We start from the raw sequence: 115,343 nt of genomic DNA, 5'->3' as shown, positions 1-115,343 counted from the left end.
TGTTTCAGGAAAAAGAACGGTTGCACATCACGCTTGACTCTATCGGAGAAGCGGTGGTGTGTATTGATGTCGCGATGAATATCACCTTTATGAACCCGATCGCCGAGAAGATGAGCGGCTGGCGGCAAGAGGATGCTTTAGGCGCGCCATTATTAACGGTTCTGCGCATTACGTCAGGTGATAAGGGGCCGCTGCTGGAGGATATTTATCGCGCCGACAGGTCGCGATCGGACATGGAACAGGAGATAGTGCTCCATTGTCATAACGGCGGTAGCTACGATATTCATTACAGTATCACGCCGCTCAGTACGCTTGACGGCGATAAGATTGGTTCGGTTCTGGTTATCCAGGACGTTACCGAATCACGAAAAATGTTACGCCAGCTCAGCTACAGCGCAACGCATGACGCCCTCACCCATCTTGCCAACCGCGCCAGTTTTGAAAAGCAGCTTCAACAGCGCCTGCAAACAATACAGGAATCGCCTCAACATCATGCGCTGGTGTTTATCGATCTGGACCGTTTTAAAGCGGTTAACGACAGCGCGGGACATGCCGCCGGCGACGCCTTATTGCGCGAGCTCGCGTCACTGATGCTCAGTATGCTTCGATCCGGCGATCTCCTGGCCCGTCTGGGTGGCGATGAGTTTGGCCTGTTGCTGCCGGATTGTAATAGTGACAGCGCGCGCTTTATCGTGACGCGGCTTATCAACGCCGTTAATGAGTATCACTTTATGTGGGAAGGACGCCTGCATCGGATCGGCGCCAGCGCCGGGATCACAATGATAAATGAACATAACTGCCAGCTCACAGAGGTCGTGTCTCAGGCCGATATTGCCTGCTACGCCGCGAAAAATAGCGGTCGAGGCCGTCTGACCGTGTACGAACCGCAGCACGCATTAACCTCCTCAAAGGGAATGATGCCGCTGGAAGAACAGTGGCATATGATTAAAAATAACCACCTGCTGATGCTTGCCAGAAACGTCGCGCCGCCGCGTACGCCGGAGGCCACCAGCTTTTGGCTGGTCTCACTCAGGCTGTGGACCAGCGAAGGGGAAGTGATGGAAGAGCGCGCGTTCCGGGCAGGGTTAGCCGACTCCGCGCTGCATCACGCGCTTGACCGACGGGTATTCCATGAGTTTTTCCACCATGCGGCGACCGCCGTCGCCAGCAAGGGATTAAGCGTTGCGCTGCCGTTGTCCGCCGCGGGATTATACAGCGCGACCCTTATTGATGAGCTGCTGGAACAACTGGAGCATAGCCCACTGCCGCCACGGTTATTACATCTGATTATCCCGGCTGACGTTATCGTTAAGCAGGCGCAGACCGCCGCTGCGACTCTGCGAAAACTGCGGCAACGCGGCTGCCAGGTGATTCTCAGCCATGTCGGGCGCGATTTACAGCTGTTTAATTTACTGCCCCCGCATATCGTCGATTATTTACTGCTGGATAGCGACCTTATCGCCAACGTTCATGAAAGTTTAATGGATGAAATGCTGACCTCGATCATCCAGGGACACGCCCAGCATTTGGACATCAAAACGCTCGCCGGGCCGGTACAAAACCCACAGGTGCTGGATACGCTCTCCCGTATTGGCGTGGATCTGATTTATGGCGACACTATCGCCGAAGCGCAACCGTTGGATTTGTTACTGAATACCAGCTATTTCGCTATCCATTGACGGTTGCCAGCCGTGGGTATACCAGATATGCAGTAGCGCGTAGGAACGCCACGGTTTCCAGCGCTCCGCGTAGCGACGGATCTGCGCGGGCGTCATCCCGGCGAAGCGCTGCTTAATTAAGTAATCATCGGGTAAAAAGATATCTTTTGCCTGCCAACCGCGCAGGGCGAAATAGTTCGCCGTCCAGCGGCCAATTCCCGGAAACGTTTGTAAATTTTTAACGCTCTGCTCAATATCCGGCGGCGCGGCGAGCGCCAGTTTTCCCGCCAGCGTCGCCTGCGCCAGATGAATCAGCGCTTCGGCGCGCCGCAGCGGCATCCCCAGAGCTTTAAGCGCCAGCGGATCGGCCAACGCCAGCGTTTCCGGACCGGGAAAACAGACATAATCGGGGGCATCCGGCAACGCCTCGCCATAGCGGCGCGCCACTTTCGCCGTCAACCTTGCCGCCATCGCGACACTCACCAGTTGCCCCAGTATCGCCCGCACGCCTTGTTCAAACGTATCAACCGATCCCGGTAAACGCAGCCCCGGTCTGTCCTCGCCCAGTGGCCCCAGCACGGCGGCAACCTGCGCGGGCTGGCAGTCAAGATCAAACAGACGCGAAACTTTCGCCAGACACGCCGGCGCGACGGGAAGTAATCCGGCGCTCACGCTAACCTGCACAGTGTGGGTGGGCAGATGGGGCCTCACGCTGACCAGTCCGCGATGCTCGCCCACCACCAGGCTGCGCGCATAAAAGCCCTCGCCTACTGTTTCCACGCCGTCCACCGCACGCGCGGCAAGAAAGCCCAACATCCACGACCAGTCGTAAGGCGGCTGCCAGCTCAGGGTAAACATACTTTTCTCCTTTATTTGACCTTTCAGCATAAACGCTAATCGCACGTAACGCCTTGCTTTCATATTCCAGTTGTCGCCGCGACGACATTTCGCTAAAGTCACGCCCCTTCTTCACTGGCATGGGGATTTTAAGGTGTTTATAGGATTTGATTACGGTACGGCAAACTGCTCGGTCGCCATTATGCGCGACGGGCATCCACAGTTGCTGACAATGGAGAATAACAGCGCATTACTGCCGTCTATGCTGTGCGCGCCGACGCGCGAAGCGGTGAGCGAGTGGCTGTATCGCCATCATGATGTGCCGGCAACGGACGAAGAAACCCAGGCGCTGCTACGCCGCGCGATACGCTACAACCGCGAGGAAGATATTGAGGTTGGCGCGCAAAGCGTACAGTTTGGTCTGGCGTCGCTGGCGCACTATATTGACGATCCCCAGGAGGTCTGGTTTGTCAAATCGCCGAAATCCTTTTTAGGCGCCAGCGGCCTGAAACCGCAGCAGGTCGCGCTGTTTGAAGATTTGGTCTGCGCCATGATGGTACATATTCGTCATACGGCGCACAGCCAATTGCCGGAGGCCATTACCCAGGCGGTGATCGGTCGCCCGATCAACTTTCAGGGACTCGGCGGCGATGACGCGAACCGCCAGGCGCAGGGTATTCTGGAGCGGGCGGCAAAACGCGCCGGTTTTCAGGAGGTGGTATTCCAGTACGAACCGGTTGCGGCGGGCCTGGACTACGAAGCTACGCTGCGGGAAGAGAAGCGTGTGCTGGTCGTGGATATTGGCGGCGGCACCACCGACTGCTCCATGCTGCTGATGGGGCCGCAGTGGCGTCAGCGCGCCGATCGTGAAAACAGCCTGTTGGGGCACAGCGGTTGCCGCGTGGGCGGAAACGATCTGGATATCGCGCTGGCCTTTAAAAATCTGATGCCTTTGCTGGGCATGGGCGGCGAAACCGAAAAAGGCATCGCCCTGCCGGTGCTGCCGTGGTGGAACGCCGTGGCGATTAACGACGTCCCGGCGCAAAGCGATTTTTACAGTAGCGCGAATGGTCGTCTGTTGAACGATTTGGTTCGCAACGCGCGTGAAGCAGACAAGGTCGCGTTGCTGCTCAAGGTCTGGCGCCAGCGACTTAGTTACCGCCTGGTACGCTGCGCGGAAGAGAGCAAAATCGCCCTTTCCGGCCAGGCGGATGTTACGGCGAGGCTGCCATTTATCAGCGACGACCTGGCGGTCGCTATCAGCCAGCAAGGACTGGAAGCGGCGCTGGATCAACCGCTGGCGCGTATTCTGGAACAGGTGCAACTGGCGCTGGACAGCGCGCAGGAAAAACCGGATGTCATCTATCTGACCGGCGGCAGCGCCCGTTCGCCATTGATTAAAAAAGCGCTTTCCGAACAGTTACCGGGCATACCCGTCGCTGGCGGCGATGATTTCGGCTCCGTCACCGCAGGACTGGCGCGCTGGGCGGAGGTCGTTTTCCGCTAAGCGCCTCGCAAGCCCAGCGCTGATGGATTGACATTATTCTTGATGTGGCTTAACGTCAGGAGTGAGGGTTAGGGAGGATTCCTCCTCCCCCTGGTGTCTTAGTAAGCCTGGAAGCTAATCACTAAGAGTATCACCAGTATGATGACTACCTTCATCATAACCCTTTCCTTATTTTGGCCCCTTCCTCGGGAGGGGCTTTCCCGTTTCAGCGTCCTGCTGAAATCGGTGGCTTACCTTTATTGCCGTGCCGCCACTTTACCGCACTCCGGCGCGTTAACGATTTTCACCGATGAGAGTTGCGTAGCGCCTCGCAAAGTGGGTCGCCATTCAGAATAATCCCGACCGTGTTCCATAATTCCTCCATTTTTCTCCCTTCCCTGCTGACTACAATAGAGGGAGCAACATTCCGCAAAACGTTTCAGGATGAGAAACTTATACCGATGAAAGGCAGTAATACTTTCCGCTGGGCAATAGCGATTGGGGTTGTAGTGGCCGCCGCCGCATTCTGGTTCTGGCATAGCCGTAGCGAAAGCCCGACCGCCGCGCCGGGCGTCGCCGCGCAAGCGCCGCATACCGCCGCCGCAGGTCGCCGCGGTATGCGCGACGGCCCTCTGGCGCCGGTACAGGCCGCGACCGCGACCACGCAGGCCGTACCGCGCTATCTGAGCGGGCTGGGTACCGTGACCGCAGCGAATACCGTTACGGTACGTAGCCGCGTGGATGGTCAACTCATCGCCCTGCACTTTCAGGAAGGTCAGCAGGTCAACGCAGGCGATCTGCTGGCGCAAATCGATCCCAGCCAGTTTAAGGTCGCCCTGGCGCAGGCTCAGGGACAGTTGGCGAAAGATAACGCTACGCTGGCGAATGCGCGTCGTGATCTGGCGCGCTATCAGCAACTGGCAAAAACCAATCTGGTTTCCCGTCAGGAACTGGATGCGCAACAGGCGCTGGTCAACGAAACCCAGGGAACCATTAAAGCGGATGAAGCCAATGTCGCCAGCGCGCAGTTACAGCTCGACTGGAGTCGTATCACGGCCCCGGTCTCGGGACGCGTGGGTTTGAAACAGGTGGATGTCGGCAACCAGATTTCCAGCAGCGATACCGCAGGTATTGTCGTCATTACGCAAACGCACCCGATTGATCTCATTTTTACTCTGCCGGAAAGCGATATCGCGACCGTAGTTCAGGCACAGAAAGCGGGGAAAGCGCTGGTCGTAGAAGCCTGGGATCGGACTAACTCGCACAAATTGAGCGAAGGTGTGTTGCTCAGTCTGGACAACCAGATTGATCCCACAACGGGAACGATCAAAATTAAAGCGCGCTTTACCAATCAGGACGATACGCTGTTCCCCAATCAATTTGTGAACGCCCGGATGCTGGTCGATACCGAACAAAATGCCGTTGTGGTGCCTGCCGCGGCGGTGCAAATGGGCAATGAGGGCCACTTTGTGTGGGTGCTGAACGACGAAAATAACGTCAGCAAGAAGCGGGTAAAAATCGGTATTCAGGATAACCAAAACGTGGTGATCAGCGCAGGCTTGTCGGCAGGCGATCGCGTCGTTACCGATGGTATTGATCGGCTGACGGAAGGCGCAAAAGTCGAGGTTGTTGAGCCGCAAACCACCGTGGCGGATGAAAAACCCCCTTCCCGCCATGAAGGTCAAAAAGGAGCGCGCGCCTGATGCAGGTATTACCTCCGGGCAGCACGGGCGGCCCTTCGCGTCTGTTTATTCTGCGCCCCGTGGCCACCACTCTGCTGATGGCGGCGATTTTACTCGCCGGGATTATTGGCTATCGCTTCCTGCCCGTCGCCGCTTTGCCGGAGGTCGACTACCCTACTATTCAGGTTGTTACGCTCTACCCTGGCGCCAGCCCGGATGTCATGACCTCCGCCGTCACCGCGCCGCTTGAGCGCCAGTTCGGCCAGATGTCAGGACTGAAGCAGATGTCGTCGCAAAGTTCCGGCGGCGCGTCGGTGGTGACGCTACAGTTTCAGTTGACGCTGCCGCTGGACGTTGCCGAGCAGGAAGTACAGGCGGCGATTAACGCAGCCACCAATTTATTGCCTTCCGACCTGCCGAATCCGCCGATTTATAGCAAAGTCAATCCGGCGGACCCGCCGATTATGACGCTTGCCGTCACCTCAAACGCGATGCCGATGACCCAGGTAGAGGACATGGTAGAAACCCGCGTGGCGCAGAAGATCTCGCAGGTCTCCGGCGTCGGACTGGTGACGCTTGCCGGCGGGCAGCGCCCTGCGGTGCGTGTAAAACTGAATGCTCAGCCTGTCGCCGCGCTCGGTCTGACCAGCGAAACGGTCCGTACCGCAATTACCGGCGCCAACGTCAACTCGGCGAAAGGCAGTCTGGATGGCCCCGAACGGGCGGTGACGCTTTCTGCTAACGATCAGATGCAGTCTGCCGACGAATACCGCAGGCTTATCATCGCGTATCAAAACGGCGCGCCGGTACGGTTGGGCGATGTCGCCACCGTCGAACAGGGGGCGGAAAATAGCTGGCTCGGCGCATGGGCGAATCAAGCGCCGGCTATCGTGATGAATGTTCAACGCCAGCCTGGCGCCAATATCATTGCGACAGCGGACAGCATTCGCCAGATGCTGCCCCAACTTACCGAAAGCCTGCCGAAATCGGTGAAGGTCACGGTCCTGTCCGATCGCACCACCAATATTCGCGCTTCCGTGCGCGATACCCAGTTTGAACTGATGCTGGCGATCGCGCTGGTCGTCATGATTATCTATCTGTTTTTACGTAACATTCCCGCCACAATTATTCCCGGCGTCGCCGTACCGCTGTCGCTTATCGGCACCTTTGCGGTGATGGTGTTTTTGGATTTTTCCATTAATAACCTGACGCTGATGGCGCTCACTATCGCCACGGGTTTCGTGGTGGACGATGCGATTGTGGTGATCGAGAACATCTCGCGCTACATCGAAAAAGGAGAAAAACCGCTGGCGGCGGCGCTCAAAGGCGCGGGCGAAATCGGCTTTACCATTATTTCCCTCACCTTTTCACTGATTGCGGTGCTGATCCCATTGCTCTTTATGGGCGATATTGTTGGTCGACTGTTCCGCGAATTTGCGGTGACGTTGGCGGTAGCGATTTTAATCTCCGCCGTCGTCTCTTTGACGCTCACGCCCATGATGTGCGCGCGTATGCTCAGCCAGCAGTCTCTGCGTAAACAAAACCGCTTTTCCCGCGCCTGCGAGCGGATGTTTGACCGCGTGATCGCCAGCTACGGACGCGGATTAGCGAAAGTGCTCAACCATCCGTGGCTTACATTGAGCGTGGCATTCGCCACGCTCCTGCTTAGCGTTATGCTGTGGATAGTCATCCCGAAAGGGTTCTTTCCGGTACAGGATAACGGCATTATCCAGGGGACGCTGCAGGCGCCGCAATCGTCATCGTATGCCAGTATGGCGCAACGTCAGCGCCAGGTGGCGGAGCGGATATTACAGGACCCGGCGGTGCAAAGCCTGACGACTTTTGTTGGCGTAGACGGCGCTAACCCCACGCTGAATAGCGCGCGCCTGCAAATTAACCTCAAGCCGCTGGATGCGCGTGATGACCGCGTGCAGCAGGTGATCTCCCGGCTGCAAACCGCCGTGGCGACGATTCCCGGCGTGGCGCTGTATCTCCAGCCGACGCAGGATTTAACCATCGACACGCAGGTCAGCCGCACGCAGTATCAGTTTACCCTGCAGGCCACGACGCTCGATGCGCTCAGCCACTGGGTGCCAAAACTGCAGAACGCGCTACAGTCGTTACCACAGCTTTCCGAGGTAAGCAGCGACTGGCAAGATCGGGGATTAGCGGCCTGGGTGAATGTCGACCGCGACAGCGCCAGCCGTCTGGGTATCAGCATGGCGGATGTGGATAACGCACTCTACAACGCGTTCGGACAACGCCTGATTTCAACGATTTATACCCAGGCGAACCAGTACCGCGTCGTGCTGGAACATAATACCGCCAGCACGCCGGGCCTGGCGGCGCTGGAGACGATTCGCCTGACGAGCCGCGACGGCGGCACCGTACCGCTCAGCGCGATTGCCCGCATTGAGCAGCGCTTCGCTCCGCTCTCCATCAATCATTTAGATCAGTTCCCGGTTACGACATTTTCGTTTAACGTGCCGGAGGGCTATTCGCTCGGCGATGCGGTGCAGGCGATTCTCGATACGGAAAAAACGCTCGCCCTGCCAGCGGATATTACAACGCAGTTTCAGGGCAGTACGCTCGCCTTCCAGGCGGCGCTGGGCAGCACCGTCTGGCTTATTGTCGCCGCCGTGGTGGCGATGTATATCGTGCTCGGCGTGCTGTATGAGAGTTTTATCCATCCGATCACGATTCTCTCAACGCTGCCTACGGCGGGCGTCGGCGCGCTGCTGGCGCTGATCATCGCCGGTAGCGAGCTCGATATTATCGCCATTATCGGCATTATTTTGCTGATCGGCATCGTGAAGAAAAACGCCATCATGATGATTGACTTCGCCCTCGCCGCTGAACGCGAACAGGGGATGAGTCCGCGCGACGCTATCTTCCAGGCCTGTCTGCTGCGTTTTCGACCGATTCTGATGACCACGCTGGCGGCGTTGCTCGGGGCATTGCCATTAATGTTGAGTACCGGCGTTGGCGCGGAATTACGTCGCCCGTTGGGGATCGCGATGGTGGGCGGCTTACTGGTCAGCCAGGTATTAACTCTGTTTACCACACCGGTGATTTATCTCCTGTTTGACCGCCTGTCGCTGTACGTGAAAAGTCGCTTTCCGCGCCATAAAGAGGAGGCGTAGATGCGCTTTTTCGCCCTTTTCATCTACCGCCCGGTCGCCACCATTTTGATTGCCGCCGCCATTACGCTGTGCGGCATTCTGGGCTTTCGTCTGCTGCCGGTCGCCCCGCTGCCGCAGGTCGATTTCCCGGTGATTATGGTTAGCGCCTCGCTGCCGGGCGCCTCGCCGGAAACCATGGCTTCGTCAGTGGCGACGCCGTTGGAACGCTCTTTGGGACGCATTGCAGGCGTCAATGAAATGACTTCCAGCAGCTCGCTCGGCAGTACGCGCATTATTCTCGAATTTAATTTCGATCGTGATATTAACGGTGCGGCGCGCGACGTGCAGGCCGCCATTAACGCCGCGCAAAGCTTGTTGCCAGGCGGAATGCCCAGCCGTCCGACTTATCGCAAGGCCAACCAGTCCGACGCGCCGATTATGATTTTAACGCTCACCTCGGAGAGCTGGTCACAGGGCAAACTGTATGATTTCGCCTCTACCCAACTGGCGCAAACCATCGCGCAAATTGACGGCGTCGGCGACGTTGACGTCGGCGGCAGCTCCCTGCCCGCAGTACGTGTAGGCTTAAACCCGCAGGAGCTCTTTAACCAGGGCGTCTCGCTGGATGAGGTCCGCGAAGCGATCGACAGCGCCAACGTACGCCGACCGCAAGGCGCAATTGAAGATAGCGTGCACCGCTGGCAAATCCAGACCAACGACGAACTGAAAACCGCCGCCGAATACCAGCCGCTGATTATTCACTATAACAACGGCGCGGCGGTACGCCTGGGCGACGTCGCCAGCGTCACCGACTCGGTGCAGGATGTCCGTAACGCCGGGATGACGAACGCTAAACCCGCTATTTTGTTGATGATCCGCAAGCTGCCGGAGGCCAACATTATTCAGACGGTCGACGGCATCCGGGCAAAACTGCCGGAACTGCGGGCAATGATCCCCGCCGCTATCGATTTACAAATCGCCCAGGATCGTTCGCCGACGATTCGCGCGTCGCTGCAAGAGGTAGAAGAGACGCTGGCTATCTCTGTCGCGCTGGTGATCCTGGTGGTATTTTTATTCCTGCGTTCCGGGCGCGCCACGCTAATCCCCGCCGTCGCCGTTCCCGTTTCGCTCATCGGCACCTTCGCCGCCATGTATCTGTGCGGCTTCAGCCTCAACAATCTGTCGCTGATGGCGCTGACTATCGCGACCGGATTTGTCGTTGATGATGCCATTGTGGTGCTGGAAAATATCGCCCGCCATCTGGAGGCGGGAATGAAACCTTTGCAGGCGGCATTACAGGGTACGCGGGAAGTCGGGTTTACGGTCATCTCCATGAGTCTGTCGCTGGTGGCGGTATTTCTGCCGCTGCTGTTAATGGGCGGTCTGCCAGGGCGATTATTACGGGAATTCGCCGTTACCCTCTCGGTGGCGATTGGCATTTCGCTGGTGGTCTCGCTCACGCTGACGCCGATGATGTGCGGCTGGATGCTTAAATCAAGCAAACCGCGCACCCAACCGCGTAAACGGGGCGTTGGCCGTTTGCTGGTCGCCTTGCAACAGGGTTACGGCACGTCGTTAAAATGGGTGCTTAACCATACGCGTCTTGTCGGTGTGGTTTTTCTTGGCACCATTGCGCTGAACATCTGGCTTTATATCGCCATCCCTAAAACATTCTTTCCGGAGCAGGACACCGGCGTGTTGATGGGCGGTATTCAGGCTGACCAGAGCATCTCTTTCCAGGCCATGCGCGGCAAGCTGCAGGATTTTATGGAAATTATTCGCGACGATCCGGCGGTGAATAATGTCACTGGTTTTACCGGCGGCTCGCGGGTGAATAGCGGCATGATGTTTATTACGCTGAAGCCGCGCGGCGAACGCAAAGAGACGGCGCAGCAGGTCATTGATCGACTGCGGGTCAAACTGGCAAAAGAACCCGGCGCCAGGCTGTTTCTGATGGCGGTACAGGATATTCGCGTCGGTGGGCGGCAGGCTAACGCCAGTTATCAATACACATTGCTGTCTGACTCCCTGGCGGCGCTGCGCGAATGGGAGCCGAAAATACGCAAAGCGCTCTCGGCCCTGCCGCAACTGGCGGACGTAAACTCCGACCAGCAGGATAACGGCGCGGAGATGAACCTTATCTACGACCGCGACACCATGTCACGGCTGGGCATTGATGTTCAGGCCGCAAACAGTCTGTTAAATAATGCTTTCGGCCAGCGGCAAATTTCCACCATTTATCAGCCGATGAACCAGTATAAAGTGGTGATGGAAGTCGATCCGCGCTATAGCCAGGATATCAGCGCGCTGGAGAAAATGTTTGTTATCAACCGTGACGGAAAAGCGATCCCCCTCTCTTATTTCGCCCAATGGCGGCCCGCCAATGCGCCGCTGTCGGTGAACCATCAGGGACTTTCCGCGGCGTCCACGATTGCCTTTAACCTGCCGACCGGCACATCGTTATCGCAGGCGACAGAGGCCATTAATCGCACCATGACGCAGCTTGGCGTCCCCCCGACGGTACGCGGCAGTTTTTCCGGAACGGCGCAAGTGTTCCAGCAGACCATGAATTCGCAGCTTATTTTGATAGTGGCGGCGATCGCTACCGTCTACATTGTGCTGGGGATACTGTACGAAAGTTACGTCCATCCGCTGACCATTCTTTCTACTCTGCCATCGGCGGGCGTTGGGGCGCTTCTGGCGCTGGAACTCTTCAATGCCCCTTTCAGCCTAATCGCCCTGATAGGGATCATGCTATTAATTGGCATTGTGAAGAAAAACGCCATTATGATGGTCGATTTTGCGCTTGAAGCGCAACGAAGCGGCGGCCTGACGCCGGAACAAGCCATTTTCCAGGCCTGCTTGTTACGCTTCCGTCCAATAATGATGACCACGCTGGCGGCGCTGTTCGGCGCACTGCCATTGGTGTTATCTGGCGGAGACGGTTCGGAATTACGGCAGCCGTTGGGGATAACCATTGTCGGCGGTTTGGTCATGAGCCAGCTCCTGACGCTCTATACCACGCCGGTGGTGTACCTCTTTTTCGACCGTCTGCGGCTGCGTTTTTCGCGTAAAAATAGCAAACCGGTAGTAGAGATATGACAGAACTTCCTGACAACACCCGCTGGCAACTCTGGATTGTGGCATTCGGCTTTTTTATGCAGTCGCTGGATACCACCATCGTCAACACTGCGCTGCCCTCCATGGCGAAAAGCCTGGGGGAAAGCCCGCTGCATATGCACATGGTAGTGGTGTCATATGTTCTTACCGTCGCCGTGATGCTCCCCGCCAGCGGCTGGCTGGCAGACAAAATCGGCGTGCGTAATATTTTCTTTGCCGCCATCGTGCTGTTCACGCTGGGTTCGCTGTTTTGCGCCCTTTCCGGCACGCTTAATCAACTGGTATTAGCGCGGGTTTTACAAGGCGTAGGCGGCGCGATGATGGTGCCAGTCGGACGCCTGACGGTCATGAAAATCGTGCCGCGCGCGCAATATATGGCGGCGATGACCTTCGTCACCCTGCCGGGTCAGATCGGGCCGTTACTCGGCCCCGCGCTGGGCGGGGTGCTGGTGGAATATGCTTCATGGCACTGGATCTTTCTGATCAATATCCCGGTGGGAATTGTCGGCGCTATGGCGACCTTTATGCTAATGCCAAACTACACCATAGAGACCCGGCGCTTTGATCTGCCGGGGTTCCTGCTGTTAGCTATCGGCATGGCGGTACTCACGCTGGCGCTGGACGGTAGTAAAAGCATGGGGATCTCGCCCTGGACATTAGCCGGACTTGCTGCGGGCGGCGCGGCAGCCATTCTGCTCTATCTCTTCCATGCCAAAAAAAACTCAGGCGCGTTATTCAGCCTGCGATTGTTCCGCACGCCCACGTTTTCACTGGGGTTGCTGGGCAGTTTTGCCGGGCGTATCGGCAGCGGTATGCTGCCGTTTATGACGCCGGTCTTTTTACAAATTGGTCTTGGTTTTTCACCGTTTCATGCCGGTTTGATGATGATCCCCATGGTGCTGGGCAGCATGGGAATGAAGCGGATTGTGGTGCAGATAGTTAACCGTTTTGGCTATCGTCGGGTTCTGGTAGCGACCACGCTCGGACTGGCATTGGTTAGCCTGTTGTTTATGTCGGTCGCGCTGCTCGGCTGGTATTATCTCCTGCCGCTGGTACTGCTTTTGCAGGGAATGGTGAACTCGGCGCGCTTTTCTTCCATGAACACCTTAACGCTAAAAGACCTTCCCGATACGCTGGCCAGCAGCGGCAATAGCTTATTATCGATGATTATGCAGCTCTCGATGAGTATTGGCGTCACTATTGCCGGAATGCTGCTGGGTATGTTTGGCCAACAGCATATCGGGATAGACAGTAGCGCCACACATCACGTCTTTATGTACACCTGGTTATGTATGGCGGTTATTATCGCGCTACCGGCGATAATTTTTGCCCGCGTGCCGAACGATACACAGCAAAACATGGTCATTTCACGGCGTAAAAGGAGCCTGTAATGAAAGTCTGGCGGCCCGGAATCACCGGCAAGCTGTTTCTGGCGATCTTCGCCACCTGCATCGTGCTGCTGATCAGTATGCATTGGGCCGTGCGCGTCAGTTTTGAACGCGGATTTATTGACTATATCAAACACGGCAACGAGCAGCGGCTACAAATGCTGGGCGATGCGCTGGGCGACCAGTACCAGCAACACGGCAACTGGCGTTTTTTACGCAACAACGATCGCTTCGTTTTCCAGATTCTGCGTTCATTTGAGCATGACAACGACCGGGATAAACCCGGCCCCGGTATGCCGCCGCACGGTTGGCGCACCCAGTTCTGGGTCGTCGATCAAAATGGCCGGGTGCTGGTCGGCCCACGCGGTCCGGTGCCGCATGACGGTACTCGCCGCCCCATTCTGGTCAATGGTGACGAAGTCGGCGCGATTATCGCCTCTCCTGTCGAGCGGCTGACGCGCAATACGGATATTAATTTTGATATGCAGCAGCGGCGCGCCAGTTGGATGATCGTGGCGTTATCAACCTTGCTGGCCGCGCTGGCGACGTTTTTGCTGGCGCGTGGCCTGCTCGCCCCGGTCAAACGGTTGGTCGAGGGTACGCACAGGCTGGCGGCGGGGGATTTTACCACGCGCGTGACCCCAACCAGCGCCGATGAGCTGGGAAAACTGGCGCAGGACTTTAACCAGCTTGCCAGCACGCTGGAAAAAAACCAGCAGATGCGCCGCGACTTTATGGCAGATATTTCCCACGAACTGCGCACGCCGCTGGCGGTATTGCGCGGCGAACTGGAAGCCATTCAGGATGGCGTTCGCCAGTTCACGCCAGAATCGGTTACCTCGCTACAGGCGGAAGTCGGTACGCTTACCAAACTGGTTGACGACCTGCATCAGCTGTCGTTGTCTGACGAGGGCGCGCTGGCTTATCAAAAAACGACCGTCGATCTTGTTCCCCTGTTGGAAGTCGCTGGCGGCGCGTTCAGAGAGCGCTTTACCAGCCGGGGGCTAACGCTACATTACGCGTTGCCGGATAGCATGACCGTCTTCGGCGACCCGGATCGCCTGATGCAACTGTTTAATAATCTGCTGGAAAACAGTCTGCGCTACACCGACAGCGGCGGCGGCCTGCATATTTCCGCCGAACAACGCGACAAATCATTATTCCTGACCTTTGCCGATTCTGCACCGGGCGTCAGCGATGAACAGTTACAAAAGCTTTTTGACCGTTTTTACCGCACGGAAGTGTCCCGTAACCGCGCCAGCGGCGGTTCTGGACTGGGGCTGGCAATATGCGTCAATATTGTACACGCGCATAACGGTCATCTTCACGCCGCTCATTCGCCTTTTGGCGGGGTTAGCATTACAGTAGAGTTACCGCTGGATCGCGATTTACAGAGAGAAGTATGACTGAATTACCCATTGATGAAAACACGCCGCGCATTTTGATTGTTGAAGATGAACCCAAGCTGGGACAGCTGCTTATTGACTACTTACGCGCGGCGAGTTACGCCCCCACGCTCATCAATCATGGCGACAAGGTACTGCCGTATGTGCGTCAAACGCCACCGGATCTGATCCTGCTGGATCTGATGCTGCCGGGTACCGATGGTCTGACGCTATGCCGGGAGATTCGCCGTTTTTCCGACATCCCCATTGTGATGGTCACGGCCAAAATTGAAGAGATCGACCGGCTGCTGGGGCTGGAAATCGGCGCCGATGATTATATCTGTAAGCCTTACAGCCCACGCGAAGTCGTGGCCCGCGTGAAAACCATTTTGCGCCGCTGTAAACCGCAGCGCGAACTCCAGCAGCAGGATGCCGAAAGCCCGTTAATGATTGATGAAAGCCGCTTTCAGGCCTCCTGGTGTGGTAAAGCGCTGGATTTAACCCCCGCTGAATTCCGCCTGCTAAAAACCTTATCGCTTGAACCGGGTAAAGTTTTTTCCCGCGAGCAGTTGTTAAACCACCTCTACGACGACTACCGTGTGGTGACCGATCGTACTATCGACAGCCACATTAAAAACCTGCGCCGTAAACTGGAATCGCTGGATGCCGAACAGTCATTTATACGCGCGGTCTACGGGGTGGGATATCGCTGGGAAGCAGATGCGTGTCGCCTGGTATAATGATTATTGGCATAACAATAACAAAGTCGTAAGACGATATTTTCCGCCAACGCTATTCTGGCGGAATTAACACACTGCCCTCTTTCCTTTGGCCGAGCGGTATCCCGAAAACCACGACGAACGCGATCGGAGACAATAAATTATTTGGCCGCTCTTTTTAGTTTACCGATATACTGTGAGTAGTTTTTTAAACTTATTGCGCATTAATTCATTAAGTGAATCTAAAAATACATAAACATAATACCAGCTTAATTATACATGGATTTTTATGACAGAAACGTCATCTCACCGCTATAAACCACGCAATATAATAAATGCGCCAAATGTAAAATCGTCTATTTTTTCCCGGAGCCAACAACGCGGCGACAGCGAAATTATCCAGCGCTGGTTAAGCAACCATTTTTATCGTTGGATCATTGGTGACTTTCCTCATGTTTACCCTGTGCGCTCCGTCGCCGATTATGCCGTTTATTTTAGCGCTGATGCAGAAATCCCCGCCTGGCTGGTGCCAAAGCTGGGTGGCGATGAGCGCTTTTACTACCTTAACGTTCAGCACCCGCAACTCGTGGCAATGGAAAGAGATTTAGTGGAATTTCTTTCGCGTCAGGAAGGAACGCGGCTGGAAACTAAACTACAGCGCATCAACTGCTTTACCGTGCTGGCAATGCGCGAAGCGGAGCATCAAAAAATGCAGCGCCTGCGTGAACAAGGTTGGTATCCCTCCAACAGCGAGGCGCTAAAACCGGTGATGGCGGTGAATAACGGTGTGCTGGTTGAGCTTGATGCAACAAACCCCGGCCTGCGCAGTGAGATGGCGTATGAATCCTGGCATATGCAACACTGCGTCGGAGATTTTGATAATAAAGGCGCGCTTTCCGGCGGCTACGGCGATTACTACGCCCGGCAAATTGAACAACAAAAACTTCGCCTGTTCAGCCTGCGCGACGGCAATAATATTCCCCATGTCACAATAAGCCTGGTGGTTGGTAATAACGGCCTGAGTATTGATCAGATTAAAGGTAAGCAAAATCGCCATCCTATTAAGAAATATGCTAACGATGTTTTATCTCTGTTACGCCATCTGCAACCACTTCCTGAGCGCCACGCTGATTGCGAAGGGATGGGAATAGTTTATGAATCGACGCCGGAATATTCAGGTTGGAAATTTATTACTCATATTCATGACCTCAATTTTCTGCTCAATGTGCTGCATGACAATTTTCATTTAATGGAACACTTCCCCACTCCCCCGGTAGCTTTACAGTGGCTGCTGCTGCACAGCGCCCCGGAGGCACTGCGCTACCTTCAGGTTGTTGATCCTAACGTGGCGACGGCTGCGGAAATGCTGTTTCCACGACATGAATGGCACCCTACGCTTGCCGGGAAAAACACCAGTAGCGAACCTTTCGAAATTGAAAGCCTGACGCTACAAACCACGCGCTATCTTTCTGCAACCAGGGAGGAGCGCTAATGTTCTGGGTTGTTCTTATTATTGCCGCCCTATTTTTTAGCTGGCGCAACTACAAAAAAAACAAACCGCTGATTGCGGCCCGTATCGCCGAGGAGAAAGAAAAAGATCGCCTGAAGGATCTGCGTCGCGATACCCGACGGCGGCAATGGGCGCTGGCGCTAGCCGATATCCTCGCCCGGCGCAACGGGCTACCGACCAAAGGCGTTGAGCTGGTCTTCAAACTTGACGATGACAAACGCCGCTATCTGGCACAGCAGGTAAAAAAAGAGCTGGGCTTGAGCGAAAACCTCGACGGCGCGGCGTTACGCCACAAGGTCGAGGATATCTTACGCCGCTGGCCTGCGGGCATCGGCAGCTCGCCGCGCACGTTTTATCATCATCTGGCGGCCCAGGGCCAGGTCCGCGACGCGCTGGCTTTCGACTGCATGCGCACCGCCTTTCTGACCCGCTGTATCGCCGGGCTCGGCTGGTGCGACGTACATCAGGCCTGGCTGGTGTTATTACTTAACGCCCAGCGCGCTCAGGACTGTTTTGATTCCTGGGAGGATTACGCCACCGCCTACGTTCGCGCCCGCCGAGTATGGCTCACGCTACGTGACACGCCAACAGCGCTTGCCGGACGGGATTTACAGGAAGCCACCCATTATCTGCAAGACCCTGTCAGCCGCTGGCGACAACTGCCGTGGAATGAATTCAAAATTTTCGAGCCGATTTAAAGGACGCTTTATGGAACAGGATGATCGTCTGCTCAACGCTATGTTTGAGATGTGCAACCACAAAAATCCCCTCAATGACGGGCAACGCGAGTGGCATATCGCCGATATTTCCGGCCTGCTGCGCGAAGAACGCTATGACGAACTGGACGAACGTTACAACCAGGCGCTGATGGAGAGCTTTACCAGCCGCGAAGCGGAAAAGCGCTATTTCTTCGCCTGGAATCAAATGGACAACCCTTTTTACGATATGGACACGCTGGTTGAGGCTGGGCCGCAAGGATTAGCGCTGATCAAAAACTGGCAGCGCGCTCGTCCCCGCTCCACTCACGCCTGGCTTGCCGAGGCGCAATACTGGAATCACCGTGCGTGGCTTTACCGCAGCTATGGCTGGGCGAGAGAAACCACCCGAGCGATGTGGATCTGCGCCGCCGCCTGCAACGAACGGATGGTCATCGCCGCGCTCAATGCTATCGACTGTGAACCGCGCCAGTGGATGGCGGCGGCCCTGACCAGCACCAACTCAAAAGTCTTCGGCCAGCCCGACTGGCTGGTTGAGTTCCTCGTGGGCGCGGATGTTGCCGGGCAGCCATTAATGGAAGATCTGGCTGAATATCATCGCCATTCACCGCAGGAGGTGGACGCGCTGATGGCCCATTCCGGGCTGTCGTTTGCCGACGCGGTTTGCCCAAATCTGCCACGCCCGTCCGTGCTGCCGGAGTGCAATGACTATGCCGGGCAAAAATACTGGCTCGCCGTCTGCCTGGCTATTTTCCCGACGGCATTTTACGTGCTGGATGAATATATCCCGTTTCGTATGCCACGCTGGAGAGGGTCTCACGAGGAAATCCGCGAATTTCTGGAATCAAGCGTATGCGATCACCTTTCTGCCGCAGAACGTGAACATCTGGAGCTATTGATCTGGTGGGACGATCACCGCGATCTGCGCATCAAAGAGGTTGACTCCCCGGCAGAACAGGAACGTATTATCGCCAAAGCCGAAGAGATTAGCCTGCGAGCGCATATCCAGGAATCTCGCCACAACGCGCTGGAGTGGCTGCGGGTCTGCTATAGCGATCTGGACGATAATGACGCGCTCTGGCGAACCCTTCAGCGTTCGATCGTGGAAAAAGTTAAGCTCAACAATTACTTCTCTGATGACACGATAAAGTTCGCCCTGCGCGATTTTCCTGACACCTGGTGGATGTATAATTTTCTCTGCCAGAATGCGCAGCAAACGGAATTCGCAGTGCCGAAAATCCGCCGTGGCTACTTTCAGTACGCCGGGTTATTGGGTTTCGAAAAGGATGAGGCGCAAGGCCTCGCCTGGCTCGATAGCGTCGCCGACATTCAATATAACCATAGCTGGCGGGCGGCGATTAAAAATTTCGACTGGTTCGGGCTCCCGGAACATTTCGTGCCGCTGGCAGAGCTGGGCGCACAAAGAAATATACCCGCCGCGCTAAACCTGCTGGGCCTTGAACACAATAATAAAGAGAACAACGGCCTACTACCTTACGATCCTGCCATCGCGTTAGGGTATTTTCAGCGCGCGGCGGAGATTTTGCACCGGCAGTTAGCGCTGCGCGAGAGCACCCCGTACAAATTAATAGATAACGGAGGCTATACCGACTATGAAAATGACCTGCAAAATATTCATTTCAGCATCGGCGTCTGCAACCAGCGTCTGAGTAAACAAGAACCTGATACCGAAAAACGTTCCGCTTATGAAAAAGAACTGCTCGATAATCTCTGGCTGGCGCATCAGTTCGGGCATAAAGAAGCCTGGGGCTTGTTCCTGCTGAATATTTTTGAAGTGAAGGATATTACGCTGGCGCATAAGCATCTGGAACTGGTGCAACAAGAGGCCAACAAAGGCACGCTACATGCTATGGTGACCCTATCGCGCCTGCACGGTAATAAACACGATCGAACGCTGTTTAATATGAAGATAAGCGCACGCTGGGCACATTTTGCCTTCACGCTTTACCCGGATAATGAAATCGTTATGGACTGCCTGGACCACCTGCATTTCGATTCTTTCTGGAAACGCTTTCGTTTCGCCTGGTATACCGTCCGCATCCCGAATTCAGAGCTGCCGGGACAGGTCAACTCAATGGTGTAAGGTGGTTTACTCCCCTCTCCCACGGCGCTACAATGCCCGCCCTTAAAGTGAGGACTCTCCTCAAGCCGCCTCATCAGGTGAGGCGGATCTGACCTGTCATCAGAACGAGAAAATGATGTTTAAACCAGAACTTCTTTCGCCGGCGGGAACGCTGAAAAATATGCGTTACGCTTTCGCTTACGGTGCCGATGCCGTCTATGCGGGCCAACCACGCTACTCTTTACGCGTGCGTAATAACGAATTCAATCACGAAAATTTGCAGCTTGGCATCAACGAAGCCCACGCGCTCGGAAAAAAATTCTACGTGGTGGTGAACATCGCCCCGCATAACGCCAAGCTCAAAACCTTTATCCGTGACCTGAAACCCGTCGTCGAGATGGGCCCGGATGCGCTGATCATGTCCGATCCAGGGTTGATTATGCTGGTACGCGAGCACTTCCCGGCAATGCCGATTCACCTGTCGGTACAGGCTAACGCCGTAAACTGGGCGACGGTAAAATTCTGGCAGCAGATGGGGCTGACCCGTGTGATTCTCTCCCGCGAGCTGTCGCTGGAAGAGATTGAGGAAATTCGCCAGCAGGTGCCGGATATGGAAATAGAAATTTTCGTCCACGGCGCGCTATGCATGGCCTATTCCGGCCGCTGCCTGCTTTCCGGCTACATCAATAAACGCGATCCGAATCAGGGCACCTGCACCAATGCCTGCCGTTGGGAATATAACGTGCAGGAAGGAAAAGAAGACGTTGTCGGCAACATCGTGCATAAGCACGAACCGATTCCGGTACAGAACGTTGAGCCGACGCTCGGTATCGGCGCGCCGACGGATAAAGTGTTTATGATAGAAGAGGCCCAAAGACCGGGCGAATACATGACCGCGTTCGAAGACGAGCATGGCACCTATATCATGAACTCAAAAGATTTGCGCGCTATCGCCCACGTGGAGCGCCTGACGAAAATGGGCGTCCACTCGCTGAAAATCGAAGGCCGCACCAAATCCTTTTATTACTGCGCCCGTACCGCGCAGGTCTACCGTAAGGCCATCGACGACGCCGCCGCGGGTAAACCCTTCGACCCTACGCTGCTGGAAACGCTGGAAGGTCTGGCTCATCGCGGCTATACCGAAGGTTTCCTGCGTCGCCATACGCACGACGATTACCAGAATTACGAGTACGGGTACTCCGTTTCCGAACGCCAGCAATTTGTCGGCGAGTTCACCGGCGAGCGTAAAGGCCAACTGGCGGCCGTGGCGGTGAAAAATAAATTCTCCGTTGGCGATAGTCTGGAGCTGATGACACCGCAGGGAAATATCAATTTCACCCTGGAACAGATGGAGAACGCCAAAGGCGACGCTATGCCGGTGGCGCCTGGCGATGGCTATACCGTCTGGATGCCCGTCCCGCAGGACGTTACGCTGGATTACGCACTATTGATGCGTAATTTCTCAGGCGAATCAACGCGTAACCCCCATGCTAAGTAGTTAATTGCGGTTATTTTTTCATGGCGGGAAGATTCTTAGAAATTGATCACATACCGCTTCGCTCAATGCGGGTATTATTCAACGCGCTGAAAAACATAACCCATAAATGCTAGCTGTACCAGGAACCACCTCCTTGGCCTGCGTAATCTCCCTTACGCAGGCTTATTTTTTGCGTATAATCCATAAAAAAGTGGTACTTCCCGCCATATCCAAAATTGACCACACTAACCAAAGCGCAAATGGGCGCTTAGGTTTAGAGACCTCCCCTATCCATTGCCAGCCAGCAAGTCACAATCCTCCCCGCATCCGGTCGGACTCAGGACTTAGCATTGTGACGTTAACGTTTAAAATCAGTGAATTAAATTAATAACTACTTTGTGAGCACTTACACAAAAAGTTTCCAGGTTATTAAATTAAGGTTAAAAACTGATAATTTAAGCGTGTAAAAATATGGCACGTTTTAATGCCGCTTTTACAAGGATTAAAATAATGTTTTCCCGGATTAGAGGTTTGATTTCATGTCAAAGTAATACTCAAACCATCGCACCTACGCTCAGTCCACCTTCATCAGGCCATGTAAGTTTTGCTGGGGTTGATTATCCTCTATTACCACTAGATCACCAAACGCCGCTCGTTTTTCAGTGGTTTGAACACAATCCAGATAGATTTGGTCAAAACGAAATTCCCATTATCAATACGCAGAAAAACCCTTATCTTAATAATATTATCAATGCTGCTATAATAGAAAAAGAAAGAATTATCGGTATTTTCGTTGATGGCGATTTGAGCAAGGGACAAAGAAAAGCATTGGCAAAATTGGAACAAAATTATAGAAACATAAAGGTTATTTATAATTCTGACCTTAATTATAGCATGTATGATAAAAAGTTAACGACGATTTATTTAGAAAACATCACCAAACTGGAAGCTCAGTCAGCAAGTGAACGAGATGAGGTCTTGCTTAACGGGGTAAAAAAAAGCCTGGAAGATGTCTTGAAAAACAATCCGGAGGAAACGCTTATTTCATCTCATAATAAAGACAAAGGTCACTTATGGTTTGACTTCTACAGAAATCTTTTCCTGCTAAAAGGAAGCGATGTTTTTCTGGAAGCTGGTAAACCTGGTTGTCATCATCTGCAACCAGGCGGCGGTTGCATATATCTTGATGCAGATATGTTACTTACTGATAAACTCGGCACGTTGTATTTACCTGATGGTATCGCTATCCATGTAAGTCGTAAAGATAATCATGTTAGCCTTGAAAATGGAATTATTGCTGTTAACCGCAGCGAGCATCCAGCATTAATAAAAGGACTCGAAATTATGCACAGTAAACCTTATGGCGATCCCTATAATGACTGGCTCAGTAAAGGGTTGAGGCATTATTTTGACGGTTCTCATATACAAGATTATGACGCATTTTGCGATTTCATTGAATTTAAACACGAAAATATCATTATGAACACAAGCAGTTTAACTGCCAGCTCGTGGAGATAATCATAATAGCCTTATTTTACTCGCCCTTCCCACCGTCACGTATAATCGGTATCCAGAGTTATTCCTTTATCCTGTAAAATGTGATACAGATTCTCCATTGATCTAATAACTACCTCAATTTCACATTCAAGTTTCTCTACAGAACTTTCATTGAGTGAGAAGTTGATAGCCAGTAATAATGATTGTGAGTTATTATCATAACACAAATGTGGTCCATTATTCTCTGCAAACCATAAATTAGCATTGAGAAATTCAAAAGCAAGATTATTATTATCCGGAGGTCTTCCGCAAAAACCGTATATCATTATATACTCGCTGTTAGTGCTTGTTAGTAAGATACGGTAACGGTTATCTATAATAAATGAGCATAATCTGTTTTCGTCAAAGACAATTGAATCGACATTTAATTTTAGTGAAAACTGTCTTAATAAGCGATCGGCTTTTGAATACATAACACCCCATACTCTATTTAAAGAGTTTCTATATAAGTCATAAGCCTCTTGTCTTGACGCGCAACACCCCGTGTCATCGTCAGAATTCGTCTTTTCCCTATGACTTGCTGTGTTTGCTCATTTATGGCCAGGCTGGCCGGGTTCTGACACCATTTGCGCTAAGGTATAGTCCGGCGCATATTCCCATCATACCAATCCCCCCTATGCCAAACGATGCGCCTAAAACCGTCAGGGCGGTAGTATATGTAGCACCACTACTGACACTGGCGACAGCCCCTGAGCATACCCCACTGAAAACACTTGTAAACAATGCAGAGGTTCCCAGACACATTAAACATCTGGGTTTATTGCCGTAAGCGTTAAACTCAACGATTTCAGCTACTGGTTTTTCGTCATTACCCCGTTCAGAAGGAGGGAGCAATGGCGTTTGCGCATTCACGCCTGAAGTGACATTCATATAAACCTCTTCATGCACATGCCTGTTTATGTTTATGTTTATGTTTATGTTTATGAGAAAAGTGATACCTCAGGCAACGGTACGACTATAAGACACCGCGCTAAGTCATCATCTAAATAGGTTTTATTTGATAACAAGAATAGTGTACTGCTAATAGTGCGTCTTGTTCCTGCCAAAGCAGTCTAAAGAACATTTCGATTTTATGCTATTAAAAAGTATGTTTGGTAATAAATATCAGGTTTTTATCTGATATTATGAAGTTTGAAATTAATACTGATAACTGACGTATGTTCGTCTTGTTAATTCTCCGTTTCGTTATTAAAGGCGCTATATCTGAAAGCGTCTGACTACCCCTTGTGGTTTCCTTGCACTCTTACAAGCGATACTCAATGCGCATACCGGCATCTCTCTTGTCGCCATTTGCCTTAAACCATGCTTCGCTTACCGCTGCGTACAGCAGGAAGAAAAACGGTAAAGCAATAAGTGCGCAACATTTCAATTTTCATCCTGTTCTGACCTCGCTTTTTCATTTCTGCTATACACTTTCTGGAGATTGTTGTTCAACCTATTAAGGCATAACGGATGGCTAACTTTCCCGCCAGCTTACTGATCCTCAATGGCAAAAGCGCTGATAACCAGCCGCTACGTGAGGCCATTACTCTACTTCGCGACGAAGGTATACAGATTCACGTTCGGGTAACCTGGGAAAAAGGCGACGCGCAGCGTTACGTTGATGAAGCCCGTAGACTGGGCGTTGAAACGGTGATTGCCGGCGGCGGAGACGGTACCATTAATGAAGTGTCGACCGCGCTCATCCAGATCCGCGACGGCGTAGCCCCTGCATTGGGCCTTTTGCCGCTCGGCACTGCCAACGATTTTGCTACCAGCGCCGGTATTCCTGAAGCGCTGGACAAAGCGCTGAAACTGGCGATTGCCGGAAACGCGATGGAAATTGATATGGCCAGGGTCAATGATAAAACCTGTTTTATCAATATGGCGACGGGCGGTTTTGGCACCCGCATTACCACCGAAACGCCGGAAAAACTTAAAGCCGCGTTGGGCGGCGTCTCCTATCTTATTCACGGTCTGATGAGAATGGATACGCTGACCCCTGACCGCTGCGAAATACGTGGCGAAAACTTTCACTGGCAGGGAGATGCGCTGGTGATCGGCATCGGCAACGGTCGTCAGGCCGGCGGCGGGCAGCAATTATGTCCCACCGCGCTGATTAACGACGGGCTGTTACAGCTACGGATTTTTACCGGCGAAGAACTGCTGCCGGCGCTGTTTTCCACACTCACGCAGTCAGATGACAATCCGAATATTATTGACGGCGCCTCAGCGTGGTTTGATATTCATGCACCGCATGAAATCACGTTTAATCTGGATGGCGAACCACTCAGCGGGCAAGAATTTCATATTGAGGTGCTGCCTGGCGCATTACGCTGTCGGCTGCCGCCAGACTGCCCGTTGCTACGTTAATAACACCAGTCGCTGGCCGGATGCGCTCACATCCGGCTTTTCTTCGCTGAACTCAGGCGATGGTGACTTTGCTATCCAGATAGACATCCTGTACGGCATTAATCAACTTCACGCCATCAGCCATCGATTTCTTAAATGCTTTACGTCCCAGAATTAGCCCCATTCCACCGGCTCGTTTGTTGATCACCGCGGTACGAACCGCGTCGCCGAGATCAGTGTCGCCGCCGTCCGCGCCGCCGGAGTTGATAAGCCCGGCGCGTCCCATATAGCAGTTCGCCAACTGGTAACGTACCAAATCAATCGGGTTATCGCTGGTCAGTTTGCTGTACACGCGATCGTCGGTATAGCCGAAGTTGACCGCTTTATAACCGCCATTATTCTCGGCCATTTTCTGTTTCACAATATCCGCGCCAATCGTAGCGGCCAGATGGTTGGCTTGCCCCGTCAGGTCAGCGGATACATGGTAATCAACGCCGTCTTTTTTAAAGGAAGAATTACGCAGGTAAGCCCACAATACGGTCACCATACCCAGCTCATGCGCACGCTCAAAAGCGGCGGAGATCTCTTCAATCTGGCGACGAGACTGTTCCGAACCGAAATAGATCGTCGCGCCTACCGCCACGGCGCCCATATTGAACGCCTGCTCAACGCTGGCGTACAGGGTCTGATCGTACTCTGTCGGATAGCTCAATGTTTCGTTGTGATTCAGTTTGACCAAAAACGGAATACGGTGCGCATAGCGCCGTGAAACCGAGGCCAGTACGCCGTAGGTAGAGGCCACGCAGTTACAGCCGGCCTCAATCGCCAATTCAACAATGTTTTTTGGGTCAAAGTAGCGCGGGTTGGCCGCAAAAGAAGCGCCGGCGGAGTGCTCCACTCCCTGATCGACGGGCAGTATCGAAAGGTATCCTGTTCCCGCCAGGCGTCCAGTATTATAGAGCGTCTGCATATTACGCAGAACGGCTGGTGGACGATTATTGTCAATCATCACCCGGTCAACGTAATCCTTGCCGGGTAGATAAAGCTGATCGGAAGGAATGGTCATACAACGATGCTGTAAAAGGCTGTCGGCGTCTTTGCCAAGCAACTGCGCAATATCAGTCATAGCTATGCTCCCGTAAGTTCCGATAGGGTATCGGAAGGTGAATAGTCCTGCCCCGCAGATTGCGGGTCGCAATAAGCCTGGTACTGACCGACCATTTTTGCCAACTTTAGCGCATTTTTTCGGCGCTATCTGCTGACTCGATTCACGTCCGAAAAAGTGTTAGATCGGTCAAAATTAATGCCCAATGGTATTTAAAAGGTATTATTAAATGGTATTGTCATGGCGTACCTTACCTGTCATGAAGGATTCAAAAATGAAAACGACCTTTAAACTGTCGTTCATGATGTTCGTGGAGTGGTTTATCTGGGGCGCCTGGTTCGTCCCCCTGTGGCTATGGCTAAATAAAAGCGGGTTTTCCGCCGGTGAAATAGGCTGGTCTTATGCCTGTACCGCCATTGCGGCGATCCTGTCGCCGATTCTGGTCGGCTCCGTTACCGACCGTTTTTTCTCAGCGCAAAAAGTCCTGGCGGTACTGATGTTTGCGGGTGCCGTACTGATGTATTTCGCGGCACAGCAAACCACCTTTGCCGGATTCTTTCCGCTGCTCCTGGCCTATTCATTGACCTATATGCCGACCATCGCGCTGACAAACAGCATTGCCTTCGCTAACGTACCGGACGTTGAACGCGATTTTCCACGCATTCGCGTTATGGGAACCATTGGGTGGATTGCCTCCGGCCTCGCCTGTGGATTCTTGCCGCAAATGTTAGGCTATAACGATATTTCCCCCACCAACATTCCACTGCTCATAACCGCCGCAAGTTCAGCGTTGCTGGGCGTATTTGCGTTCTGTCTGCCAGACACGCCGCCAAAAAGCACCGGCAAGATGGATATTAAAGTGATGCTGGGGCTGGATGCGCTGGTCCTGCTGCGCGATAAAAACTTTCTCGTTTTCTTCTTCTGTTCCTTCCTGTTTGCGATGCCGCTGGCCTTCTACTACATCTTCGCTAACGGCTATCTGACGGAAGTGGGAATGAAGAACGCCACCGGCTGGATGACGCTCGGCCAGTTCTCTGAAATCTTCTTTATGCTGGCTCTGCCCTTTTTCACTAAGCGCTTTGGCATTAAAAAGGTATTATTACTTGGTCTTATTACCGCCGCGATCCGCTACGGCTTTTTTGTCTATGGCGGCGCGGAAACGTACTTCACTTACGCCCTGCTGTTCCTCGGTATTTTGCTGCACGGCGTAAGTTACGATTTCTACTACGTCACCGCCTACATTTATGTCGATAAAAAAGCGCCGGTTCATATGCGTACCGCTGCGCAAGGGCTTATCACCCTCTGCTGTCAGGGATTCGGCAGCCTGCTGGGCTATCGTCTCGGCGGCGTGATGATGGAAAAAATGTTTGCTTATCCGCAACCGGTTAACGGTCTGACATTCAACTGGGCGGGCATGTGGACGTTTGGCGCAGTGATGATTGCCGTCATCGCGCTACTATTTATGATTTTCTTTCGCGAATCGGACAAAGAGATCACTGCTATTGACGATCGCGATATTGCGTTGACACAAGGGGAAGTAAAATGAAAGCAGAACGTATTCTCGGTGCTCTTTACGGGCAAGCGTTAGGGGATGCGATGGGAATGCCCTCTGAGCTGTGGCCGAGAACGCGCGTCAAAGCGCATTTCGGCTGGATTGACCGCTTTCTGCCCGGCCCAAAAGAAAATAATGCCGCCTGCTATTTTAACCGCGCGGAGTTTACGGATGATACCGCAATGGCGCTCTGCCTGGCCGACGCGCTACTCGAATGCGAAGGCAACATTGATCCCGAGATTATTGGGCGTAACATCCTCGCCTGGGCGGAACGCTTTGATGCGTTCAATAAAAATGTACTCGGCCCGACGTCAAAAATAGCGCTGAATGCGATTCGCGACGGCAAACCCATCGCGGCGCTGGAAAATAACGGCGTGACTAACGGCGCGGCCATGCGCGTTTCGCCGTTGGGCTGCCTGTTGCCGCCAACTAACCTGACAGCCTTTATAGCAGAAGTAGCGTTAGCCTCCAGCCCGACGCATAAATCCGATCTGGCGGTTGCTGGCGCCGTGGTTGTCGCCTGGGCCGTCTCGCGAGCGGTTAACGGCGACACGTGGCAAAGTATTGCCGACTCGCTCCCCGCCGTCGCCCATCAGGCGCAGACAGCGCGTATTACCACGTTTAGCGCCTCGCTATCGGCACGTCTGGAACTGGCGCTAAACATTGTCCGCCACGCCGACGGCGTCGAATCTGCCAGCGAACAGCTCTATCAGATCATCGGCGCGGGAACCAGCACCATTGAATCGGTTCCCTGCGCTATCGCCATGGTGGAACTGGCGAATACCGATCCTAACCGCTGTGCCGTGCTGTGCGCTAACCTCGGCGGCGATACCGACACTATCGGCGCGATGGCTACCGCCATTTGCGGCGCGTTGCACGGGGTAAGCGCCATTAACCCCCAGTTAAAACAAACGCTGGACGAGGTTAATCAGCTGGATTTTGCGCGCTATGCCGTTGCGCTGGCGAGTTATCGTCAACGGCGGGAGGCACTATGAACGGCGCACGGTTGCTGACATTATTACCGACCCTGCACACCCGGCGTCCGCTCACCGTTATCGGCGCGGCAGTGATCGATATCATTGCCGACGCCTGGACGTTGCCGCGTCGCGGAGGCGATATTGAACTGCAACAACAGAGCGTCAATGTCGGCGGCTGTGCGCTGAATATTGCCGTGGCGTTGAAACGACTGGGGATTGACGCCAGCAATGCGCTGCCGCTGGGCCAGGGCGTGTGGGCGGAGAGGATTCGCCGCCGTCTGGCAAAAGAGGGATTATCCAGCGTGATTGACGCGGTTGAAGGAGATAACGGCTGGTGTCTGGCGTTAGTTGAACCGGATGGCGAACGCACGTTTATGTCTTTTAGCGGCGTGGAAAACCAGTGGAATGCGGACTGGCTGTCGCAGCTCAGGACACCGCGGGGCAGTCTTGTCTACCTGTCCGGCTATCAACTGGCCTCGTCCTGTGGCGAACCACTGATCCAGTGGCTGGAAACCGTCGACGATGTCACGCCTTTTATCGATTTTGGCCCGCGAATCGGTGATATTACAGACGATGCAATGGCGCGCATTATGGCCTGCCGGCCCATCGTCTCCCTCAACCGCCAGGAAGCCATCATCGCTGCGGAACGCGCCGGGCTTGCGACCGATACGCGCACTTTCGGCGAAGCATGGGTAAAACGCTTTTCCGCGCCGCTGGTGGTGCGCCATGATAAAGACGGAGCGTGGTATTTTAGCGCGCAATCTTCCGGCGTTGTGCCAGCGTTTCCGGCAACCGTGGTGGATACCATCGGCGCGGGCGACAGCCATGCTGGCGGCGTGCTGGCAGGACTGGCGTCAGGCTGGCCGCTCGCGGATGCCGTACTGCTGGGAAATGCGGTGGCAAGCTGGGTGGTCGGGCATCGCGGCGGCGACTGCGCGCCCACGCGCGAGGCGCTACTCCTCGCACACAAAAACGTATAGGTCGCTACGACAATAACTGATGCTGTATTCAATAGGCCGCTGCTGCTGATCGAGCGCTACCTGCTTAATCACCAGCACCGGCACTTTACCATCCATTTGAATATGCGACTGAAACTCATCATCCGGCATCCGGGCGCTAACGCGAGATCGGGTACGCTGAGGGTAAATGTGCTGGCGACGAAAATAGTCATACAACGAAATGCCAATCGCGTCGACATCATGAATCAGATGCGCGGGCACCCAGGACTCTTCAATCGATACCGCGTCCTCATCAACATAACGAATGCGTTTGAGTAAAAAGACGTCGCTGCCTGCGGGGATCGCCAGATGCTGCGCGACCTCATCCGGACAACTTACCACACGTTTGTTAACCCATAGCGTATCCGGTTTTTTGCCGCGCAAGACAACCTGCTGAGAAAATCCCCGCGCCTCTTTCAGGGAATATTCAAAGATATTATTGATTTGCGTACCGTAGCCGCGGGCGCGCGTGACGACACCCTCTTCTTCCAGCGCCTGCATCGCTTTTCGTACCGTGATGCGCGAGACGCCGGTAAGCTGGCTGAGATCGCGTTCGCCAGGCAAAATATTACCGTGCTCAAGAATACCGCTGCGCACGGCATCCTTTACCGTCTGGGCGAATTTCATGTATAGCGGCGTATTATCCGCCGCTGAAATTCGTTCATTCAGTTGCGCGATGAGCCGGGTATGCGCTTGTTCCATTTATCTTTCCTGACGACGGGTCTGTAGGCAGTATACTACCACCACGCGTGGAAATGATGTACCGGACCAATGCCCTTCCCCACTTCCAGCGTGTCCGCCTGCGCCAATGCCGCCGAAAGCCATGCCTTCGCCTCGTTTACCGTCTCTCCCCAACAGCGATGCCGGGGCCGTAACGCCGCCAGCGCCGCCGACAGCGTACAGCCCGTTCCATGCGTATTTTTGGTGTTCACACGCGGCGCGCTAAAACGTTGCTCGCCCTCACGGGTAAAGAGCCAGTCCGGGCTTTGCGCATCCTCTAAATGCCCGCCTTTCATCAATACCGCTTCACACCCCATCGCCAGTAACGCCCGCCCCTGCGCCAGCATCTCCTGTTCCGTACGCGCATGGGGCGCATCCAGCAACGCTGCGGCTTCCGGCAAATTAGGCGTAATCAGCGATACCTGCGGCAACAGCCGGACGCGTAATGTTTCTATCGCAGAGGGCGAGAGCAGCGGATCGCCGCTTTTCGCCAGCATCACCGTATCCAGCACCACATTACGTACATGATGGCGCTGTAGTCGCTCCGCCACGGCCTCGACAATATCGGTTTCCGCCAGCATCCCGATTTTTGTGGTATCAATGCGCACATCGCTGAGCACGGAATCAAGTTGAGCGGCGACAAAGTCCGGCTCTATCCGGTACACCGACTGTACGCCACAGGTATTTTGCGCCACCAGCGCGGTGATGACCGAACAGCCATACGCGCCCAGCGCGGAAAAGGTCTTGAGATCCGCCTGGATACCGGCCCCGCCGCTGGGATCGGTGCCGGCAATCGTCAGCGCGTTAATTCGTTGCATTGGCCGCCTCCACATCCAGATGATAGAGCGCATCAAGAAAAGCCGGGATGAAGCTGCCCGGTCCTTCGCTACGCTCTGCCGCGGCCTGTCCAGCCAGTTTCATCCAGCAGCAGGCCGATGCAACATTGTCCAGCGCGGCGCCCGGTAACGCGCAGCTGGCGGCGACGACCGCCGACAACGCGCAGCCGGTGCCTACAATGCGAGTCATTAACGGATCGCCGCCGGGAATGCTCAGCGTGCGCTGACCGTTAGTGACGTAATCTATCTCTCCGGTAACCACAACGATGCAGTCTATCTGACGCGCCAGCGCCTGCGCCGCAGGCAGTGCGGCCAACGCCGCCTCGGTGGTATCTACGCCGCGTCCGCCCAGCGCCATGCCGGATAACGCCAGGATTTCCGAGGCGTTGCCGCGTATTGCCGCCGGGCGCAGGGACAAGAGATCCAGGCAAAATCGCCGACGAAATTCCAGCGCGCCCACCGCGACAGGATCAAGCGTCCACGGCGTTTTGGCATCATAAGCGCTTTCTACCGCCCCACGCATCGCGTCAGCGCGTGAGGCGGTTAATGTTCCGACATTAACCAGCAAGGCGTTGGCGATGGCGGCAAACGGTCTGGCCTCGACGGGATCAATCACCATGGCGGGTGAAGCGCCCAGCGCCAGCAGCGTATTGGCGGTAAACGTTTGTACGACGTCATTCGTCATACAGTGCGTAAGCGGGGAGAGCGCGCGAAAGTGTTTTAACGTATGCGCCGCAAGCGTGCGGCAGTGCAGGTCAGGCTGCATAGTTCAGCTCCTGCCCGCGTGAAGAAGGGACACGAGCAGTGTCAGACTTCCCTACGCTGGCATTATCCAGATCAGGTGGTACGGGTATTTCTCAGCCTTCACAACGAAGGGCACCCCGAGTCGTCAAGCCCCACCGTGTTAAGCGGGGTTTCGCTATTAAGCATACTGTCTGCGCCAGACAATGTAAATTTACAGCCAGCGGCGGACGATAATTTCAGCGTTATCAGATAGTTCTCAAAACCTATTCGGTTCTGGCAAACTTGCTGGCGGATATGTTGCTGCACGACGCTTTCGTTTACACTTTTTACGAAAAGGGGCGTGAGATAACAAAATAGCGCTTGTCAGATACGCCACCAGCAGAAATGATACACACGATGTTAACTGACCCGCATATGTGGAGGGTAAAAGTATGAAAAGTAAGTTGCTGCCTTGCGCGCTGTTGCTTGCAACCAGTTTTGCATGGGCCGCCCCCGCGACAACGGGCATTGATCAATATGAGTTAAAAAGCTTTATCGCCGACTTCACCCACTTCAAGCCAGGCGATACCGTTCCGCAGATGTACCGCACCGATGAGTACAATATTAAACAGTGGAAATTACGTAATCTGCCCGCGCCAGATGCCGGTACTCACTGGACCTATATGGGCGGCGCGTATGTATTGATTAACGATACCGATGGAAAAATCATCAAAGCCTATGATGGCGAGATTTTTTATCATCGATAAAAAAGCCCCCTCATCCAGAGGGGGAAATACAGCCCCATGTTACTTTTTTATTAGCCCTTAATCACTCTATCCCCTTCAAACTGCCTTTTTGTTGACTGCCTTCACTACCCGATTCGCTCTGGATCTCGCCCTTTTGAAACTACCGCATACCACATTAAAATTTATTGCAGAAAAATTGTCATCCCGGTCACTTATTATTGTAAGTGACCGGAAGTTCATTCACCTATCGCGCCATATATCTTAAATGTTTTTCATATATATTAATCGTATTTCACATAGATCAGCGCAGTCGCTTTTAGATCGCCTGGCTTTATATTGTCTCGGTCATAAACATAATAACTGGCGATAATAGGGATTGTTATCATATCACTGTTGAGCGGCGTGCCTACTTGATCCACTTTCCATAACGTTGAAGCATTACCCTGCTCTGCTGTATTTGAAATATTCACCGTTTTTCCACCGCTCTCCAGTATAAATCCGACGCCATTATTCACAGCACCACGCAACACAGAATAGCTATCTGGTATTAAATCACTGCTGGAGAGATAAACCGTCATTTTACGCGATGCTTGTTTAGCATTACCAAAAAGATTATCACACTGGAGTCGAATATTATCCGCGGCATTTTTGTTACTGACCTTGCCTGTGTTATATAATTCAGAAAGCGCAATATTCGGTAGCGTGATCGTCAGATCTTCAGGTTTGCAGGTTGTCTGCTTGCGATCGTAGGACACAAACAGATCAAATGAATATAACCCTGCACCTCTAAGATAACTATTATAATCTGCGGCACAGGCATTCCAGCCTCTTCCTGCTAGCAGGCACCCTAAAAACCGCAAACCGGCCGTAAACTGAGTTGCAGAAGAAGCGCTTGTTATTGATACCACCCCGTTGATTAGGACACTGTTCCCACTACCGGCAGAAATATTTACATTCGCCCCAGAGGAAGCGGGTTCAACCGTTACCGTATAGCCCGTTGTAAACGGCATTGTGAGAGTATTATTATCTGCCCAGGCGATTTTTAACTTCAGTTTTACTGTATCATTGTATAATCCCACGATGATATCGGAAGGATCCATACGCGTTATCTTATAAGTCCCTGAACAAGTTGTATCGTTAAAATTATGGCTATAAGTTGCGGACTGATTAGGGTTAATCGTAAAATCCTCACGAATAATTAAATTATCCTGATAAGTAATTTCTCCCGTACAGGCTGCGTATGTTTCAGGTAAAATCAATATCATCACGATAAAAAGAAAGAGTTTCATTTCACCACCTCACCACTACCGACAAATATAAACTTTACTTTCATCAACCGTTTTACCAAAGGTGATTGAACATGAAAGCCCCTGCTCTTTATCTACTGGTACACTGACTTCGGGCGGAATATCATTCGTTCGAATAAATAGCTGACTACCTTGTCCAACAATGCCCACATTATGACCATGATGATCTACTACATCATAACCAAAAATAAGAGGCGAACCATCAGGACGCTGCGCTTTAATAAACCATGGTTTACGCTGGTCGGTATCAAAATTCACTAGCACGACGGCCCCTCGGTACGGGGCGGCAACTTTACGGTTACCGCGTAATTCCGTTTCACTGCTACTTTGCGACACATCAAGCATAAGATGGTTTTCGCGATATGGCGTAAGGTTGTCATAAACCACCGTTCCTTTTTTATTGGTGGTCCGATATTTTTGGCCGTTAACGTAGGCTCCTTCAAGTCCCGGAGCCTGCATAATCGCAAAGGTATCTGAAAGCCGGCTGGATAAATTCAACCCGCCACTCCAGGCTACAACCCCACCGGAAATACTTCCGCCGGTCTGAGTATAATTGGACGACTGGCTGTAACTACCATTAAGCGTTGCAACGGGCGTATTCCAGGTTAAATTCGTCCCCGCTGTGGTCTCACTATCCTGTCGCTGATGACTAACATTCACGCCGTAATTAAATTGATCGCGACTGCCTGCCGTACCGGTTAAACCAATATTGTTTGAGGTAAATCCATCATCATCAAAGGTCGTCGAGTTCGACACATTCAGATGACGCCGCGGGGTAGTAATACCGTCCCCCCAGTCAAAGGGAATTGAAATAAACAGGTTAAAACGTTTATCTTCATTATGATCCTCGTCGTAAGTCTGACTGGCGGATAACGTATAATTAATTTTCTGGAACGTATTGGAATAGCTTATTTGATAATCTTTACTGGTGCCGCTACGTCCCCAGTAATCACGCCATAATGCACTCAGTGATACTGCGCCCCATCCTTCTGGCAAGGATTGGCTCACATTAGCTGAAAACGTATTTTTACGCCCAAAATCGTTTTGATAATAATCAGCAATATCGTATACATCATTCTTATCGCGACGATAGTTATTTTTATTATTGGCCCAGACATGATCGTTAAATGTGCGGTAATCCTGTGATGAATACCGATACGCAGCCAGACCAAACCGAGTTAATGTTTGGGTCAGGTATTTATTATAAGCAATCTGATAACTCTGACCATCAAATACATCGCCATTATCCTGTTTACTGTGCGCTCGTGTAGCGTCAAGCGAAATGGCGCCAATCCGGGTATTCCACCCCGTGCCGAGGGTAAACGCATTATAATGGTTCGATAGCATCGTACCGCCATAAAGCGTCAACAGGTTATTAAGGCCATACTGATAACTGATTTGTGTAAAATCGGCCTGATTATCGGCGCCTTCAATATGACTACGGCCGGCGGAAAAATCATACTTAGAGACGCCAGGCTGCAACATGTTCGGTACGGAAGCGTAAGGCACCAGCCAGGTATTTATCGAACCATCCGCCTCACGCACGGTGACATCAAGATCCGCGCCACCGCCCGCGAGTTGCAGATCCGCAATGGAAAAGGGGCCAGGAGGAACCTCTTTCTGATAAACAACGAATCCGTTCTGTTCGATGGTTACCAAAGCGTTAGTCTGTGCAATCCCCTGCACCAACGGCGTAAAATTCTGTCTCGAGTTTGGCAACATTTGCATATCGCGGAACAGGCGAACGCCGGTAAATCTCACAGAATCAAAAATCTCTGACGAGGTATACTGATCCCCGGCGCGTAATGTGCCGAGGAGCTCAGCGATACCGCGCTCCAGATACAATGTGTTGCTTTTCCACTCACCGCTGCTGCCATCGGTTTTATTAAATGTGGTATCCGCATGCGCTTGCCAGCCCAACAGATTGAAACCGCTATTGAACCGAACGTAAGTACTTTCACTACTGCCAGAATTCTTATAGTCACTGTAATACTGGCTGGCATAGTAAGAAGTATAAAATGCATTGATGCCGCGATCCCAGTTTTCAGGCAATACATAACCCGCCTCGACCTCATTTACATAGGCCTGGGGGACGCTCAAATCCAGCCGAAAAACGCCAATATTAAAAGTATAGCCACCGCTTCTCACGACATCTTTTAACGCAATACAATCCGTTGCTCCCTGCGGTTGCAGACCATCGCTTATCACACCAATATTTTTCAACAACTCAGTTGAAATACACGTGCTACCGGGATCATCGGCAACAATGATATCGTATTTACCTCGCCATTGATTGTTGACATAAATATCCAGTTCGTACTGTCCCGGAATTGGCTTATTCTCATCCAGATGGAAATTTGTTATTTTTTGATCTCTCATTCCCCCCACCATAAAATGGGTATCAAACGTTTCCGTCGCGATAGCCTGCGTTTGCCAGGTAAACAGAGTCAATAAAACAAGCGAAGCGATGGGCGTCATCCTTGGCATGATGAACTCCTGTTTATTTTACATTGATTTTGCTACTAATATAGTTACCATTATCATCAATAATCGTTACTTCATACTGGCTTGTTGACGCATATTTCATGTTAATATTTTGCGTCGATAGCGGTGGCAGCATGATAGTTTGATCATTAATCTTAGTATTTCCTGCTTTTACATCCGTCACGGTAATCCAGTTTGCAGTATCATTTTTCATGATGACAGTTTTATTACTGCGAAATAAACCAATCCGCTGAAAACTGTCTTTGGTTACGGCGGCAATTCGACTGGGGCGCCATATTAATTTTATTCGATTCTGCATTGCGAATTTAAGCACATTTTTACCGGCGTTTTCCTGGCTGTTTGGTGGAATATCAAGCACATTCAGATAAAACAGACTTTCTTTGTTGTCCGGTAAGCTATTAGGCATTTTCTTGATTTTGATCTGCTGACCAGATTCAGCGGCAACGCGCGCCACTGGCGGCGTCAGCATAAATGGCACTTGAATTTTTTCTGGCGGTAATGAAGTGTTACCGTCATCAATCCAGGACTGTACCAGCGAAGCTTGCTCGCCCTGATTCACCAATTGTACAACGACTTCTTTCTTCTCTGCCGGGTAAATCACGCGCGTACCATAAATAACAATACCAGCATGCGCAGGCAAAATTATGGCAGATAATAATACTGCAGATAATATTTTCATATTTACACGGCCTTGCTTATAAAAAACCGGCGACGAACGCCGCCGGTTGAATAAATTAGTCAGTAACAACCGTTAAAGTCAGTGTTGAGCTAACATCACCAGAAGCAACATCACCGTCTAAACGCGCATAGCGTGCTAAAAAAGTCAGGTCGTATTCACCGCTGCTATTTGGATCTAGTGTCACCCCCGTCTCTGGATCAATCTGATTATCCGTACTTCCGTAGTAAACCGCAAAACCGACACCTTTGGCAGACCCGTTATTAAATGTGATATCGCGGCTGTCAAATTGCGTTGAAGAGAAGGTAATACGCGGCGCTACACCCTGTTGACATTTTATTTTCAACGGCATCTGAGTTTGATTAGTTACTGCGTCATAAATCTGACCCGGGGTTAAATTAATTATTTTATCCGCACCAATTTCATTCAGTCTAATTTCAGCGGTGTTCGTACCCAAAAATTGACAGGTAGTACCAACCACCTTTCCGTTAATATTCAGAACGCCTGAATCATACTCTTCAACAGCAAAAACCCCAGCGCTCATAAATACAGCAGACAATACAGAAGCAGCAATAAGTGAACGTTTCATAATCTCTTCCTTAATGAAGTAATTTCTATTTGTTAAGAGTTATTAACCCTTGCAACGAAAATTCTCATAGACAGGAAGTTATCGCAATGTAAACACGATGTTTTGTTGATTTAAAACAATTTACAGATTGTAATATAATTGCAACAAATAATCATTGCTTATCATTATTTTGTAAACTTATTAATTTCCGAAATTTACTGCCCTTAAACATAAACACAACAAATAAAAAAGCCCATATCATTGATATCAATGATATGGGCCTGCGGAATTAATAAGAATTAGTCGTAATGATTAACAACAATCTGTCGGGTGCTATCACCAGGCACCGTGTATAGCTGCGTTGTCACACCTCTCATCGGCGTAGCGGCGGGTGTTTGCAGCGTTGAAACGTGGATAGTGTTGCCGCAACGCTGCTGCAACTGCGCGTTTACCACTTCTGTACTGCACGTTGGCGCGGTCACTTTTCCACTGATGGTTAATGTTGCGGTGTCGGAGGCAAAAACGGGTACGCTTATCCCATAAGCCGAAACTATAATTCCCATCAGCAAATATTTTTTCATAGTGAGCAATTGTTCCTCTGGTGAACGTCAAACAGTATGCAGGCCGTCCTGATGAGCAGTATGAACGTATCGATACCTTAAAACCAATTGAAAAAATAAATCAGTAGGATAGGTATGATCAATTCAAATAATGTTTTTGCCGATTATTTCAGATAAACACCTGTCTGTTTAAGCAGGAATTAACAATGCGGGGGCTATTATTTTATTAATACATTCACTGCATCAATATATATTAATGCAGTGAATGTCATATTCTCTTTGGAATACGTCAGGAGGATTACACCGCGCGGAAGGCGATTTCTCCCGGAATCACTTCACCCTGCCAGTAAAGCTGTGCCGCAACGCGATCGGCCAGTTCGCGATAGATCGCGGTAAATTCGCTCTCCGGACGGCTAACCACCGTCGGCGTACCGCGATCGAGATCTTCACGCAGACTAATATGCAGCGGCATCTGACCCAGAAGCTGAGTATGGTATTTTTCCGCCAGCTTCTGCGCGCCGCCCGTGCCGAAGATCGGTTCGTGATGGCCGCAGTTGCTACAAATATGCATACTCATATTTTCCACAATGCCGAGCACCGGCACTTCCACCTTCTCGAACATCACGATACCTTTTTTGGCGTCGATTAGCGCGATATCCTGCGGCGTAGTCACCACCACCGCGCCGGTAACAGGAATGTTCTGCGCCAGCGTTAGCTGAATATCCCCGGTTCCCGGCGGCATATCCAGTACCAGATAATCCAGATCCGGCCACAGCGTCTCCTGCAACATCTGCATCAGCGCCTTACTGGCCATTGGGCCGCGCCATACCATCGCGTTATCGTCAGTCACCAGATAGCCGATCGAGTTGGTCGCCAGGCCGTGAGACATAATCGGCGCCATATGCGTACCGTCTGGCGATGTTGGGCGCTGATCTTCTGCGCCAAGCATGGTTGGGATCGACGGACCGTAAATATCGGCATCGAGAACCCCGACCTTTGCGCCTTCAGCCGCTAACGCCAGCGCCAGGTTTACCGCCGTGGACGATTTACCCACCCCGCCTTTACCGGAGCTCACGGCAATGATGTTTTTCACGCCATTAATGCCAGGCTGATTTTTGACGCGTTTCAGCGTCGCAATGTTGTACGACAGTTTCCAGTCGATCGCTTTTGCGCCCGTAATACGTAACAGATCGGCGCTGCATTGCTCTTTTAATACCTCAAACGCGCTGTTCCAGACGAACGGCATGACCAGCTCAACGTGCAGCGTATCATCCATCCAGGCGACGTGGTGCAACGCCTTAAGCGTGGTGAGGTTATGCTTCAGGGTTGGGTGCTGAAAATTCGCCAGCGTCCCGGCGACCATCGCTCGCAGGGTATCTGGTGATTTGGCCTGGGATTGTTCGTTCATCCCGACTCCTTTTGTAGTTCTGAAAAGTACGATTGTAACTTTGTAGTTTACTCCAGCGGTAACAATTATTCATTTACGGATAAATGCCCTTATCGATTGGCGCAGTAATTACCATTTTGGTACTATCAAAGCCCTTTTTTACAACAGAAGAAGTAATACCCACTATGACTCAAGTCGCGAAGAAAATTCTGGTAACGTGCGCGCTGCCGTACGCCAACGGCTCTATCCACCTCGGCCATATGCTGGAGCACATCCAGGCTGATGTCTGGGTCCGTTACCAGCGAATGCGCGGCCATGAGGTTAACTTCATCTGTGCCGATGACGCTCATGGCACGCCGATCATGCTGAAAGCGCAGCAGCTTGGTATTACGCCGGAGCAAATGATCGGTGAAATGAGCCAGGAGCACCAGACCGATTTCGCCGGTTTTAATATTAGCTACGACAACTACCACTCAACGCACAGCGACGAGAATCGCGAGCTGTCCGAGCTGATTTATACGCGCCTGAAAGAGAACGGTTTTATTAAGAACCGCACTATCTCTCAACTCTACGATCCGGAAAAAGGCATGTTCCTGCCGGACCGATTTGTGAAAGGCACCTGCCCGAAATGTAAATCCGCGGACCAGTACGGCGATAACTGTGAAGTCTGCGGCGCAACTTACAGCCCGACCGAACTTATCGAGCCGAAATCCGTGGTGTCCGGCGCGACGCCGGTAATGCGTGACTCCGAGCACTTTTTCTTTGATCTGCCGTCATTCAGCGAAATGCTGCAGGCGTGGACCCGCAGCGGCGCGCTGCAGGAGCAGGTGGCGAACAAAATGCAGGAGTGGTTTGAATCCGGCCTGCAACAGTGGGACATTTCCCGCGACGCGCCGTATTTTGGTTTCGAAATCCCGAACGCGCCGGGCAAATATTTCTACGTCTGGCTGGACGCGCCTATTGGCTATATGGGCTCCTTCAAAAATCTGTGCGATAAGCGCGGTGACACGACCAGTTTTGATGAGTACTGGAAAAAAGACTCCGACGCCGAGCTGTATCACTTTATCGGCAAAGACATCGTCTATTTCCACAGCCTGTTCTGGCCTGCCATGCTGGAAGGCAGCCACTTCCGTAAGCCGACCAACCTGTTCGTTCACGGTTACGTGACGGTGAACGGCGCGAAGATGTCTAAGTCTCGCGGCACCTTTATTAAGGCCAGCACCTGGCTGAAACACTTTGACGCCGACAGCCTGCGCTACTACTACACCGCGAAGCTTTCTTCACGCATTGATGACATCGACCTGAACCTGGAAGACTTTGTCCAGCGCGTCAATGCCGATATCGTCAATAAAGTAGTCAACCTGGCCTCGCGTAACGCCGGTTTTATCAATAAGCGTTTCGACGGCGTGCTGGCGACTGAACTGGCCGATCCGCAATTGTATAAAACCTTTACTGACGCCGCTGCGGTGATTGGCGAAGCATGGGAAAGCCGTGAATTCGGTAAAGCTATCCGTGAGATTATGGCGCTGGCCGACGTCGCTAACCGTTATGTTGACGAGCAAGCGCCGTGGGTGGTGGCTAAACAAGAAGGCCGCGACGCGGACCTGCAGGCCATTTGCTCGATGGGCATCAACCTGTTCCGCGTGCTGATGACGTATCTGAAACCGGTACTGCCGACGCTTTCTGAACGCGTTGAAGCCTTCCTGAACAGCGAACTGAACTGGGATGCCATCGAACAGCCGTTGCTCGGTCACAAGGTCAACACCTTTAAGGCGCTCTACAATCGCATCGACATGAAGCAAGTTGAAGCGCTGGTTGAAGCGTCTAAAGAAGAGGTGAAAGCCGCAGCCGCGCCGGTTACCGGCCCGTTAGCCGACTTCCCGATTCAGGAAACCATCACCTTTGACGATTTCGCCAAAATTGACCTGCGCGTAGCATTGATTGAAAACGCTGAGTTCGTAGACGGTTCTGACAAATTGCTGCGCCTGACGCTGGATCTGGGCGGCGAGAAGCGTAACGTCTTCTCCGGCATTCGCTCCGCCTATCCGGACCCGCAGGCGCTGATTGGCCGCCAGACGGTAATGGTCGCCAACCTCGCGCCGCGCAAAATGCGCTTTGGCGTCTCCGAGGGAATGGTGATGGCCGCAGGACCTGGCGGGAAAGATATCTTCCTGTTAAGCCCTGATGACGGCGCGAAGCCTGGCCAACAGGTGAAATAAGCAACAAGCCGGAGCATGCTCCGGCTTTTTTAACCGCTTAATCCTGACTGGCATATCACCCCATCCGCGCGTTTTAACTTTTTCCTTAATAAGCAATAGCGCTAAGACTCCATATCCGGACTGCTAAATAACGGCTAAAAGTCATATTCTATCTCTCCCTGATACATTGCTATTACTGGGTTAAATTAATTCATTGAAATTATTTTAAAAACCCAATCATTATATAAAATGGAGTTTTAGATGAAAATTTCTGGCAAGTTATTGTCCGCGGCTTTGGCTTCCGTACTGGTGTTCTCTCTTGCTGGCTGTGGCGATAAAGAAGAATCAAAGACCTTTAACGCAAACCTGGCGGGGACAGAAATTTCAATTACTTACACCTATAAAGGTGACAAAATCATTAAGCAGACGTCTGAAAGTAAAATCAGCTATGCCACTGTAGGCGCTAAAACGAAAGAAGATGCCGCCAAAATTCTTGATCCGCTGAGCGCGAAATATAAAAATATCGCCGGAGTGGAAGAAAAATTAACCTATGAAGATACCTATGCCCAGGAAAACGTCTCTGTGGATATGGAAAAAGTGGACTTTAAAGCGTTACAGCAAATCTCAGGGACGATGGTGTCCGGCGATACCAGCAAAGGTATCAGCATGAAACAAACCCAGACGCTGCTGGAAGCTGCTGGTTTTAAAGAAGCGAAATAACTGGCAGGCATAATGTATTGCATCGACTGGTAAAGTCGCTCAGGGCGCTGCTTCGGCAGCGTCTTTTCTTTATGAATTCCGAAAAAAGACAGCCTCGCTGTAAGTCCCCTCGCCAAAGCCTATAATCCCTGAATTCCTGGCCACACCAATACTTAACGACAAGGAATTGTTATGCGGGTTCTACGCCTTATGGCACTGCCACTATTCGCGCTCTCTCTATCGGTTAGCATAACTGGCTGCGATCAGAAAAACGATACTCCCCAGGGAAAGCAAAATAACATGACAGCGTTTATCAAGAAGATAGCCGCTAACAAAGAGTCCGAGGAAACACAACGCTATGCAGGTAATCTCAACGGTATTGAAATCAAGTTAACCTATTACTACAAAGGGGATATCGTTTTACGTCAAATATCTGAACATAAAATACTTTATAAAACCCTGAAAGCCAATAATAAAGAAGAAGCACAAAAAATGCTGAGTCAAGTCGGCGAAGCTTATCAGGGTATACCGGGTTTGACTGAACGAATCGACTATTATGATAGCTATGCTACGGAATATGTGAATATTGATTTTACCCAGGCAAAAATGAGCGACCTCTGTAAATTGCCAGGATCATCAATTGACAACTGTTCCGCGTACTATCTGTCAATGATTCGCTCGCAGAAACTGTTGGAAGAGAGCGGGTATCATAGAATCAATTAGTATAATAATGCGTTTTCCCGGTCAGACAGGACGCTGCCGGGAACAATACCGCAGAATTACTTCGCCGCGTGTTCACGGGCCGCCAGACCGCGCAGAAAATAACGCATAAACTGATCGCCGCATTCGCGGAAGTTCTTATGATCCGGCGCGCGCATCATCGCGGTGATCTCTGGCATCGAGACACGAAACAACTGATCGGTAAGTATCGCCAGGATATCATCTGTTTTTAGCGAAAAGGCAATACGCAGCTTTTTCAGCACAATATTGTTGTTGATACGACGTTCCGCCGTCAATGCAGGCGCCGCCTCATCTTTGCCGCGTTTTTCATAAATGAGGCCATTGAGAAATGAGGACAACACGATATCCGGGCAACGCTGAAACCCCTCTTCCTCTTCTTTGCGCAACCAGATTGCAATCTGCTCCGGCGTAGCATCAACGTTACCCAGCGCCAGGATACGCGCCAGATCGGTATTATTAGCTTTTAAAATGTAGCGCACGCTACGCAGAATATCGTTACTCAGCATGAGGCCTTCGGTCGTTTCTATGGCAAAACGATATTCTAACAGTCTTTTACAGGCCAATCGCCTCTTTTAAACTTTTCAGATAGCGACGGCTTACCGGCACCGTCAGGCCGTTGCGTAAAATCAGCTCTGCCTGCCCATTATCCTCCAGCCGAATTTCTTGCAAATGGGCCATATTCACCAGAAACTGACGATGACAACGCAGTAGCGGCGTCCGGCTTTCCAGCGTGCGCAGCGTCAGCTCGGTAAACCCCTCTTTACCTTCACTGCTGGTCACATAAACGCCGCTCATACGGCTACTGACAAAGGCGACATCATCCATTTGCAACAAATAGATCCGGCTGTGTCCGGTACAGGGAATGAATTTAAGCGCCTGCTGGTTTTCCGGCAGCAACGAAACATCCTGTTTACTGCGCTCCTGACGCAGACGATGTAACGTTTTTTCCAGCCGTTTCTCCTCTATCGGCTTGAGCAGATAATCAAAAGCGTGTTCTTCAAAGGCTTTGATGGCGTATTCGTCAAACGCGGTTAAAAAAACGATATACGGGCGGTGTTCCGGGTCAAGCATTCCTACCATCTCCAGTCCACTGATACGCGGCATCTGAATATCCAGAAACAGCACATCAGGTCGCAGCTTATGTACCGCACCAATCGCTTCTACCGCGTTCGCGCACTCTCCCACAATCTCAATGTCATCCTGCCCCTGGAGCAAAATCCGCAGATTTTCCCGCGCTAACGGCTCATCATCCACAATCAGCACTTTAATCATGCGTCCTCCTCCAGTGGAAGTCGTAATGTAATTCGGGTAAAGCAGTCCGGCTCGCAGGCCACGCTAATACCATAATCATCGCCAAAGTGTTCGCGCAGACGTTTATCCACCAGACTCATCCCCAGCCCGCTACTGCCGGCGGAAGGCTGATACAGTCCCGCATTATCTTCAATATCTAACATCAAATGCTGCCCTTCGCGCCGGGCGCGAATAGCGACATTGCCGGTATCAAGCAGTTGCGACGTGCCATGTTTAATGGCGTTCTCAACAATCGGCTGTAACGTAAACGCAGGCAATTTCTGACGTGAAAGCGTCGATGGAACATCAAGCTGTACCTGCAGACGCGACTGAAAACGCGCTTTTTCAATTTGCAGATAAGCGTTCACGTGTTCAATTTCATCCGCCAGCGTGACGATTTCCGACGGGCGTTTTAAATTTTTGCGAAAAAAGGTCGACAAGTACTGCACCAGTTGGCTGGCCTGTTCACTGTCGCGGCGAATCACCGCTTTAATGGTATTGAGCGCGTTAAACAGAAAATGCGGATTCACCTGCGCGTGCAACAGCTTGATCTCTGACTGCGTCAGCAACGCCTTCTGCCGTTCATACTGCCCGGCCAGGATCTGCGCGGATAAAAGCTGCGCAATACCCTCTCCCAGGGTGCGGTTAATTGAGCTGAACAGCCGGTTTTTCGCTTCGTACAATTTAATGGTGCCCATGACTCGCTGATTTTCGCCACGCAGCGGGATCACCAGCGTCGAGCCGAGTTTACACTGCGGGTGTAGCGAACAGCGGTACGGCACTTCGTTGCCATCGGCATAAACCACCTCTCCGGTTTCAATTGCTTTCAGCGTATAACCTGATGAAATGGGTTTGCCCGGTAGATGGTGATCGTCGCCAATACCAGTAAAAGCCAGCAGTTTTTCACGATCGGTGATGGCGACGGCGCCAATATCCAGCTCCTGATATAACACCTGCGCCACCTTCATACTGTTCACTTCGTTAAATCCCTGACGCAGAATCCCCTCCGTTGACGCGGCGACCTTCAGCGCGGTAGCAGAAAATGCCGAAGTATATTTTTCGAACATGGCGCGCTTATCGAGCAAAATACGCATGAACAGCGCGGCGCCAACGGTATTCGTCACCATCATCGGCGCGGCAATATTACTGACCAGATGCAGGGCATCGTCAAACGGCCTGGCTATCAGTAAAATAATCAGCATCTGCACCAGTTCGGCAACACACGTAATTGCTCCCGCCGTCAGCGGGCTAAACACTTTGTCCGGGCGTCCGCGACGTATGAGAACGCTGTGTACCAACCCGCCCAGCAGCCCTTCGACGATGGTGGAAATCATACAGCTCAGCGCCGTCATGCCGCCCATAGAATACCGATGTAACCCACCGGTCAGGCCGACCAGCCCGCCGACGACCGGCCCGCCGAGTAGGCCACCCATCACCGCGCCAATCGCGCGGGTATTGGCAATCGAATCTTCGATATGTAGCCCAAAATAAGTGCCCATAATGCAGAAGATAGAAAACGTGACGTAACACAGAAGCTTGTGCGGCAGACGAACCGTGACCTGCATAAGCGGGATGAACAGGCGCGTTTTACTCATTAGCCACGCAATGACCAGAAACACGCACATCTGCTGAAGCAGCAGCAACACCAGATTAAACTCGTACATACCCGCAAACCACACTTCAATTAAAAGCGCGTAACATACATTGAGTACGATTAACTTTCTTTGAACTGTTGCATAAAAATATGAATTCGTGAATACGATCACTTAAACGCCGCGCCGCAACCCGCTACTTCGCGTTTTAATGCATAAAAAACAGGCAAAACTTCCTGGTTCCTAAAAGAGCGTCTAAAGTTAAACCGGGACCTCGCGAGCAAGGGTGAAACGATGGCGCTTTACACAATTGGTGAAGTGGCTTTGCTTTGTGATATCAATCCTGTCACGTTGCGCGCGTGGCAGAGACGTTATGGACTTTTAAAACCACAGCGAACGGATGGCGGTCATCGTCTGTTTAACGATGCCGATATCGACAGAATCCGCGAAATCAAGCGCTGGATAGATAACGGCGTCCAGGTCAGCAAAGTCAAAGTGCTGCTCAGTAGCGACAGTAGCGAACAACCTAACGGCTGGCGCGAACAGCAGGAGATCCTGCTGCACTATCTGCAAAGCAGTAATCTGCACAGTTTACGGTTATGGGTCAAAGAACGCGGTCAGGATTATCCAGCCCAAACATTGACCACTAACCTGTTCGTCCCGCTGCGGCGACGATTACAGTGCCAACAACCCGCCCTTCAGGCGCTGCTCGGCATTCTTGACGGTATCCTGATCAACTATATTGCGCTCTGCCTGGCGTCTGCGCGTAAGAAACAGGGAAAAGATGCGTTGGTGATCGGCTGGAATATCCATGATACCACCCGCCTGTGGCTGGAAGGTTGGGTCGCCAGCCAACAGGGATGGCGAATCGACGTGTTGGCGCATTCGCTTAGCCAGTTCCGCCCGGAACTGTTTGACGGCAAGACGTTACTGGTATGGTGCGGAGAAAACCAGACGCTGGCGCAGCAGCAGCAACTTTTGGCCTGGCGCGCCCAGGGACGCGACATTCATCCCCTTGGCGTTTAAACAGCAGCTAACAAATTCGCTTTAATGTATACTCCTTTTATTAACATAAGGAGTACATAATGCGCGTAGCGAAAATCGGGGTGATCGCCCTTTTCCTGCTGATGGCTATTGGCGGTATCGGCGGCGTGATGCTGGCAGGTTACAGTTTTATTTTGCGTGCCGGGTAAGCGCGCGCGTCAGCCTTTCAAACAGGCGATCGATAATGATCGCCGCCAGCGCCACCAGCAGCGCCCCCTGGATAACATAGGCCGTATTAAAGCCGCTAAGCCCGATAATGATCGGCGTGCCTAACGTACTGGCCCCCACCGTTGAAGCGATGGTCGCCGTACCAATATTGATAATCACCGAGGTTCGGATGCCCGCCAGAATCACCGGCGCGGCCAGCGGCAGCTCAACCTGATACAACTGTTGGCGACGGCTCATTCCCATACCGCTGGCAACGCTCATCACGCTGGCAGGCACCGCGCCCAGCCCGGCCAGGGTCGCCTGCAGGATGGGCAACACCCCATACAGGATCAAGGCGATAATGGCCGGTTGCTGACCAAAACCCATGACGGGTACCGCGATCGCCAGTACCGCGACCGGCGGAAAGGTCTGCCCGACGGCGGCGATAGTCTCCACCAGGGGACGAAACTCCTTCCCACTTTCTCGCGTGACCGCAATCCCTGCGCCGACGCCCACCGCGACGGCAAACAAACTTGAGATGCCCACCAACCAGAAATGGGCGAGCGCGAGGGCGGCAAAACTCTCCTGTTGGTAGACCGGGCGCGGTAAATCGGGAAACAGCGCGGCGAAGAACGGCTGGCTATAAGGCAATCCAAACAGCAGAAGCAAGAACAGAACAATAAGCCAGAGAAGCGGATCACACAGTTGTTTCACGGGGGGACGTCTCCGAAAGCAGATCGCGGAAATGGAGCGTACCGCAGGGCTCGCCCTGCTGATTCGCCACCGGCAGGACGTCGCACCGGCGGGCGACAAACATCGATAGCGCATCGCGTAACGTCATCTCTTCCACCAGCGCGTCGCCGCTGAGCTGTTCATGCCGGCGTACATAATCGCCTACGCTACGTAACGAAAGCAGCCTTACGCCCAGCTCGCTGCGGCCAAAAAACGCCTGCACGAAATCATTTTCCGGCGAGGTCAGCATAGAAAGCGGCGATCCCTGTTGGATAACGTGGCCCCCGTCCATCAGCACCAGATGGTCGGCGAGGCGTAGCGCCTCGTCGATGTCGTGCGTCACCAGTACGATGGTGCGCCCCAGCAGCTGATGAATGCGGGTCATCTCCTGCTGCAATGCGTCGCGCGTTACCGGATCAAGCGCGCCGAAAGGCTCGTCCATCAGCAATACCTGCGGATCGGCAGCCAGCGCCCGCGCAACGCCGACCCGCTGCTGTTGCCCGCCGGAAAGCTGATGCGGATAACGATCGCGCAGCGCGCTTTCCAGACCCAATAATGCCATCAGTTCATCAATACGATCGTTAATCCGCGCACGCGACCACTTTTGTAGTTGCGGTACGGTGGCGATATTTTGCGCCACCGTCCAGTGGGGAAAAAGACCGATAGACTGAATGGCATAGCCCATGCGACGGCGCAGTTCAAGCACCGGCAGGCTGCGGATCTCTTCCCCGGCAAAACGGATCGTTCCGCTATCATGCTCTACCAGCCGGTTAATCATCTTCAGAGTGGTCGATTTTCCCGAACCGGAGGTGCCAATTAACACCGAAAAGCTGCCTTCGCTAAAGTGCAAATTGAGGTCGCTAACAGCCTGTTGATCGCCGAAGGTTTTACTGACATGGTTAAATTCAATCATCGGTTGCTCCCTTCAAAAACGCGATCCATAAATCAAACAGCGCGTCGATCACTACCGCCAGCGCAATCACCGGAATGACGCCCAACAGGACTAAATCAATGGCGCTGCTCAATAGCCCCTGAAACACCAGCGCGCCGAAACCTCCCGCGCCAATCAGCGCGGCGACGACGGCCATTCCCACTGTCTGAACCATTACTACCCGCAGGCTACGTAAAAAGACCGGCAGCGCCAGCGGCAGTTGCACATGCCTGAAGCGCTGGCCGCTACTCATTCCCATTGCTCTTGCGCTCTCCAGCACATCGTGCGGCACCTGATTGAGCCCGGCGACCACGCCGCGCACCAGCGGCAATAACGCATAGAGCACCAGCGCTATCAGCGCAGGCGTCATGCCGGTTCCCGCGACGCCGAATGCGGCAAGCCACGGAAACTGTTTCACCAGCCCGGCCAACGGCGCAATCAGCAGGCCAAACAGCGCGACGGAAGGGATAGTCTGGATCACATTCAGCACGGTAAACACCGGCCCCTGGCGTGAGGCGGAAAAATAACACCAGACGCCCAACGGTAGTCCGATCGCCAGCGCCGGCAGCACCGTGCCCGCCAGTAACATCAAATGTTGCACCAGCGCGGCATCGAAAACATCCTGGCGGTTGGTATACTCTTTCAGAAGCGAGAGGTTGTCGAACGTGCCTGAAAACAGCAGCACCAGCGGGACAATGACAATTTGCGCGTGCAGCAACCAGCGCCACAGCGGCCCAGTGGTAATACGGCGGATCGCATCGCTACAGGCCAGCAACATCAGACCGAGGCCCAGCCACAATCCACTTCCCAGACTGGTACGCGCCAGCGGGCTGCCCTCCTGCGCCAACTGGGTCGCCGCCCTGCCGACTCCCCACAGCATGACAATAAAAAGCGTCTGCGCCATCATCAGCGTCAGTACGCTACCGCGTTTACCGGGTACAAAGCACAACGTAAACAGCGCGCATCCCGCGCCAGTCAGCATCCAGATGGTCGCCGGCCAGATCTCCCATAACTGGCGCCCCTCGCCGCTCACCAGACGATTCGGGGCGTAATTAATGAAAGGCAGCGCGACAGCAAGCAAGGTCAGAACAACCAACAGCAACAGCACACGATTAACCGTGATTTTTTTGGCAGCATCACTCACAGATTACTTCACCCACCCTTTTTGTCGGAGGTAATCTGCGGCGACTTTTTTCGCATCCAGCCCTTCTACGGCGATTCTGGCGTTCAACTGTTGCAGCGTTTTCTCATCAAGGCTGGCGAAAACGGGCTGTAGCCAGTCGGCTATCTGCGGATAGGCCTGTAACACCGATTCACGCACTACCGGCGCGGGGGCATAGATAGGCTGGACGCCTTTCGGGTCGCTCAGGGTTTGCAGACCCAGCGCGGCGACCGGGCCGTCGGTGCCATACGCCATCGCGGCGTTAACGCCGGATGTTTGTTGCGCGGCGGCTTTGATCGTGACCGCCGTATCGCCGCCCGCCAGCGACAAGAGCTGGTTCTGATTCAAGGTAAAATCATAGGCTTTTTCAAATGCCGGCAGCGCATCCGCCCGTTCGATAAATTCCGCAGACGCCGCCAGTTTAAAAGTGCCGCCCTCTTTCAGATAACGGCTGAGATCGGCAAGCGAGGAGAGTTTATTTTTTTCCGCGATGTCCTGACGTACCGCGATGGTCCAGGTGTTATTTGCTGGCGCAGGCGTCAACCAGACCAGCTTATTCTGCTCCGCATCCAGTTTTTTGACTTTCTCAAAGCCTTGCTTTGCATTTTTCCATGCCGGATCGTTTTCATCTTTAAAAAAGAACGCCCCGTTACCGGTGTATTCCGGATAGATATCCAGCTCTCCGGCGGTAATCGCGCCACGAACGACTGGCGTCGTCCCGAGCTGAATTTTATTGACCGTTTTAACGCCGTGGCTTTCCAGTACCTGCAAAATCATGTTGCCGAGCAGCGCGCCTTCGGTATCAATCTTTGACCCGACCGTCACGGGCGATGCCGCCTGTAGAGGTAAACTCACCGTCGCCAGCAACGCCAGCGAACTTACCCATAGCTTTGAGATCGTCATGATGCTTTCCTCATCCTTTTACGGCCTTTTTCAGAGACTTGAGAAAAAAGCATAGTTGAAAAGTCTGCGTTTAACCTGGGATTTTCCGGCAGTTTAAGTGACGTGGCAGGCAATAAAAGGGGGGACAGGAAAAGTCATTGCCAGACAGGGCGCAGCTATCGCGCCCTGTTGACGGCAGGCTTACAGTAGCTCGAACGATCCTTGTTTAACGCGAGCGGAATCCACGCCGATAAAGACGTTGAACTTGCCGGGTTCCGCGTCATATTTCATCTGCTGATTCCAGAACTTCAACGCCTCGATATCAATCGGGAAACTCACGGTTTTACTTTCGCCGGGCTTGAGGGTGATTTTTTCAAAGCCTTTTAATTGCTTCACCGGGCGGCTCATTGACGCCGTGACATCCTGTAAGTACATCTGGATGACCGTAGCCCCTTCGCGTTTACCGGTGTTCGTGACCTCTACGCTGGCCGTGACTTTGCCGTCGCGTTGCATTGTCGGTGAGGAGAGCGTGACGTCAGACACCGTAAATGTGGTGTAGCTCAGACCGTAACCAAACGGATAGAGCGGGCCATTCGCTTCGTCAAAATAACGTGAGGTGTATTTGTTTGGCTTTTCAGGATTATACGGGCGTCCCGTATTGAGATGGCTGTAATAGACCGGAATTTGTCCCACCGAACGCGGGAAGGAGATCGGCAGTTTGCCTGACGGGTTGTAATCGCCAAACAGCACATCGGCAATGGCGTTGCCGCCTTCCGTCCCGGCAAACCAGGTCTCCAGAATCGCATCGGCCTGTTGATCTTCTTTTACCAGCGCCAGCGGTCTGCCGTTCATTAATACCAGTACCAGCGGCTTACCGGTGGCTTTCAGAGCGGTGATTAAGTCGCGCTGACTCTGCGGAATGGTGATATTGGTACGGCTGGAGGCTTCATGCGCCATCCCCTGCGACTCGCCTACCACCGCGACCACCACATCGGCCTGTTTCGCCGCCTGCACCGCCTCATCAATCATCGCCTGCGGTGAGCGCGGATCGATTTTCACTGCCTCTTCATACAGGTTTAAGAAATCGACGATATCTTTATCGTTAGTGATATTCGCCCCTTTGGCATAGAGGATCTTCGCCCCGTCGCCGACGGCATTTTGAATACCCGCCAGCACCGTCACCGACTGATTCGCAACCCCAGCAGCAGACCAGCTTCCCATTACATCACGTTGACTGTCGGCCAGCGGCCCAACAACGGCAATGGTGCCCGATTTTTTCAGCGGCAGCGTTTCCAGCCGGTTTTTCAGCAGTACCACACTTTCCCGCGCCACTTCCCGCGCCTCTTTACGATGCAGGCGGCTTTCGGCATTGGTGTCCACCGGGTCGCTCTCTTTCGGCCCCAGATGGCTATAGGGGTCGTTAAACAATCCCATGTCATATTTTACGTTGAGCACATGGCGCGTCGCGTCGTCCAGTTCCGCCATCGTCACTTTGCCCGACTTAATCAGACCCGGCAGATATTTGCTGTAATACTCATCCGCCATGCTCATATCCACCCCTGCCTTTAGCGCCACGCGCACCGCATCTTCCGGGTCGGCCGCGGTGCCGTGTTTAATCAGTTCTTTAATAGCGCCGTGGTCGGAAACGGTAATTCCCTTAAAGCCCCACTCATCGCGCAGGACATCTTTCAATAGCCAGGAATCTGACGTCGCAGGCGTGCCGTTCAGCGAGTTCAGCGCCACCATCACCGCGCCGCTCCCCGCATCCAGCCCCGCTTTGTAAGGCGGCATATAGTCATTAAACAGACGCTGGGAACTCATATCCACGGTGTTGTATTCTTTACCGCCTTCAACGGCGCCATAGGCGGCAAAATGTTTCACGCTGGTCATCACCGAGTAGCGATCCGCCGGACTTTTGCCCTGCATCGCTTTCACCATGGTTTCGCCCATGATGGAGGTTAAATATGTATCTTCGCCAAAGCCTTCGGAGGCGCGTCCCCAACGCGGATCGCGGGAGACATCCACCATCGGCGCCCAGGTCATATTCAGACCGTCGTCCGCCGCTTCATACGCCGATACGCGTCCTACGGTTCTTACCGCATCCAGATTAAAAGAAGAAGCCAGACCGAGGCTTATCGGGAAGACGGTTCGCTGGCCGTGTACCACGTCATAGGCAAAAAAGAGAGGAATTTTCAGGCGGCTCAATGCCATCACCTGATCCTGCATTTGACGGATATCCTGGCGGGTGACGGTATTGAAAATCGCCCCTACCTGCCCGTCTTTGATCATCTCGCGAATCGCTTCTTTCGGGTTATCAGGGCCGACGCTGATCAGACGTAACTGACCAATTTTTTCATCGACAGTCATTTTCTTGAGTAAATCGGTGACGAACGCGTCGCGCGCTTCGGGCGTCAGCGGGTGATTGCCAAACAGGTTTTCCGCCAATGCTGGCTGCATCGCCAGACTCACAGCAACACCTACTGAACATAACCATTTCATGTTGAGTCTCTCTTTATCTTTATCCCGACGAGGCGGTAAAAACAGAATAAAAACCGCAGTTTGCCATAAGCCTAAACGCGAGAGGAGAAGAAAGCGAAGGTTATTCTCCTAATTTTCCGCACAGTCGAATACGCAACCGCCAGCAAATGGTATCAAGGCGGCAAATGAATACCACCAACACAGAGACAATTTGAATGAGAAAGCGTATTGTCATACCAAGCGCTATGCTTAACGCTGATATTTTGTCCCACCACAAGGAGTGGAGAATGTCTTCCATAACAATGACTGATAATAAAACGTTCCTGAATGAGCTGGCCCGCCTGGTAGGCCATTCTCACCTGCTGACAGACCCCGCCAAAACCGCCCGCTATCGCAAGGGTTTCCGTTCCGGTCAGGGCGACGCGCTGGCCGTTGTTTTCCCGGGTTCATTACTGGAACTGTGGCGTGTGCTCAACGCCTGCGTTAACGCTGACAAAATTATTCTGATGCAGGCCGCCAACACCGGTCTGACGGAAGGCTCCACGCCGAACGGCAACGACTACGATCGCGATATTGTGATTATCAGCACCCAGCGGCTGGATAAGCTGCACTTACTGGATAACGGCCAACAGGTTCTGGCCTGGCCCGGTACGACGCTCTATGCGCTGGAAAAAGCGCTTAAACCGCTGGGCCGTGAACCGCACTCGGTGATTGGTTCGTCGTGTATCGGCGCGTCGGTCATCGGCGGCATCTGTAATAACTCCGGCGGCTCGCTGGTGCAGCGCGGCCCGGCCTATACCGAGATGTCGCTCTTTGCCCGTATTGACGAGCAAGGCAAACTGCAACTGGTCAATCATCTGGGTATCGATCTTGGGCATACCCCGGAGCAGATCCTGAGCAAGCTGGATGATGAACGGATTAAAGATGAGGATGTGCGTCACGATGGTCGTCATGCGCACGATCACGACTACGTGACGCGGGTACGAGATATCAACGCCGATACGCCCGCCCGCTATAACGCCGACCCGGACCGTTTGTTTGAATCTTCCGGCTGCGCCGGAAAACTGGCGGTTTTTGCCGTTCGCCTTGATACCTTTGCAGCGGAAAAAAATCAGCAGGTTTTTTATATCGGCACCAATCAGCCCGCGGTACTGACTGAAATCCGTCGGCATATTCTGGCGAACTTCGACAATCTGCCAGTGGCGGGAGAATATATGCATCGCGATATCTACGATATTGCGGAGCAGTACGGTAAAGATACCTTTCTGATGATCGATAAACTCGGCACCGACAAGATGCCATTCTTTTTCACGCTAAAAGGCCGAACCGATGCGATGCTGGAAAAAGTAAAATTTTTCCGTCCGCATTTCACCGACCGCGCGATGCAGAAATTCGGCCACCTGTTTCCCAGCCATCTGCCGCCGCGAATGAAAAACTGGCGCGATAAATATGAGCATCATCTGCTGTTAAAAATGGCGGGAGACGGTGTCGCAGAAGCGCAACGCTGGCTGAATGAATTTTTTAAATCCGCTGAGGGCGGTTTCTTCACCTGTACGCCGGAAGAAGGCAGCAAAGCCTTCCTACACCGCTTCGCCGCTGCTGGCGCGGCGATTCGTTATCAGGCCATACACGCTGATGAAGTGGAAGATATTCTGGCGCTGGATATCGCCCTGCGCCGCAACGATACCGACTGGTTCGAGCATCTGCCGCCGGAAATCGACAGCCAACTGGTACATAAACTCTATTACGGTCACTTTATGTGCCACGTTTTTCATCAGGACTATATCGTGAAGAAAGGCGTCGACGTCCATGCGCTGAAAGCGCAAATGCTGGAGCTGTTGCAGGCGCGCGGGGCACAATACCCGGCGGAGCACAACGTTGGACATCTGTATAAAGCGCCGGAAACGCTGACGCGTTTTTATCGGCAAAATGACCCGACCAACAGTATGAACCCCGGTATCGGCAAAACGAGTAAGCGGAAATTCTGGCAGGAAAATACGCCCGACGAAACGCATTAACACCGTGCGGTTTACCGTGAAGCCCGGCGGCGCGATGCCTGCCGGGCCTGCGGCGACTTAATCGTTCTGTGCGGTTTGCGCCCCGGCACTGGCGCTGGCTGCCGCCATTTGCGCGGCTTTTTGCTTTTTATAGCTCAGCGCGGCAGCCGGAACGGGCATGACTTTACCGGTTTCAATCCATGTACGCAGGCGACTGGCGTCCGCAAAGTGGGTATATTTGCCGAACGCGTCCATGACCACCAGCGCGACCGGTTTGTTATTGATCACGGTACGCATCACCAGGCAATGCCCCGCCGCATTGGTAAAGCCGGTTTTCGTTAACTGGATATTCCAGTTATCACGGTAGACCAAATGGTTGGTATTGCGAAACGGCAGCGTATACGCCGGATGCGAGAATGTCGCCATATCTTCGCGCGTGGTGCTTAGCTGGCCAATCAGCGGGTATTGCTTCGTGGCAATCAGCAATTTTGTTAAATCCCGCGCGGTCGAGACGTTATGAATCGACAGCCCCGTCGGCTCAACGAAGCGGGTATGCGTCATGCCCAACGCTTTCGCCTTCGCATTCATCGCTTTAATAAATGCGTTATAACCGCCGGGATAATAGTGCGCCAGGCTTGCCGCCGCACGGTTTTCGGATGACATCAACGCCAGCAGCAACATATTTTTGCGGCTAATTTCGCTGTTCAGGCGTACGCGGGAGTAAACCCCTTTCATTTCCGGCGTCTGGCTGATATCGACCTTCAGTATTTCATCCAGCGGCAATCGCGCGTCGAGCACGACCATCGCCGTCATTAATTTGGTTATCGAGGCAATCGGACGCACCAGATCCGGGTGGTTCGAATAGATCACTTTATTGGTGTTGAGATCAACAATCATTGCGCTACCGGAGGCAATCTCAGGTTGAGACGCCGCGGTTGTCGCTGCCGTTTTCGCCACAGCCTGCGGGGCAAAAGGAACGGCCAACATCAGAGCAAGGCTCAGGAATGAAGCTCGGAATTTCAGCATGATGAGATTTCTGATAATGATTCACGCGCGTCGTAACGCACACCGCCTGAGCTAAGATTATACTCAAGCTAGCAGTGGCATCATAGCGGCACGCCAGCGTTGCCGCTACAGAAGAATCGTCAGCAAATGCTGCATTGCTGGCTTTTGCGCCAGCCCTTTTTCGCATCAGAACAGGCGGTAGCCGTATCCCCACAGGATCACGGTGATCGCCAGTAGCACCTCCAGGACCAGCACGCCGATAGCGAGCGTCGAACTGGAGAAGCTTAATCCTTCCTCTCTATTAATGTTAAGGAAAGTCGGAATACCCAAATACAGCAAATAGCCGGTGTAAAAGAGCGCGACAGCGCCGACCAAAGCGCATAGCCATACCAGGGGATAGAGCGCCACCAGACCACTTAAAAACAGCGGCGTCGCGACATAGCCGGCAAAAACCATACAGCGCGCAAGCGATGGCCGTTGCGGATAGTTTCGCGCCATCCACCAGATGACGCGTCCCATCACCGCGACGCCCGCCAGCATCACGCCGTAGAACAAGACCGCCAGCGCAAAAGCGGTAAACAGCGAGAGTTGTAACACGTTGCCGTCGCCAAAATTCCAGCCGATTTGCGTCGTGCCGATAAAGGCGCAGACGACGGGAATCGCCGCCATCAGCAAAACATGGTGCGTATAGTGATGCGAAACGGTTTCGTTTTCGCTTTTGATCACCTGCATTTCCCGATCGGGATGGGAAAAAAGCCCCCATACATGGTTCATACTGCCCCCTTCTGCTGCCTCAGATGCCAGTATGTTCAAGTATAATTCAGTTTCTGGTTATTTTATGAGCAATGGCAAAATAGTCTCCGGCAAAACGTCGGCTTTGCCGCGCACGCCTCTTGCCAGGGTGTATGCTTAATGCCGGAGGTGGTTTACGCATGGATATCAACACGCTTATTACGCATTATGGCTATGCGGCGCTGGTTATCGGCAGTATGGCCGAAGGTGAAACCGTTACCCTGTTGGGGGGCGTCGCGGCGCATCAGGGATTACTCAAGTTTCCGCTGGCGGCGGCGGCCGTCGCGCTGGGAGGGATGATGGGCGATCAGCTACTTTACCTGTTAGGACGATGCTATGGCGGGAAGATCCTGCGTCGTTTCCCGCGTTATCATACGAAGATTCGTCGCGCGCAGAAAATGATCCAACGCCATCCGTATCTGTTTGTGATCGGCACGCGTTTTATGTATGGCTTCCGGGTGGTTGGCCCGTTGCTGATTGGCGCCAGCCGCCTGCCGCCTAAAATTTTTCTGCCGCTGAATATTGTAGGCGCGCTGATCTGGGCGCTGCTGTTTACCACGCTGGGATATCTTGGCGGCGAGGTGATCGCGCCATGGCTGCACGACCTCGATCAGCATCTCAGGCACGGAGTCTGGCTGATTCTGGCCATCGTCCTGGTGGTGGGCGTGCGCTGGTGGCTGAAAAGACGCGGCAAAGCGGAGGCCCGTTAAACCCGATGGTATCCGGATGGCATAACGCCGCCATCCGGCACCCGGCGTTTATTTTGCGTTGAATTGCGGATTCGCCAGCATAAATCCGCCGTCGACAATCAGCGACTGACCGGTGGTATAGCTTGCTCCTTCCGAACACAGCCAGGCGACGAGGCTGGCTATTTCATGCGTAGAACCCGGTCGGGCAATAGGGATCGAGGGTTCCGATCCCGGCTCAATGTCGCTGTCATCCATATCATTCATCGGCGTGGCGATAGCGCCTGGCGCGACGGCGTTGACCAAAATATGATGTTCAATCAGTTCCAGCGCCATGGATTTAGTCAATCCCCCCAACGCATGTTTCGCCGCGGTATAGGCGCTGGCTTGCGGAAGCGGCGTATGCTCATGGACGGAGGTGATGTTGATAATGCGCCCTCCCTCTCCTTGTTTAATCATATGCCGGGCGGCGATCTGCGCGCAGAGAAACGCGCCATCGACGTCCACGGTAAAAATTTGCCGCCACTGCGTAAACGGCATATCAATAAACGCGGATTTGGTCATCGCCCCGGCATTATTGACCAGCACGTCAACGCGCCCCAGGCGCTGAATAAGATGTTCAATGGCCTGCGCGCCCTCGGGTAACTGGCTCAGGTCAAGATGAATGGTCTCTGCCCGCACACCAAACTGCGCCGCTTTTTTTGCCGTCTCCTGCGCGCCGCGTTCATCGGAATGCCAGGTGATACCAATATCAAAACCGTTTTGTGCTAATAACAACGCACACGCTTTGCCAATTCCCGAATCTGATGCCGTTACAATTGCGACTTTGGTCATATTCCTCTCCGGATGAATCATACACAGCCTAAGTATAGGAACCCTGTCTGAATCATCCGGAAAAATCAGGAATGATAACCGCCGCCCAGCGCGCTGGTAAGCTGAATAGAGGCATCCAGCCACTGGCCCTGCAACAGCAAGCCGTTACACTGCTCGCGCAGTGCCGGGATTTTGGCCTCGCTCACGCGGGAACCCGCAATAATACCGGCATTAAAGCGCGCTTGCGCCAGACCGACCACACGCTGCGCGTCATGCTCAATCTGCTGCTGATGCTGATTTTTCTGCGCCAGCGTCTCTACCTGACTGGCGGCGCGCGCCACATCATTAACCGCATCTACCACCGCTTTGTTGTAGTTGGCGATAGAAAGGTTGCTTTGCGCTTTGGCGATATCGAGGTTGGCATTCAGCCTGCCGCTGTCGAAAATCGGCAGCGTCAGCCCGCCGGTAATGCCATATTGCTGTGCGGAATGGCGGAACAGATCGCTCAGATGTAACGCATCCTGCTGTAAAAAAGCCATCAGATTGATATCGGGATAAAACGCGGCCTTCGCGGCGTCAATGCTGCTCAACGAGGATTCAATGTACCAGTGCGCGGCCTGTAGATCCGCCCGGCGCGCCAGCAACGAATACCCCAGTTGCGACGGTAACTGGCTTTCAACGGCGGGGAGACTCACCTGACGCAGCTTGAGCGCCGCCGATTGCGTATTGGTTAACGCGCTGAGCCGCGCTTCAATAACCTTCATTTTACCGTTAACGTCATTCAACTGCTGCTGGGTCTTGCTGGCGTCGATATCGGTCTCGACCCCTTCAACAGAAGAAGTAATACCGTGTTGATACAGCTCCCGGTTTACCGCCACCACGTTTTGCTGCTCATGCTCGATTTGCATCAGCACATTTTTCAGCGCTGCCTGTGTTTGCCACTCCCAGTAGAGTCGCGCCACGCCGCTTGCCAGCAATTGTCGGGTCTGCTCCTGCTCCGCTTCGCGCGCTTTGACCGCCCCGATCCGCGCAGTAACTTCAGCGCGGTTTTTCCCCCATAAATCCAGATCCCAGCCCGCCGTCAGGCCGAATGTACCGTTGGTATACCACGGCCCGGTCGTTCCCGCCGCGGGGTCGGTAATCGCGAATGGCCCCATCAGCCCTTCCGCGGACATTCGCTGGCGCTCAATGTCAGCAGAAAAGTCGAGCTGCGGGCCGTCCTGCGCCTCAACCGCTTTCGCCTGCGCTTCCGCCAGTTGAATACGCTGTTCAGCCACCTGCATATCCGGCGAATGCTGTATGGCATTATCAATCAGCGCGTCAAGCTGCGCATCGTGATACGCCTTCCACCACTGGCTATCCGGCCAACCGTTTTTCAATGCCGCCGGCAGGCTGGAATCAACATGAGAAGAGGGCGTCTGCTGGGTCAGCGACTGGCGGGTATCGTGCATAGGGGCGCAGCCCGCCAGCAAAATAAAAAGCGGTAAGCTCGCTGTCGCGGCAAGGAAAGAATTACGATTCATGGAGGTGTTCTGATAAAAAAAGGTGCGCAGAGAGTACGTCTTACGGCGATCTATTTTTTAGTTACGCGTGGCAATACATCATCAGACAACAAAAGACATATTTTGAAATTTATATGATTAGTAAATAATTTCATCTGATACATTTTTTGATGTAATACTTCAATGAAAAGTCCCACTAACCCGTTCATAAATGAACGATTTTGCTGCAATACGCGCCAGCAGCCTTCATGAGTTAAACGTCGCCGCGCCCAACAAAGCAGCAGATGGCTTAATACTTTCCTATACTTTGTTTGTATTTACCAATAAAGGGACAAACAATGAAAATTCTTCTATGGGCAATCTTAATTATTTTTCTGATTGGGCTGTTGGTGGTAACGGGCGTGTTTAAGATGATTTTCTGATTCCTGCGCCGGGCAGCGATAGTATCTGCCCGGCACACGTTCTGGACGCTGTAGAGATTAGATTTTAATAGCCTGAATCGCCCGCGCAATCTCGGACGAACGGTTTAACGCCCGAATCGACTGAAAGAGTTCCGTCGCCTCAATATATTCCTTACGTAAATATCCCAACCACTGTTTAATACGCGCGACATGGTATAAACCGGTATCGCCCTGCTTTTCCAGCCGGGTATATTTTTGTAATAACGTCACCACTTCCGGCCACGGCATACGCGGTTCGTTATACTTCACCACCCGGCTCAGGTTAGGAATATTTAACGCCCCACGGCCAATCATCACCGCATCGCAGCCGCTGGTCGCCATACATGCCTGCGCGCTCTGCCAGTCCCAGATTTCGCCATTAGCGATAACCGGAATAGTCAGACGCTGGCGTATTTCGCCGATCGCCTGCCAGTCGATATGCTCGGCGCGGTAGCCCTGCGCTTTGGTACGACCATGCACCACCAGTTCACTGGCGCCGGCCTGCTGCACCGCATCGGCGATTTCAAATTTTCTATCGCCGCTATCCCAGCCGAGACGCACTTTTACCGTCACCGGAAGATGCGACGGTACCGCGGCCCGCATCGCTTTCGCGCCCTGATAGATGAGTTCGGGATCTTTGAGCAATGTCGCGCCGCCGCCGCTGCCGTTCACCACTTTTGACGGACAGCCGCAGTTCAGGTCCACGCCATATGATCCCAACGCCGTCGCCCGCGCGGCGTTTTCCGCCAGCCACTGCGGATGCTGGCCCAGAAGCTGAATACGCACCGGCGTGCCGGACGGCGTGCGGCTGGCGTGATGCAACTCCGGGCAGATGCGATGAAACACTTTTACCGGCAGCAGCTGATCCACCACGCGCACAAATTCGGTGATGCAGAGATCGTAATCATTCACTTCGGTCAGCAGCTCGCGCACTAACGCGTCGAGCACGCCTTCCATCGGCGCCAGTAAAACACGCATATCGGTATCCACAGCAAAAAAAGAGGCGCTATCATAACGCCTCTCTGCGATGAGCAAAACTTTTTGCCGGGTGGCGGCGCAAACGCCACGCTACGTCACGTAAGGCGCTCAACGCGGCTCAAGACAGTTATCTTCTTTCCAGCCGTACAGCCATTCGATACCGCGATAAAACGCCTCCTGCGATTTCCCTTTCCACAGCAGATTACGCACCTGACGCTCCACCCCGGCGGCGTGATAGAGACGTCCCATCTCGCGGGTAGACCAGACGATACGCGCCGTGCGGGGAATACGCACCGACTCATACAGCGCAAATGCCTGCTGCGCGTCGCCGTCGCAGCGTTCCAGCGCTTTGCCCAGCGTGACGGCGTCTTCCAGCGCCATACAGGCGCCCTGGGCCATATATTGCGCCACCGGATGCGCGGCGTCGCCCACCAGAGTGATACGCTCGGTTCCCCATTTCGCGACCGGCTCACGATCGGCGGTCGACCAGCGACGCCAGGAGGTCGGCTTATCCAGCATCTGACGCGGGCGGGGATGAATGCCGGCAAAATAAGAGAGCACCTCTTCTTTACTGCCGTCTTTCACGCCCCACTCTTCTTGCTGGCGGCTGTGGAATGTCACCACCAGATTGTACTGTTGGCCTCCGCGCAGCGGATAATGGACCAGGTGGCAATGCGGGCCTGCCCACAGCACCGGTGCGTTAATACGTAAATCGTCCGGCATATCGTCGCAATCAATCACCGCCCGATAGACTACATGCCCCGTTACGCGCGGCGCGTCGCCGAGTAAACTTTGCCGCACGACCGATTTAACGCCGTCGCAGCCCACGAGAATATCCGCCGTCCAGCTATTTCCCTGCTCATCAAACACCGTAACGTCATCCGGCGTCTGGCGGATATCGACAATATGGGTCGAGGTACGATACTCCACGCCAGGGTGCGTCAGCACCGCTTCCCATACCGTTGCATGAATATCTACCCGGTGAATTACCGCATACGGCCCGCCAAAATGGTCGCGGAACGCCTGTCCGGTTTCAATGCGTACCACTTCTTCGGCATTCACGGCATCCATCATGGTAATGTGATCGGTAAACACCGCACGCTGGCGGGCAACATCGCCCACACCGAGACTATCCAGCGCCGAAAAAGCGTTCGGCCCAAGCTGAATACCCGCGCCAATCTCGCCAATTTCGTGCGCTTTTTCCAGCAGCATGACTTTTATTCCCTGGCGCGCCAGCGACAGCGCGGTCGCCGCGCCGCCGATTCCGCCACCTACAATAATTGCGCTTGTCACGTGAGTCATGGTCATTCTCCTTTTCAGGCCGGGATTTTATCTTGTTGATTTTCCGGCGCGGCGGCAATAAACGCCGGTAGCTGTACGCAGGCGTCATAAACGGCTTTACAGCGCGGATAGCCTGATAAATCGCAGCCCATCCTGAGCGCATTCGCCCACTGAGGAATCAGGCAGCAGTCCGCAAGGCCTGGCGCGTCGCCCACGCAGAATCGTCCGGACTGACTTTTACGCAATAGCTGCTCTACCGCGCTTAACCCTTGCTGTATCCAGTGGGCGTACCAGCGTTTTTTATCCTCTTCGCTAACCTTCAGCTCATCGGTCAGGTAGCGCAACACGCGCATGTTATTGATTGGGTGTATATCGCAGGCGATAGCGTAGACAATTTCCAGCGCCTGGCTGCGCGCCGGGTCGCTCGTCGGCAGCAGCGGCGTTTGCGGAAAATGTCGGTCCAGCCAGTCGACGATGGCCAGCGATTGCCCCAACGATTCGCCGTCATCAGTGACCAGCGTCGGCACCAGGCCTACCGGATTCATCCGTCGGTAGGCCAGCTCATTCTGCTGGCCGATACGAATATTGACGCCCACTGTCTGGTAATCAATCCCCTTTAACGCCAGCGCAATACGTACACGATAAGACGCCGAACTATTAAAGAAACTGTACAGCTTCATCGTTCACCTCAGACAATTTTCACAGCAATCGGCGTCAGACCTTCTACGTTCCCGGTGATGACATCCCCTTTCACCACTGCGCCCACCCCCTCTGGCGTACCGGTGAAAATCAAATCGCCTGGCTGCAATTCAAAAAAGCCGGACAAATAGCTGATGGTTTCATTCACCGACCAAATCAGGTGACGAATATCGCTGCGTTGATGGTCTTCGCCGTTAACCTGTAGCCAAATAGGGGCGTTATCCACATTATGCGTTTCAGCGGCTTTGTGTAATGGCGCAATGGGCGCGGAGAGATCGAACGCTTTGCCAATTTCCCACGGGCGTCCCATCTGACGCATTTCCATCTGACGATCGCGACGCGTCATGTCCAGACCGGTGGCGTATCCCCAGACATATTCATGGGCTTTTTCGAGCGGAATATCGCTCCCCTTTTTACCAATCGCCACCACCAGCTCAATTTCATAATGGTAGTTATCGGTCTGCGCCGGATACGGCAGTTCCAGGGTATCCCCCGCCGCTACCGGGACGACAGCGTCCGCTGGTTTACAAAAGAAGAACGGCGGTTCGCGATCGGGATCAAAGCCCATTTCACGGGCATGGGCGGCATAGTTGCGACCCACGCAGTAAACGCGACGTACCGGAAACTGCTCATCACTGCCCGCCACGGGTACTGTCACCGGGGCCTGCGGCTGGAATACATATTTGGTCATGTTCTCTCTCCCTAATTAATAACGTGCTTCGCGGAACAGCCCCAGGGCTTCCTGAACCGGCTTGTCCGAAAAGCTGAATAACACCGTGTCTTCGCTGCTGCGAAACGACACCTCATGCCAGGTCGGCGCCACAAAAATGTCTTTTGCGGAAAAATGAAAAGTTTCGTTGCCGATAGTGACCTGCCCAGCCCCTTCAACGACGTGGTAGATAGTGCTGTCGGTGCTCCGCGCCACACGCGAGGCAAAGCCTTTTGGCAGCAATTGCAGGAACGCGCCCATCGACGGCATCGGATAACCGCCGGTGACGGGATTAACGTAACGCAGCTTGTAACCTTCCCACTCATCCGGATCGCCCATACGGGTCAGATCGTGCAGCGCCTCGCGACTGCGGTCGTAACGGTAGTTGAAAATCGGCGACGAGTTCCCGCGCTGGTGGCGCAGCGGCAGCATATTCGCTGCATAGCGCGGCAGATAATCGCCCTCTTTTCGCGTCACCGGCTGCTGATCTTCGGGATAGTCTTCCGCAAACCCACAGCCCAGGAGGTTGACTAACGGCAGATCCAGACCATCCAGCCATACCACCGGCTCTGACCCCGGATTACCATGATCGTGCCAGCGCCACTGCGGCGTCAGGATAAAATCGCCGGTATGCATTGGCGTGCGCTCGCCGTCCACCGCGGTAAATGCGCCTTTACCTTCGACGATAAAACGCAGCGCCGACTGGTTATGGCGATGACTCGGCGCGACTTCGCCGGGCAGGATCAGCTGTAAACCAGCATATAAGGTCGCCGTGATCGACGACTGACCGCGCAATGCCGGATTTTCCAGCACCAGCACCCGGCGGATCGCCTCTTTCGCGCCAATGACATTGCCGCTTTCCATCAGTAGCGGACGAATTTCCTGATAATTCCAGTAGGCCGGCGCGCAGTTGGCGTTTGGCGTCTGCGGTACCAGGTGATGTAACGATTCCCACAGCGGCGTCAGATTCTGCCCGGAAATATGCTGGTAATACTGCTGACGGCTATCTTTTACGTTCTGATTTATTTCAGACATGGAGATTCTCCTTATTCGTTTACGACGCTGGCACGCGGCAGGTCGTCAGGTACAGAAATCGAAAGGCGGACAACCACCGTCAGCAGGGTAAGCATTACCGCGCTGATAGCCGCCGGAATAGCAATGACAAAAAACAACGTATCGAAAGAGAAATTGAGGGCCATCATCATGCCGCCGGAGAGCGAACCGACAATCGCCCCGCAGCGTCCAATGGCGTTCGACCAGCTCACGCCCGTCGCCCGGCTTTGGGTGGGGTACAGCGTCGCCGTCAGAGCATTCAGCCCGACCTGGGAACCGCTAATACCGATGCCGGTACCAAAAATCGCCAGCGCCATCAGCCAAAGGCCGTTTTCGCTCAGGCCTATCATGACAATGCAAACTGCGCCCAGCGCATAGCTCACCGCCAGTACCCGGAACGGGTTAAGCCGGTCCATCAACACGCCGAGTAACAGCGCGCCAAGCGTGCCGCCAACCTGGAATGCGGCAGTCACCCACGACGCCTGTTGCAGATCAATACCGCGATGGTTAAGTAACGTCGGCATCCAGCTGGAAAGCAGATAGATAATGAGCAGGCTCATAAAGAACACCACCCATAACATCAGGGTAATGACAAGCTGTCGCCCGGCAAAAAGCTGGCGAATACTGCCTTTGGCGATGGCTGCCGTCTCATGCAGAAAGAATTGCGTATCGTGATAGCGCTCGCCGGTAATGGCGCTGACCGTCCGGGCGACAACGGCTTGCGGTAGTTGGCGACGTACCTGCCAGCGGGGAGATTCCGGCAGCGCGAACAGCAGGCCGAAAAACAGCAGCAAAGGCAAGATGCCGCCTAACGCCAGAATTCCGTGCCAGCCAATCAGCGGCACCAGTTGCGCGCTCACAATCCCGCCCATCGCCGACCCCAGGGTAAAACCGCAGAACATCAGCGTGACCAGCGCTCCGCGTCGACGAGCGGGAAGGTATTCCGACGTCATGGTGATGGTATTCGGCATCGCTCCGCCCAGTCCCAGACCGGTTAAGAAGCGCAGCAACACCAGGGTTTCTATATCCGGCGAGAAAGCGGAAAGCAGGCTCAATGCGCCGAATAGCGCCACGCAAAGCTCAATGACCCGCTTGCGGCCAAAACGATCCGCCAGCGGCCCGCATAGCAGCGCGCCGGCCGTAAGCCCCAGCAGCCCTGCGCCAAACAGCGGCGCAAGTTCGCTGGCGCTTAGCTGCCAGTGAGTACGAATATCCGGGGCGATGAAGCCAATCGCGGCGGTGTCGAAACCGTCGAGCATAACCACCAGAAAACAGCAGATGATAACGCGCCACTGCATTTTGCCGACAGGCGCGGCATCAATAAGGGCTTGTAGATCACGTCGTTGAGTCATAGCTAATGCCTCAGTGCAGGGAGATAGATGTTGTTTTTATGTTTGCTATGTTACGAGTTTGTAGAGTGAGCGATAAAATGTACAATGGCTTTTCAGGCAGAGACATAACCTGGAGGTTATAGCGAATGGCGAACTGGGCGCAGAAGTTGAAATTACATCACCTGCAAACGCTGGTTGCGCTGGGCGAACAGGGCAACCTGACGCATGTCGCCCGGATGATGAATATCTCCCAGCCGGCGCTATCGAAGTGGTTATCTCAACTCGAAGATGAGATAGGCATCACGCTTTTTGAGCGCCACAGTAAAGGACTACGCCCCTCGGAAGGCGGTAAATTACTGCTCCAGCACGCCCAGCGCCTAATTAACGATCTGGAGCGTTCACAGTATGAAATCGCCCGTTTCAAGCAGGGCGGCCTGGTTGGCAGCCTGAAGATCGGCTGTTCGCCCGTGGCGACTGACTGCGTATCACAGGCGATTCTGAGCCTGCTTAACGAAATGCCGACGCTGCATCTGAATATTGAAGAGAAGGTAATGACGCCGCTGCTGCACGATTTGCTTGCCGGTCAGGTGGATGTGGTGGTAGGGCGTGTCGGCGGCCGCGCCCTGCAACTGCCGCTTAATTATCAGGTACTTTATACCGAGCCGGTCTGCTTTGTGGCGCGTCCGCACCATCCGCTGGCCGCGCGAGCGCAGATCGCCTGGAGCGATCTGGCACACTGGCGGTGGATAGTCTGGCCAACCGGCACCCCTATTCGCATCAGTATTGATAACGCCCTCGTCGATAATGGCGTCATGCTCCCGGAAAACACCATTGAATCGGCGTCAATGAACGTCAGCACCAATTTGCTGCAAAGCAGCGATATGATCTCTATTCTTTCTTTACGGCTGGCGCAACGCTATGCCAGCCAGGGGCAACTGGCGATTTTAAACTTGCCAAAAATTGAGCAAAAAGGCAGCGTAGGGATGTTCTGGCGTAAGAATGAGACGCCGTCTTTGGCCCTGAGTCGCTTTTTGTATTTTTTAGCCCAGGTTTAACGCCGCCGACCAGGGGCATTGCCCGATGTTCCTGCTGTCTATACCCACTATGCTAAGAATTCATGATGTGATCGGTAGCACGTTTTAACGTTTAATTGTATGATGAATCCATCTCATCAAGGGCTTTAAACATGAGTAAGTCACTGAATATTATCTGGCAATATATACGCTCTTTTGTATTGATTTATGCCTGTTTGTACGCAGGCATTTTTCTTGCATCACTGCTTCCTATCACTATTCCCGGCAGCATTATCGGGATGTTAATTCTGTTTGTGTTGCTGGCGCTGCAAATTCTGCCGGCAAAGTGGGTTAACCCCGGCTGCTATGTGCTGATTCGTTATATGGCGTTGCTGTTTGTGCCGATTGGCGTCGGGGTCATGCAATATTTTGATTTACTGCGCGCGCAATTCGGCCCGGTGGTGGTCTCTTGCGCTATCAGTACGCTGGTCGTTTTTGTGGTCGTAAGCTGGAGTTCACATCTGATACACGGTGAGCGTAAAGTGGTTGGGCAGAAGGGAACGAAAAAATGATGACATATATCTGGTGGTCGTTACCGCTGACGCTGGCGGTATTTTTCGCCGCCCGCAGACTGGCGGCGCATTTTAAAATGCCGTTGCTGAATCCGCTGCTGGTGGCAATGGTAGTCATTATTCCTTTTCTGTTGCTGACCGGTATTCCCTACGAGCACTACTTCAAAGGCAGTGAAGTACTTAACGATCTGCTGCAACCGGCGGTAGTGGCACTGGCCTATCCCCTTTATGAACAATTGCACCAGATTCGCGCGCGTTGGAAATCCATTATTAGCATCTGTTTTGTCGGCAGTCTGGTAGCGATGATTACCGGGACATCCGTTGCCTTGCTGATGGGCGCAACGCCTGAAATCGCGGCATCGGTACTGCCTAAATCCGTGACTACGCCTATCGCGATGGCGGTGGGCGGCAGCATCGGCGGCATCCCCGCGATCAGCGCGGTATGCGTAATTTTTGTCGGTATTCTGGGCGCGGTGTTTGGCCACACGCTGTTAAACGCGATGCACATCCGTACTAAGGCCGCACGCGGGCTGGCAATGGGGACCGCCTCACATGCGCTCGGTACTGCGCGCTGCGCCGAGCTGGATTACCAGGAAGGCGCGTTTAGCTCCCTGGCGCTGGTGATCTGCGGCATTATTACCTCGCTGGTAGCGCCCTTTTTGTTTCCGCTCATTCTGGCGGTAATGCGCTAACGACGGGACAAAAGACCGGGTTAAAATTTGCGATACGTCGCGCATTTTTCATTGAAGTTTCACAAGTTGCATAAGCAATGAGATTTAGATCACATATTAAGACATAGCAGGCCCGTAAACTACGGTTCCATTACATTGTTATGAGGCAACGCCATGCATCCACGTTTTCAAACTGCTTTTGCCCAGCTTGCGGATAATTTGCAATCAGCGCTGGCCCCTATCCTGGCGGACCACCATTTTCCCGCCATGCTGACCGCAGAGCAGGTCTCGACGCTTAAAAATACGGCGGGACTGGACGAAGACGCGCTGGCTTTCGCACTGTTACCTCTGGCGGCGGCCTGCGCCCGTACCGATTTGTCCCATTTTAACGTCGGCGCGATTGCGCGCGGCGTTAGCGGCAACTGGTATTTCGGCGCGAATATGGAGTTCCTGGGCGCCACCATGCAACAAACTGTGCATGCTGAACAAAGCGCGATTAGCCACGCCTGGCTACGCGGCGAAAAAGGGCTCGCCGCCGTCACCGTTAACTACACGCCTTGCGGCCACTGTCGCCAGTTTATGAACGAGCTGAACAGCGGTCTGGATCTGCGCATTCATCTGCCGGGCCGCGCGCCGCATACGTTACGCGATTATCTGCCTGACGCTTTCGGGCCAAAAGATCTGGAGATCAAAACGCTGCTGATGGACGAGCAGGATCATGGCTTTACGTTAACGGGCGATACGCTAACGCAAGCGGCGATTACGGCAGCCAATAAGAGCCATATGCCTTATAGCCACTCACCGAGCGGCGTGGCGCTGGAATGTAAAGATGGCCGTATTTTCACCGGCAGCTATGCGGAAAACGCCGCCTTTAACCCTACGCTTCCCCCCCTGCAAGGCGCGCTAAACCTGCTGAGTCTCAATGGCTATGACTATGCGGATATTCAGCGCGCGATTCTGGCGGAAAAAGGCGATGCGGCATTAATTCAATGGGATGCCACCGCCGCAACGCTGAAAGCGTTAGGTTGCCATAATATTGACCGCGTGCTTCTCGGCTAAGCAAATGTGCCGGATAGCGACGCACTGGCGTCTTATCCGGCCTGACTCTCCTCTCCCGCGACCCGATACAAGGGAAATCATGCTGAAAATCTCCGCAATCAGACGGCGGTTTCTTGCGCTACGTCTTCGGGTACAGTAGCCTGATCGTACTTTCATCCTGGTATCGAGTTTCCTGCATGTTAAAGCGCGTGTTTTACAGCCTGTTGGTCCTGGTAGGCTTGCTGCTGTTGACGGTGCTTGGCCTCGATCGGTGGATGAGCTGGAAAACAGCGCCCTATATCTATGACGAGCTACAGGATCTCCCCTACCGCCAGGTTGGCGTCGTGTTAGGGACAGCCAAATACTATCGCAAGGGTGTCATTAATCAGTACTATCGTTATCGTATCCAGGGCGCGTTAAACGCTTACAATAGCGGTAAAGTCAATTACCTGCTGCTCAGCGGCGACAATGCCCTGCAAAGCTATAACGAACCGATGACCATGCGCAAAGACCTTATCGCGGCGGGCGTCGATCCTGCGGACATTGTGCTTGATTACGCTGGCTTCCGTACGCTTGACTCCATTGTGCGTACCCGCAAAGTGTTTGATACCAACGACTTTATTATCATCACTCAGCGCTTCCACTGCGAACGCGCCTTGTTTATTGCGCTGCATATGGGCATTCAGGCGCAGTGTTACGCGGTACCTTCGCCCAAAAATATGCTGACAGTGCGCCTGCGCGAATTTGGCGCCCGCTTTAGCGCGCTGGCGGATCTCTATATTTTTAAACGCGAACCGCGTTTTTTAGGCCCGCTGGTACCTATTCCCACGCAGCATCAGGTGCCGAATGACGCCCAGGGGTATCCGGCAGTTACACCGGAACAATTGCTTGAACTGGAAAAGAAAAAAGGGAAATGATCATGGATGTACAGACGATATTTGTCATATTAGCCTTTCTGCTACTCCCGCTTTTTTGCTTCCGTGAGGCCTGGAAAGGCTGGCGAACCGGCGCGGTAGATAAAGTTGTCAAAAATGCGCGAAAACCGGTTTATGTCTATCGCCATGCCGATCCCGTACAATATTGGTCTTATCTTTTTCTTTATACCGGTTGCGGTTTTTTATTTACTGGAATGATTATTTATCTTCTTTTTTATCGTTAATCTATTTATTATCCCTTTAAAATTGAGAATAGTTATTATTATGATATAAGGAACAAATGCTGTTTTGCATTCTGGTTTCATTTTTTTGTGAATTCTTTCACAGAATACCCTTCTTTCAATGCTTAGGCTGGCGGTAGATTTTGGATCATTAAAACGCGTTATTTGCGTTTCGCCTTAATTTATTCAAGCATTAAGGAAGATTATATGCCGCAACAAAATTATCTGGATGAACTCACGCCTGGTTTTACGCCATTACTGGCAATAAAAGAGGCTTCACGTTGTTTATTATGTCACGATGCGCCCTGTAGTCAGGCTTGCCCGGCGCAAACCGATCCGGGGAAATTTATTCGTTCTATTTACTTTCGCAATTTTAAAGGCGCAGCGGAAACTATCCGGGAAAATAATGCGCTTGGCGCCGTCTGCGCCAGAGTCTGTCCGACGGAAAAATTATGCCAGCGCGGATGTACACGTTCCGGAATAGATAAACCTATTGATATTGCACGCCTGCAACGTTTTATTACCGATTTTGAACAGCAGACTGCCATGCAGATTTATCAGCCCGGGAGTAAAACACGCGGGAAAGTCGCGATTATTGGCGCGGGTCCGGCAGGTTTGCAGGCAAGCGTGACGCTCACACATTTAGGCTATGACGTCACCATTTACGAAAAACAGCCGCAGCCCGGCGGATGGCTGCGTCACGGCATCCCGGCATTTCGTCTGCCGCAAAGCGTACTCGATCAGGAAATTGCCCGCATTGTAGAAATGGGCGTCAATATTAAATGTAATTGTGAGGTGGGCGGGTCGCTATCGCTTGCGCAACTCAAAGCCGAATATCGCGCCGTGCTGATGACCGTCGGGATGTCCTGTGGCTCTGATTTACCGTTATTTGAGCAAGCCAGTCACGTAGAGATTGCCGTTGATTTTTTACAGCGCGCCCGTCAGGCCGACGACGATATTAGCGTTCCGCGTAGCGCATTAATTATTGGCGGCGGCGACGTAGCGATGGATGTCGCCAGTACGTTAAAAATTCTCGGCTGTCCTTCCGTCACCTGCGTGGCGCGGGAAGAATTAGCCGAATTCCCCGCCAGCGAAAAAGAATTTACCAGCACGCAGGCATTAGGCGTATCGATTATTGATGGTTTTACGCCTGTCGCCGTCAGCGGAAATAAAGTGACCTTCCACCATGTACGCCACTCAGGAGAACTGACGCTGGAAGCGGAAAATATTATTTTGGCCGTGGGGCAGCACGCGCGACTGGATAACTTTGCGGAGATAAAAGCGCAGCATAATATTATCGACACGCACAATTATCAAACCGACGACCCGGCGATCTTTGCCGCTGGCGATATTGTTAAAGGTGATAAGACCGTCGTTTATGCGGTAAAAACCGGAAAAGAAGCCGCTCAGGCTATTCATCATTATTTAGAGGAGGCCTGCTCATGTTAACAAAAGATTTGTCTGTTACCTTTTGCGGCGTTAAGTTTCCCAATCCGTTTTGCCTTTCTTCTTCTCCGGTAGGCAATTGTTATGAGATGTGCGCCAAAGCCTATGATACCGGCTGGGGCGGGATCGTTTTTAAAACCATTGGTTTTTTTATTGCCAACGAAGTCTCTCCACGTTTTGACCACCTGACGAAAGAAGATACCGGTTTTATTGGTTTCAAAAACATGGAGCAAATTGCTGAGCATCCGCTGGAAGAGAATCTGGCCGCCATTCGACGGCTAAAACAGGATTATCCGGATAAGGTGCTGATTGCTTCCATCATGGGGGAAAATGAGCAGCAGTGGCAGGAACTGGCGCGTCTGGTTGAAGAAGCCGGCGCGGATATGATTGAGTGTAACTTCTCTTGCCCGCAGATGACCTCGCACGCCATGGGAAGCGATGTAGGGCAAAGCCCGGAGCTGGTTGAAAAATACTGCCGCGCCGTAAAACGCGGTTCATCTTTGCCAATGCTGGCGAAAATGACGCCGAATATTGGCGATATGTGCGAAGTCGCGCTGGCCGCTAAACGCGGCGGAGCCAACGGTATCGCCACCATCAACACCGTGAAATCCATTACTAACATCGACCTGAACCGCAAAATCGGGATGCCGGTGGTTAACGGTAAATCCAGTATCTCCGGTTATTCAGGAAAAGCGGTGAAACCCATTGCGCTGCGTTTTATCCAGCAGTTGCGAATGCACCCTGAACTGCGCGATTTCCCGATTAGCGGTATCGGCGGCATTGAAACCTGGGAAGACGCTGCCGAATTTCTGCTGCTGGGCGCGGCGACCCTACAGGTGACGACAGGCATTATGCAATACGGTTACCGCATTGTAGAAGATATGGCGAGCGGCCTCAGCCACTATCTGGCCGATCAGGGATTTGCCTCATTACAGGAGATGATCGGGCTGGCGAATGGCAATATTATCCCGGCGGAAGATCTGGATCGCAGCTATATCGTCTATCCGCGGATTAATCAGGAGAAATGCGTCGGCTGCGGACGTTGCTATATCTCCTGCTATGACGGCGGCCATCAGGCGATGGAGTGGGATGAACACAGCCGCACGCCGCATTGCAATACGGAAAAATGCGTCGGTTGTCTGCTGTGCGGTCATGTCTGCCCGGTCGCCTGTATTGATTTAGGCGAGGTCAAATTTAAAAAAGGCGAAAAAGAGCACGCGTTAACGCTGTAGCTCGCGGTATGAAGCCCGGCGCGCAGTTTCGCTGCGCCGGGTTATCTGATAAGCAAAGTAATAGGTCTGGATAACTACTTCTTACGCGCGTATTTCAGCGAGTCCAGCGCCACGGCGAAAATGATAATGCCGCCTTTGATAATGTACTGCCAGTACGGGTTTACCCCGATATAGGTCAGGCCATAGTTGATGACGGTAAAGATAATGACGCCGGTCACCACGCCGAAGACCGTCCCCACTCCGCCGCTAAACGATACGCCCCCGACCACGCACGCGGCAATCGCATCCAGTTCATACATAAAGCCGAGGTTGTTGGTGGCAGAACCAATACGCCCTGCTTCCAGTAAGCCGCCGAAGGCATAAAACACGCCGGAGAGCGCATAAATCATCAGCAGGTTCAGCGCCACGTTTACGCCAGAAACTTTCGCCGCCTCCGGGTTGCCGCCAATAGCAAAAATGTTTTTACCAAAACGGGTCTTATTCCACAGCACCCAGACAAACGCTACCGCAATCAGAGCGTAAAAGGTGATGTATGAGAGCCGGAAACTGCCCATCGCCACAAAGCCCTGTGCAAAGGTGGAAAAGCCGCTGTCAAAGCCGGAAATGGGCGAAGCGCCGACAAAGTCATAGTAAAGGGAGTTGATCCCATAAACGATAATCATCGTGCCAAGCGTGGTAATAAACGGCGTCACGTTCAGGTAAGCAATGATGATGCCGTTCACCAGGCCAATCACCGCGCCAATCGCGCAGACAATCAGGATGACCAGCGCAATCGGCATGGTCGCCATTTCCGGAAACACTTTATTGGCGTTTTCCATTGATTGCAGTAATGTTGCCGCCACGACCGCCGCCAGCCCTACCTGACGCCCCGCCGACAGGTCTGTCCCCTGGGTGACGATGAGTCCCGCCACGCCCAGCGCGATAATAATACGTACCGAAGATTGCGTCAGAATATTACTTAAATTCAGCAAACTTAAAAAAGTCGGGTCCTGGAAAATAATAATCGCCAGCAGCACTAAAAGAACGACGTAAATTCCGCCCTCTTTCAGCCAGGTCAAAAAGCTTTTCTTGTTTAACGCACTCATAAGGAGCCCCTGATCTTAAAGGTGCAAAGAAGCAAGACGCAAAATTTCGTTTTGCGTTGTTGTTTTAGTATCGACAATGCCGGAAACGAGACCGTTACTCATCACCAGAATACGATCGGTAATCCCTAACAGCTCCGGCATTTCAGAAGAGATAATGATGATCCCCTTGCCTTTTTTCGCCAGTTCCGCAATAAGCTGATAAATTTCAAACTTTGCGCCGACATCAATGCCGCGGGTCGGTTCGTCCAGCATTAATATTTCCGGCTGCGTCAATAGCCAACGACCAATGATCACCTTTTGCTGATTGCCGCCGGAAAGTGAACCAATTTGCGTGCGATGCCCCGGCGTTTTTACCCGCATGGAATCAATAACCCATTGGGTGTCGCTTTTCATCCGGGAATTATCCAGTAACCCCACTTTATTTTTATAATTACGGATATTCGAAATTAATGAGTTAAATCCGATATCCAGATAGGCATAAATTCCGGTGGAACGACGCTCTTCCGTCACCAGCGCAAAACCGTGGTTAATCGCTTCGTTCGCAGTGTGATTATTAATTTTCTTGCCATGTAAAGTGATTGTCCCAGACGACTTCTCACGAATGCCAAACAGCGTTTCGACGATATCGGTACGCTTTGCCCCAACCAGACCGGCAATGCCCAGAATTTCGCCCTTGTGCAAATCAAAGGAGACATCGCGAATGGAAGGCTGGCGCAGCGAGGTCAGGTTACGTACCTCCAGAATCACGTCGCCCGGCTTATTTTCTTTATCCGGGAAACGCTGGTTCAGGGAACGCCCGACCATCATCGCAATGATCTTATCCATATCCAGCCCTTCCAGCGGCTGGGTGGCAATCCATTGACCGTCGCGCAAAATAGTAATTTCATCGCACAATTGAAAAATTTCTTCCATTTTATGCGAGATATAAACAATTCCGCAGCCGCGTTCTTTCAGCTTGCGGATAATGGTGAACAGATGATTAACCTCTTTCTCAGTTAACGATGAGGTCGGTTCATCCATAATAACGATCTTAGCGTTATAGGAAAACGCCTTCGCAATTTCGATCATCTGCATTTGCGAAACGGATAACGTTCCTACGCGCGCGCGTGGGTCAATATCGATATCCAGTTCATCAAATATCGCTTTGGTATCCTGGTACATTTTATCCTGGTCGACAAACATACCTTTGGTGGGATAACGTCCCAGCCACATGTTATCCATGACCGAACGTTGTAATACCAGGTTTAACTCCTGGTGTACCATCGAAATCCCATTCTCCAGCGCTTCTTTCGCCGAATGGAAGTCCACTTCTTTTCCCTGAAATACAATGCTGCCGGAATCTTTTTGGTAAATACCGAAAAGACATTTTAATAATGTTGATTTGCCTGCGCCGTTTTCGCCCATTAATGCATGAATAGAGTGCGGACGAACGTTTAAGTTGACATTATCAAGCGCTTTCACGCCGGGAAATGATTTGTTAATGCCACGCATTTCCAACAAATATTCACCCGACGACGGAGAGATCGTGCTGCCCATAATGATACCCTGTCGGCCTTTTTAATTATGACTATCCGCGCCGGATGGCAAAAGAAATACGTTATCCGGTCTGCGGCACGTCACCCTTCCACGGTTTCAGGGCGCAACAAAATTGCGCCCACAGACGGAAAAGTTATTTTTGGGTAAATTCGCTCAGATTGTCTTTGTCCACGCCGACATAAGGCACGCGCACGATTTTGTTCTCAATCTTCCAGTTGGTACCGTCAGCCGCGCCCTTGCCTTCGGCGAGGTTTTTCGCCAGATCGAATGTCGCTTTCGCCTGATTGTTGGCGTCATTCAGTACCGTACCGGCCATCGCGCCCGATTTCACCAGCGCCAGGGCTTCCGGTAACGCATCGACGCCAAAGACCGGAATCGACGATTTATTATGCGCTTTCAGCGCCTCTACCGCGCCCATCGCCATCGCATCGTTATTCGCGATAACCACTTCAATCTTGTTAGCGTTCGGGCCAGACAGCCAGGCATCCATCTTATCTTTTGCCTGCGCGGTATCCCACATGGCGGTGTCTAACGCCAGTTGCTCGGTCTGAATACCTTTAGCATTTAACTCTTTCACCACATACGTCGTACGGGCTTCAGCATCCGGGTGCCCCGGCTCGCCTTTCAGCAGAACATACTGAATTTTACCGTCTTTATTCAGATCCCAACCCTGATTCGCCTGCCAGTGTTTGGCAATCAAGTCGCCCTGAATCACACCGGATTCTTTAGAGTCAGTCCCGACATAATACGCCTTGTCATAGCTGTCCAGCGCTTTGCGGGAAGGCTCTTTGTTAAAGAACACCACCGGCACATTTTGCCCGCGCGCTTTCTCAATCACCGTACCGGCGGCTGCCGGGTCGACCAGGTTAATCGCCAGAGCTTTAACCCCTTTCGCCAATAAAACGTCAATTTGATCATTCTGTTTAGATTGATCGTTTTGCGAGTCATTCATCAGTAGCTGAATATCCGGCGCGGATTTGCCATCTTTTTCAATAGCCTTACGCACCACGGACATAAAGTTATCGTCATATTTATAAATCGTCACGCCAATACGAGTATCAGCCGCGTGCGCGTGCGCGCCGAATAACAGACTTGCCATCACGGCAGAAAGGGTCAGTACCTTCTTATTCATGGTAGCTCCGGTTTTATTATGTAGGGTATAGCGTAAAAAAATGCCCGGCTGTTCAGCACGTTAACGCGTGTTACTGAACGCCGAAGCGTATTTAGAGCCTATCCCACCAGGCGTTATTGGCGCAGCCAGTTTGGACACGGACAGCGCGCAAAAACCGGAGCGTACACGTAGTACGTGAGGTTTGACTCGCTACGCTCGCCCTTCGGGCCGCCGCTAGCGGCGTTCAAAACGCTAACGCGTTTTGGCGAGCACTGCCCAGGTCCAAAATGGCAAGTAAAATAGCCCTAATGGGATAAGCTCTTATTCAACTCTTTATTTTTGTCCGGTAGTCGCGGGATATTGTGATAACGGTTTTTATAAGCGAAATACCCCAGCAAAACTGACAACTAACTGTTACACATTAGTTACAGTGCGACAAACGTTGTCATCATAGCTATCACAATGTTAATAAACTGTGAATTTACTCACAGATTGAAAACGGTTACATGCGGGGCGTAATCAGTTAGTGATCAGTACCGCATTCTGTCGCCACGCCACCGAATGGCGCCGTACCAGGGTCGGCATGAAGCAGTGCGTCGCCGTGATATCCAGCGTGCCTGCAGCCCCCTGTAACGCCAGCTCGGTCGCGATTTTCGCCATAGAAGCAATAGGATAGCGCACGGTAGTCAACTGAGGATCGGTATAACGAGCAATAGGGATATCGTCGAAACCGATGACAGACAGATGCAAGGGAATGGCGATGCCGTTATCTTTTAACGCCGTCAGCGCGCCCGCCGCCATGTTATCGTTATAGGCAAATACCGCCGTCAGTTGCAGATTGCGTCCCAGCAACTCAACCATTGCCGACTCGCCGCCCTGCATGTCCGGCGTGCCGGTGCCTATCCAGCTCTCCGACGCAGCAATCCCCTGCTCTTGCAGCGCGTGTAACCACCCTTCTCTGCGCATCGCGTCATCTTCAATACGGTGGCTGGAGGCCAGGTAGCCGATGCGTTGATGTCCATTATTCAGCAACATTCGGGTCGCCATTCTGGCGCCGCTCACATTGTCGAGACAGACACAACGATGCGCATAACCCGGCACGATACGGTTAATCAGCACCATACCGGGGATCTGATCCATAAAGTCGCTCAGCTCGCGATCGGTTAAGGCTTTTGAGTGAACAATCAATGCGTTACAACGCTGACGGATCAAGACTTCAATCGCATGGCGCTCTTTTTCCGCCTCATGATAACTGTTGCCAATGAGAACATATTTCTGGTGCTGCTGCGCGACCAGATCTACGGCTTTCACCAGAGCGCCGAAAAAGGCATCGGAAACATCCATGACCACGACGCCGATGGTGTCGCTCACCTGAGTGGCCAGCGCTTGCGCATTCGCATTTGGCCGATATCCCAGCAGGGTGACGGCCTGCATAACGGCGTCACGGGTGTCGGGACTGACCAACGCGCTGTTATTCAGTACGCGGGAAACGGTCGCTACAGACACGCCAGCCTGGCGCGCTACATCACGAATGGTGATCATATTCACTGCCCTGTTTGAGTTCAAAAATGCTCACAAATGCCCCGTTAGCAGGCGGCTATTTTGTCAGCACCCTGCCCAGGGCTGCGTGAGAAACATCACAGGGATGGAAACGGTTACAGCCATTTTGTTAATGAATGTGATCCAGATCGTTATCTGAGCGATCCTGACGCGCGCAACGTGAGTTGACGCCATAACCACTCGACCGGTCCCTGTCGCCAGAAACGTAGCCAGATGACGGAAAAGAGAAGGTTTATTGCCCATACCGGAACGACAAAGAACAAGAGTTCCAGTCGATTGAATTTCATAAATAAGCCAAACTGATAAAACAGCGTGGTACAGATGATCGTCTGCAGCAGATAATTGGTCAGCGCCATTCGCCCTACGCAGGCAATGGCAAGCGTCAGTCTGCATCGGCTAAGCTGCGGCCAGAAGCCAAACATCAGCGCGGCATAGCCCAGCGTTTGCAACGGCGCGCTCAGTTCGCGCGGCGCCTGCAATAAGAAGGCGCACCAGCGGTACGCCCAGTCCAGCCGCCATTGTAAAATGACCGCAGGCAGGTTGATCATTAGCCCTAACGCCACCAGCAGAACCCCGGTACGGCGATAGTGCCGCAGACTGTACTGACCTTTCAGCCAGCCGCTACGCATTAGCGCGGCGCCCAGCAGCATCATACCTGCCAGTTGCCAGCCATACTGCGCGCCGAGCGCCAGTAAACTATTCGACAGCATCTCTGCCCGGTTGCTGATAGCCTCCATGCCGCCGTTCAGCTTCCAGTATTTTTCATACAATATTGCCGACGCATCCGGCGTCCAGGCGCGGCTGGTTTCGCTACTCGATACCACACCCAGCAGCAGTAGCACGCCAATCCCGACCAGATAAAGGAGTATGCCGGTATTAAACAGGCTTTTTACCGAAGGCGCGTCGCGTACCAGTCGCCAGCAAATTAATCCGACCAGACCGTAGGCCAGCAGAATGTCGCCGTCCCAAAAGAATAACGCATGGATAAAACCTAACAGTACCAATAGTGTTAAGCGCGACTGAATCCACTGTTTACCACGCGGAAGCAGCATTTGTAGCCCCGCGCCAAACAACAACGCGAACAGCGTAAGAAACTTAGCCTGCGCCACAATATCGAGAATCGCCCAGGACCAGGCGTCTTCGGGAACGATCGCGCCGTACCAGGCGGGATTGAGATAAGCCGCCTTCGGCAATCCAAAGGCGCTAATGTTAAGAAGCAGGATACCGAGGATAGCGACGCCACGTACAAAATCCAGCGTGACATTACGCTCCATCGTCTCCGCCTTAATCATGGATGATGGCGAACGGCACGCAGAAACTCCTGGCGCGTATTCTGGCTGGACTTAAACAATCCGCCCAGCGACGTCGTCGTCGTGGCGCTGGTTGCATCACGAATACCGCGCGCTTTCACGCAGTAATGCACCGCATCAATCGATACCGCTACATTATTGGTGCCGAGCAAGGTTTGCAGCGCCGTCAGAATTTGTTGGGTCAAACGTTCCTGAACCTGTGGACGCTGGGCGAAGAATTGCACGATGCGGTTAATTTTCGACAGGCCGATCACGGAATCTTTGGGGATATACGCGACGGTCGCTTTGCCATCAATGGTCACGAAGTGATGTTCACAGGTGCTGGTCAGCGTGATATCGCGGACGGTGACCATTTCATCCACCTTCATTTTATTTTCAATGAGGGTAATTTTCGGGAAATTGGCATAGTCGAGGCCGGCGAAAATCTCGTCAACGTACATCTTAGCGATACGATGCGGCGTTTCCATCAGACTGTCATCGCTCAAATCGAGATTCAGCAACTGCATAATCTCAGTCATATGCCCTGCGATAAGACTTTTTCGCGTTTCATTATCCAGTTCATCCATAGGCGGGCGCAGCGGCGTTTCCAGCCCCCGGGCAACCAGCGCGTCATGAACCAGGGCCGCTTCTTTACTGAGTGATGGCATTAATCGTGTTCTCCTGCAGGTGTGGCGCCTCTGCCCTGCATGGGGCAAAGTTTGTCAATATTGTGACAGTGTGATTATTGTGCGTGAGGTAGCGCACATAATCCAGTATTCACGCCCATAATTGTTGAAATTGTCGCTGCCTTTCATGACATCTTTTCCGGTGCGAGAATGATGGCAGGACAAAGGGCATATTTGTTAACGCAACGTTATTTAAATGATGAAGCATGTTTATGTATTACGGAAGTGAAAGTTACTCACAACGCGGTGAATAATCTGTATTATGAAGAATCTGCATACCTTATCAGGTTCACCATAAAAGGAGCCCCCGCATGGAAATGCTCGAAGAGCACCGATGTTTTGGCGGCTGGCAGCAGCGCTGGCGTCATCATGCCGCCACGCTAAACTGCGCCATGACATTCAGCATTTTTCTTCCGCCGACTCAGGATAATGAACCGCCTCCGGTACTGTACTGGTTGTCCGGGTTGACCTGCAATGATGAGAATTTTACCACCAAAGCAGGCGCGCAGCGTATCGCAGCAGAACTGGGCATTGTATTGGTGATGCCGGATACCAGTCCACGCGGTGAACAGGTCGCCGACGATAGCGGATACGATTTAGGCCACGGCGCCGGGTTTTATCTCAATGCCACACAGCCGCCCTGGGCCAGCCATTATCGCATGTACGATTACCTGCGCGATGAGCTTCCGGCGCTCATCCAGACACAGTTTAACGTCAGCGACCGTTGCGCCATCAGCGGGCACTCGATGGGCGGCCACGGCGCATTAATCATGGCGCTGAAAAATCCGGGCAAATACACCAGCATCTCTGCTTTTGCGCCTATCGTCAACCCCAGCCGCGTGCCGTGGGGAATCAAAGCGCTTACCGCTTATCTCGGCGAAGATGAATCAGCCTGGACTGAGTGGGATAGCTGCGAATTAATGCTGGCCAGCCAGCCGCAGGACGCCATTCCTGTGCTCATCGATCAGGGCGACAGCGATCAATTCCTCGCCGATCAGCTTCAGCCCGCCGTACTGGCGGAAGCCGCGCGGCAAACCGCCTGGCCGATGACGCTACGAATCCAGCCAGGCTACGATCATAGCTATTATTTTATTGCGTCCTTCATCGAGGACCATCTGCGCTTTCATGCCCGGTATTTACGGGACGAGCGTGAGACGTCACCAACATAATGAATTTTCCAGCGCCGCGCTGTAGTTCACCTCCTCCGACTGCGGCGCGGAAGATTTATTATTTAAATCCGCGGCCTGCTGGCGTACCTGAAGGCGGCCGCTGCCCTCTCCGCCTTCATAACTTTCGTGAAAATTACGCAGCTCGGATTCAAACAGCACCGCATCAAGATTATGCAACTTATCCAGCGCCCGCAGGAGAGAAATTAACGTATCAAGATTGAGCCCTCCCCCCTTCTCGATACGCTTGATGGTGGCAATACCAACGTGCGCGCGATCGGCAAGCTGCTGCTGGGTCATCGAAAGAGACAGGCGCGTCTCCTTTAAGCGGGCGCACAACGACAGGATAATCTCGTCGTTATTCATCGTATTGTATTTCACGCTGTTACCCTCTCTTGCGCGGCTGAATTTTCCCCAGCGAACCATGATACGTTTCACGGTATTTAGCGCTCATGTCTTTACCGGTCTCGTACATCGCAGCAATGATCTCATCGAGCGAAATACAGGGTTCGCTTACGCGACTCATCGCCATCGTCGCCGCGTTTATCGCTTTCACGGCAGAGATGGCGTTTCTCTCTATGCAGGGAATTTGTACCTGCCCGCCCAGCGGATCGCAGGTCAATCCCAGATGATGTTCCATGGCAATTTCAGCGGCGCTCAGCGTTTGCTCCACGGATGCGCCCATCAGTTCAGCCAGGCCCGCCGCCGCCATTGAGCACGCCACGCCGACTTCCCCCTGACAGCCAACTTCAGATCCCAGAATAGAGGCGTTTTGTTTAAACAATATCGCGATAGCGGCGGCGGTCAGGAAGAAACGGGTCAGAGCACCGGGCTCCAGCGGCGTGACAAATTTATCATACCAGCAGAGCGCTGCCGGAATGATGCCGCACGCACCATTGGTTGGCGCGGTAACAATCTGTCCGCCGCTGGCATTTTCTTCGCTTACCGCAATCGCGAAGGCATTGACCCAATTCAGCGCGGTGAAAAAATCGCTGGCGGAACGGTTCGCCTGTAACGTCTTATGTAACGCACAGGCGCGCCGCGGTACCTGATAGGGGCCGGGTAATACCCCCTCAGTATGCAGGCCGCGATAAACCGCCTGCTGCATCACGTCCCATATTTGCGCCAGATAATTCTGCAACGTCTGTGGCGAGTGGCGGCACAGCTCATTTTTCATCATCAGCGCCGCCACGGACAGGCCATTACGTCGGCACAGCGCCAGCAACTGCGCGGCATGACTAAATTCAAAGGGCGACACTGTACGCAAAGGAAGCGATGGCGTCAGCGGCTCGCCATGTTTGCGAACCTGTCCGGCGCCGGTCGAAAACCAGGTCTCTTCATACACCGTGAAATAATCATCTCTGGCGCGAAACGTCATGGCATAAGGATGGCCTGGATGCGCCTGGTGATTGGCGATAATCTTGACTTTTATCGTGATTCCGCCCGCGTCGGAGAGCGGGAGTTCGATTTTGTTTTCATTTTCCGCACGCTTAATCGCCGCCATATGCGAACGGAGATCGACATTCTCCGGCTGGCAACCCAGCAGCCCAAGATAAAGGGCGGTATCCACATTGTGGCACTTGCGGCTTAACGATAACGCGCCATACAGCTCGATTTCAATTTCCCGAATTAGCGGCAACGTCTCTTGTTCTCTGAGCAATGAAATAAAGTGACAGGCGGCGCGCATCGGCCCTACGGTACGTGAGCTGGATGGACCTATTACTATTTTGAATATATCAAGGCAACTCTCCATCGTTATATCAATCCTTTCAGTGTCATTCGCGTTCAGTAATAAATAACATCCTCGCACAGTTGGCATATCAAAAGTGATACCTTTTGTGTCTGAACTTTACCTGGTATCAAAAACAACGCTTTTTTAGCCCTTTTCTGGCTGTGATATCTGTGATAGCACAAGATTCCACGCCGCAAAAGAGTCATTATAATACCCGTAAATTAAGGGAGTTATCATATGAGCATTATTTATTTTATTACTACACAGGATATCGATACGTTTCAGAAAAAATTACAGGAAACGTTATTTAATGCCGTCACCATGCCGTTTCCGCTATTATTTGATAAACGTTATGCCGCGCTTATCAATACCGCTTATTTAAAGCTTACGCTGCCAGCGGAATGTCTGACGCCTGAATTTTATCGCTATTTACGCGAACTCTCATTGCAATGGCAGTTTGATTTTTTTATTAAGCCGCAGCCACTGCCTGCTAACGGTATTATCGCGTTTGATATGGACTCGACATTTATTGCGGAAGAAGGCGTGGATGAAATTGCCCGCGAGCTTGGCATGTCGACGCAAATCACCGCCATTACCCAACAGGCGATGGAGGGCAAGCTTGATTTTAACGCCAGTTTTACCCGACGTATCGGAATGTTGAAAGGCACACCGAAAGCAGTGCTGAACGCCGTATGCGATCGCATGACCCTTTCGCCAGGCCTGTTAACTATTCTGCCAGTCATCAAGGCCAAAGGATTTAAAACCGCGATTATCTCCGGGGGACTGGATATATTCACCCAGCGTCTAAAAGCGCGGTATCAACTGGATTATGCCTTTTCGAATACGGTTGAAATACGCGATAACGTTCTGACGGATAACATTACTTTGCCGATTATGAATGCCGCAAACAAAAAACAGACGCTGGTTGACCTGGCTGCCCGGTTAAATATTACCACGGAGAATATTATTGCCTGCGGTGATGGCGCCAACGATCTGCCGATGTTAGAACATGCTGGCACCGGTATTGCCTGGAAAGCGAAGCCGGTTGTACGGGAAAAAATCCACCATCAGATTAATTATCACGGTTTCGAATTGCTTCTTTTTCTTATTGAAGATGAATTATAACGCGACTCACCTCGCCGGAAGGGAATTTTAAAATGAGTATAAAAACATTTATTTTCAGCCAGCCCGATAAGCCGATTGTAAAAGAGAAAAAAGAGATAGACCAGACCTATAAAAAATTTCGTTTTGAGATTATCGCCTCGGTCTTTATCTCTTATGCCGTCTTTTATCTTACCCGTAAAAACTTCTCCGCCGCGATGCCGGCCATGCTGACGGAAACGTCGCTGACCGCAGAAGACTTCGCCATTATGTCTTCCATTTTTTACATTCTTTATGGCGCGATGAAGTTTGTCGGCGGGATGCTGGTCGATAAAATTAACCCGAAAGCCATGACCGGCCCGGTGCTGATTGGCGTGGGGATTGTAAATATTCTGTTCGGCTTTTCCGATAGCGTGGCGGCATTCTACGTACTGTACAGCCTCAACGCGATCTTACAGGGCACCAGCTTTCCGCCGATGGCGAAAATTATGGCCTCGTGGTTTTCGAAAAACGAACGGGGACGCTGGTGGGCTATCGTTGAAGCGGCGCACAATATCGGCGGCAGCCTCGCGCCGCTGCTGACCAGCTTTGCTATCGCCTTTAGCGGTAGCTGGAAAATGGGGTTTTATGTTCCCGGCGCCATTTCGCTGCTGATGGGGATAGTGGCGCTATTTACCATTAAAGATCGTCCCGGTACATTAGGTTTGCCCAACGTGGGGCAGTGGCGTAACGACCCGACGGAACTGGCCCAGGTCAAGGCCAGCCCGGTCAACCTGAGCTTCTGGCAGATTTTTGTGAAATATATCCTGACCAATCCACTGGTATGGATCATTATTATCGGTGATATGTCGGTTTATATTGCGCGCACTATCCTTAACGACTGGCCGCAGATTTACTATTCGCAAGTTCACGGCTGGAGCCTGATAAAAGCGAACTCGATTATTTCCTGGTTTGAGGCGGGCGGACTGGCAGGTGGGTTGCTGGCAGGCTACTTGTCTGACTTTATGTTCAAAAGTAACCGCTGGATGACCGGATTAATCTTCGCGTTAGCGCTGTGCATATGCATCGTGCTGGTGCCGCTGGTTCAGGATACCTCTTACACCCTCACCGCGATTCTGTTCACCATCATGGGCTTCGCCTTATACGGACCGCATATGCTTTTTGCCGTCGGCTGTCTGGATGTGACCCATAAGGATGCGGCGGGATCGATTACCGGCTTTCGGGGATTGTTCAGCTATGTCGGCGCGGCAATGGCCGGTGTGCCGGTAATTATGGTGAAAAATAGCTGGGCGTGGTCGGGCGTTTATATCTATGCGTTAATCGCCATTCTGCTAACGACTCTGTCGCTGGCGCTGCTCTCCAGGCTGCATCGGTTATAACATTCTGGCGACAGCGGCAAAACGCGGCTGTCGCCAGTCTCTGTCAGAAACGGTAATCCACCGCCATAAAGTAACGACGTCCGTCTTCGGTATAACCGTAGTCGTCGCGTTTGAGATCTTTATCGCCCACGTTCAGAACGCCCGCACGCAGTTTAACGTTTTTCGTCGCCTGCCATGCCGCGCCGGTATCCCAGACCACGTACCCGCCCGGCGTTTTCGCCGTTGCGCTGTCGGCCCGCTTACGCCCGGTATAATTCCCTGATACGTAGAATGACCAGTCTTCGAGCTGCGCCGGTTTCCAGTCCAGCGTACCGTTCGCGGTGTGGAACGGCAGATCGGAAAGCGGCTTGTTCCCGCCATTACTGACGTCGCGTCCGTCGTTATAGGTGTAATTCAACGACAGTTTCCACGCCTCGTTAAACGGAACTTTCAACTCGGTTTCCACGCCCTGAATACGCGCTTTATTCACGTTGTAATAACGGAAGACCGGAACGCGCTGTCCCCGACTGTTGGTTTCGAAACCGACAAAGTTGGAATAGCCGGGCGCGGCGTTAACGTCAGGGGTACGACTAATGCTGATGCGATTGTCCACATCGTTACGGAACGTGGTAACGCTCGCTTCCACGCCCTCCAGTATGCCTTCTTCGCCCCGGTAATAAAGGCCGAGCTCCCAGCTTTCACTGGTTTCAGGTTTCAGATCCGGGCTACCGACAATGCGGCATCCGCCACGGCAGGAGTTGGTCGCCCAGTCCGGACTTAATTGCAATAGCGACGGTGCTTTAAAGGCCGTGGCCCACCCACCTTTCACCGTCAGGGTATCCGTTGCGTTATAGACCAGATAAGCACGCGGGCTCCAGTGATCGCCATAGGTTTCATGGTCATCCATACGAATACCGGTGGTCAGCGCCAGCGGTTCGAAGATGCGCCACTCATCTTCAAGGAACAGAGCATACTGGCTGGCGGAGGTTTTAGTACTGGAACCGCCGGTCAGGTTCACCGCATCGCTCAGTTTATCGTGACGCCATTCGCCGCCGAAGGTGAGGAACTGGTTGACAGACGCTAACGGCAGAACGTATTTCCCGTCAATCGAATTGCTTTCTGACGTGATAGGGCTACTGTTGCCGGGGTTTTTGTTTTCCACTTTTTCGCCGTAGAATTTGAGCTCACTATTGCCGAGATCCCAACGTCCGTTATGGCTCAACGCATAGTTTTGCCGTTCCAGACGGTTTTTATCCAGCGAGTCGGAGTCCCGGTCCTGGCGATCAAAACCGTAGCCTGCGGTAACGTCATGATTTTCGTTTGGTGTCCAGGCAAACTCGACGTTTCCATCCCGGCTGGTAAATCCTTCAATGCGCGGCGTTTCACCCGTAGCGGTGGTGGCGGAACTCTGCTGCTCGTCTTTTTCGCGTTTCGCCAGGCTACCGTAGGCTTTCATTCCCAGCACGCCGTCGATCAGCGGACCGCTGGTAAAGAACTGACCGTTATAAGTATCGCCACGGTCGCGATGTTCCTGAATAGTGGAGTCAACCGTGACGCTGCCGTGCCATTTCTGACCAATTTTTTTGGTGATAATGTTGACCACGCCGCCCAGCGCATCGGAGCCATACAGCGAGGACATGGGGCCACGCACCACTTCAATGCGTTCGATAGCGTCAACCGGTATCCAGTTCAGATCAAAATCATTATGGCGGAAGACCGCGTTACGGGAGTTAACGCGCTTACCGTCGATCAGGATCAGCGTATAACTGCTGTCCAGACCACGAATACTCACGCCTTTACGGTTATCCCCTTCGTTAGTGAGCTGTACGCCCGGCACCTCTTTCAGGACATCTTTCAGGTTTTGCACGGGCCTGCGCTGTAAATCTTGCTGGGTAATGACGCTGATACTTGCTGGCGCATCTTTCAGATTTTGTTCGATGGCGGACGCGGTAACGACCATGGTTTCACCATCATCCGTTGCCGCGGCAACCGGCCAGGCCAACGTAACTGCGGACATACAAAGCCCTACCCGAACGAAAGGGTTAAACCTAAACATTCCATTTCTCCATGAGGTAAATACGACAAAAAAAATCGGTTATCGCTCACAACGCATTACGTTTCGCCTGCGATAACGGTTATCACGGCGAACTCTTTTTATGCAGGCGAGTCGGGCTCATGAGTGACGGTCGCGCCCGAATCTTCATCCTTTCTGATTTCGAGCGTAACGATAAAGCAAACGATAATAATTATCAATTTAATTGTTAATAATTATGTCATTTGAACCAATCATAAAGAAAAAACAAAAAACCCTCTCGAATGAGAGGGTTAGAAGGGTCAGGTTCAGGCAGTCCGTGCCGGATGGCGGCATAAAGCCTTATCCGGCCTATGACGAGAATACTACGTTACTTTTTAACGCGTTCCGGGAAGTGCATTTCACTATAGCGCACGAAATGCGTGCCTTTTATCAGCTTGTAGCCGAACCAGATAAGCAGGAACAGCGGAATACCGATATAGGTCGCCGCGACGCCGCCCCAGTCGATGGTATCTTTCAGGAACGCTTCATAGTTCTGCCCCAACGTAATAATCAGGCACAGTACAAAGGCGAAAATCGGCCCCAGCGGGAAGAACCCGGAACGGTACGGCAAATCATTCACATCATACCCTTGTATCACGTAACCGCGACGGAAGCGATAATGGCTAATGGCAATCCCCAGCCAGGCGATGAAGCCCGTCATACCGGAGGTGTTCAACAGCCACAGATAGACCGTCTGGTTGCCGAACATTGAGGTCAAAAAGCAAAGACCGGCAATCACGGTGGTGGCATAAAGCGCATTGCGCGGTACGCCGCCGCGGGACAATTTCGCAAAAATACGCGGGGCCTTACCGTCACAGGCCAGGGTGTAGAGCATACGGGTCGAGGCATACATCCCGGAGTTACCCGCAGACAGTACCGCCGTCAGGATAACCGCATTCATTATCGCCGCCGCAGACAACAAGCCCGCATGCTGGAACACTAAGGTAAACGGACTGACGCTAATGTCTTTGACGTCGTTACGCAGCAGGTTTGGATCGGTATAAGGAATGATCAGGCTGATAATCAAAATCGCGAAAACATAAAACAGCAGAATACGCCAGAACACCTGACGCACCGCGCGCGGAATATTCTTCTCCGGGTTTTCAGATTCCCCGGCGGCAATACCAATCAGCTCAGTTCCCTGGAAAGAGAAGCCCACGATCATCGCGACGCCAATCATTGCCGCAAAACCGCCAGCGAAAGGCGCATCGCCCGTCGTCCAGTTGCTCCAGCCGACCGGCTCAACACCTTTAAAGATACCGATAATCATCGCTACGCCAACGATGATGAAGATAATAACGGTCGCGACTTTAATTAACGAGAACCAGTACTCCGCCTCGCCAAAACCACGTACAGAAATGTAGTTCAGCAAGAAAATGACGCAGAGGAATAGCGCGCTCCAGATCCAGCCCGGCGTGTCCGGGAACCACCAGCCCATCACCAATTGCGCGGCAACCAGGTCAACAGCGATAGTCACCGCCCAGTTGTACCAGTAGTTCCAGCCCAGCGCGAAACCAAAGCCTTCTTCCACATAGTTCTGACCATATGTCGCAAACGAGCCAGATACCGGCATATAGGCCGCCAGCTCGCCAAGACTGGTCATCAGGAAGTAGACCATCAAACCAATCAGAATATAAGAAAACAGCGCGCCGCCTGGCCCCGCCTGAGAAATTGTCGCACCAGATGCAACGAAAAGACCTGTCCCGATGGAGCCGCCAATGGCAATCATCGTCAGGTGACGCGCCTTTAATTCGCGACGTAGCGCGGGCGCTTCTGTGGTTTTAGTTTTGGAACCCATGTGAAAATGCTATCCATCCAAAAAATGAGGCGCGATTGTAACAGACGAAATACTATCCTTCCGACACAAATGCGCGGTTATAAGAGACCTTCATGACCGGCCACGGATTATAAGTAAAGCAGAGAATAACGTATACGTAAGCGGATACTAAAAATGGCGATGCCGCCCGGGCAGCCCTCCTCTTCACCTTTATTCACAGTAACTCAAAAAACGCTGCAACGCGTTAGAAAGATGTTTCTGCCGATGATGAACACGCCACAACGTGCGCACCAGGCGCGGTAACGGCACCGCGACTTCGCCCAGGGTTCCCGCCTGGAGTTGTTCAGCAATCACCCGGCGCGATAAACAGCTTATCCCCAGTCCATGACGCACCGCATGTTTGATCGCTTCTGAATTCCCCAACTCCATCGCCATATGAAAGCGCGGCAAATGCGACAACAGCAAATAATCGACAATTTCCCGCGTACCGGAACCGCGCTCGCGTAAAATCCATGGGGATGCCGCAAGCTGTTCCAGCGTCACCGGCCCCTGCGTCAGCGGCGAGGACGGCGCGGCAAAGACCACCAGCTCATCTTCCAGCCACGGCTCAGAGATAATCTCTGTACTGTGACACGGCCCTTCAATCAGGCCGATATCAACCCGAAAATCCAACACCGCGTTAATCACGTCCTGGCTGTTTCCCACGCTGAGTTCCAGCGGCAAGGCCGGATAATGCTGGCGATAGCGGGCAATCATGGCGGGTAAAATGTAATTGCCGATGGTGCTACTGGCATAAACCCGTATCGCGCCGTTATCTTCACGAAATAGCTGCTCAATTTCTACCGCTTGCTCCAGCAACGCCAGCGCGCGCGGGTATAACAAGCGCCCATGTTCGTTGACCACCAGCCGTTTCCCCACCCGATCAAACAACTGTACGCCGAGCTGACCTTCCAGATCGGTGAGCGCGGCGCTAACGGCGGACTGCGATAATGACAGCATGACCGACGCCTGGGTTGTTGAACCGCTTTTCAGTACTTCAGCAAACACTTCAAGTTGTCGTAGCGTAATATGCATAGTCGTATCCCACCGATAGCGTTTCACTTACCACTTATAAAGATTAATTATAAATATATAATCAATTTTATTTTTAAACCAGATCACCGTAACCTTATTGTCCATATACAGGAGAAGGTTATGACAGAACTCACCTTGCAGAATCATCGTCGTACAATGTGGCATTTTATACCGGGGCTCGCTCTGAGCGCCGTCATTACAGGAGTCGCCCTGTGGGGCGGCGCTATCCCTGCCGTTGCAGGCGCGGGGTTCAGCGCCCTGACCCTGGCTATCCTGCTGGGTATGGTTATCGGGAATACCGTCTATCCACAAATATGGAAACAATGCGACGGCGGCGTGCTGTTTGCAAAACAACATTTACTGCGTTTAGGGATTATCCTTTACGGCTTCCGCCTTACCTTTTCACAAATCGCCGACGTGGGCATTAGCGGCATTGTGATTGACGTATTAACGCTTTCCAGCACGTTCATGCTGGCCTGCTTCTTAGGCCAAAAAGTCTTTGGTCTGGACAGGCACACCAGCTGGCTGATTGGCGCCGGTAGCAGTATCTGCGGCGCGGCGGCGGTACTGGCGACAGAACCGGTGGTAAAAGCGGAAGCCAGTAAGGTTACTGTAGCCGTCGCGACTGTCGTTATTTTCGGCACCATCGCTATTTTCCTTTACCCGGCAATGTATCCGCTGCTGGCGCACTGGTTCAGCCCGGAAACTTACGGCATCTATATCGGCTCAACCATGCATGAAGTCGCGCAAGTGGTCGCAGCGGGTCATGCCGTTAGCCCGGATGCGGAAAATGCGGCAGTTATCGCTAAGATGCTGCGTGTCATGATGCTGGCGCCGTTCCTGATCATTCTGGCGGCACGCGTTAAACAGCTTTCACCGGCGACCGGCGCGGAAAAAAGCAAAATTACCATTCCGTGGTTTGCTATTTTCTTCATCGTAGTGGCGATCTTCAACTCTTTCCATCTGCTGCCGAAAGCCGTGGTGGATATGCTGGTGACGCTGGACACGGTACTGCTGGCGATGGCGATGGCGGCGTTGGGTCTGACCACTCACGTTAGCGCATTGAAAAAAGCGGGGGCGAAACCGCTGCTGATGGCGCTGGCACTATTCGCCTGGCTGATTATTGGCGGTGGCGCCATTAACGTCCTAATCCATAGCCTTATCGCATAAATTATTACGTTTCACGCCTGTTAACCCGTTATCATAGCGTTCGTAATGAACCGTTAGCGGGTTTAACAGGAGTCTTTTATGAAATACATCGGAGCGCACGTCAGCGCTGCTGGCGGTCTGGCTAACGCCCCTGCCCGCGCGGCTGAAATTGGCGCAACGGCCTTTGCGCTTTTCACAAAAAACCAGCGTCAGTGGCGTGCCGCCCCCCTTACTCCCCAGGTCATTGATGACTTTAAAATCGCCTGTGAAAAGTATCATTTCTCGGCGGCGCAAATCCTTCCCCACGATAGTTACCTGATTAATCTGGGCCATCCGGTCAGTGAAGCGCTGGAAAAATCACGCGATGCCTTTCTCGATGAAATGCAGCGCTGTGAACAACTCGGCTTAACCTTGCTTAATTTTCATCCCGGTAGCCATCTGATGCAGATTGCACAGGAGGATTGCCTGGCGCGGATCGCGGAATCCATCAATATCGCCCTCGCGCAGACCGAGGGCGTTACGGCGGTTATCGAAAATACAGCCGGTCAGGGCAGTAATCTGGGGTTTGAGTTTGAACAGTTAGCCGCCATCATCGACGGCGTGGAAGATAAGTCGCGCGTTGGCGTCTGTATCGATACCTGCCATGCCTTTGCCGCCGGATACGATCTGCGTACGCCAGAGGCGTGCGAAAAAACGTTCGCCGAATTCGGGAAAATTGTCGGATTTCAGTATTTGCGCGGAATGCACCTTAACGACGCCAAAAGCGCCTTCGGTAGCCGCGTTGACCGCCATCACAGCCTGGGCGAAGGCAATATCGGCCACGATGCGTTTCGTTGGATTATGCAGGATGGGCGTTTTGACGGTATTCCGCTGATACTGGAGACCATCAATCCTGATATCTGGGCGGAAGAGATTGCGTGGTTAAAAGCCCAGCAAATTGCCGAAGCGATGGCCTGAAGCTCAATGTTCTTCAGGCAATAAAAAAGGCAGAGCGCGCTCTGCCTTTTTTAGCGTGTTTCTCTTACGCCGCTTTTGCCGCGACTTCCGTCTCCGGACGTTTCAGGACGGCATAAGCCAGCCCTGCCACCAGCGTACCGGCCACAATTGCCAGCAGGTATCCCAATACCGGCGTAATTGCGCCTGGGATAAGCAGAACAAACAGACCGCCATGCGGCGCCATCAATTTTGCGCCTACCGCCATAGAAATGGCCCCGGTCAACGCGCCGCCAACGATACAGCACGGCAGTACACGCATCGGGTCGCGCGCCGCAAACGGAATAGCGCCTTCAGTGATAAAGCACAGCCCCAGCACCAACGCCGCTTTACCGCCTTCCTGCTGCGCTTTGTCGAACTTACGACGCGCCACCATCGTTGCCAGACCCAGCGCTAACGGCGGTACCATACCTGCGGCCATGATCGCCGCCATCGGCGCGTAAGTTTGCGTACTCAGCAGACCAACGCCAAACGCATACGCCGCTTTGTTCACCGGGCCGCCCATATCGGTACACATCATCCCGCCGAGAATCGCGCCCAGCAGCACCGCGTTTGCCGTCCCCATGGTTTGCAACCAGTGGGTGAGCCCTTCCAGAATCCCGGCAACCGGTTTACCGATCAGGTAAATCATCGCCAGCCCCACCACCAGACTGGAAATTAACGGGATGATCAGGATTGGCTTCAGCGCTTCCATACTTTGCGGAAGTTTCAGTTTGGTACTGATAAGCTTCGCCATATACCCGGCAATGAAGCCGGCAATGATCCCGCCGATAAAACCGGAACCGGTGCTAACCGCCAGCATACCGCCAATCAGACCTGGCGTAAGGCCTGGGCGATCCGCGATGGAGAAAGCGATATAGCCCGCCAGTACCGGCACCATCAGCGCAAACGCCGAACCGCCGCCAATCTGCATCAGCGCCGCCGCCAGCGTGTCCGGCACCTTAAAGGCTTCAATACCAAAGGCGAAGGAAAGCGCAATACACAGTCCCCCGGCAACCACCATAGGCAGCATGTAAGAAACGCCCGTCAACAGATGCCGGTATGCGCCAGCGCTCTCTTTCTTCCCTTCGGTCGCCGCTTGCGATGCCTTACCCGCCGGTTGATACGGCGTCGCTTCCGCTACGGCTTTATCCAGCTCCTGCGCCGTCTTTTTCAGCGCCAGGCCGGTCGACGTGCGGTACATCGGGAGACCGGCAAACTTCGCCAGATCCACTTCGATATCCGCCGCCACAATCACTAAATCCGCTTCCGCCACCTCTTCCGGGGTGATGGCATTGCCGGCCCCCACGGAGCCGCGCGTTTCGACTTTTACCCACCAGCCGCGTTTTTTCGCTTCTGTTTCAATGGCTTCAGCCGCCATAAAAGTATGAGCGACGCCGGTCGGGCAGGCCGTTACCGCGACCACGCGTTTCGGACCGCCGCTCGCCGCAGGAACAGCCGCAGCAGGGGCGCTGTAAGGGGTCGCATGGCTTTTGGCTTCACTCAGAAACAGTTCCGGATGCGCGACGGCGCGACCAATATCCCCCAGCCAAACCTTTTTGCCGTTCAGAGCATTGTCGTGCGGCAGAGATTCGCCCAACACGATCGCCAGCTCAGCATCATTCGGATTATCGATAATTTCCAGATTTACTTTATGCGCCGCCGCTCCAAGCAGGGTTTTCGCCATGTAAGCGCGAGCCTGGCCGAGATTAGCGTCAATTATCAGCAGCGTTTTCATTATGCCTCTCCTGCTGTCAGTTAAACGGTTGTAAGTCGACACGCGCCATCATTGCGGCCAACTGAGGACGATCGGTAATACCCACATTGCTCTGGCTGACCGCCAGCGCGGCAACCGCCGTCGCCAGACGCAGCGTATGTTCGCTGGACTCGCGCATCAGCAGGCCGTAAATCAATCCGCCAACCATGGAATCGCCTGCGCCGACGGTACTTACCACGTCAACCGCCGGTGGTTTAGCGATCCATTCTCCTGAGGCGTTAACCCACAGCGCGCCTTCCGCCCCCAGCGAAATCACCACATGAGCGATACCCTGTTCGCGTAACGCGTGCGCCGCATCAATCACATCTTTCATTTCCGGGAGCTTACGACCCGCCCAAATTTCCAGTTCGCGGCGATTCGGTTTCACCAGCCACGGCGCAGCTTTAAGACCGGCGACTAACGCTTCACGGCTACTATCAAAGATAATGCATGGACACTGGCTGCGCAGACGCGTCATCCAGTCGGTGAACGCTTCCGGACTCACGCCAGCCGGTAAGCTACCGCTGACGCAGACCATATCGAACTGGCCCAGCCAGCTCAGGGAGTCGTTAACAAAGCGTTCCCAGTCTGCGGGGGTCACGTCAAAGCCGGAAAAGTTGAAGTCGGTCACTTCGCCATCTTTTTCCGTCAGCTTCACGTTGATGCGGGTCCGGCCCTGAACCACCTGAAAGCGGTTAGCGATGCCCAGTTCGCTGAACAATTGCTGAAAACCGTCCTGGTTATCTTTACCGAGAAAACCGCCGACGGTGACGTCGATGCCTAAGTCTTTCAGCACCTTGGCAACGTTAATGCCTTTGCCCGCCGCGTGCAGACCCGTGGTTTTCACCAGGTTCACTTCGCCGCGTTCGATTTCAGGGCAAAACCCAACCAGATCATAAGCCGGATTAAGGGTAATGGTGGCGACACGCCTGCTCATTATGCGCCCTCCCCGAGACCGGCGGCGATCGCATCGCCAATCGCTTTCAGCGTCTGTTCAGCATCTTCACCCTGCGCGGTAAAGCGCAGACGATGGCCTTTCTTCACGCCTAATGCCACCACTTTCATCAGACTACGTCCGTTTGCCGGTTTGCCGGTTCCATCAAGGTTTGTCACGGTAATTTCACTGTTAAATTGTTTAATCGTATTCACCAGCATGGTGCCCGGACGGGCATGGAGACCATGCTCATTACGCACTACAAATTCCGCGCTCAGTACGTCATCCGTCAGCGCATCATCACTGGTCAGCAACGCCAGCAGCGTCGCGGCGTCGGCGCTCAGCAGACGATCGGCTTTATTGTTCAGCAACAGGTCGCCGAGGCGTTTTAACACGGCAATCGGCTGCTCGTCGTTCATCGCGACAGTGACTAATAAGGCTGCTTTTTCACCCTCTACGTCAAACGCCTGGGTCGCACGGCTTACCGCAATAGCGCTGCGCAAATTGCCTTCCGCGCTGTCGTTCAGCCAGATGCCTTGTCCCAGATTCATCGGACTATCGTTAATCGTTTTTGCGACGAACGCCGCATCAACCGCTCCCGCCTCTTTCAGACGCGCCGCATTTAGCGCCTGCAATGTGACCAGCGAGCTGGCGATGACATCCAGCGTCATCGTCTCGTTATCAAGTTTTAATTGTTCACTTTGCTTCTCGCCCATCAGCAATGCGCGCAGCTCTTCCGCCGTTGTCGCGGATTTCAGCTGTTCAGCCACGGAGTCATCGCTCAGCACATGCGTCAGCTGACGCAGCAGGCCAAGGTGTTCGTCCGAACTGGCGGCAATACCAATCGCCACGTAGGCGACCTGGCCTTCTCCCCAGGTAACGCCCTGCGGAAATTGAAAGACCTGAACGCCGGTTTTCAGTACCTGATCGCGCGTGTCTGTTGTGCCATGGGGAATCGCAATACCATTGCCAAGAAAGGTCGAGGTTTGCTGTTCGCGCGCCAGCATACCGTCAACATAGCCGCCCGCCACATTCCCCGCCTGCGCTAACGCGGCGGCGATTTGCCGAATGGCCTCTTCTTTATTTCCGGCCTGCTCGCCCGGATGAATGTCCTGAACCGATAACTGGAACATGTGTCTCCTCTCCTGCTGAATTGAAACGATTCAGCCACTATGAGAAAAAAAGCGCCAATCTGAGTTATCAAAAAAACCAGATCGCGCTGAAACGTTTCAAGAAGTCTGGATCTTTCTGCTTCAGCACGCAAGAAAAGTTACCAGTTTTGTAGCAATTTTTTGAGGTGAAGCACATTTTTTCTCCAACAGACCCTCAATAGCTGACGCATAAAAGGCTTCAGCTTTTTTCTTTCAGCTTGCGTCAGCACGCCCTCGTAACAAACTGGAATGCTATTTTGATTTTTCGTGTCGATTTTGATTCAGACGCCTGTTTATTTTCTGACGGGCAGCGTAAACTCCGCCTCTCTTCACACCACTGATATAGAAACATGCACAACAGTCCCGCCGCCGCTGCGCCTAAATCGTTTGACCTGACGTCTACCGCCTTTTTGATCGTCGCTTTTCTCACCGGTATTGCCGGTGCGCTACAGACGCCGACGCTCAGTATTTTTCTGACGGATGAGGTTCACGCCCGCCCCGGCATGGTGGGATTCTTTTTTACCGGCAGCGCGGTTATCGGCATTATCGTGAGCCAGTTTCTGGCCGGTCGCTCAGATAAAAAAGGCGATCGCAAAAAACTGATCGTTTTCTGTTGCGTGCTGGGCATGTTGGCCTGCGTGCTGTTTGCCTGGAACCGCAACTACTTTATTTTGCTGTTTATCGGCGTCTTTCTCAGTAGCTTCGGCTCTACCGCCAACCCGCAGATGTTTGCGCTGGCCCGAGAACATGCCGATCGTACAGGTCGTGAAGCGGTGATGTTCAGCTCAATCCTCCGCGCCCAGGTCTCATTGGCCTGGGTCATTGGGCCGCCGCTGGCCTATGCGCTGGCGATGGGTTTTAGCTTTACGGTGATGTATTTGAGCGCGGCGGTAGCTTTTATCGTCTGCGGCGTCATGGTGTGGTTCTTTTTACCGTCAATGCGCAAAGATGCGCCGCTGGCAACCGGCACGCTGGAAGCACCGCGTCGTAATCGCCGCGATACGCTGTTGCTGTTTGTCATCTGTACGTTAATGTGGGGAACTAACAGCCTGTATATCATTAATATGCCGCTGTTTATCATCAATGAACTGCATCTTCCGGAAAAACTTGCAGGCGTGATGATGGGCACCGCCGCCGGGCTGGAGATTCCCACAATGCTGATTGCAGGTTACTTCGCCAAACGGTTGGGAAAACGCCTGTTAATGTGCATCGCCGTTGTCGCCGGACTGTGCTTTTATGCGGGGATGTTGCTGGCGCACGCACCGGCAACGTTGCTCGGCTTGCAGTTGCTGAACGCGATTTACATCGGCATTCTTGGCGGGATTGGCATGCTCTATTTTCAGGATCTCATGCCAGGCCAGGCGGGTTCAGCCACCACGCTGTATACCAATACCATTCGCGTCGGCTGGATCATTGCCGGTTCGTTGGCGGGAATCGCCGCAGAAATCTGGAATTATCATGCGGTCTTCTGGTTTGCGTTAGTTATGATTGTCGCCACCATGTTCTGCCTGGCGCGTATTAAAGATGTTTAACTTGCAAGCCTGATACTTTTACTCTTCGACACATTTCAGCGCAGAGTTTATCTCTGCGCAATGTTCATGCACGGTCATTCATTGTCTTTTTCTCAATACGATATTCTGTTAGCGCCCTCCTACATAAAAGACCGGTTATTGAGAAAATTACGCCCATCAGCCCGCAAAGGACCAGCACCAGCCGCATCTTATATTTTGGTGTAACAGCAACATCTATCACTTCAATGTTAGCATTATTTTTAACCGCCTCCGACAACAATGATAGCTTTGCATATGTTTCCGTTTGTAACATATTTTTATGCACGCTATAACGTTTAATGTCACCGTCATCGATATACCATGCTGCCATTTTATCGACACTATTTTTCAGGGTGGAAATAATATTATTGACACTTTCTTCCCTCCCCTGCGCCTTAAAAATGACAAGCTGTTTTTTCGCGTCAAAACTTATTTTATTTTTATATTCCGTAGGCAAGAAACGGCTAAACTGGTTAAGGATAACCGTTGTTTTACATTGAATATCATTAGTATAGCCACATAACGCATAGGTAGCAGGCGTATCCAGATTAGGTTTGATTGTCATACTCACAACCTTTGTATCATGCTGCACGCTCACAAAAACATAGCCAATGGCAACAAAAATAAAGGTAGCGATCATGATACTTAGCCATTTTCTTATAAGGAATAAGGAAACGTCGACTAAATCAATTTCACTATTTTCTCCCCGCATTTCACATCCCTTTTAAAACGCTAATAGTCAACCCGAATACTGAAATAACAAAAAGCAACACCAGCGTAAAAATAAACGCCCTGGCTGCGAACGTATATTTCTTCATAAGATAAAACCCACACATAAGAATTCGAGTATTTTAAAGGAAAATAACAATACATTCACACTGGTTATATCGATCGGTAAATACATCAATGATAGATATAAACTATCAAATTCATGATATCGATCGTTATAAATAATTAAAATCGATCAAAATTCCTCTTTTTAATAGATAAAAACTATCATATAAATAAAATTGATCGTTTTTGTTTTATGTGACGGTTCATTCGGTACACGTTCAGGCACCAACGGGGTTGAGCGACGACATCTACCGCTTCAGAAGCCACGAAATAAGGGAATCATGTATTACGCTATTTAATGGTAAAAGGAGGTAATTTGAGGCGCAGCTTTTGCAGACTATTTCGGGATATAACGTAAGCCCCTGCACGTTTATCAAAAACGGCATAGCTCATGGTAAGGTTTTCTGTTCGAGTTCCAGCAAATAAATAATGGCCTCTTCCCGGGTCGTTAAACACATGTCCCCTGTCGGTTGCAAACCAGAGCACACTTTTGGGCGTAAAGGCGAGCCAAAGATAAGGCACAAGTTATCTTCCGAAAGCTGCACGCATCTGGTATTCATCGGCTTGCCATACGGCATTCCGGGTATCGGCGACGAAATTGAAGGCGCAATACAGCAAGCGCCACAACCGCTACGACAGTCCATGCTCAGCCCTCTATTTATAACCAAATGAAAGATAACAGAATTTGTCCAAAGAAAAATCCAGATTTAAAATGTGGACGTCATCATGATCAGGCCTGCCCTCAGACATTCCGAAGACAAGGCTGGAAACAGAAGGGACAACACAGCACACTTCCCCCTCCGGGCGACATGCCATCGCGTATTCTCGTTGAACGCGGAGCGGAAAGCGGGCGAACAGTATCACCTTTTTTGCACCAGCAAAAGTGACAATTCCACTTGCCTGGACGGCCCGGCGCGAGTAGTTTTACGCGATATTTTAGATAATCTCTACAACAGGATCTCCTCGATGCCAAGAGCGAACGAAATCAAAAAAGGTATGGTACTGAACTACAACGGCAAATTGCTGATTGTGAAAGATATCGACATTCAGTCGCCTACCGCCCGTGGCGCCGCCACACTGTATAAAATGCGTTTTTCCGATGTCCGCACCGGTCTGAAAGTGGAAGAACGTTTCAAAGGCGACGATATCGTCGATACCGTCACCCTGAGCCGTCGCGGCGTTGACTTTTCTTATGTCGATGGCAACGAATATGTGTTCATGGATAAAGAAGACTATACGCCGTATACCTTCACCAAAGATCAGATTGAAGAAGAGTTGCTGTTTATGCCTGAAGGCGGAATGCCGGATATGCAGGTTCTGACCTGGGACGGCCAACTGCTGGCGCTAGAGCTTCCGCAGACCGTGGATCTGGAAATCGTCGAAACCGCGCCGGGTATTAAAGGGGCGTCCGCCAGCGCACGTAACAAACCCGCGACATTAAGCACCGGTCTGGTGATTCAGGTTCCTGAATACCTGAGCGCAGGTGAGAAAATCCGCATTCATATCGAAGAGCGCCGTTATATGGGGCGCGCGGATTAAGTTTCGCATTTTTCGGCTGCGCCCCAGGGCGCAGTCTGACCCTTTTCTTTATTGATTGTTCTGCACCAGGCAAGAGAAACGTTAAAAATTTAACATTTTCTGCTCTTAAGATGGCAGAAGCACGACTTCGTCAACTCAGCGCTTCTCTTTTTCACGTTTATTCGCCAGGATTATTAAAGTTGTTATGTTGTATCAATATTCTGGAGCTGACGTGACCAAAACCAATCTTATTACTGGATTTCTCGGTAGCGGAAAAACCACCTCTATCCTTCATTTATTAGCTCATAAAGATCCGGCTGAAAAGTGGGCCGTCCTGGTTAATGAATTTGGTGAAGTGGGTATTGACGGCGCGCTGCTTGCCGACAGCGGCGCACTGCTAAAAGAGATCCCCGGCGGCTGCATGTGCTGCGTCAATGGATTGCCTATGCAGGTGGGGCTCAACACGCTGCTGCGCCAGGGTAAACCTGACCGGTTGCTGATTGAACCAACCGGACTGGGGCACCCAAAACAGATCCTGGATTTATTAACTGCGCCGGTTTATGAGCCGTGGATTGATTTACGCGCTACGCTCTGCATCCTTGACCCTCGCCTGCTACTGGACCAACAGAGCGTCGCCAATGAAAATTTCCGCGATCAGCTCGCCTCAGCCGATATTATCATCGCCAATAAGACCGATCGCGCCACGGCGCAGAGCGATGCCGCCCTGCAACAGTGGTGGCGACAGTACGGCGGCGATCGTCAACTGATTCATGCCGAACATGGACAGATAGACGGTAAGCTTCTTGATTTACCACGACAAAATCTGGCGGAACTGCCGGCCAGCGCCGCGCATTCTCACACTCATACCAGTAAAAAAGGACTCGCCGCGCTAAATCTGCCCGCCCAGCAGCGCTGGCGACGCAGCCTCAATAGCGGACAGGGTCATCAGGCCTGCGGCTGGATTTTCGATGCCGATACCGTGTTTGACACCATTGGCCTACTCGAATGGGCTCGTCTGGCGCCGGTGGGCCGGGTGAAAGGCGTTATGCGCATACAAGAGGGGCTGGTACGCATCAATCGCCAGGGCGATGACCTGCACATCGAAACACAGAGTGTCGCGCCGCCGGATAGCCGGGTTGAACTTATCTCAAACACAGAAACCGACTGGAATACGTTACAGACGGCCTTGTTGAAGCTTCGTTTAGCGACGCACGCGTAAGGTTGCCACCGTTTAAAAACTATGGCGAAATGACGATGAAAACCCGCTATTCCTTGATAATTCTGCTTAATGCCGCCGGTCTGGCGCTGTTTTTGTCATGGTATCTTCCCGTCAATCACGGCTTCTGGTTCACCATTGATTCCGGCATATTCCACTTCTTTAACCAGAAACTGGTGGAAAGCCACGCGTTCCTCTGGTGGGTCGCTATTACCAATAATCGGGCGTTTGACGGCTGTTCGCTGCTGGCGATGGGCGGACTGATGCTCAGTTTCTGGCTAAAAGAAGACGCGTCGGGCCGGCGGCGCATTGTGATAATCGGATTGGTCATGCTGCTAACAGCGGTGGTGCTTAACCAACTCGGTCAGGCGCTGATCCCCGTCAAGCGCGCCAGCCCAACGCTCTCTTTTGAGCATATTTATCGCGTCAGCGAGTTGCTGCATATCCCGACAAAAGACGCGTCAAAAGACAGTTTCCCAGGCGATCACGGTATGATGCTGCTGATATTTTCCGCCTTTATGCTGCGTTATTTCGGCAAAACGGCGGGGATTATCGCCCTTATTATATTTGTGGTTTTCGCGTTTCCGCGCGTTATGATTGGCGCTCACTGGTTCACCGATATTGTGGTCGGGTCACTCACGGTTATTTTGATTGGCCTCCCCTGGTGGCTGATGACCCCGCTCAGCGACCGGGCGATAGCGCTTTTTGAGAATTATCTTCCGGGCGGGAATAAACAAATTTTAAACAAATAACCCATGTAATTAACATTACCTTCAGCGATAGTTTTACATCGTTGAAGGTAATTTATGATGATATTCCCCCAGCCCATCATTTTTCGGTCATATTATTCCTGTGCAAAATGAACAGGTTGCACGATTTTTAAACGATTTGCGCTTAATTTGACCCGTGCTGATAGCTCACTTTTCGTATCATAAATTCTTATAAAAAATCACGCGAAATCGCTCGCAATGACAGCAACAATCGGGTAATCTCAAACTCGTTTTGCCTCGCCAGATAATTATTCTCATTGCGAATAAATTTGTGCGTTCCGCCACAGATTTGTGCACAAAGAATTGTCTCAAGCTGTGCAGGTAATTAGTCTCATCACGTTTGGCATTTTTATAACGATATTTATCGTTAAGGACTTCAAGGGAAAACAAACAACATGGTCAAATCTCAACCGATTTTGAGATATATTTTGCGCGGGATTCCTGCGATTGCAGTTGCGGTTCTGCTTTCTGCTTGTAGCACAACCACCAATACCGCAAAGAATATGCATTCTGAGACGCATGCTGTGGGCAATAGCGATAGCTCTTCACTGCAAGCCTCTCAGGATGAATTTGAAAATATGGTGCGTAACCTCGACGTTAAGTCGCGGATTATGGATCAGTATGCTGACTGGAAAGGCGTGCGTTACCGCCTGGGCGGCAGCACTAAGAAAGGCGTCGACTGTTCCAGCTTTGTACAGCGCACCTTCCGTGAACAGTTTGGTTTAGAGCTTCCGCGTTCAACCTATGAACAGCAGGAAATGGGCAAAGCGGTTTCACGCAATAACCTGCGTACGGGCGATCTGGTTCTGTTCCGCGCCGGCTCCACTGGTCGCCATGTCGGTATTTATATCGGCAATAACCAGTTTGTCCATGCGTCTACCAGTAGCGGCGTCATTATCTCCAGTATGAACGAACCGTACTGGAAAAAACGCTACAATGAAGCGCGTCGAGTTCTGAGCCGCAGTTAATCTTCATCAGGCAGCACCTCCCTTGGCTTACCTGATGAGACGACATAAAAAGCACTGCTTCAGCAGTGCTTTTGCTTATTATCCCTTCTGAACCCGTTTTACCGAATAGCGACGTGTCGCCTCTTATCCAGCCTACAACACACGAACATAGGCCTGATAAACATAGCGCCATCAGGCATTCAGGTCGTTTCCGCCAACGACTACTGCGACAATACGCTTTCCTGCGCATCACAGAAAAGCATGACTATCCGGGGTAATCCAGGCTATAGTCTTATAAATCAACCAGTTTAACCGGCATCCGCCTTTTCAGGTCACACCAGGAATTATGCTAACACGCGACTCCTCTTCCGGTCGGAAAATCCTGCTTACCTGTATCATTACGGGGATGGCGGCAGCATTACTTATTGGTAGCCTGCAATTTTTCCTGTCGTGGCATAAACGGGATGTTAAATACAATACGCTCCTTTCTGATGTACAACATTACCTGGCCAGCTATTTCGCCGACCTGAAAGCCACCACCGATATTCTTCAACCGTTGACGATCAACACCTGTCAGCAGGTTGGCGCAGAACTCACCTCAAGAGCCGCTTTTAGCCTTAATGTCCGCGCCTTCTTATTGATTAAAGATAAAAAAGTGTTCTGCTCTTCCGCCACTGGCGCCATGAATATGCCGCTTCAGCAACTGGTACCGGATATAGATATCCGCAAAGACGTTGCTATGGCGATTCTGCCCGGCACGCCAATGATGCCCAACAAACCGACAATGGTGATTTGGTATCGGAACCCATTATTAAATGACAGCGGCGTATTCACATCGCTGAATATTAACCTGACGCCCTACTTACTCTATACCACGCGCCAGGACGATTTTAACGGCATCGCGCTGATTGTCGGCAATACCGCGCTGTCGACCTTTTCTTCGCGTCTGCTGACCGTCGCGGAGCTGCCGGGCACGCCATCACGACAGGCAACTATCAACGGCCTGCCGCTTAAAATACAGCTTTATGCCGATAGCTGGACCTACAATGACTTGTGGTATGCGTTGATGCTGGGCTGCATTAGCGGCATCGTAGCAGGGTTTATCTGTTACTTTATCTATGCCCTCCGGACGCGACCGGGCAAAGAGATTTTAACGGCGATCAAACACGAGCAGTTTTATGTGGTTTATCAGCCCGTCGTCGATACTCGTACGCTGAGCGTCACCGGGCTTGAAGTCTTACTGCGCTGGCGTCACCCTACGGCAGGCGAGATTCCGCCGGATGCCTTTATCCACTATGCCGAAGCGCAACAACTTATCGTACCGTTAACGCAGCATCTGTTCGAGCTGATCGCCCGCGACGCACCCACGCTACAGAAGGTGATGCCCGTCGGTGCCAAATTTGGCATTAACATCGCGCCGGAACATCTGCACAGCGACAGTTTTAAAGAGGATATGCACCGGCTCAGGGACGCCCTGCCCGCGCACCATTTTCATATCGTGCTGGAAATCACTGAACGCGATATGCTCCAGCAGTATGAAGCGGCCAAACTGTTCGAATGGCTGCATTCCGCCGGGTTTGAAATCGCTATAGATGATTTCGGGACAGGCCATAGCGCCCTGATTTATCTGGAGCGATTTACTTTAGATTATCTGAAAATTGATCGCGGCTTTATCCAGGCGATCGGCACGGAAACCGTCACGTCTCCGGTTCTGGATACCGTGCTGACGCTCTCCAGACGCCTGAATATGCTGACGGTGGCCGAGGGCGTTGAAACGCCGGAGCAGGCCCGTTGGCTACGCGATCACGGTGTTAATTACTTGCAGGGGTACTGGATTAGCCGTCCTTTACCCCTAAAAGATTTCGTGCTGTGGATGTCGGCGCCTTCCGTGCCTGAATGGTAGTCCCCTTACGGTTTTAACGGATTCACATCAGACGCAACGTCACTTATTATTCAGCGAAACGCCTGCCGGTTTGCAGCGGGCAATACGATAAGGAAACCGCCTTCAGATGATTGCGCGCGTAATGCTTCTGCTTGTCGCACTGGTTAGCGCTGGCGCCCAGGCCCAGGAAATCAAAGAAAGCTACGCTTTCGCCGTACTCGGCGAACCTAAGTATGCTTTTAACTTTGATCACTTTGATTATGTGAATCCTGCTGCGCCGAAAGGCGGTCAGATGACGCTTTCCGCCATTGGTACGTTCGATAATTTCAATCGCTATTCGCTGCGCGGCAATCCCGGCGTACGTACCGAAGCCCTTTACGATACGCTTTTTACCACATCGGATGATGAACCCGGAAGCTATTACCCGCTGATTGCCGACCATGCCCGCTATGCCGCCGACTATTCCTGGGTGGAAATCTCGATTAATCCCCGCGCTCGTTTTCACGATGGCACGCCCATTACCGCCCGCGATGTGGCCTTTACCTTTCATAAGTTTATGACCGAAGGCGTACCGCAGTTCCGTCTGGTCTATAAAGGTACTACCGTGAAGGCGATTGCGCCTTTAACCGTGCGAATTGAGCTGGCGAAGCCTGGTAAAGAAGACATGCTTAGTCTGTTTTCACTACCGATCATGCCCGAAAAATTCTGGAAAAATCACAAACTCAGCGATCCACTTTCAACGCCGCCCTTAGCCAGCGGGCCATACCGGATTACTCAGTGGAAAATGGGCCAGTACATTGTCTATTCACGCGTCAAAAACTACTGGGCGGCTAATCTGCCGGTCAATCGTGGACGTTTTAACCTCGACACTATCCGCTACGATTACTACCTTGATGACAATGTCGCTTTCGAGGCGTTTAAAGCGGGCGCATTTGATCTACGGCTGGAAAACGACGCTAAAAACTGGGCAACGCGCTATATCGGTAAAAATTTCGATAATCATTACATCATTAAAGAAGAACAGAAAAACGAGTCGGCGCAGGACACACGCTGGCTGGCCTTTAATATTCAGCGCCCGGTATTTAAAGACCGGCGGGTACGTGAAGCTGTCACCCTGGCCTTCGATTTTGAGTGGATGAATAAAGCGCTGTTCTATAATGCCTGGAGCCGAACCAACAGTTACTTCCAGAATACCGAGTACGCCGCCAGAAATTACCCTAACGCCGATGAGCTGGTATTACTCGCGCCGATGAAAAAAGATCTTCCTCCTGAAGTCTTCACCCAGATCTATCAGCCGCCGGTCTCTAACGGCGACGGCTACGATCGCGAAAATCTTCTTAAAGCTGACGCCTTGTTGACGCAGGCCGGATGGGTGATCAACGGACAGCAACGGGTCAATAGCGTCACCGGTAAGCCTCTGACGTTTGAACTTCTCCTTCCTGCCAGCAGTAATAGCCAGTGGGTTCTGCCCTTCCAGCATAATCTTCAGCGTCTGGGCATTACGATGACTATCCGTCAGGTTGATAATTCTCAACTCACCAACCGGATGCGTAGCCGCGACTATGACATGATGCCGAGGCTATGGCGGGCGATGCCCTGGCCCAGCTCCGATCTACAAATCTCATGGGCGTCGGAATACATTAACTCCAGTTATAACGCTCCCGGCGTACAAAGCTCGGTGGTGGATAAACTGATCGCGCAAATTATCGCAGCGCAGGGTGATAAAGCGAAACTGGTGCCGCTGGGACGGGCGCTGGATCGCGTGCTGACCTGGAACTATTACATGCTGCCGATGTGGTATATGGCGCAAGACAGGCTCGCCTGGTGGGATAAATTCTCCCATCCGGCGATTCGCCCGGTATATACCATCGGGTTAGATACCTGGTGGTATGATGTCAACAAAGCCGCCAAGCTACCGGCAGCCAGGAGGTAGTAAGAATCAATGGGTGCCTATCTTATCCGCCGTCTGTTACTGGTGATCCCCACGCTATGGGCCATTATTACCATTAACTTTTTTATCGTGCAGATCGCTCCCGGCGGCCCTGTCGATCAAGCGATTGCCGCGATTGAATTTGGTCAGGGCGGCGCGTTGCCCGGCGCCAGCGGCGAAGGCGTTCGCGCCAGTCATGCGCAAACCGGCGTCGGCAATATCAGCGACAGCCATTATCGCGGCGGCCGGGGACTCGATCCGGAGGTGATCGCGGAGATCACCCATCGCTACGGCTTCGACAAACCGCTGCATGAGCGTTATTTCAAGATGCTACGGGACTATCTCTCTTTTGACTTCGGCGACAGTCTGTTTCGCAGCGCATCCGTACTAACGCTGATCAAAGATAGCCTTCCCGTCTCCATTACCCTGGGATTATGGAGCACGCTGATTATTTATCTGGTGTCTATCCCGCTGGGGATCCGCAAAGCCGTCCATAACGGCAGTCGCTTTGATGTGTGGAGCAGCGCGTTTATCATTATTGGTTATGCGATCCCCGCCTTTCTGTTCGCTATTTTATTAATCGTCTTTTTTGCCGGCGGCAGCTACTACGATATCTTTCCGCTACGTGGCCTGGTCTCCGCCAACTTTGACACGTTACCGTGGTACCAAAAAATCACCGATTATTTGTGGCATATTACGCTACCGGTGTTGGCGACCGTCATCGGCGGTTTTGCCGCCCTGACGATGCTGACGAAAAATTCGTTTCTCGACGAGGTGCGTAAACAGTATGTCGTTACCGCTCGCGCTAAAGGCGTGAGTGAAAAAAACATTCTCTGGAAACATGTTTTTCGTAACGCCATGCTGCTGGTGATCGCCGGGTTTCCCGCCACTTTTATCAGTATGTTTTTCACCGGCTCGTTGCTAATTGAAGTCATGTTCTCGCTCAACGGCCTGGGGCTGCTGGGTTATGAAGCAACCGTTTCGCGCGACTATCCGGTGATGTTCGGCACGCTTTATATCTTTACCCTGATTGGCTTATTACTGAATATCCTGAGCGATATCAGCTATACGCTGGTCGATCCACGCATTGATTTTGAGGGACGATAATGCCGCGATTAAGCCCGGTCAATCAGGCCCGCTGGGCGCGTTTCCGCCATAATCGCCGGGGCTACTGGTCACTATGGATTTTCCTGGTCGTGTTCAGCCTGAGCTTATGCGCGGAACTGATTGCTAACGATAAGCCATTGCTGGTGCGCTATGAAGGCCAGTGGTATTTTCCGCTGGTAAAAAATTACAGCGAGCGCGATTTCGGCGGCCCGCTGGCGACAACGGCAGACTATCAGGACCCATGGCTACAACGGCAGCTTGAGAATCGGGGCTGGGTGTTGTGGGCCCCCGTACGCTTTGGCGCCAATACCATTAATTTTGCAACCACGCAGCCTTTCCCCTCCCCGCCTTCGGCGAAAAACTGGCTGGGCACCGATGCGAATGGCGGCGACGTTTTCGCCCGCATCCTGTACGGCACCCGCATTTCTATTTTATTCGGTCTGATGTTAACGATTTGCTCCAGCGTCATGGGCGTACTGGCGGGCGCGCTACAGGGCTATTATGGCGGCAAAGTCGATTTATGGGGGCAACGTCTCATTGAAGTCTGGTCGGGAATGCCGACCCTGTTTCTGATTATTTTACTTTCCAGCGTAGTGCAGCCTAACTTCTGGTGGTTGCTGGCCATAACCGTACTGTTTGGCTGGATGAGTCTGGTGGGCGTGGTGCGCGCCGAGTTTTTACGGACCCGCAATTTTGACTATATCCGCGCCGCGCAGGCGCTTGGCGTCAGCGATCGTGACATTATCCTGCGCCATATGTTGCCTAATGCGATGGTCGCTACCCTGACATTTTTACCGTTCATTTTATGTAGCTCCATCACCACCCTGACGTCGCTGGATTTTCTGGGATTTGGTCTGCCGCTTGGCTCCCCTTCTCTCGGCGAACTTCTTTTACAGGGGAAAAACAACTTACAGGCTCCCTGGCTGGGGATCACCGCCTTTCTGTCTGTCGCCATTCTGCTATCGCTGCTGATTTTTATCGGCGAAGCGGTACGCGACGCCTTTGATCCTGCTAAGGCGGTATAAGATGACATCTCCATTGCTTGCAATTGAAAATTTATCGGTAGGTTTCCGTCAGCAACAGCACGTGCGCCCTGTCGTTAACGCCATTTCGTTACAGGTGAACGCCGGGGAAACGCTGGCGCTGGTCGGCGAGTCCGGGTCAGGAAAAAGCGTGACGGCGCTTTCCATTCTGCGTCTTTTGCCTACCCCTCCCGCCGTCTACCTCTCCGGCGATATTCGCTTTCACGGCGAATCATTGCTTCATGCCAGCGAGCAGACGCTACGCGGCGTGCGCGGCAATAAAATCGCCATGATTTTTCAGGAACCGATGGTTTCACTTAACCCGCTGCATACGCTGGAAAAACAGCTCTATGAAGTGCTGTCGCTCCATCGGGGAATGCGTCGGGAGGCGGCAAGGGCGGAGATGATCGGTTGTCTGGATCGGGTCGGTATCCGCCAGGCGAGCCAGCGTCTGCGCGATTATCCGCATCAGCTTTCCGGCGGCGAACGCCAGCGCGTCATGATAGCCATGGCGCTGTTAACACGGCCGGAATTACTGATCGCCGATGAGCCGACCACCGCCCTCGACGTCTCCGTACAGGCGCAGATCTTATCTCTACTGCGGGAACTCCAGCGCGAGCTCAATATGGGATTGCTGTTTATCACCCATAACCTCAGCATTGTAAAAAAACTGGCGGATTCAGTGGCGGTAATGCAACACGGCAAGTGCGTAGAGAACCAACGCGCCGACACGCTGCTCTCCGCGCCGACCCATCCGTACACGCAAAAACTACTCAACAGCGAACCCACTGGCGATCCGGTTCCGCTCCCCGCCGGGCAGACGCCGTTGCTGGAAGTGGACAGGCTGCGCGTCGCCTTCCCGATCCGCAAAGGCATTCTGAAGCGCGTCGTGGATCATAATGTGGTGGTTAACAATATCAGTTTCACCCTGCATCCAGGCGAAACGCTGGGTCTGGTCGGCGAGTCAGGATCGGGAAAAAGCACCACCGGTCTGGCGCTGTTACGGCTTATCCGCTCCGAAGGCCGCATCGTATTTGACGGTCAATCGCTGGATACGTTAAACCGCCGCCAGCTTTTACCTGTTCGCCACCGTATCCAGGTCGTATTCCAGGATCCGAACTCATCGCTAAACCCGCGTTTAAACGTGTTGCAAATTATCGAAGAAGGCCTGCGCGTCCACCAGCCTACGCTTTCAGGCGCGCAGCGCGAACAGCAGGTGAAAGCGGTCATGATGGAAGTCGGCCTGGACCCGGAAACGCGGCATCGTTACCCCGCTGAGTTTTCCGGCGGCCAGCGTCAACGTATCGCCGTCGCCAGGGCGCTGATTTTAAAACCGTCGCTTATTATTCTGGATGAACCGACCTCATCGCTGGATAAAACCGTTCAGGCGCAGATTCTTGCCCTCCTGAAATCGCTACAGCAAAAGCACCGTCTGGCCTATATCTTCATTAGCCACGATCTGCATGTAGTACGCGCGCTGTGCCATCAGGTTATCGTGCTGCGACAGGGGGAGGTGGTTGAACAGGGGCAATGCGAGCGCGTGTTTACCGCACCGCAACAGGCCTATACGCGTCAGCTACTCGCGTTAAGCTGACGCCTAAAAAGGATTATTGTTAGAAAAAGGTTCCGCTATCGCCACGCCGAAATTTTTCAGCCGACAGGTGGCGGCAAACTCATCCTGACGATTAACGAACAGGCACGGTTCCCCTTCGCACTCCAGCACGGAGCAAGGAACTTCAATATCGCTTAGCGCCTGGCTGAGCTTATGCATCACTGACCACGCGCTATCGCCTGCCGGACTCAACAGTTTAAGCGCCACCAGACTATTCTCGGTGCTCTGCCCGTTTTGCGGAATCGGTTCAACCTTTGACCCCGCAAAACCCGCCGACCAGCGATAGTTTTGCGGCAGACGGTGAACAATTGAGAGCTGTAATGTATTCACTTTCTTTCCCCGGAAGCACAATTACTTCACAATTTACTTACATTTATATTAACACATCATTGACAACCCGTCCTTAAACAGATTGCTAACGCCCTTCTCTCCGTCAGTGGCTCTACAGCAAGCGGGAGTTAAAATAGTTTTACCGACGCGGAGATAGCGGCGGGCTATATGTACCCGTTTCTGCGATCTAACTCAACCTTTTTAACTACAATGATGTGACTTTTTACATAAATGGATTTTACATAAAATAAACATAAAGGAGGAAAATGATGAATTGGTAATTGATATACATCAACTATGAAAGTCGTTTGGCTTTGCCATCGTGTAGCGGATAGCGTCCCCCAACGCCGCCTGCGCATTCTTCGGTGCCATTGAGGGACAGCGCGCCCGTCACCGTTTTTTGGGACGGCTGGCGTAGAGATAAAACAGAATGGAACAGGCGGCGCAAAGCGCAATCGACCAAATCATCGGCCACGCACTGGTAAAGGTAGCCAGCGACAGCAACGCGCCGACGATAGCGCCAATACCAAAGCGGAAAGTGCCCGCCAACGAAGACGCCGTTCCGGCCATATGCGGAAACTCATCCAAAATGACCGCCATCGCATTGGACGAAACCATCGACACACAGCCGACAAACGCCGCAACGCCGACCACCAGCGCCCAGAATCCAATGCCCATCAGCGCGCTGAAAACCATCCACACCGCCATCGCAAACTGAATCCATAGCCCGGCCCGAAACATGTTTAGCGCCCCTACCCGTCTGACAAAACGGCTGTTGATAATCGTCATCACAAACAGAAATACGATGTTCAACGCGAAGTAGTAGCCGAAATCCTGCGGCGGAACATGATTAATTTCGATATAGACAAACGGCCCCGCGCTCAAAAAAGAGAACATACCGGCAAAACTAAACCCGCTCGCCAGCATATAGCTCAGTACGCGTTTGTGGCGAAACAACGCCGCAAAGTTACCTATTGTGGTACGAATATGAAAAGGCTGACGCCGCTCAACGGGCAGCGTCTCTTTAATCAGAGCAAAGATCATGACTGACGCCAGAATCGCCGCAATGGCCAGTATCCAGAAGATATAGTGCCAGCTTAACCATACCAACACCCAGCCGCCGACAATGGGCGCCATTAACGGCGCTATCGTAGTGACCAGCATGACAAATGACATCATGCGCGAAAACTCTTCCTTTGGATAAATATCCCGCATCAGCGCATTGATGACGACGCTTGCCGCCGCGGCCGCCAAACCGTGAAAGAAACGCATCACGATCAGTTGATCGATAGTCTGCGCCAACGCACAGGCGACCGCCGCAGCGGCAAATACCAGCGTCCCGCCCAGGATGACCGGCTTACGCCCGAGGCTATCCGCCATCGGTCCATAGATAAGCTGCCCCAGCGCAAACCCCAGAATATAGGTGCTGAGCGTCATCTGCGCGCTACCGGCAGGCACGCCGAATTGCGCAGAAATCACCGGCAGCGCTGGAAGATACATATCAATCGACAGCGGCATTAACATGGCCAACAGGCCAAGGATAAAGACAATGGCAAAGGAAGAGTGCTGCCGGGTGGTCACATCGAACTCCTGAATTTAACGAGATAGTTAGCCGACGCTGGCGATTTCTTCTTCAGTCAACGGGCGGTACTCGCCGGGAGCCAGATTCTCATCCAGCGTAATGGCGCCAATCCGTTCGCGGTGCAGTTCCACAACGCGATTGCCTACTGCGGCAAACATCCGCTTCACCTGATGATAACGGCCTTCGCTGATGGTCAGACGGACCTGCACAGGCGTTATCACCTCCAGCGTAGCGGGTTTAGTGAGATCTTTTTCATTATGCAACTGCACGCCTTTCGCAAATTGCGCTGCCGTATCGTCGGCCACCGGCGACTCCAGGGTCACCAGATAGGTTTTTTCACAGTGATGGCGCGGCGACGTAATGCGGTGCGACCATTGACCGTCATCTGTCATTAACACCAGACCGGTAGTATCGATATCCAGACGTCCTGCGGCATGCAGCTTATACGCCACCGGCTCATCCAGGAAATACAGTACCGTTGGATGATCGGGATCATCGGTTGAACAAACGTATCCCTGCGGCTTGTTAAGCATAAAATAGCGTGGCCCGTGTTGCTGCGCTAAGGGATTGCCGTCATACGCAACCGCATGTTCCGGGAGCAGTTTGAAGGCCGCATTTTTAATGATGTCGCCATCGACGGTAACGCGGTTACCACGAATTTCACGCCCGGCAATAGCGCGGCTGACGCCAAGCTGCTGAGCGATAAATTTATCAAGTCGCATGTGTGTGATTTAGCCTGTAATAATACGGAAATCGGGCATTCTACCCGAAAAAAGGGAATTGCTATCCGCTCAGTATAGCGGGCTAACTATATCCCTCAAGGGAAATGATTCATGGCATACTATTCCCGGAACCGTTTAACGTAGTGAGACCATGATTTTTACACTCCGCCCCTACCAGCAAGAAGCCGTAGACGCCACGCTCAGCCACTTTCGCCGCCACCGTACGCCCGCCGTGATTGTTCTGCCGACCGGCGCAGGTAAAAGCCTGGTGATTGCCGAACTGGCGCGCGTCGCCCGCGGACGGGTACTGGTGCTGGCGCATGTGAAAGAGCTGGTCGCGCAGAACCACGCCAAATATTGCGCGCTGGGGCTGGAAGCGGATATTTTCGCCGCCGGACTCAAACGTAAAGAGAGTCAGGGCAAAGTCGTGTTCGGCAGCGTACAGTCGGTGGCGCGTAATCTTGACGCCTTCCAGGAGGAGTTTTCGCTGTTGATTGTCGATGAATGCCACCGCATCGGTGACGATGAAGACAGTCAGTATCAGCAAATCCTCACTCACCTGAGTAAAGTTAATCCTCACTTACGTCTGCTTGGGCTCACCGCCACGCCTTTTCGCCTCGGAAAAGGCTGGATTTATCAATTTCATTATCACGGTATGGTGCGCGGCAACGACAACGCTCTGTTTCGCGACTGTATTTATGAACTGCCGCTGCGCTATATGATTAAACACGGCTATCTGACGCCGCCTGAGCGGCTTGATATGCCAGTG

Annotated in this window: 102 protein-coding genes and 1 riboswitch (2 of these 103 cut by a window edge); of the genes, 50 read left to right on the top strand and 52 right to left on the bottom strand. The window is 52.7% G+C overall.

Features of this window, described 5'->3' with window-relative positions:
• Positions 1–1,679, top strand: the 3' portion of a protein-coding gene (locus tag EOS98_RS08360) for an MASE1 domain-containing protein (RefSeq protein ID WP_000042941.1). The gene continues 1,312 nt to the left of window position 1, outside the view; the window shows 1,679 of its 2,991 coding nt (coding positions 1,313–2,991); the start codon falls outside the window, past its left edge; it ends in the stop codon at positions 1,677–1,679.
• Here the strand turns inward: EOS98_RS08360 and alkA are convergent.
• The gene (alkA, locus tag EOS98_RS08355; protein ID WP_000494714.1) at positions 1,647–2,516 is read right to left on the bottom strand and encodes a DNA-3-methyladenine glycosylase 2; all 870 of its coding nucleotides are present in this window, start codon (positions 2,514–2,516) and stop codon (positions 1,647–1,649) included. The genes EOS98_RS08360 and alkA overlap by 33 nt on opposite strands.
• A 133-nt stretch (positions 2,517–2,649) precedes the next feature.
• Between alkA and yegD the strand changes: the two genes are divergently transcribed.
• The gene (yegD, locus tag EOS98_RS08350; RefSeq protein WP_000469628.1) at positions 2,650–4,002 is read left to right on the top strand and encodes a molecular chaperone; all 1,353 of its coding nucleotides are present in this window, start codon (positions 2,650–2,652) and stop codon (positions 4,000–4,002) included.
• 98 nt (positions 4,003–4,100) lie between these two features.
• On the opposite strand, the gene ibsA is transcribed toward yegD, so the two are convergent.
• Positions 4,101–4,160 (bottom strand): type I toxin-antitoxin system Ibs family toxin, encoded by a 60-nt coding sequence (ibsA, locus tag EOS98_RS08345; protein WP_001805500.1) that lies wholly within the window; start codon positions 4,158–4,160, stop codon positions 4,101–4,103.
• A gap of 282 nt (positions 4,161–4,442) precedes the next feature.
• Here ibsA and mdtA point away from each other — a divergent pair, with 282 nt between their 5' ends.
• The 11 genes from mdtA to sseK2 all read left to right on the top strand — a co-directional run bounded on the left by mdtA (position 4,443) and on the right by sseK2 (position 22,701).
• Entirely contained in the window at positions 4,443–5,684 is a 1,242-nt protein-coding gene (gene mdtA, locus EOS98_RS08340) for a multidrug efflux RND transporter subunit MdtA (RefSeq protein ID WP_126523973.1), read from the top strand.
• Positions 5,684–8,806, top strand: a complete 3,123-nt coding sequence (gene mdtB, locus EOS98_RS08335) for a multidrug efflux RND transporter permease subunit MdtB (protein WP_126523972.1) — start codon at positions 5,684–5,686, stop codon at positions 8,804–8,806. Before mdtA ends, mdtB begins: the two co-directional genes overlap by 1 nt.
• Complete coding sequence (gene mdtC / locus EOS98_RS08330; protein WP_127821160.1) at positions 8,807–11,887, top strand: multidrug efflux RND transporter permease subunit MdtC; 3,081 nt, start codon at positions 8,807–8,809, stop codon at positions 11,885–11,887. It abuts the gene before it with no gap.
• Positions 11,884–13,296, top strand: a complete 1,413-nt coding sequence (locus EOS98_RS08325; RefSeq protein ID WP_000137818.1) for an MFS transporter — start codon at positions 11,884–11,886, stop codon at positions 13,294–13,296. Before mdtC ends, EOS98_RS08325 begins: the two co-directional genes overlap by 4 nt.
• On the top strand, positions 13,296–14,699 hold the full coding sequence (baeS, locus tag EOS98_RS08320; RefSeq protein WP_126523971.1) for a two-component system sensor histidine kinase BaeS: 1,404 nt from the start codon (positions 13,296–13,298) through the stop codon (positions 14,697–14,699). Before EOS98_RS08325 ends, baeS begins: the two co-directional genes overlap by 1 nt.
• The gene (baeR, locus tag EOS98_RS08315) at positions 14,696–15,418 is read left to right on the top strand and encodes a two-component system response regulator BaeR (protein ID WP_000137854.1); all 723 of its coding nucleotides are present in this window, start codon (positions 14,696–14,698) and stop codon (positions 15,416–15,418) included. The genes baeS and baeR overlap by 4 nt, the downstream gene beginning before the upstream one ends.
• Before the next feature lie 268 nt (positions 15,419–15,686).
• Positions 15,687–16,889: a cytoplasmic protein gene (locus EOS98_RS08305; protein WP_140902088.1), complete on the top strand. Its 1,203-nt coding sequence runs from the start codon at positions 15,687–15,689 to the stop codon at positions 16,887–16,889.
• Positions 16,889–17,605, top strand: a complete 717-nt coding sequence (locus EOS98_RS08300; protein WP_001650029.1) for a DUF1266 domain-containing protein — start codon at positions 16,889–16,891, stop codon at positions 17,603–17,605. Before EOS98_RS08305 ends, EOS98_RS08300 begins: the two co-directional genes overlap by 1 nt.
• A gap of 10 nt (positions 17,606–17,615) precedes the next feature.
• Positions 17,616–19,727: a DUF4034 domain-containing protein gene (locus tag EOS98_RS08295; RefSeq protein ID WP_126523970.1), complete on the top strand. Its 2,112-nt coding sequence runs from the start codon at positions 17,616–17,618 to the stop codon at positions 19,725–19,727.
• A gap of 115 nt (positions 19,728–19,842) precedes the next feature.
• The gene (gene yegQ / locus EOS98_RS08290; protein ID WP_001517981.1) at positions 19,843–21,204 is read left to right on the top strand and encodes a tRNA 5-hydroxyuridine modification protein YegQ; all 1,362 of its coding nucleotides are present in this window, start codon (positions 19,843–19,845) and stop codon (positions 21,202–21,204) included.
• A 450-nt stretch (positions 21,205–21,654) separates the two neighbouring features.
• Complete coding sequence (sseK2, locus tag EOS98_RS08285; RefSeq protein WP_126523969.1) at positions 21,655–22,701, top strand: type III secretion system effector arginine glycosyltransferase SseK2; 1,047 nt, start codon at positions 21,655–21,657, stop codon at positions 22,699–22,701.
• Positions 22,702–22,736: 35 nt separating this feature from the next.
• Here the strand turns inward: sseK2 and EOS98_RS08280 are convergent, their stop codons facing one another.
• Together EOS98_RS08280 and steD are read right to left on the bottom strand one after the other, a co-directional pair.
• Positions 22,737–23,153 (bottom strand): CesT family type III secretion system chaperone, encoded by a 417-nt coding sequence (locus EOS98_RS08280; RefSeq protein WP_126523968.1) that lies wholly within the window; start codon positions 23,151–23,153, stop codon positions 22,737–22,739.
• A 121-nt stretch (positions 23,154–23,274) separates the two neighbouring features.
• Positions 23,275–23,610 carry a type III secretion system effector SteD gene (gene steD / locus EOS98_RS08275; protein ID WP_079951314.1) on the bottom strand — a complete coding sequence of 112 codons (336 nt, stop codon included), beginning with the start codon at positions 23,608–23,610 and terminating at the stop codon, positions 23,275–23,277.
• Between the two features lie 582 nt (positions 23,611–24,192).
• Here steD and yegS point away from each other — a divergent pair.
• Entirely contained in the window at positions 24,193–25,092 is a 900-nt protein-coding gene (gene yegS, locus EOS98_RS08270; protein WP_001273393.1) for a lipid kinase YegS, read from the top strand.
• Positions 25,093–25,144: 52 nt separating this feature from the next.
• On the opposite strand, the gene fbaB is transcribed toward yegS, so the two are convergent.
• Positions 25,145–26,197, bottom strand: coding sequence for a class I fructose-bisphosphate aldolase (fbaB, locus tag EOS98_RS08265; protein WP_000129590.1), 1,053 nt, complete (start codon positions 26,195–26,197; stop codon positions 25,145–25,147).
• 253 nt (positions 26,198–26,450) lie between these two features.
• On the opposite strand from fbaB, the gene EOS98_RS08260 reads away from it, so the two are divergent.
• From EOS98_RS08260 to EOS98_RS08250, 3 genes are read left to right on the top strand one after another with little or no spacing between them, the layout of a single operon-like run.
• Positions 26,451–27,722 carry a nucleoside permease gene (locus EOS98_RS08260; RefSeq protein ID WP_000858692.1) on the top strand — a complete coding sequence of 424 codons (1,272 nt, stop codon included), beginning with the start codon at positions 26,451–26,453 and terminating at the stop codon, positions 27,720–27,722.
• Complete coding sequence (locus tag EOS98_RS08255) at positions 27,719–28,723, top strand: ADP-ribosylglycohydrolase family protein (RefSeq protein ID WP_000642793.1); 1,005 nt, start codon at positions 27,719–27,721, stop codon at positions 28,721–28,723. Before EOS98_RS08260 ends, EOS98_RS08255 begins: the two co-directional genes overlap by 4 nt.
• Positions 28,720–29,685, top strand: coding sequence for a PfkB family carbohydrate kinase (locus EOS98_RS08250; RefSeq protein WP_001012652.1), 966 nt, complete (start codon positions 28,720–28,722; stop codon positions 29,683–29,685). Before EOS98_RS08255 ends, EOS98_RS08250 begins: the two co-directional genes overlap by 4 nt.
• Here the strand turns inward: EOS98_RS08250 and EOS98_RS08245 are convergent.
• Genes EOS98_RS08245 through thiM form a run of 3 tightly spaced genes read right to left on the bottom strand, consistent with a single transcriptional unit; the run spans position 29,659 to position 32,025 of the window.
• Entirely contained in the window at positions 29,659–30,405 is a 747-nt protein-coding gene (locus EOS98_RS08245; RefSeq protein ID WP_000434062.1) for a GntR family transcriptional regulator, read from the bottom strand. The genes EOS98_RS08250 and EOS98_RS08245 overlap by 27 nt on opposite strands.
• A 35-nt stretch (positions 30,406–30,440) precedes the next feature.
• On the bottom strand, positions 30,441–31,241 hold the full coding sequence (gene thiD, locus EOS98_RS08240) for a bifunctional hydroxymethylpyrimidine kinase/phosphomethylpyrimidine kinase (RefSeq protein ID WP_001188960.1): 801 nt from the start codon (positions 31,239–31,241) through the stop codon (positions 30,441–30,443).
• Positions 31,228–32,025, bottom strand: coding sequence for a hydroxyethylthiazole kinase (gene thiM, locus EOS98_RS08235; protein WP_001182166.1), 798 nt, complete (start codon positions 32,023–32,025; stop codon positions 31,228–31,230). Before thiM ends, thiD begins: the two co-directional genes overlap by 14 nt.
• A 31-nt stretch (positions 32,026–32,056) precedes the next feature.
• Positions 32,057–32,153, bottom strand: a riboswitch (TPP riboswitch).
• A 281-nt stretch (positions 32,154–32,434) separates the two neighbouring features.
• Between thiM and rcnB the strand changes: the two genes are divergently transcribed.
• The gene (rcnB, locus tag EOS98_RS08230) at positions 32,435–32,749 is read left to right on the top strand and encodes a Ni(II)/Co(II) efflux transporter accessory subunit RcnB (protein WP_000837534.1); all 315 of its coding nucleotides are present in this window, start codon (positions 32,435–32,437) and stop codon (positions 32,747–32,749) included.
• Positions 32,750–33,009: 260 nt separating this feature from the next.
• Here the strand turns inward: rcnB and EOS98_RS08225 are convergent, their stop codons facing one another.
• From EOS98_RS08225 to apbC, 6 genes are all read right to left on the bottom strand, one after another.
• Complete coding sequence (locus EOS98_RS08225; protein ID WP_076726867.1) at positions 33,010–34,017, bottom strand: putative fimbrial-like adhesin protein; 1,008 nt, start codon at positions 34,015–34,017, stop codon at positions 33,010–33,012.
• Positions 34,018–34,032: 15 nt separating this feature from the next.
• On the bottom strand, positions 34,033–36,522 hold the full coding sequence (locus EOS98_RS08220) for a fimbrial biogenesis outer membrane usher protein (RefSeq protein WP_001137795.1): 2,490 nt from the start codon (positions 36,520–36,522) through the stop codon (positions 34,033–34,035).
• A 13-nt stretch (positions 36,523–36,535) separates the two neighbouring features.
• Positions 36,536–37,219, bottom strand: coding sequence for a fimbrial biogenesis chaperone StcB (gene stcB / locus EOS98_RS08215; RefSeq protein ID WP_000698775.1), 684 nt, complete (start codon positions 37,217–37,219; stop codon positions 36,536–36,538).
• Between the two features lie 55 nt (positions 37,220–37,274).
• Positions 37,275–37,805: a fimbrial protein YehD gene (yehD, locus tag EOS98_RS08210; RefSeq protein WP_126523967.1), complete on the bottom strand. Its 531-nt coding sequence runs from the start codon at positions 37,803–37,805 to the stop codon at positions 37,275–37,277.
• Positions 37,806–38,083: 278 nt separating this feature from the next.
• Complete coding sequence (locus tag EOS98_RS08205; RefSeq protein ID WP_000760404.1) at positions 38,084–38,365, bottom strand: YehE family protein; 282 nt, start codon at positions 38,363–38,365, stop codon at positions 38,084–38,086.
• Between the two features lie 277 nt (positions 38,366–38,642).
• Positions 38,643–39,752 (bottom strand): iron-sulfur cluster carrier protein ApbC, encoded by a 1,110-nt coding sequence (gene apbC, locus EOS98_RS08200; RefSeq protein WP_001005424.1) that lies wholly within the window; start codon positions 39,750–39,752, stop codon positions 38,643–38,645.
• A 164-nt stretch (positions 39,753–39,916) separates the two neighbouring features.
• Here apbC and metG point away from each other — a divergent pair, with 164 nt between their 5' ends.
• The 3 genes from metG to EOS98_RS08185 all read left to right on the top strand — a co-directional run bounded on the left by metG (position 39,917) and on the right by EOS98_RS08185 (position 43,351).
• Positions 39,917–41,950, top strand: a complete 2,034-nt coding sequence (gene metG, locus EOS98_RS08195) for a methionine--tRNA ligase (RefSeq protein ID WP_000195343.1) — start codon at positions 39,917–39,919, stop codon at positions 41,948–41,950.
• Positions 41,951–42,190: 240 nt separating this feature from the next.
• On the top strand, positions 42,191–42,649 hold the full coding sequence (locus EOS98_RS08190; protein WP_000703137.1) for a YehR family lipoprotein: 459 nt from the start codon (positions 42,191–42,193) through the stop codon (positions 42,647–42,649).
• Between the two features lie 171 nt (positions 42,650–42,820).
• Complete coding sequence (locus EOS98_RS08185) at positions 42,821–43,351, top strand: YehR family lipoprotein (RefSeq protein ID WP_126523966.1); 531 nt, start codon at positions 42,821–42,823, stop codon at positions 43,349–43,351.
• Positions 43,352–43,407: 56 nt separating this feature from the next.
• Here the strand turns inward: EOS98_RS08185 and EOS98_RS08180 are convergent, their stop codons facing one another.
• From EOS98_RS08180 to EOS98_RS08170, 3 genes are read right to left on the bottom strand one after another with little or no spacing between them, the layout of a single operon-like run.
• Positions 43,408–43,875, bottom strand: a complete 468-nt coding sequence (locus EOS98_RS08180; protein ID WP_000950412.1) for a DUF1456 family protein — start codon at positions 43,873–43,875, stop codon at positions 43,408–43,410.
• A 46-nt stretch (positions 43,876–43,921) separates the two neighbouring features.
• Positions 43,922–44,641 carry a two-component system response regulator BtsR gene (btsR, locus tag EOS98_RS08175; RefSeq protein ID WP_000598637.1) on the bottom strand — a complete coding sequence of 240 codons (720 nt, stop codon included), beginning with the start codon at positions 44,639–44,641 and terminating at the stop codon, positions 43,922–43,924.
• Complete coding sequence (locus EOS98_RS08170) at positions 44,638–46,323, bottom strand: sensor histidine kinase (RefSeq protein ID WP_000272850.1); 1,686 nt, start codon at positions 46,321–46,323, stop codon at positions 44,638–44,640. Before EOS98_RS08170 ends, btsR begins: the two co-directional genes overlap by 4 nt.
• Positions 46,324–46,545: 222 nt before the next feature.
• Here EOS98_RS08170 and mlrA point away from each other — a divergent pair, with 222 nt between their 5' ends.
• Both mlrA and EOS98_RS08160 read left to right on the top strand, forming a co-directional pair.
• Positions 46,546–47,277 carry an HTH-type transcriptional regulator MlrA gene (gene mlrA / locus EOS98_RS08165; RefSeq protein WP_001240418.1) on the top strand — a complete coding sequence of 244 codons (732 nt, stop codon included), beginning with the start codon at positions 46,546–46,548 and terminating at the stop codon, positions 47,275–47,277.
• 59 nt (positions 47,278–47,336) lie between these two features.
• The gene (locus EOS98_RS08160; protein WP_001261696.1) at positions 47,337–47,444 is read left to right on the top strand and encodes a protein YohO; all 108 of its coding nucleotides are present in this window, start codon (positions 47,337–47,339) and stop codon (positions 47,442–47,444) included.
• Here EOS98_RS08160 and EOS98_RS08155 read toward each other — a convergent pair.
• The 5 genes from EOS98_RS08155 to bglX all read right to left on the bottom strand — a co-directional run bounded on the left by EOS98_RS08155 (position 47,425) and on the right by bglX (position 53,648).
• A complete protein-coding gene (locus tag EOS98_RS08155; protein ID WP_126523965.1) occupies positions 47,425–48,156 on the bottom strand; it encodes an ABC transporter permease in 732 nt (243 codons plus the stop codon). The genes EOS98_RS08160 and EOS98_RS08155 overlap by 20 nt on opposite strands.
• Positions 48,140–49,087, bottom strand: a complete 948-nt coding sequence (locus EOS98_RS08150) for an ABC transporter ATP-binding protein (protein WP_126523964.1) — start codon at positions 49,085–49,087, stop codon at positions 48,140–48,142. The genes EOS98_RS08155 and EOS98_RS08150 overlap by 17 nt, the downstream gene beginning before the upstream one ends.
• On the bottom strand, positions 49,080–50,249 hold the full coding sequence (locus EOS98_RS08145) for an ABC transporter permease (protein ID WP_126523963.1): 1,170 nt from the start codon (positions 50,247–50,249) through the stop codon (positions 49,080–49,082). The genes EOS98_RS08150 and EOS98_RS08145 overlap by 8 nt, the downstream gene beginning before the upstream one ends.
• 3 nt (positions 50,250–50,252) lie before the next feature.
• Positions 50,253–51,170 (bottom strand): ABC transporter substrate-binding protein, encoded by a 918-nt coding sequence (locus EOS98_RS08140; RefSeq protein WP_000155876.1) that lies wholly within the window; start codon positions 51,168–51,170, stop codon positions 50,253–50,255.
• 180 nt (positions 51,171–51,350) lie between these two features.
• Complete coding sequence (gene bglX / locus EOS98_RS08135) at positions 51,351–53,648, bottom strand: beta-glucosidase BglX (RefSeq protein ID WP_000871555.1); 2,298 nt, start codon at positions 53,646–53,648, stop codon at positions 51,351–51,353.
• Between the two features lie 266 nt (positions 53,649–53,914).
• On the opposite strand from bglX, the gene dld reads away from it, so the two are divergent.
• Positions 53,915–55,645: a D-lactate dehydrogenase gene (gene dld / locus EOS98_RS08130; RefSeq protein WP_126523962.1), complete on the top strand. Its 1,731-nt coding sequence runs from the start codon at positions 53,915–53,917 to the stop codon at positions 55,643–55,645.
• Between the two features lie 57 nt (positions 55,646–55,702).
• Here dld and pbpG read toward each other — a convergent pair whose 3' ends face one another.
• Both pbpG and EOS98_RS08120 read right to left on the bottom strand, forming a co-directional pair.
• Entirely contained in the window at positions 55,703–56,650 is a 948-nt protein-coding gene (pbpG, locus tag EOS98_RS08125) for a D-alanyl-D-alanine endopeptidase (protein ID WP_000911555.1), read from the bottom strand.
• 165 nt (positions 56,651–56,815) lie between these two features.
• Complete coding sequence (locus tag EOS98_RS08120; RefSeq protein WP_001017057.1) at positions 56,816–57,403, bottom strand: Yip1 family protein; 588 nt, start codon at positions 57,401–57,403, stop codon at positions 56,816–56,818.
• A gap of 158 nt (positions 57,404–57,561) precedes the next feature.
• Here EOS98_RS08120 and EOS98_RS08115 point away from each other — a divergent pair, with 158 nt between their 5' ends.
• Positions 57,562–58,131, top strand: a complete 570-nt coding sequence (locus EOS98_RS08115) for a DedA family protein (RefSeq protein WP_023181937.1) — start codon at positions 57,562–57,564, stop codon at positions 58,129–58,131.
• 48 nt (positions 58,132–58,179) lie between these two features.
• Here the strand turns inward: EOS98_RS08115 and EOS98_RS08110 are convergent, their stop codons facing one another.
• Positions 58,180–58,941 (bottom strand): SDR family oxidoreductase, encoded by a 762-nt coding sequence (locus EOS98_RS08110; RefSeq protein ID WP_000169608.1) that lies wholly within the window; start codon positions 58,939–58,941, stop codon positions 58,180–58,182.
• Positions 58,942–59,006: 65 nt separating this feature from the next.
• Complete coding sequence (gene mdtQ, locus EOS98_RS08105; protein ID WP_001081453.1) at positions 59,007–60,443, bottom strand: multidrug resistance outer membrane protein MdtQ; 1,437 nt, start codon at positions 60,441–60,443, stop codon at positions 59,007–59,009.
• Positions 60,444–60,760: 317 nt separating this feature from the next.
• Here mdtQ and yohP point away from each other — a divergent pair, with 317 nt between their 5' ends.
• Positions 60,761–60,844, top strand: a complete 84-nt coding sequence (gene yohP, locus EOS98_RS25090) for a small membrane protein YohP (protein WP_000698460.1) — start codon at positions 60,761–60,763, stop codon at positions 60,842–60,844.
• A 57-nt stretch (positions 60,845–60,901) separates the two neighbouring features.
• Here the strand turns inward: yohP and dusC are convergent, their stop codons facing one another.
• The 6 genes from dusC to EOS98_RS08070 form a co-directional block, all read right to left on the bottom strand.
• Entirely contained in the window at positions 60,902–61,840 is a 939-nt protein-coding gene (gene dusC, locus EOS98_RS08095) for a tRNA dihydrouridine(16) synthase DusC (protein ID WP_001264839.1), read from the bottom strand.
• Positions 61,841–61,948: 108 nt separating this feature from the next.
• Positions 61,949–63,142: a 3-hydroxybenzoate 6-monooxygenase gene (locus EOS98_RS08090; protein ID WP_000150113.1), complete on the bottom strand. Its 1,194-nt coding sequence runs from the start codon at positions 63,140–63,142 to the stop codon at positions 61,949–61,951.
• Between the two features lie 14 nt (positions 63,143–63,156).
• Positions 63,157–63,801, bottom strand: a complete 645-nt coding sequence (gene maiA, locus EOS98_RS08085; protein WP_000781195.1) for a maleylacetoacetate isomerase — start codon at positions 63,799–63,801, stop codon at positions 63,157–63,159.
• Between the two features lie 8 nt (positions 63,802–63,809).
• Positions 63,810–64,511, bottom strand: a complete 702-nt coding sequence (locus tag EOS98_RS08080; protein ID WP_000170621.1) for a fumarylacetoacetate hydrolase family protein — start codon at positions 64,509–64,511, stop codon at positions 63,810–63,812.
• A 15-nt stretch (positions 64,512–64,526) separates the two neighbouring features.
• Entirely contained in the window at positions 64,527–65,564 is a 1,038-nt protein-coding gene (gene gtdA / locus EOS98_RS08075; RefSeq protein WP_001289857.1) for a gentisate 1,2-dioxygenase, read from the bottom strand.
• An 11-nt stretch (positions 65,565–65,575) separates the two neighbouring features.
• Positions 65,576–66,934 (bottom strand): MFS transporter, encoded by a 1,359-nt coding sequence (locus EOS98_RS08070; RefSeq protein WP_000194214.1) that lies wholly within the window; start codon positions 66,932–66,934, stop codon positions 65,576–65,578.
• A 125-nt stretch (positions 66,935–67,059) separates the two neighbouring features.
• On the opposite strand from EOS98_RS08070, the gene EOS98_RS08065 reads away from it, so the two are divergent.
• The 8 genes from EOS98_RS08065 to preA all read left to right on the top strand — a co-directional run bounded on the left by EOS98_RS08065 (position 67,060) and on the right by preA (position 74,041).
• Positions 67,060–67,968, top strand: a complete 909-nt coding sequence (locus tag EOS98_RS08065; protein WP_000024658.1) for a LysR substrate-binding domain-containing protein — start codon at positions 67,060–67,062, stop codon at positions 67,966–67,968.
• A 131-nt stretch (positions 67,969–68,099) separates the two neighbouring features.
• Positions 68,100–68,498: a CidA/LrgA family protein gene (locus EOS98_RS08060; RefSeq protein WP_126523961.1), complete on the top strand. Its 399-nt coding sequence runs from the start codon at positions 68,100–68,102 to the stop codon at positions 68,496–68,498.
• A complete protein-coding gene (locus tag EOS98_RS08055; protein ID WP_000989296.1) occupies positions 68,495–69,190 on the top strand; it encodes a CidB/LrgB family autolysis modulator in 696 nt (231 codons plus the stop codon). Before EOS98_RS08060 ends, EOS98_RS08055 begins: the two co-directional genes overlap by 4 nt.
• Before the next feature lie 153 nt (positions 69,191–69,343).
• The gene (gene cdd / locus EOS98_RS08050; RefSeq protein WP_000553526.1) at positions 69,344–70,228 is read left to right on the top strand and encodes a cytidine deaminase; all 885 of its coding nucleotides are present in this window, start codon (positions 69,344–69,346) and stop codon (positions 70,226–70,228) included.
• A gap of 176 nt (positions 70,229–70,404) precedes the next feature.
• Complete coding sequence (gene sanA, locus EOS98_RS08045) at positions 70,405–71,124, top strand: outer membrane permeability protein SanA (protein ID WP_000920081.1); 720 nt, start codon at positions 70,405–70,407, stop codon at positions 71,122–71,124.
• Positions 71,121–71,366 (top strand): DUF2542 family protein, encoded by a 246-nt coding sequence (locus tag EOS98_RS08040; RefSeq protein WP_000605187.1) that lies wholly within the window; start codon positions 71,121–71,123, stop codon positions 71,364–71,366. Before sanA ends, EOS98_RS08040 begins: the two co-directional genes overlap by 4 nt.
• A 204-nt stretch (positions 71,367–71,570) precedes the next feature.
• Positions 71,571–72,812 (top strand): NAD(P)-dependent oxidoreductase, encoded by a 1,242-nt coding sequence (locus EOS98_RS08035; protein WP_126523960.1) that lies wholly within the window; start codon positions 71,571–71,573, stop codon positions 72,810–72,812.
• Positions 72,806–74,041 (top strand): NAD-dependent dihydropyrimidine dehydrogenase subunit PreA, encoded by a 1,236-nt coding sequence (gene preA, locus EOS98_RS08030; RefSeq protein ID WP_126523959.1) that lies wholly within the window; start codon positions 72,806–72,808, stop codon positions 74,039–74,041. Before EOS98_RS08035 ends, preA begins: the two co-directional genes overlap by 7 nt.
• A 74-nt stretch (positions 74,042–74,115) precedes the next feature.
• Here preA and mglC read toward each other — a convergent pair whose 3' ends face one another.
• The 6 genes from mglC to folE all read right to left on the bottom strand — a co-directional run bounded on the left by mglC (position 74,116) and on the right by folE (position 81,290).
• Positions 74,116–75,126, bottom strand: a complete 1,011-nt coding sequence (gene mglC / locus EOS98_RS08025) for a galactose/methyl galactoside ABC transporter permease MglC (RefSeq protein WP_001275101.1) — start codon at positions 75,124–75,126, stop codon at positions 74,116–74,118.
• 15 nt (positions 75,127–75,141) lie between these two features.
• Entirely contained in the window at positions 75,142–76,662 is a 1,521-nt protein-coding gene (gene mglA / locus EOS98_RS08020) for a galactose/methyl galactoside ABC transporter ATP-binding protein MglA (protein ID WP_000535914.1), read from the bottom strand.
• 133 nt (positions 76,663–76,795) lie between these two features.
• Entirely contained in the window at positions 76,796–77,794 is a 999-nt protein-coding gene (gene mglB / locus EOS98_RS08015; RefSeq protein ID WP_126523958.1) for a galactose/glucose ABC transporter substrate-binding protein MglB, read from the bottom strand.
• A 498-nt stretch (positions 77,795–78,292) separates the two neighbouring features.
• The gene (galS, locus tag EOS98_RS08010; RefSeq protein ID WP_000628631.1) at positions 78,293–79,315 is read right to left on the bottom strand and encodes an HTH-type transcriptional regulator GalS; all 1,023 of its coding nucleotides are present in this window, start codon (positions 79,313–79,315) and stop codon (positions 78,293–78,295) included.
• 149 nt (positions 79,316–79,464) lie between these two features.
• On the bottom strand, positions 79,465–80,607 hold the full coding sequence (gene yeiB, locus EOS98_RS08005) for a DUF418 domain-containing protein YeiB (protein WP_001518079.1): 1,143 nt from the start codon (positions 80,605–80,607) through the stop codon (positions 79,465–79,467).
• A 14-nt stretch (positions 80,608–80,621) separates the two neighbouring features.
• Positions 80,622–81,290 (bottom strand): GTP cyclohydrolase I FolE, encoded by a 669-nt coding sequence (gene folE / locus EOS98_RS08000; RefSeq protein WP_001139611.1) that lies wholly within the window; start codon positions 81,288–81,290, stop codon positions 80,622–80,624.
• A 329-nt stretch (positions 81,291–81,619) separates the two neighbouring features.
• Between folE and fghA the strand changes: the two genes are divergently transcribed.
• Positions 81,620–82,477, top strand: a complete 858-nt coding sequence (gene fghA / locus EOS98_RS07995; RefSeq protein WP_126523957.1) for an S-formylglutathione hydrolase — start codon at positions 81,620–81,622, stop codon at positions 82,475–82,477.
• Here the strand turns inward: fghA and EOS98_RS07990 are convergent.
• Positions 82,466–82,855, bottom strand: a complete 390-nt coding sequence (locus EOS98_RS07990) for a helix-turn-helix domain-containing protein (RefSeq protein WP_000876817.1) — start codon at positions 82,853–82,855, stop codon at positions 82,466–82,468. The genes fghA and EOS98_RS07990 overlap by 12 nt on opposite strands.
• Positions 82,856–82,859: 4 nt before the next feature.
• Positions 82,860–84,227 carry an L-serine ammonia-lyase gene (locus EOS98_RS07985; RefSeq protein WP_126523956.1) on the bottom strand — a complete coding sequence of 456 codons (1,368 nt, stop codon included), beginning with the start codon at positions 84,225–84,227 and terminating at the stop codon, positions 82,860–82,862.
• A gap of 216 nt (positions 84,228–84,443) precedes the next feature.
• Here EOS98_RS07985 and serB point away from each other — a divergent pair, with 216 nt between their 5' ends.
• Positions 84,444–85,331, top strand: coding sequence for a phosphoserine phosphatase SerB (gene serB, locus EOS98_RS07980; protein WP_086811952.1), 888 nt, complete (start codon positions 84,444–84,446; stop codon positions 85,329–85,331).
• 32 nt (positions 85,332–85,363) lie between these two features.
• Positions 85,364–86,686: an MFS transporter gene (locus EOS98_RS07975; RefSeq protein ID WP_000023806.1), complete on the top strand. Its 1,323-nt coding sequence runs from the start codon at positions 85,364–85,366 to the stop codon at positions 86,684–86,686.
• A gap of 43 nt (positions 86,687–86,729) precedes the next feature.
• Here EOS98_RS07975 and cirA read toward each other — a convergent pair whose 3' ends face one another.
• The 3 genes from cirA to yieE form a co-directional block, all read right to left on the bottom strand.
• Positions 86,730–88,721, bottom strand: coding sequence for a catecholate siderophore receptor CirA (gene cirA, locus EOS98_RS07970; protein WP_000488254.1), 1,992 nt, complete (start codon positions 88,719–88,721; stop codon positions 86,730–86,732).
• A gap of 346 nt (positions 88,722–89,067) precedes the next feature.
• The gene (gene lysP, locus EOS98_RS07960; RefSeq protein ID WP_000534999.1) at positions 89,068–90,537 is read right to left on the bottom strand and encodes a lysine-specific permease; all 1,470 of its coding nucleotides are present in this window, start codon (positions 90,535–90,537) and stop codon (positions 89,068–89,070) included.
• A 189-nt stretch (positions 90,538–90,726) separates the two neighbouring features.
• Entirely contained in the window at positions 90,727–91,590 is an 864-nt protein-coding gene (yieE, locus tag EOS98_RS07955) for a DNA-binding transcriptional regulator YeiE (protein WP_000548316.1), read from the bottom strand.
• Positions 91,591–91,710: 120 nt separating this feature from the next.
• On the opposite strand from yieE, the gene EOS98_RS07950 reads away from it, so the two are divergent.
• Complete coding sequence (locus tag EOS98_RS07950; RefSeq protein ID WP_000137966.1) at positions 91,711–92,760, top strand: YeiH family protein; 1,050 nt, start codon at positions 91,711–91,713, stop codon at positions 92,758–92,760.
• A gap of 78 nt (positions 92,761–92,838) precedes the next feature.
• Positions 92,839–93,696: a deoxyribonuclease IV gene (gene nfo / locus EOS98_RS07945; protein WP_000873909.1), complete on the top strand. Its 858-nt coding sequence runs from the start codon at positions 92,839–92,841 to the stop codon at positions 93,694–93,696.
• 64 nt (positions 93,697–93,760) lie between these two features.
• On the opposite strand, the gene fruA is transcribed toward nfo, so the two are convergent.
• The 3 genes from fruA to fruB are packed head-to-tail and all read right to left on the bottom strand — an operon-like array spanning position 93,761 to position 97,534.
• Complete coding sequence (gene fruA / locus EOS98_RS07940) at positions 93,761–95,449, bottom strand: PTS fructose transporter subunit IIBC (RefSeq protein WP_127821159.1); 1,689 nt, start codon at positions 95,447–95,449, stop codon at positions 93,761–93,763.
• Positions 95,450–95,465: 16 nt separating this feature from the next.
• Positions 95,466–96,404, bottom strand: coding sequence for a 1-phosphofructokinase (fruK, locus tag EOS98_RS07935; RefSeq protein ID WP_000091249.1), 939 nt, complete (start codon positions 96,402–96,404; stop codon positions 95,466–95,468).
• The gene (gene fruB / locus EOS98_RS07930; protein WP_126523955.1) at positions 96,404–97,534 is read right to left on the bottom strand and encodes a fused PTS fructose transporter subunit IIA/HPr protein; all 1,131 of its coding nucleotides are present in this window, start codon (positions 97,532–97,534) and stop codon (positions 96,404–96,406) included. Before fruB ends, fruK begins: the two co-directional genes overlap by 1 nt.
• 368 nt (positions 97,535–97,902) lie before the next feature.
• Here fruB and setB point away from each other — a divergent pair, with 368 nt between their 5' ends.
• Positions 97,903–99,084 (top strand): sugar efflux transporter SetB, encoded by a 1,182-nt coding sequence (gene setB / locus EOS98_RS07925; protein ID WP_000551934.1) that lies wholly within the window; start codon positions 97,903–97,905, stop codon positions 99,082–99,084.
• Positions 99,085–99,148: 64 nt separating this feature from the next.
• Here setB and EOS98_RS07920 read toward each other — a convergent pair whose 3' ends face one another.
• The 3 genes from EOS98_RS07920 to EOS98_RS07910 form a co-directional block, all read right to left on the bottom strand.
• Positions 99,149–99,814: a GNVR domain-containing protein gene (locus EOS98_RS07920; RefSeq protein WP_023225916.1), complete on the bottom strand. Its 666-nt coding sequence runs from the start codon at positions 99,812–99,814 to the stop codon at positions 99,149–99,151.
• Position 99,815: 1 nt separating this feature from the next.
• Positions 99,816–99,938 carry a membrane protein gene (locus EOS98_RS07915; protein ID WP_001519564.1) on the bottom strand — a complete coding sequence of 41 codons (123 nt, stop codon included), beginning with the start codon at positions 99,936–99,938 and terminating at the stop codon, positions 99,816–99,818.
• 387 nt (positions 99,939–100,325) lie between these two features.
• Positions 100,326–100,580, bottom strand: coding sequence for a YkgJ family cysteine cluster protein (locus tag EOS98_RS07910; RefSeq protein ID WP_010989043.1), 255 nt, complete (start codon positions 100,578–100,580; stop codon positions 100,326–100,328).
• A 322-nt stretch (positions 100,581–100,902) separates the two neighbouring features.
• Here EOS98_RS07910 and yeiP point away from each other — a divergent pair, with 322 nt between their 5' ends.
• The 9 genes from yeiP (at position 100,903) to yejF (ending at position 111,922) form a co-directional block, all read left to right on the top strand.
• Complete coding sequence (gene yeiP, locus EOS98_RS07905) at positions 100,903–101,475, top strand: elongation factor P-like protein YeiP (RefSeq protein ID WP_001136822.1); 573 nt, start codon at positions 100,903–100,905, stop codon at positions 101,473–101,475.
• 211 nt (positions 101,476–101,686) lie between these two features.
• Entirely contained in the window at positions 101,687–102,673 is a 987-nt protein-coding gene (locus tag EOS98_RS07900) for a CobW family GTP-binding protein (protein WP_000169353.1), read from the top strand.
• Positions 102,674–102,702: 29 nt separating this feature from the next.
• Positions 102,703–103,422 (top strand): phosphatase PAP2 family protein, encoded by a 720-nt coding sequence (locus EOS98_RS07895; RefSeq protein WP_000178091.1) that lies wholly within the window; start codon positions 102,703–102,705, stop codon positions 103,420–103,422.
• A gap of 413 nt (positions 103,423–103,835) precedes the next feature.
• Positions 103,836–104,408: a bifunctional murein DD-endopeptidase/murein LD-carboxypeptidase gene (gene mepS / locus EOS98_RS07890; protein WP_000241015.1), complete on the top strand. Its 573-nt coding sequence runs from the start codon at positions 103,836–103,838 to the stop codon at positions 104,406–104,408.
• A gap of 325 nt (positions 104,409–104,733) precedes the next feature.
• Positions 104,734–106,290 (top strand): cyclic di-GMP phosphodiesterase, encoded by a 1,557-nt coding sequence (locus tag EOS98_RS07885; protein WP_000957763.1) that lies wholly within the window; start codon positions 104,734–104,736, stop codon positions 106,288–106,290.
• A 106-nt stretch (positions 106,291–106,396) separates the two neighbouring features.
• Positions 106,397–108,202, top strand: a complete 1,806-nt coding sequence (locus EOS98_RS07880; RefSeq protein ID WP_126523954.1) for an extracellular solute-binding protein — start codon at positions 106,397–106,399, stop codon at positions 108,200–108,202.
• Between the two features lie 9 nt (positions 108,203–108,211).
• Positions 108,212–109,306, top strand: a complete 1,095-nt coding sequence (locus EOS98_RS07875) for a microcin C ABC transporter permease YejB (RefSeq protein WP_000501623.1) — start codon at positions 108,212–108,214, stop codon at positions 109,304–109,306.
• Positions 109,306–110,331 (top strand): ABC transporter permease, encoded by a 1,026-nt coding sequence (locus EOS98_RS07870; protein WP_031567693.1) that lies wholly within the window; start codon positions 109,306–109,308, stop codon positions 110,329–110,331. Before EOS98_RS07875 ends, EOS98_RS07870 begins: the two co-directional genes overlap by 1 nt.
• Position 110,332: 1 nt before the next feature.
• Positions 110,333–111,922: a microcin C ABC transporter ATP-binding protein YejF gene (gene yejF / locus EOS98_RS07865; protein WP_000203619.1), complete on the top strand. Its 1,590-nt coding sequence runs from the start codon at positions 110,333–110,335 to the stop codon at positions 111,920–111,922.
• 3 nt (positions 111,923–111,925) lie between these two features.
• On the opposite strand, the gene EOS98_RS07860 is transcribed toward yejF, so the two are convergent.
• The 3 genes from EOS98_RS07860 to rsuA all read right to left on the bottom strand — a co-directional run bounded on the left by EOS98_RS07860 (position 111,926) and on the right by rsuA (position 114,574).
• Positions 111,926–112,270, bottom strand: a complete 345-nt coding sequence (locus tag EOS98_RS07860; RefSeq protein ID WP_001094639.1) for a YejG family protein — start codon at positions 112,268–112,270, stop codon at positions 111,926–111,928.
• Between the two features lie 390 nt (positions 112,271–112,660).
• The gene (locus tag EOS98_RS07855; protein WP_000213349.1) at positions 112,661–113,851 is read right to left on the bottom strand and encodes a Bcr/CflA family multidrug efflux MFS transporter; all 1,191 of its coding nucleotides are present in this window, start codon (positions 113,849–113,851) and stop codon (positions 112,661–112,663) included.
• A 27-nt stretch (positions 113,852–113,878) separates the two neighbouring features.
• On the bottom strand, positions 113,879–114,574 hold the full coding sequence (gene rsuA / locus EOS98_RS07850) for a 16S rRNA pseudouridine(516) synthase RsuA (protein ID WP_001234836.1): 696 nt from the start codon (positions 114,572–114,574) through the stop codon (positions 113,879–113,881).
• A gap of 151 nt (positions 114,575–114,725) precedes the next feature.
• On the opposite strand from rsuA, the gene EOS98_RS07845 reads away from it, so the two are divergent.
• On the top strand, positions 114,726–115,343 hold the 5' end (the start) of the coding sequence (locus EOS98_RS07845) for a DEAD/DEAH box helicase (RefSeq protein WP_126523953.1). 1,143 nt of this gene lie beyond the right edge of the window; the window shows 618 of its 1,761 coding nt (coding positions 1–618); its start codon is at positions 114,726–114,728; the stop codon falls past the right edge of the window.

The organism is Salmonella sp. SSDFZ69, assembly GCF_004010755.1.
In the GTDB taxonomy this organism is placed as follows: Bacteria; Pseudomonadota; Gammaproteobacteria; order Enterobacterales; family Enterobacteriaceae; genus Salmonella; species Salmonella enterica.
This window is presented reverse-complemented; position numbering and strand designations above follow the sequence as displayed.

Excerpts from the sequence above, each read along its gene's own strand:
- alkA (WP_000494714.1), bottom strand. The coding sequence starts at position 2,516 with ATGTTTACCCTGAGCTGGCAGCCGCCTTACGACTGGTCGTGGATGTTG.
- mdtA (WP_126523973.1), top strand. The coding sequence starts at position 4,443 with ATGAAAGGCAGTAATACTTTCCGCTGGGCAATAGCGATTGGGGTTGTA.
- mdtB (WP_126523972.1), top strand. The coding sequence starts at position 5,684 with ATGCAGGTATTACCTCCGGGCAGCACGGGCGGCCCTTCGCGTCTGTTT.
- mdtC (WP_127821160.1), top strand. The coding sequence starts at position 8,807 with ATGCGCTTTTTCGCCCTTTTCATCTACCGCCCGGTCGCCACCATTTTG.
- EOS98_RS08325 (WP_000137818.1), top strand. The coding sequence starts at position 11,884 with ATGACAGAACTTCCTGACAACACCCGCTGGCAACTCTGGATTGTGGCA.
- baeS (WP_126523971.1), top strand. The coding sequence starts at position 13,296 with ATGAAAGTCTGGCGGCCCGGAATCACCGGCAAGCTGTTTCTGGCGATC.
- baeR (WP_000137854.1), top strand. The coding sequence starts at position 14,696 with ATGACTGAATTACCCATTGATGAAAACACGCCGCGCATTTTGATTGTT.
- EOS98_RS08305 (WP_140902088.1), top strand. The coding sequence starts at position 15,687 with ATGACAGAAACGTCATCTCACCGCTATAAACCACGCAATATAATAAAT.
- EOS98_RS08300 (WP_001650029.1), top strand. The coding sequence starts at position 16,889 with ATGTTCTGGGTTGTTCTTATTATTGCCGCCCTATTTTTTAGCTGGCGC.
- EOS98_RS08295 (WP_126523970.1), top strand. The coding sequence starts at position 17,616 with ATGGAACAGGATGATCGTCTGCTCAACGCTATGTTTGAGATGTGCAAC.
- yegQ (WP_001517981.1), top strand. The coding sequence starts at position 19,843 with ATGTTTAAACCAGAACTTCTTTCGCCGGCGGGAACGCTGAAAAATATG.
- sseK2 (WP_126523969.1), top strand. The coding sequence starts at position 21,655 with ATGGCACGTTTTAATGCCGCTTTTACAAGGATTAAAATAATGTTTTCC.
- EOS98_RS08280 (WP_126523968.1), bottom strand. The coding sequence starts at position 23,153 with ATGTATTCAAAAGCCGATCGCTTATTAAGACAGTTTTCACTAAAATTA.
- steD (WP_079951314.1), bottom strand. The coding sequence starts at position 23,610 with ATGAATGTCACTTCAGGCGTGAATGCGCAAACGCCATTGCTCCCTCCT.
- yegS (WP_001273393.1), top strand. The coding sequence starts at position 24,193 with ATGGCTAACTTTCCCGCCAGCTTACTGATCCTCAATGGCAAAAGCGCT.
- fbaB (WP_000129590.1), bottom strand. The coding sequence starts at position 26,197 with ATGACTGATATTGCGCAGTTGCTTGGCAAAGACGCCGACAGCCTTTTA.
- EOS98_RS08260 (WP_000858692.1), top strand. The coding sequence starts at position 26,451 with ATGAAAACGACCTTTAAACTGTCGTTCATGATGTTCGTGGAGTGGTTT.
- EOS98_RS08255 (WP_000642793.1), top strand. The coding sequence starts at position 27,719 with ATGAAAGCAGAACGTATTCTCGGTGCTCTTTACGGGCAAGCGTTAGGG.
- EOS98_RS08250 (WP_001012652.1), top strand. The coding sequence starts at position 28,720 with ATGAACGGCGCACGGTTGCTGACATTATTACCGACCCTGCACACCCGG.
- EOS98_RS08245 (WP_000434062.1), bottom strand. The coding sequence starts at position 30,405 with ATGGAACAAGCGCATACCCGGCTCATCGCGCAACTGAATGAACGAATT.
- thiD (WP_001188960.1), bottom strand. The coding sequence starts at position 31,241 with ATGCAACGAATTAACGCGCTGACGATTGCCGGCACCGATCCCAGCGGC.
- thiM (WP_001182166.1), bottom strand. The coding sequence starts at position 32,025 with ATGCAGCCTGACCTGCACTGCCGCACGCTTGCGGCGCATACGTTAAAA.
- rcnB (WP_000837534.1), top strand. The coding sequence starts at position 32,435 with ATGAAAAGTAAGTTGCTGCCTTGCGCGCTGTTGCTTGCAACCAGTTTT.
- EOS98_RS08225 (WP_076726867.1), bottom strand. The coding sequence starts at position 34,017 with ATGAAACTCTTTCTTTTTATCGTGATGATATTGATTTTACCTGAAACA.
- EOS98_RS08220 (WP_001137795.1), bottom strand. The coding sequence starts at position 36,522 with ATGCCAAGGATGACGCCCATCGCTTCGCTTGTTTTATTGACTCTGTTT.
- stcB (WP_000698775.1), bottom strand. The coding sequence starts at position 37,219 with ATGAAAATATTATCTGCAGTATTATTATCTGCCATAATTTTGCCTGCG.
- yehD (WP_126523967.1), bottom strand. The coding sequence starts at position 37,805 with ATGAAACGTTCACTTATTGCTGCTTCTGTATTGTCTGCTGTATTTATG.
- EOS98_RS08205 (WP_000760404.1), bottom strand. The coding sequence starts at position 38,365 with ATGAAAAAATATTTGCTGATGGGAATTATAGTTTCGGCTTATGGGATA.
- apbC (WP_001005424.1), bottom strand. The coding sequence starts at position 39,752 with ATGAACGAACAATCCCAGGCCAAATCACCAGATACCCTGCGAGCGATG.
- metG (WP_000195343.1), top strand. The coding sequence starts at position 39,917 with ATGACTCAAGTCGCGAAGAAAATTCTGGTAACGTGCGCGCTGCCGTAC.
- EOS98_RS08190 (WP_000703137.1), top strand. The coding sequence starts at position 42,191 with ATGAAAATTTCTGGCAAGTTATTGTCCGCGGCTTTGGCTTCCGTACTG.
- EOS98_RS08185 (WP_126523966.1), top strand. The coding sequence starts at position 42,821 with ATGCGGGTTCTACGCCTTATGGCACTGCCACTATTCGCGCTCTCTCTA.
- EOS98_RS08180 (WP_000950412.1), bottom strand. The coding sequence starts at position 43,875 with ATGCTGAGTAACGATATTCTGCGTAGCGTGCGCTACATTTTAAAAGCT.
- btsR (WP_000598637.1), bottom strand. The coding sequence starts at position 44,641 with ATGATTAAAGTGCTGATTGTGGATGATGAGCCGTTAGCGCGGGAAAAT.
- EOS98_RS08170 (WP_000272850.1), bottom strand. The coding sequence starts at position 46,323 with ATGTACGAGTTTAATCTGGTGTTGCTGCTGCTTCAGCAGATGTGCGTG.
- mlrA (WP_001240418.1), top strand. The coding sequence starts at position 46,546 with ATGGCGCTTTACACAATTGGTGAAGTGGCTTTGCTTTGTGATATCAAT.
- EOS98_RS08160 (WP_001261696.1), top strand. The coding sequence starts at position 47,337 with ATGCGCGTAGCGAAAATCGGGGTGATCGCCCTTTTCCTGCTGATGGCT.
- EOS98_RS08150 (WP_126523964.1), bottom strand. The coding sequence starts at position 49,087 with ATGATTGAATTTAACCATGTCAGTAAAACCTTCGGCGATCAACAGGCT.
- EOS98_RS08140 (WP_000155876.1), bottom strand. The coding sequence starts at position 51,170 with ATGACGATCTCAAAGCTATGGGTAAGTTCGCTGGCGTTGCTGGCGACG.
- bglX (WP_000871555.1), bottom strand. The coding sequence starts at position 53,648 with ATGAAATGGTTATGTTCAGTAGGTGTTGCTGTGAGTCTGGCGATGCAG.
- dld (WP_126523962.1), top strand. The coding sequence starts at position 53,915 with ATGTCTTCCATAACAATGACTGATAATAAAACGTTCCTGAATGAGCTG.
- pbpG (WP_000911555.1), bottom strand. The coding sequence starts at position 56,650 with ATGCTGAAATTCCGAGCTTCATTCCTGAGCCTTGCTCTGATGTTGGCC.
- EOS98_RS08120 (WP_001017057.1), bottom strand. The coding sequence starts at position 57,403 with ATGAACCATGTATGGGGGCTTTTTTCCCATCCCGATCGGGAAATGCAG.
- EOS98_RS08115 (WP_023181937.1), top strand. The coding sequence starts at position 57,562 with ATGGATATCAACACGCTTATTACGCATTATGGCTATGCGGCGCTGGTT.
- EOS98_RS08110 (WP_000169608.1), bottom strand. The coding sequence starts at position 58,941 with ATGACCAAAGTCGCAATTGTAACGGCATCAGATTCGGGAATTGGCAAA.
- mdtQ (WP_001081453.1), bottom strand. The coding sequence starts at position 60,443 with ATGAATCGTAATTCTTTCCTTGCCGCGACAGCGAGCTTACCGCTTTTT.
- yohP (WP_000698460.1), top strand. The coding sequence starts at position 60,761 with ATGAAAATTCTTCTATGGGCAATCTTAATTATTTTTCTGATTGGGCTG.
- dusC (WP_001264839.1), bottom strand. The coding sequence starts at position 61,840 with ATGCGTGTTTTACTGGCGCCGATGGAAGGCGTGCTCGACGCGTTAGTG.
- EOS98_RS08090 (WP_000150113.1), bottom strand. The coding sequence starts at position 63,142 with ATGACTCACGTGACAAGCGCAATTATTGTAGGTGGCGGAATCGGCGGC.
- maiA (WP_000781195.1), bottom strand. The coding sequence starts at position 63,801 with ATGAAGCTGTACAGTTTCTTTAATAGTTCGGCGTCTTATCGTGTACGT.
- EOS98_RS08080 (WP_000170621.1), bottom strand. The coding sequence starts at position 64,511 with ATGACCAAATATGTATTCCAGCCGCAGGCCCCGGTGACAGTACCCGTG.
- gtdA (WP_001289857.1), bottom strand. The coding sequence starts at position 65,564 with ATGTCTGAAATAAATCAGAACGTAAAAGATAGCCGTCAGCAGTATTAC.
- EOS98_RS08070 (WP_000194214.1), bottom strand. The coding sequence starts at position 66,934 with ATGACTCAACGACGTGATCTACAAGCCCTTATTGATGCCGCGCCTGTC.
- EOS98_RS08065 (WP_000024658.1), top strand. The coding sequence starts at position 67,060 with ATGGCGAACTGGGCGCAGAAGTTGAAATTACATCACCTGCAAACGCTG.
- EOS98_RS08060 (WP_126523961.1), top strand. The coding sequence starts at position 68,100 with ATGAGTAAGTCACTGAATATTATCTGGCAATATATACGCTCTTTTGTA.
- EOS98_RS08055 (WP_000989296.1), top strand. The coding sequence starts at position 68,495 with ATGATGACATATATCTGGTGGTCGTTACCGCTGACGCTGGCGGTATTT.
- cdd (WP_000553526.1), top strand. The coding sequence starts at position 69,344 with ATGCATCCACGTTTTCAAACTGCTTTTGCCCAGCTTGCGGATAATTTG.
- sanA (WP_000920081.1), top strand. The coding sequence starts at position 70,405 with ATGTTAAAGCGCGTGTTTTACAGCCTGTTGGTCCTGGTAGGCTTGCTG.
- EOS98_RS08040 (WP_000605187.1), top strand. The coding sequence starts at position 71,121 with ATGATCATGGATGTACAGACGATATTTGTCATATTAGCCTTTCTGCTA.
- EOS98_RS08035 (WP_126523960.1), top strand. The coding sequence starts at position 71,571 with ATGCCGCAACAAAATTATCTGGATGAACTCACGCCTGGTTTTACGCCA.
- preA (WP_126523959.1), top strand. The coding sequence starts at position 72,806 with ATGTTAACAAAAGATTTGTCTGTTACCTTTTGCGGCGTTAAGTTTCCC.
- mglC (WP_001275101.1), bottom strand. The coding sequence starts at position 75,126 with ATGAGTGCGTTAAACAAGAAAAGCTTTTTGACCTGGCTGAAAGAGGGC.
- mglA (WP_000535914.1), bottom strand. The coding sequence starts at position 76,662 with ATGGGCAGCACGATCTCTCCGTCGTCGGGTGAATATTTGTTGGAAATG.
- mglB (WP_126523958.1), bottom strand. The coding sequence starts at position 77,794 with ATGAATAAGAAGGTACTGACCCTTTCTGCCGTGATGGCAAGTCTGTTA.
- galS (WP_000628631.1), bottom strand. The coding sequence starts at position 79,315 with ATGATCACCATTCGTGATGTAGCGCGCCAGGCTGGCGTGTCTGTAGCG.
- yeiB (WP_001518079.1), bottom strand. The coding sequence starts at position 80,607 with ATGGAGCGTAATGTCACGCTGGATTTTGTACGTGGCGTCGCTATCCTC.
- folE (WP_001139611.1), bottom strand. The coding sequence starts at position 81,290 with ATGCCATCACTCAGTAAAGAAGCGGCCCTGGTTCATGACGCGCTGGTT.
- fghA (WP_126523957.1), top strand. The coding sequence starts at position 81,620 with ATGGAAATGCTCGAAGAGCACCGATGTTTTGGCGGCTGGCAGCAGCGC.
- EOS98_RS07985 (WP_126523956.1), bottom strand. The coding sequence starts at position 84,227 with ATGGAGAGTTGCCTTGATATATTCAAAATAGTAATAGGTCCATCCAGC.
- serB (WP_086811952.1), top strand. The coding sequence starts at position 84,444 with ATGAGCATTATTTATTTTATTACTACACAGGATATCGATACGTTTCAG.
- EOS98_RS07975 (WP_000023806.1), top strand. The coding sequence starts at position 85,364 with ATGAGTATAAAAACATTTATTTTCAGCCAGCCCGATAAGCCGATTGTA.
- cirA (WP_000488254.1), bottom strand. The coding sequence starts at position 88,721 with ATGTTTAGGTTTAACCCTTTCGTTCGGGTAGGGCTTTGTATGTCCGCA.
- lysP (WP_000534999.1), bottom strand. The coding sequence starts at position 90,537 with ATGGGTTCCAAAACTAAAACCACAGAAGCGCCCGCGCTACGTCGCGAA.
- yieE (WP_000548316.1), bottom strand. The coding sequence starts at position 91,590 with ATGCATATTACGCTACGACAACTTGAAGTGTTTGCTGAAGTACTGAAA.
- EOS98_RS07950 (WP_000137966.1), top strand. The coding sequence starts at position 91,711 with ATGACAGAACTCACCTTGCAGAATCATCGTCGTACAATGTGGCATTTT.
- nfo (WP_000873909.1), top strand. The coding sequence starts at position 92,839 with ATGAAATACATCGGAGCGCACGTCAGCGCTGCTGGCGGTCTGGCTAAC.
- fruA (WP_127821159.1), bottom strand. The coding sequence starts at position 95,449 with ATGAAAACGCTGCTGATAATTGACGCTAATCTCGGCCAGGCTCGCGCT.
- fruK (WP_000091249.1), bottom strand. The coding sequence starts at position 96,404 with ATGAGCAGGCGTGTCGCCACCATTACCCTTAATCCGGCTTATGATCTG.
- fruB (WP_126523955.1), bottom strand. The coding sequence starts at position 97,534 with ATGTTCCAGTTATCGGTTCAGGACATTCATCCGGGCGAGCAGGCCGGA.
- setB (WP_000551934.1), top strand. The coding sequence starts at position 97,903 with ATGCACAACAGTCCCGCCGCCGCTGCGCCTAAATCGTTTGACCTGACG.
- EOS98_RS07920 (WP_023225916.1), bottom strand. The coding sequence starts at position 99,814 with ATGCGGGGAGAAAATAGTGAAATTGATTTAGTCGACGTTTCCTTATTC.
- EOS98_RS07915 (WP_001519564.1), bottom strand. The coding sequence starts at position 99,938 with ATGTGTGGGTTTTATCTTATGAAGAAATATACGTTCGCAGCCAGGGCG.
- EOS98_RS07910 (WP_010989043.1), bottom strand. The coding sequence starts at position 100,580 with ATGGACTGTCGTAGCGGTTGTGGCGCTTGCTGTATTGCGCCTTCAATT.
- yeiP (WP_001136822.1), top strand. The coding sequence starts at position 100,903 with ATGCCAAGAGCGAACGAAATCAAAAAAGGTATGGTACTGAACTACAAC.
- EOS98_RS07895 (WP_000178091.1), top strand. The coding sequence starts at position 102,703 with ATGACGATGAAAACCCGCTATTCCTTGATAATTCTGCTTAATGCCGCC.
- mepS (WP_000241015.1), top strand. The coding sequence starts at position 103,836 with ATGGTCAAATCTCAACCGATTTTGAGATATATTTTGCGCGGGATTCCT.
- EOS98_RS07885 (WP_000957763.1), top strand. The coding sequence starts at position 104,734 with ATGCTAACACGCGACTCCTCTTCCGGTCGGAAAATCCTGCTTACCTGT.
- EOS98_RS07880 (WP_126523954.1), top strand. The coding sequence starts at position 106,397 with ATGATTGCGCGCGTAATGCTTCTGCTTGTCGCACTGGTTAGCGCTGGC.
- EOS98_RS07875 (WP_000501623.1), top strand. The coding sequence starts at position 108,212 with ATGGGTGCCTATCTTATCCGCCGTCTGTTACTGGTGATCCCCACGCTA.
- EOS98_RS07870 (WP_031567693.1), top strand. The coding sequence starts at position 109,306 with ATGCCGCGATTAAGCCCGGTCAATCAGGCCCGCTGGGCGCGTTTCCGC.
- yejF (WP_000203619.1), top strand. The coding sequence starts at position 110,333 with ATGACATCTCCATTGCTTGCAATTGAAAATTTATCGGTAGGTTTCCGT.
- rsuA (WP_001234836.1), bottom strand. The coding sequence starts at position 114,574 with ATGCGACTTGATAAATTTATCGCTCAGCAGCTTGGCGTCAGCCGCGCT.